This window comes from Sulfurimonas sp. (assembly GCF_041583195.1).
Taxonomy (GTDB): domain Bacteria; phylum Campylobacterota; class Campylobacteria; order Campylobacterales; family Sulfurimonadaceae; genus Sulfurimonas.
The window spans coordinates 1-104,942 of sequence record NZ_JBFHGL010000010.1 but is presented as its reverse complement, the minus strand read 5'-3'; the positions used below and the strand labels follow the sequence as shown (position 1 = coordinate 104,942).

110 protein-coding genes and 1 pseudogene are annotated in these 104,942 nt (G+C 34.7%); 19 read left to right on the top strand and 92 right to left on the bottom strand.

Annotation, left to right across the window (positions count from 1 at the left end):
- The 18 genes from ABZA65_RS09855 to ABZA65_RS09770 all read right to left on the bottom strand — a co-directional run.
- Positions 1-6,599 (bottom strand): beta strand repeat-containing protein (locus ABZA65_RS09855; RefSeq protein ID WP_373073162.1); only part of this gene is annotated, 6,599 nt, incomplete at its 3' end.
- Positions 6,596-7,081, bottom strand: a complete 486-nt coding sequence (locus tag ABZA65_RS09850) for a hypothetical protein (RefSeq protein ID WP_373073160.1) — start codon at positions 7,079-7,081, stop codon at positions 6,596-6,598. The genes ABZA65_RS09850 and ABZA65_RS09855, both read right to left, overlap by 4 nt.
- Positions 7,081-8,298, bottom strand: coding sequence for a hypothetical protein (locus tag ABZA65_RS09845; RefSeq protein ID WP_373073158.1), 1,218 nt, complete (start codon positions 8,296-8,298; stop codon positions 7,081-7,083). Before ABZA65_RS09845 ends, ABZA65_RS09850 begins: the two co-directional genes overlap by 1 nt.
- Before the next feature lie 2 nt (positions 8,299-8,300).
- Positions 8,301-9,305, bottom strand: coding sequence for a hypothetical protein (locus ABZA65_RS09840; RefSeq protein WP_373073156.1), 1,005 nt, complete (start codon positions 9,303-9,305; stop codon positions 8,301-8,303).
- A 58-nt stretch (positions 9,306-9,363) separates the two neighbouring features.
- Positions 9,364-9,924 (bottom strand): 2OG-Fe(II) oxygenase, encoded by a 561-nt coding sequence (locus ABZA65_RS09835; RefSeq protein ID WP_373073154.1) that lies wholly within the window; start codon positions 9,922-9,924, stop codon positions 9,364-9,366.
- A 401-nt stretch (positions 9,925-10,325) separates the two neighbouring features.
- A complete protein-coding gene (locus ABZA65_RS09830; RefSeq protein ID WP_373073152.1) occupies positions 10,326-12,710 on the bottom strand; it encodes a putative bifunctional diguanylate cyclase/phosphodiesterase in 2,385 nt (794 codons plus the stop codon).
- A gap of 99 nt (positions 12,711-12,809) precedes the next feature.
- The gene (locus ABZA65_RS09825) at positions 12,810-13,727 is read right to left on the bottom strand and encodes a substrate-binding domain-containing protein (protein WP_373073150.1); all 918 of its coding nucleotides are present in this window, start codon (positions 13,725-13,727) and stop codon (positions 12,810-12,812) included.
- 75 nt (positions 13,728-13,802) lie between these two features.
- On the bottom strand, positions 13,803-14,903 hold the full coding sequence (locus tag ABZA65_RS09820; RefSeq protein WP_373073148.1) for an ABC transporter permease: 1,101 nt from the start codon (positions 14,901-14,903) through the stop codon (positions 13,803-13,805).
- Positions 14,903-16,012, bottom strand: coding sequence for an ABC transporter permease (locus ABZA65_RS09815; RefSeq protein WP_373073146.1), 1,110 nt, complete (start codon positions 16,010-16,012; stop codon positions 14,903-14,905). Before ABZA65_RS09815 ends, ABZA65_RS09820 begins: the two co-directional genes overlap by 1 nt.
- Positions 15,999-17,699: an ATP-binding cassette domain-containing protein gene (locus ABZA65_RS09810; protein ID WP_373073144.1), complete on the bottom strand. Its 1,701-nt coding sequence runs from the start codon at positions 17,697-17,699 to the stop codon at positions 15,999-16,001. The genes ABZA65_RS09815 and ABZA65_RS09810 overlap by 14 nt, the downstream gene beginning before the upstream one ends.
- Before the next feature lie 2 nt (positions 17,700-17,701).
- Positions 17,702-18,673: an efflux RND transporter periplasmic adaptor subunit gene (locus ABZA65_RS09805; RefSeq protein ID WP_373073142.1), complete on the bottom strand. Its 972-nt coding sequence runs from the start codon at positions 18,671-18,673 to the stop codon at positions 17,702-17,704.
- A 64-nt stretch (positions 18,674-18,737) separates the two neighbouring features.
- Complete coding sequence (locus ABZA65_RS09800) at positions 18,738-19,049, bottom strand: NGG1p interacting factor NIF3 (RefSeq protein WP_373073140.1); 312 nt, start codon at positions 19,047-19,049, stop codon at positions 18,738-18,740.
- Positions 19,042-20,604 (bottom strand): SulP family inorganic anion transporter, encoded by a 1,563-nt coding sequence (locus ABZA65_RS09795; protein WP_373073139.1) that lies wholly within the window; start codon positions 20,602-20,604, stop codon positions 19,042-19,044. Before ABZA65_RS09795 ends, ABZA65_RS09800 begins: the two co-directional genes overlap by 8 nt.
- A 68-nt stretch (positions 20,605-20,672) precedes the next feature.
- Positions 20,673-21,236 (bottom strand): hypothetical protein, encoded by a 564-nt coding sequence (locus ABZA65_RS09790; protein WP_373073137.1) that lies wholly within the window; start codon positions 21,234-21,236, stop codon positions 20,673-20,675.
- A gap of 41 nt (positions 21,237-21,277) precedes the next feature.
- Positions 21,278-23,311, bottom strand: a complete 2,034-nt coding sequence (locus ABZA65_RS09785; protein ID WP_373073135.1) for an EAL domain-containing protein — start codon at positions 23,309-23,311, stop codon at positions 21,278-21,280.
- A gap of 117 nt (positions 23,312-23,428) precedes the next feature.
- Entirely contained in the window at positions 23,429-23,719 is a 291-nt protein-coding gene (locus tag ABZA65_RS09780; protein ID WP_373073133.1) for a hypothetical protein, read from the bottom strand.
- Complete coding sequence (locus tag ABZA65_RS09775) at positions 23,704-24,132, bottom strand: ArsC/Spx/MgsR family protein (RefSeq protein ID WP_373073131.1); 429 nt, start codon at positions 24,130-24,132, stop codon at positions 23,704-23,706. The genes ABZA65_RS09780 and ABZA65_RS09775 overlap by 16 nt, the downstream gene beginning before the upstream one ends.
- 9 nt (positions 24,133-24,141) lie before the next feature.
- Positions 24,142-24,705, bottom strand: coding sequence for a hypothetical protein (locus ABZA65_RS09770; protein WP_373073129.1), 564 nt, complete (start codon positions 24,703-24,705; stop codon positions 24,142-24,144).
- Between the two features lie 94 nt (positions 24,706-24,799).
- Here ABZA65_RS09770 and ABZA65_RS09765 point away from each other — a divergent pair, with 94 nt between their 5' ends.
- From ABZA65_RS09765 to ABZA65_RS09755, 3 genes are read left to right on the top strand one after another with little or no spacing between them, the layout of a single operon-like run.
- Positions 24,800-25,963, top strand: a complete 1,164-nt coding sequence (locus ABZA65_RS09765) for an aldo/keto reductase (protein ID WP_373073127.1) — start codon at positions 24,800-24,802, stop codon at positions 25,961-25,963.
- A 4-nt stretch (positions 25,964-25,967) separates the two neighbouring features.
- A complete protein-coding gene (locus ABZA65_RS09760; RefSeq protein WP_373073125.1) occupies positions 25,968-27,383 on the top strand; it encodes a YdiU family protein in 1,416 nt (471 codons plus the stop codon).
- A 16-nt stretch (positions 27,384-27,399) separates the two neighbouring features.
- A complete protein-coding gene (locus ABZA65_RS09755; protein WP_373073123.1) occupies positions 27,400-27,618 on the top strand; it encodes a hypothetical protein in 219 nt (72 codons plus the stop codon).
- Here the strand turns inward: ABZA65_RS09755 and ABZA65_RS09750 are convergent.
- The 3 genes from ABZA65_RS09750 to ABZA65_RS09740 all read right to left on the bottom strand — a co-directional run bounded on the left by ABZA65_RS09750 (position 27,615) and on the right by ABZA65_RS09740 (position 30,750).
- The gene (locus ABZA65_RS09750; protein WP_373073121.1) at positions 27,615-28,751 is read right to left on the bottom strand and encodes a VWA-like domain-containing protein; all 1,137 of its coding nucleotides are present in this window, start codon (positions 28,749-28,751) and stop codon (positions 27,615-27,617) included. The two genes, ABZA65_RS09755 and ABZA65_RS09750, sit on opposite strands and share 4 nt — an antisense overlap.
- Before the next feature lies 1 nt (position 28,752).
- A complete protein-coding gene (locus ABZA65_RS09745; protein ID WP_373073119.1) occupies positions 28,753-29,754 on the bottom strand; it encodes an ATP-binding protein in 1,002 nt (333 codons plus the stop codon).
- Positions 29,755-30,045: 291 nt separating this feature from the next.
- A complete protein-coding gene (locus tag ABZA65_RS09740; protein WP_373073117.1) occupies positions 30,046-30,750 on the bottom strand; it encodes a hypothetical protein in 705 nt (234 codons plus the stop codon).
- A 143-nt stretch (positions 30,751-30,893) separates the two neighbouring features.
- Between ABZA65_RS09740 and ABZA65_RS09735 the strand changes: the two genes are divergently transcribed.
- A complete protein-coding gene (locus ABZA65_RS09735; protein WP_373073115.1) occupies positions 30,894-31,502 on the top strand; it encodes a BRCT domain-containing protein in 609 nt (202 codons plus the stop codon).
- On the opposite strand, the gene ABZA65_RS09730 is transcribed toward ABZA65_RS09735, so the two are convergent.
- The 5 genes from ABZA65_RS09730 to ABZA65_RS09710 are packed head-to-tail and all read right to left on the bottom strand — an operon-like array spanning position 31,497 to position 34,842.
- A complete protein-coding gene (locus ABZA65_RS09730) occupies positions 31,497-32,717 on the bottom strand; it encodes a VWA-like domain-containing protein (RefSeq protein ID WP_373073113.1) in 1,221 nt (406 codons plus the stop codon). The genes ABZA65_RS09735 and ABZA65_RS09730 overlap by 6 nt on opposite strands.
- On the bottom strand, positions 32,698-33,705 hold the full coding sequence (locus ABZA65_RS09725) for an ATP-binding protein (protein ID WP_373073111.1): 1,008 nt from the start codon (positions 33,703-33,705) through the stop codon (positions 32,698-32,700). The genes ABZA65_RS09730 and ABZA65_RS09725 overlap by 20 nt, the downstream gene beginning before the upstream one ends.
- Positions 33,706-33,715: 10 nt before the next feature.
- Positions 33,716-33,904, bottom strand: coding sequence for a hypothetical protein (locus ABZA65_RS09720; protein WP_373073109.1), 189 nt, complete (start codon positions 33,902-33,904; stop codon positions 33,716-33,718).
- Between the two features lie 2 nt (positions 33,905-33,906).
- Positions 33,907-34,341: a GNAT family N-acetyltransferase gene (locus ABZA65_RS09715; protein ID WP_373073107.1), complete on the bottom strand. Its 435-nt coding sequence runs from the start codon at positions 34,339-34,341 to the stop codon at positions 33,907-33,909.
- 3 nt (positions 34,342-34,344) lie between these two features.
- A complete protein-coding gene (locus ABZA65_RS09710; protein WP_373073105.1) occupies positions 34,345-34,842 on the bottom strand; it encodes a hypothetical protein in 498 nt (165 codons plus the stop codon).
- 109 nt (positions 34,843-34,951) lie between these two features.
- Between ABZA65_RS09710 and ABZA65_RS09705 the strand changes: the two genes are divergently transcribed.
- From ABZA65_RS09705 to ABZA65_RS09695, 3 genes are all read left to right on the top strand, one after another.
- On the top strand, positions 34,952-35,335 hold the full coding sequence (locus ABZA65_RS09705) for a 4Fe-4S dicluster domain-containing protein (protein ID WP_373073103.1): 384 nt from the start codon (positions 34,952-34,954) through the stop codon (positions 35,333-35,335).
- A 7-nt stretch (positions 35,336-35,342) separates the two neighbouring features.
- Positions 35,343-35,723, top strand: a complete 381-nt coding sequence (locus tag ABZA65_RS09700) for a 4Fe-4S dicluster domain-containing protein (protein ID WP_373073101.1) — start codon at positions 35,343-35,345, stop codon at positions 35,721-35,723.
- 89 nt (positions 35,724-35,812) lie between these two features.
- A complete protein-coding gene (locus ABZA65_RS09695; protein ID WP_373073099.1) occupies positions 35,813-36,202 on the top strand; it encodes a hypothetical protein in 390 nt (129 codons plus the stop codon).
- On the opposite strand, the gene ABZA65_RS09690 is transcribed toward ABZA65_RS09695, so the two are convergent.
- The gene (locus tag ABZA65_RS09690) at positions 36,195-37,082 is read right to left on the bottom strand and encodes a DMT family transporter (RefSeq protein WP_373073097.1); all 888 of its coding nucleotides are present in this window, start codon (positions 37,080-37,082) and stop codon (positions 36,195-36,197) included. The two genes, ABZA65_RS09695 and ABZA65_RS09690, sit on opposite strands and share 8 nt — an antisense overlap.
- A gap of 100 nt (positions 37,083-37,182) precedes the next feature.
- Here ABZA65_RS09690 and nifB point away from each other — a divergent pair, with 100 nt between their 5' ends.
- From nifB to ABZA65_RS09655, 7 genes are all read left to right on the top strand, one after another.
- Positions 37,183-38,640: a nitrogenase cofactor biosynthesis protein NifB gene (nifB, locus tag ABZA65_RS09685; protein ID WP_373073095.1), complete on the top strand. Its 1,458-nt coding sequence runs from the start codon at positions 37,183-37,185 to the stop codon at positions 38,638-38,640.
- A gap of 18 nt (positions 38,641-38,658) precedes the next feature.
- Positions 38,659-38,940 carry a hypothetical protein gene (locus ABZA65_RS09680; RefSeq protein ID WP_373073166.1) on the top strand — a complete coding sequence of 94 codons (282 nt, stop codon included), beginning with the start codon at positions 38,659-38,661 and terminating at the stop codon, positions 38,938-38,940.
- Between the two features lie 65 nt (positions 38,941-39,005).
- Positions 39,006-40,112: a homocitrate synthase gene (gene nifV / locus ABZA65_RS09675; RefSeq protein ID WP_373073093.1), complete on the top strand. Its 1,107-nt coding sequence runs from the start codon at positions 39,006-39,008 to the stop codon at positions 40,110-40,112.
- Entirely contained in the window at positions 40,103-40,921 is an 819-nt protein-coding gene (locus ABZA65_RS09670; protein ID WP_373073091.1) for a hypothetical protein, read from the top strand. The genes nifV and ABZA65_RS09670 overlap by 10 nt, the downstream gene beginning before the upstream one ends.
- Positions 40,922-40,942: 21 nt before the next feature.
- Positions 40,943-41,149, top strand: a complete 207-nt coding sequence (locus tag ABZA65_RS09665; protein ID WP_373073089.1) for a CCE_0567 family metalloprotein — start codon at positions 40,943-40,945, stop codon at positions 41,147-41,149.
- A gap of 34 nt (positions 41,150-41,183) precedes the next feature.
- Entirely contained in the window at positions 41,184-41,417 is a 234-nt protein-coding gene (locus tag ABZA65_RS09660) for a hypothetical protein (protein WP_373073088.1), read from the top strand.
- 4 nt (positions 41,418-41,421) lie between these two features.
- Complete coding sequence (locus ABZA65_RS09655) at positions 41,422-42,420, top strand: leucine-rich repeat domain-containing protein (protein WP_373073086.1); 999 nt, start codon at positions 41,422-41,424, stop codon at positions 42,418-42,420.
- Between the two features lie 2 nt (positions 42,421-42,422).
- On the opposite strand, the gene amrB is transcribed toward ABZA65_RS09655, so the two are convergent.
- The 37 genes from amrB to nifH form a co-directional block, all read right to left on the bottom strand.
- A complete protein-coding gene (gene amrB / locus ABZA65_RS09650) occupies positions 42,423-43,202 on the bottom strand; it encodes an AmmeMemoRadiSam system protein B (protein ID WP_373073084.1) in 780 nt (259 codons plus the stop codon).
- Positions 43,199-44,188: an AmmeMemoRadiSam system radical SAM enzyme gene (gene amrS / locus ABZA65_RS09645; protein ID WP_373073082.1), complete on the bottom strand. Its 990-nt coding sequence runs from the start codon at positions 44,186-44,188 to the stop codon at positions 43,199-43,201. The genes amrB and amrS overlap by 4 nt, the downstream gene beginning before the upstream one ends.
- The gene (gene amrA / locus ABZA65_RS09640; RefSeq protein WP_373073080.1) at positions 44,169-44,741 is read right to left on the bottom strand and encodes an AmmeMemoRadiSam system protein A; all 573 of its coding nucleotides are present in this window, start codon (positions 44,739-44,741) and stop codon (positions 44,169-44,171) included. The genes amrS and amrA overlap by 20 nt, the downstream gene beginning before the upstream one ends.
- Positions 44,742-44,795: 54 nt before the next feature.
- Positions 44,796-45,149, bottom strand: a complete 354-nt coding sequence (locus ABZA65_RS09635) for a hypothetical protein (RefSeq protein ID WP_373073078.1) — start codon at positions 45,147-45,149, stop codon at positions 44,796-44,798.
- A complete protein-coding gene (clpX, locus tag ABZA65_RS09630; protein ID WP_373073076.1) occupies positions 45,149-46,384 on the bottom strand; it encodes an ATP-dependent Clp protease ATP-binding subunit ClpX in 1,236 nt (411 codons plus the stop codon). Before clpX ends, ABZA65_RS09635 begins: the two co-directional genes overlap by 1 nt.
- Positions 46,384-47,205 carry an SIR2 family protein gene (locus ABZA65_RS09625; RefSeq protein WP_373073074.1) on the bottom strand — a complete coding sequence of 274 codons (822 nt, stop codon included), beginning with the start codon at positions 47,203-47,205 and terminating at the stop codon, positions 46,384-46,386. Before ABZA65_RS09625 ends, clpX begins: the two co-directional genes overlap by 1 nt.
- Before the next feature lie 144 nt (positions 47,206-47,349).
- Positions 47,350-47,886: a hypothetical protein gene (locus ABZA65_RS09620; RefSeq protein ID WP_373073072.1), complete on the bottom strand. Its 537-nt coding sequence runs from the start codon at positions 47,884-47,886 to the stop codon at positions 47,350-47,352.
- Positions 47,876-49,399 (bottom strand): sigma 54-interacting transcriptional regulator, encoded by a 1,524-nt coding sequence (locus tag ABZA65_RS09615; protein WP_373073070.1) that lies wholly within the window; start codon positions 49,397-49,399, stop codon positions 47,876-47,878. The genes ABZA65_RS09620 and ABZA65_RS09615 overlap by 11 nt, the downstream gene beginning before the upstream one ends.
- An 81-nt stretch (positions 49,400-49,480) precedes the next feature.
- Positions 49,481-49,690: a putative nitrogen fixation protein NifT gene (gene nifT, locus ABZA65_RS09610; RefSeq protein WP_373073068.1), complete on the bottom strand. Its 210-nt coding sequence runs from the start codon at positions 49,688-49,690 to the stop codon at positions 49,481-49,483.
- A gap of 10 nt (positions 49,691-49,700) precedes the next feature.
- On the bottom strand, positions 49,701-51,344 hold the full coding sequence (locus ABZA65_RS09605; protein ID WP_373073066.1) for an L-aspartate oxidase: 1,644 nt from the start codon (positions 51,342-51,344) through the stop codon (positions 49,701-49,703).
- 3 nt (positions 51,345-51,347) lie between these two features.
- Positions 51,348-52,448: an aldo/keto reductase gene (locus tag ABZA65_RS09600; protein ID WP_373073064.1), complete on the bottom strand. Its 1,101-nt coding sequence runs from the start codon at positions 52,446-52,448 to the stop codon at positions 51,348-51,350.
- Between the two features lie 206 nt (positions 52,449-52,654).
- Positions 52,655-53,503 (bottom strand): ModD protein, encoded by an 849-nt coding sequence (gene modD, locus ABZA65_RS09595; protein ID WP_373073062.1) that lies wholly within the window; start codon positions 53,501-53,503, stop codon positions 52,655-52,657.
- Between the two features lie 46 nt (positions 53,504-53,549).
- Positions 53,550-54,359 carry a class I SAM-dependent methyltransferase gene (locus ABZA65_RS09590; RefSeq protein ID WP_373073060.1) on the bottom strand — a complete coding sequence of 270 codons (810 nt, stop codon included), beginning with the start codon at positions 54,357-54,359 and terminating at the stop codon, positions 53,550-53,552.
- A 20-nt stretch (positions 54,360-54,379) separates the two neighbouring features.
- A complete protein-coding gene (locus ABZA65_RS09585) occupies positions 54,380-55,180 on the bottom strand; it encodes a substrate-binding domain-containing protein (protein WP_373073058.1) in 801 nt (266 codons plus the stop codon).
- Positions 55,180-57,156, bottom strand: coding sequence for a TonB-dependent receptor plug domain-containing protein (locus ABZA65_RS09580; protein WP_373073056.1), 1,977 nt, complete (start codon positions 57,154-57,156; stop codon positions 55,180-55,182). The genes ABZA65_RS09585 and ABZA65_RS09580 overlap by 1 nt, the downstream gene beginning before the upstream one ends.
- A 3-nt stretch (positions 57,157-57,159) precedes the next feature.
- On the bottom strand, positions 57,160-58,134 hold the full coding sequence (locus tag ABZA65_RS09575; protein ID WP_373073054.1) for an LLM class flavin-dependent oxidoreductase: 975 nt from the start codon (positions 58,132-58,134) through the stop codon (positions 57,160-57,162).
- On the bottom strand, positions 58,131-58,730 hold the full coding sequence (locus ABZA65_RS09570) for a globin (RefSeq protein WP_373073052.1): 600 nt from the start codon (positions 58,728-58,730) through the stop codon (positions 58,131-58,133). The genes ABZA65_RS09575 and ABZA65_RS09570 overlap by 4 nt, the downstream gene beginning before the upstream one ends.
- A 9-nt stretch (positions 58,731-58,739) precedes the next feature.
- Positions 58,740-59,375 (bottom strand): class I SAM-dependent methyltransferase, encoded by a 636-nt coding sequence (locus tag ABZA65_RS09565; protein ID WP_373073051.1) that lies wholly within the window; start codon positions 59,373-59,375, stop codon positions 58,740-58,742.
- Between the two features lie 12 nt (positions 59,376-59,387).
- The gene (locus ABZA65_RS09560; protein WP_373073049.1) at positions 59,388-61,430 is read right to left on the bottom strand and encodes a TonB-dependent receptor plug domain-containing protein; all 2,043 of its coding nucleotides are present in this window, start codon (positions 61,428-61,430) and stop codon (positions 59,388-59,390) included.
- A 12-nt stretch (positions 61,431-61,442) separates the two neighbouring features.
- Entirely contained in the window at positions 61,443-62,411 is a 969-nt protein-coding gene (locus tag ABZA65_RS09555; RefSeq protein ID WP_373073047.1) for an ABC transporter substrate-binding protein, read from the bottom strand.
- Positions 62,412-62,464: 53 nt separating this feature from the next.
- Positions 62,465-63,241: an ABC transporter ATP-binding protein gene (locus ABZA65_RS09550; RefSeq protein WP_373073045.1), complete on the bottom strand. Its 777-nt coding sequence runs from the start codon at positions 63,239-63,241 to the stop codon at positions 62,465-62,467.
- Positions 63,232-64,257 carry a FecCD family ABC transporter permease gene (locus tag ABZA65_RS09545; protein ID WP_373073043.1) on the bottom strand — a complete coding sequence of 342 codons (1,026 nt, stop codon included), beginning with the start codon at positions 64,255-64,257 and terminating at the stop codon, positions 63,232-63,234. The genes ABZA65_RS09550 and ABZA65_RS09545 overlap by 10 nt, the downstream gene beginning before the upstream one ends.
- Before the next feature lie 5 nt (positions 64,258-64,262).
- Positions 64,263-66,506: a TonB-dependent receptor gene (locus ABZA65_RS09540; protein WP_373073041.1), complete on the bottom strand. Its 2,244-nt coding sequence runs from the start codon at positions 66,504-66,506 to the stop codon at positions 64,263-64,265.
- A 1-nt stretch (position 66,507) separates the two neighbouring features.
- Positions 66,508-67,488, bottom strand: coding sequence for an ABC transporter substrate-binding protein (locus ABZA65_RS09535; protein ID WP_373073039.1), 981 nt, complete (start codon positions 67,486-67,488; stop codon positions 66,508-66,510).
- A 10-nt stretch (positions 67,489-67,498) separates the two neighbouring features.
- Entirely contained in the window at positions 67,499-68,209 is a 711-nt protein-coding gene (locus ABZA65_RS09530) for an energy transducer TonB (protein ID WP_373073037.1), read from the bottom strand.
- A 117-nt stretch (positions 68,210-68,326) separates the two neighbouring features.
- Entirely contained in the window at positions 68,327-68,719 is a 393-nt protein-coding gene (exbD, locus tag ABZA65_RS09525; protein ID WP_373073036.1) for a TonB system transport protein ExbD, read from the bottom strand.
- A complete protein-coding gene (exbB, locus tag ABZA65_RS09520) occupies positions 68,712-69,161 on the bottom strand; it encodes a TonB-system energizer ExbB (RefSeq protein ID WP_373073164.1) in 450 nt (149 codons plus the stop codon). The genes exbD and exbB overlap by 8 nt, the downstream gene beginning before the upstream one ends.
- An 82-nt stretch (positions 69,162-69,243) precedes the next feature.
- Entirely contained in the window at positions 69,244-70,095 is an 852-nt protein-coding gene (locus tag ABZA65_RS09515; RefSeq protein WP_373073034.1) for an ABC transporter ATP-binding protein, read from the bottom strand.
- Between the two features lie 2 nt (positions 70,096-70,097).
- A complete protein-coding gene (locus ABZA65_RS09510; protein ID WP_373073032.1) occupies positions 70,098-70,886 on the bottom strand; it encodes a sulfite exporter TauE/SafE family protein in 789 nt (262 codons plus the stop codon).
- A 6-nt stretch (positions 70,887-70,892) separates the two neighbouring features.
- Positions 70,893-71,582: a molybdate ABC transporter permease subunit gene (gene modB / locus ABZA65_RS09505; RefSeq protein WP_373073030.1), complete on the bottom strand. Its 690-nt coding sequence runs from the start codon at positions 71,580-71,582 to the stop codon at positions 70,893-70,895.
- Positions 71,575-71,976, bottom strand: a complete 402-nt coding sequence (locus ABZA65_RS09500) for a molybdopterin-binding protein (protein WP_373073027.1) — start codon at positions 71,974-71,976, stop codon at positions 71,575-71,577. Before ABZA65_RS09500 ends, modB begins: the two co-directional genes overlap by 8 nt.
- Positions 71,973-72,719, bottom strand: coding sequence for a molybdate ABC transporter substrate-binding protein (gene modA, locus ABZA65_RS09495; protein ID WP_373073025.1), 747 nt, complete (start codon positions 72,717-72,719; stop codon positions 71,973-71,975). Before modA ends, ABZA65_RS09500 begins: the two co-directional genes overlap by 4 nt.
- 63 nt (positions 72,720-72,782) lie before the next feature.
- Positions 72,783-73,565 (bottom strand): TOBE domain-containing protein, encoded by a 783-nt coding sequence (locus tag ABZA65_RS09490; RefSeq protein WP_373073023.1) that lies wholly within the window; start codon positions 73,563-73,565, stop codon positions 72,783-72,785.
- Positions 73,566-73,689: 124 nt separating this feature from the next.
- Complete coding sequence (nifK, locus tag ABZA65_RS09485; RefSeq protein ID WP_373073021.1) at positions 73,690-75,237, bottom strand: nitrogenase molybdenum-iron protein subunit beta; 1,548 nt, start codon at positions 75,235-75,237, stop codon at positions 73,690-73,692.
- Position 75,238: 1 nt separating this feature from the next.
- A complete protein-coding gene (nifD, locus tag ABZA65_RS09480; protein WP_373073019.1) occupies positions 75,239-76,705 on the bottom strand; it encodes a nitrogenase molybdenum-iron protein alpha chain in 1,467 nt (488 codons plus the stop codon).
- 100 nt (positions 76,706-76,805) lie between these two features.
- A complete protein-coding gene (locus tag ABZA65_RS09475; protein ID WP_373073017.1) occupies positions 76,806-77,165 on the bottom strand; it encodes a hypothetical protein in 360 nt (119 codons plus the stop codon).
- A gap of 81 nt (positions 77,166-77,246) precedes the next feature.
- On the bottom strand, positions 77,247-78,155 hold the full coding sequence (gene nifH / locus ABZA65_RS09470; RefSeq protein WP_373073015.1) for a nitrogenase iron protein: 909 nt from the start codon (positions 78,153-78,155) through the stop codon (positions 77,247-77,249).
- 290 nt (positions 78,156-78,445) lie between these two features.
- Between nifH and ABZA65_RS09465 the strand changes: the two genes are divergently transcribed.
- Positions 78,446-78,607, top strand: coding sequence for a hypothetical protein (locus ABZA65_RS09465; RefSeq protein WP_373073013.1), 162 nt, complete (start codon positions 78,446-78,448; stop codon positions 78,605-78,607).
- 115 nt (positions 78,608-78,722) lie between these two features.
- Here the strand turns inward: ABZA65_RS09465 and ABZA65_RS09460 are convergent, their stop codons facing one another.
- The 10 genes from ABZA65_RS09460 to ABZA65_RS09415 form a co-directional block, all read right to left on the bottom strand.
- Positions 78,723-78,914 carry a YwbE family protein gene (locus ABZA65_RS09460; protein WP_373073011.1) on the bottom strand — a complete coding sequence of 64 codons (192 nt, stop codon included), beginning with the start codon at positions 78,912-78,914 and terminating at the stop codon, positions 78,723-78,725.
- A 2-nt stretch (positions 78,915-78,916) separates the two neighbouring features.
- A complete protein-coding gene (locus ABZA65_RS09455; protein ID WP_373073009.1) occupies positions 78,917-79,714 on the bottom strand; it encodes a hypothetical protein in 798 nt (265 codons plus the stop codon).
- 151 nt (positions 79,715-79,865) lie between these two features.
- The gene (locus ABZA65_RS09450; RefSeq protein WP_373073007.1) at positions 79,866-80,846 is read right to left on the bottom strand and encodes an iron-sulfur cluster assembly scaffold protein; all 981 of its coding nucleotides are present in this window, start codon (positions 80,844-80,846) and stop codon (positions 79,866-79,868) included.
- Positions 80,847-80,868: 22 nt separating this feature from the next.
- Entirely contained in the window at positions 80,869-82,065 is a 1,197-nt protein-coding gene (locus ABZA65_RS09445) for a NifS family cysteine desulfurase (RefSeq protein WP_373073004.1), read from the bottom strand.
- A 15-nt stretch (positions 82,066-82,080) separates the two neighbouring features.
- On the bottom strand, positions 82,081-82,395 hold the full coding sequence (locus ABZA65_RS09440) for a nitrogen fixation protein NifQ (protein ID WP_373073002.1): 315 nt from the start codon (positions 82,393-82,395) through the stop codon (positions 82,081-82,083).
- Positions 82,392-83,612, bottom strand: a complete 1,221-nt coding sequence (locus tag ABZA65_RS09435; protein ID WP_373073000.1) for an FprA family A-type flavoprotein — start codon at positions 83,610-83,612, stop codon at positions 82,392-82,394. The genes ABZA65_RS09440 and ABZA65_RS09435 overlap by 4 nt, the downstream gene beginning before the upstream one ends.
- Positions 83,609-83,971, bottom strand: coding sequence for a NifB/NifX family molybdenum-iron cluster-binding protein (locus ABZA65_RS09430; protein ID WP_373072998.1), 363 nt, complete (start codon positions 83,969-83,971; stop codon positions 83,609-83,611). The genes ABZA65_RS09435 and ABZA65_RS09430 overlap by 4 nt, the downstream gene beginning before the upstream one ends.
- Positions 83,968-84,939 (bottom strand): NifU family protein, encoded by a 972-nt coding sequence (locus tag ABZA65_RS09425; RefSeq protein ID WP_373072996.1) that lies wholly within the window; start codon positions 84,937-84,939, stop codon positions 83,968-83,970. The genes ABZA65_RS09430 and ABZA65_RS09425 overlap by 4 nt, the downstream gene beginning before the upstream one ends.
- A gap of 1 nt (position 84,940) precedes the next feature.
- The gene (gene cowN / locus ABZA65_RS09420) at positions 84,941-85,252 is read right to left on the bottom strand and encodes a N(2)-fixation sustaining protein CowN (protein WP_373072994.1); all 312 of its coding nucleotides are present in this window, start codon (positions 85,250-85,252) and stop codon (positions 84,941-84,943) included.
- A gap of 3 nt (positions 85,253-85,255) precedes the next feature.
- Positions 85,256-85,636 carry a NifB/NifX family molybdenum-iron cluster-binding protein gene (locus ABZA65_RS09415; protein WP_373072992.1) on the bottom strand — a complete coding sequence of 127 codons (381 nt, stop codon included), beginning with the start codon at positions 85,634-85,636 and terminating at the stop codon, positions 85,256-85,258.
- A gap of 125 nt (positions 85,637-85,761) precedes the next feature.
- Between ABZA65_RS09415 and nifE the strand changes: the two genes are divergently transcribed.
- Positions 85,762-87,102: a nitrogenase iron-molybdenum cofactor biosynthesis protein NifE gene (gene nifE, locus ABZA65_RS09410; RefSeq protein WP_373072990.1), complete on the top strand. Its 1,341-nt coding sequence runs from the start codon at positions 85,762-85,764 to the stop codon at positions 87,100-87,102.
- A gap of 6 nt (positions 87,103-87,108) precedes the next feature.
- On the opposite strand, the gene ABZA65_RS09405 is transcribed toward nifE, so the two are convergent.
- The gene (locus ABZA65_RS09405; RefSeq protein WP_373072988.1) at positions 87,109-88,578 is read right to left on the bottom strand and encodes an acetyl/propionyl/methylcrotonyl-CoA carboxylase subunit alpha; all 1,470 of its coding nucleotides are present in this window, start codon (positions 88,576-88,578) and stop codon (positions 87,109-87,111) included.
- Positions 88,579-88,728: 150 nt separating this feature from the next.
- Here ABZA65_RS09405 and ABZA65_RS09400 point away from each other — a divergent pair, with 150 nt between their 5' ends.
- Entirely contained in the window at positions 88,729-89,604 is an 876-nt protein-coding gene (locus ABZA65_RS09400; RefSeq protein WP_373072986.1) for a GyrI-like domain-containing protein, read from the top strand.
- Positions 89,605-89,682: 78 nt separating this feature from the next.
- Positions 89,683-90,045 (top strand): cytochrome c, encoded by a 363-nt coding sequence (locus ABZA65_RS09395; RefSeq protein ID WP_373072984.1) that lies wholly within the window; start codon positions 89,683-89,685, stop codon positions 90,043-90,045.
- A 24-nt stretch (positions 90,046-90,069) separates the two neighbouring features.
- Here ABZA65_RS09395 and proB read toward each other — a convergent pair whose 3' ends face one another.
- The 3 genes from proB to ABZA65_RS09380 are packed head-to-tail and all read right to left on the bottom strand — an operon-like array spanning position 90,070 to position 95,901.
- Entirely contained in the window at positions 90,070-90,834 is a 765-nt protein-coding gene (proB, locus tag ABZA65_RS09390; protein WP_373072982.1) for a glutamate 5-kinase, read from the bottom strand.
- Between the two features lie 9 nt (positions 90,835-90,843).
- Positions 90,844-92,313, bottom strand: coding sequence for a sodium/proline symporter PutP (gene putP / locus ABZA65_RS09385; RefSeq protein WP_373072980.1), 1,470 nt, complete (start codon positions 92,311-92,313; stop codon positions 90,844-90,846).
- A gap of 3 nt (positions 92,314-92,316) precedes the next feature.
- Positions 92,317-95,901: a bifunctional proline dehydrogenase/L-glutamate gamma-semialdehyde dehydrogenase gene (locus tag ABZA65_RS09380; protein WP_373072978.1), complete on the bottom strand. Its 3,585-nt coding sequence runs from the start codon at positions 95,899-95,901 to the stop codon at positions 92,317-92,319.
- Between the two features lie 189 nt (positions 95,902-96,090).
- Between ABZA65_RS09380 and ABZA65_RS09375 the strand changes: the two genes are divergently transcribed.
- Entirely contained in the window at positions 96,091-96,429 is a 339-nt protein-coding gene (locus tag ABZA65_RS09375) for a MerR family transcriptional regulator (RefSeq protein ID WP_373072976.1), read from the top strand.
- A gap of 2 nt (positions 96,430-96,431) precedes the next feature.
- Here ABZA65_RS09375 and ABZA65_RS09370 read toward each other — a convergent pair whose 3' ends face one another.
- From ABZA65_RS09370 to ABZA65_RS09305, 14 genes and pseudogenes are all read right to left on the bottom strand, one after another.
- Positions 96,432-97,649, bottom strand: a complete 1,218-nt coding sequence (locus ABZA65_RS09370) for an RNA polymerase factor sigma-54 (RefSeq protein ID WP_373072975.1) — start codon at positions 97,647-97,649, stop codon at positions 96,432-96,434.
- A gap of 68 nt (positions 97,650-97,717) precedes the next feature.
- Complete coding sequence (locus ABZA65_RS09365; RefSeq protein ID WP_373072973.1) at positions 97,718-98,014, bottom strand: 2Fe-2S iron-sulfur cluster-binding protein; 297 nt, start codon at positions 98,012-98,014, stop codon at positions 97,718-97,720.
- A 29-nt stretch (positions 98,015-98,043) separates the two neighbouring features.
- Entirely contained in the window at positions 98,044-98,385 is a 342-nt protein-coding gene (locus tag ABZA65_RS09360) for a 2Fe-2S iron-sulfur cluster-binding protein (protein WP_373072971.1), read from the bottom strand.
- Positions 98,386-98,408: 23 nt separating this feature from the next.
- Positions 98,409-98,813: a nitrogen fixation protein NifZ gene (locus tag ABZA65_RS09355; protein ID WP_373072970.1), complete on the bottom strand. Its 405-nt coding sequence runs from the start codon at positions 98,811-98,813 to the stop codon at positions 98,409-98,411.
- Positions 98,803-99,144 (bottom strand): nitrogenase-stabilizing/protective protein NifW, encoded by a 342-nt coding sequence (locus tag ABZA65_RS09350; RefSeq protein ID WP_373072968.1) that lies wholly within the window; start codon positions 99,142-99,144, stop codon positions 98,803-98,805. The genes ABZA65_RS09355 and ABZA65_RS09350 overlap by 11 nt, the downstream gene beginning before the upstream one ends.
- Positions 99,145-99,156: 12 nt before the next feature.
- Positions 99,157-99,558 carry a P-II family nitrogen regulator gene (locus ABZA65_RS09345; RefSeq protein WP_373072966.1) on the bottom strand — a complete coding sequence of 134 codons (402 nt, stop codon included), beginning with the start codon at positions 99,556-99,558 and terminating at the stop codon, positions 99,157-99,159.
- A 9-nt stretch (positions 99,559-99,567) separates the two neighbouring features.
- Positions 99,568-100,086, bottom strand: coding sequence for a flavodoxin (locus tag ABZA65_RS09340; protein ID WP_373072964.1), 519 nt, complete (start codon positions 100,084-100,086; stop codon positions 99,568-99,570).
- Between the two features lie 27 nt (positions 100,087-100,113).
- Positions 100,114-100,536, bottom strand: coding sequence for a NifX-associated nitrogen fixation protein (locus ABZA65_RS09335; RefSeq protein ID WP_373072962.1), 423 nt, complete (start codon positions 100,534-100,536; stop codon positions 100,114-100,116).
- Positions 100,536-100,934 carry a nitrogen fixation protein NifX gene (gene nifX / locus ABZA65_RS09330; RefSeq protein ID WP_373072960.1) on the bottom strand — a complete coding sequence of 133 codons (399 nt, stop codon included), beginning with the start codon at positions 100,932-100,934 and terminating at the stop codon, positions 100,536-100,538. The genes ABZA65_RS09335 and nifX overlap by 1 nt, the downstream gene beginning before the upstream one ends.
- 57 nt (positions 100,935-100,991) lie before the next feature.
- Positions 100,992-101,384, bottom strand: coding sequence for a bacteriohemerythrin (locus tag ABZA65_RS09325; RefSeq protein ID WP_373072958.1), 393 nt, complete (start codon positions 101,382-101,384; stop codon positions 100,992-100,994).
- A complete protein-coding gene (gene nifN / locus ABZA65_RS09320; RefSeq protein WP_373072956.1) occupies positions 101,384-102,655 on the bottom strand; it encodes a nitrogenase iron-molybdenum cofactor biosynthesis protein NifN in 1,272 nt (423 codons plus the stop codon). The genes ABZA65_RS09325 and nifN overlap by 1 nt, the downstream gene beginning before the upstream one ends.
- Positions 102,656-102,771: 116 nt before the next feature.
- Positions 102,772-104,199 (bottom strand): type I glutamate--ammonia ligase, encoded by a 1,428-nt coding sequence (glnA, locus tag ABZA65_RS09315; protein WP_373072954.1) that lies wholly within the window; start codon positions 104,197-104,199, stop codon positions 102,772-102,774.
- A 219-nt stretch (positions 104,200-104,418) separates the two neighbouring features.
- Positions 104,419-104,757 (bottom strand): P-II family nitrogen regulator, encoded by a 339-nt coding sequence (locus ABZA65_RS09310; protein WP_373072952.1) that lies wholly within the window; start codon positions 104,755-104,757, stop codon positions 104,419-104,421.
- Positions 104,758-104,797: 40 nt separating this feature from the next.
- Positions 104,798-104,942 (bottom strand): annotated as a pseudogene (locus ABZA65_RS09305) (ammonium transporter); the annotation flags it as partial.

Genomic DNA, 104,942 nt, shown 5'->3' with positions numbered 1-104,942 from the left:
CCACTTCCACCATCTAGTGTATCATCGCCTATTTGTCCATATAGTAAATCGTTTCCTGTACCACCATCTAATACATCATTACCGTTCTGACCGTATAGCTTGTCATCTCCCTCATTTCCGTTGATTGTGTCATCACCGTCTCCACCGTAAATAGTGTCATTTCCATCAAGACCATTTACGACATTATCTTCAGCTCCATATCTTAAAGTATCGGCTTCTGAAGTACCATTTACTAAAATATCAGCAATATTTAACGTGCTTCCATTCTCAAACTCTATTAATTCAACTCTATTGTCTAAAGTTTTATACCAGTCTGTTACGGTGACTTTATCATTTAGTTCCTCAAAAGTTTTATCTTCCTCTTTTAGGGCTATTATTAGGTTGTCTCCATCTTTTTCATATATAATATCTTGTGCAGTTATATCTGTTCCAAACTTTATAGAATCTAACCCTGATTCATCAAATACACTGTCTTTTCCGTCTCCGCGGTTAAATATGTAAGTATCATTTCCGCTTCCTCCTGATATAGTGTCATTTCCTTCTCCACCTGTTATAGTGTCATTTCCAACTCCACTGTTGACAATATCGTCTCCGGCTTGAGCATTAATATTATCATCTCTAGAATCTAGTCCCGATATGGTGTCGTTTTTAGCTGTACCGATCAGACCTGCTATCTCTTCAACGCCTATTGTAGTTCCATCGGCAAATTCAAATGTTTCTATTCTAGAGCCAGATACAAACCAGTCTCTTATAGTTACTTTATCTTCCAGTCTATAAAAAGAACTGTCTCCATTTTTAAGACCAATTACCATTGTATTTCCATACTGTTTAGCAACTATGTCATCTTTTGTGATTCCATCTGTAAATCTTAAAGTATCACTTCCTGATGTGTCATAAATAATATCTTTACCGTCTCCTCTACCATAAACATATGTATCGTTTCCTGAAGCATCTCTAAGATAATCGTTTCCTTCTCCACCTTCTACAGTATCGTTACCGGAACCTGCATTAATATTATCTTCGCCTTTACCTCCGTTGATCGTATCGTTTCCATTTCCACCGTTTACGGTATCATCTCCAGCACCTGCTTCTATTTTATCGGCATATGAGCTTCCGTTTATAGTGTTGTTTTCAGAACCGTAAACATAGTATCTATTTGATGTCCAGCTATTATCAAAATTTACGCTTGGAAAAGTTTCTGTTTTAGTGATCTCAAGTTCTTCACCGTCACTAAAGATGATCTTCTCTATTCCTCTATTTTCATTTTTCCAGTCTTTTATAACTACATAATCTTTTAATTCATCATATGTGTCATGAGCACCTATAACTTCTATGATCAGGTTATCTCCATTAACACCTATATTTACATCACCTCTATTAATATCCGTCGAGAACATCAAAGTGTCATTACCGGCATTTATCTCTATAGAGTCTTTAGTAGCATAATCATCAACTATTACTTTAAAATCCCCGCGGTTATAAACATATATGTCATCGCCCACTTCACCTCTCATAATAGCACCAGGTTTACTAAAGAGGGTATCTTCTATATTTACATTTACAAACAATGCAGCTATATCACTACTTTGGAGTTTTGAACCATCACTAAACTCTAAACTTTCAACATTATTATCACCGTTGAACCAGTCCTTTAGAGTTATCTTGTCACTAAATTCATTGAAGTTTTTACCATCTTCTTTGATTGTTGCTATAAGGTTGTATCCATCTTGTTTAAAAACAATATCATCTTTGGTAATTCCGTCTCCAAAGCTAAGAGTGTCCGTTCCTCCAATATCTGAAATAGTATCCTTACCATCTCCTATATTGAAAATATATTTATCGTCTCCAAGTCCACCTTTTAAAACATCTGAACCTGTTCCACCAGTAAGTGTGTCATTACCAAGACCGGCATCTATAGTATCTGAACCATCACCTGCATCTATTGTGTCATGTCCTGTACCACTATCTACAGTATCATCTCCACTACCAGCATTTATAGTATCATTTCCTGCATTTGAGCTGATAGTATCATTACCGACTCCACCGTCTATAGTATCGTCTCCACTTCCACTAATTACTACATCATCTCCATCTAAAAGATTTACTTCAACACCCTTATCACCAAAGATTAGGTAATCATTTTCATTTGTACCTTTTTGAATGTCAGCTAAGTTTATTGCTGAGCCATCATCTAAAACTATATTTTCAACTCTTGTATTTAGATCTAACCAATTAGTTAAAGTTATCTTATCACTTAGATTTTCAAACGATACACCATCTTCTTTTAGTGCTACTACTAAGTCATTTCCTTGCGCTTTTATGATTATGTCATCTTGTGTTAATCCAGTTCCAAGTTGAAGAGTATCGTTACCTTTTGAATCTACTACAGTATCTTTACCGTCTCCTCGACCAAATATATATGTATCATTACCATATCCACCATCAAGTCTGTCTACTCCACTACCACCATGAAGCGTATCATCTCCATAACCTGCTTTTAAAGTATCATCTCCTAAATCACCATTAAGCAGATCATTACCGTCTCCACTCTCTACAATATCATTTCCGGCACCTGCATTTATGGTATCGTTACCAGAATTAGACTCTATGGTATCGTTTCCATCTCCACCATCTATAGTATCTGCACCATTACCTGTAATTACAACATCATCTCCTCCAAGTGCATCTACATTTATACCTTCATCACCATAAGTTAAGTAGTCATTCCCTTCTGTCGCACCTTGTATCTCTGTAAAACTTACAGAAGAACCGTCATTAAGAACTATGTTTTCAACTCTTTTGTTTACATCTAACCAGTCTTTTACAATGATCTTATCACTTAGATTTTCAAACTCTACACCATCTTCTTTTACAGCTATGATCATATCATTACCATTTGCAACCGCTATTAAGTCATCTTTTGTGATTCCATCGCCAAACTTTATAGTGTCGCTACCTGCATTTCCGTAACTATAACTATCAATGATCGTATCTTTCCCATCCCCACGGTTAAATACATAAGTATCATTTCCAAGTCCGCCTTGAAGGTTATCAGTACCTTCTCCACCGCTTAAAGTGTCATCTCCTCTACCTGCTAAAAGTGTATCTGAACCTGAACCACCATCTAAGCTGTCATTACCATCATTGGTTACTATGGTATCATTACCGCTACTGCCAGATATAGAGTCATTTCCACTACCCGTAGTTATGTTGTCATCGCCTGCCAAAGCATCAAGTGTAACACTAGAGTTACCAAATACTAAAGAATCACTTCCATCTGTTGCAGACTGCAAGTCTTCTATTTTTAAGATCGTTCCATCACTTAGTTTTATATTTTCAACTGCAGAATTTGGATTTGTTGCGTCTTTTATTGTTATGGAGTCATTCTCATTAATCGAAACTACTATATCTGAACCAACTATCGTTACATCTAGATCTTCTTGAGTAATTCCTTCTCCAAACTCTATAGTATCGTTACCTGCGTTTTTAGAAAGAGAATTGTTATATCCGTATTTGTAAGCATCTAAAATTGTGTCATGTCCATCACCTAAGTTATAAACATAAGTATCGTCTCCTAGTCCACCTTTAAGTGTATCTGAACCTGTTCCTCCTGTTATGGTGTCATTTCCACTTCCTGAACTTAGAGTATCGTTACCTTCTCCGCCAATAAGAGTATCGTTACCTGCATTTGTAGATATTACATCATCACCAGTTCCACCTGCTACAGTATCAGATCCGCTTCCTGTTGTCACAGTATCATTCCCGGCTCCTGCATCTACAGTTACTGCACTATCTCCATAAACTAGAGTGTCATCACTGTCTGTTGATGATTGAAGTGAAGCTATATCTATATTTGTTCCATCATTTAGCGTGATATTTTCTATTTTATTAGCTGGAAGTGTATAGTTTTTAAGAGTTATGCTTTCACCGTTATCTAAAGATATGATCAGGTCATTACCATCTGTTTTAGAGCTTAACATATCTAAGGTAATTCCATCGCCAAACTTCAAAGTATCGTTACCGATAGAATCTAAAATTGTGTCTGAACCGTCACCTAAATTATAAATGTAGGTATCATCACCGCTTCCACCATTAAGTGTGTCGTCACCTGTTCCACCTGTTAAAGTGTCATTTCCAGCTCCTGCGTCAATTGTGTCATTACCTGCTCCACCATCTATTACATCATCTCCTACAAGAGCATTAACTACGTCATTACCATCATAACTCCTGAGTGTTTCAGAAGCGTTTGTGAGAGTGATGGTGTTATCTGCATCATCCATAAAGTAGGTTTGTGCCACTTCTGCAAAGTTGAGCGTTGTCCCGTCTTTAAAGAGGATAGTTTCTATGCGGTACTGAGGTAAGAAGTACTCTTTTACAGTGATGCTATCCGTGTTTGATAGAGTAATGATGAGATCGTTATTGTTGGTATGGAGCGTTATTTCATCTTTTGAGATATCTACAAGTTTAAGGGTATCACTGCCCCCTTTGTCGTAGATGATGTCTGCTCCGTCACCTTTGCGATAGAGGATGACATCTGTACTGCTTCCTGTAGAGATGATATCATCGCCTTTTTCGCCTAAGATAGTTGTGTTATTACCTATGGATGTAATGAAGTCGTCTGTTTGGCTACCAACTATAAAGTTACCATTACCGTTAAAAATCATATCCTCATCAAACACGTGGAACTTACTTGTATCGAGTGTGAGAGCTGTTTGAATGTAAGTTTTATCAGGGCTCTCTTCAAGTGACTCCAAGAGTGATTGCATATCTTTTTGACGAAGATATTTTTGGATGAGGCTGGTGATGACTTTATCATCTGATGGGTAATTTGAAGTATGAATCCTAAAATCACTCTCTAAATGTTCTGATGTAACATGTATTTCATAAGAGATACTTCCAGCTTGTCCATTTGAACCATATGATTCTACTGTAACTATCTCATACTCATACGAATAGTTCATATACCTTCCTATCTGCATATTGAGCAGTTGGGCTAAGTAGGTTTTTTCTTGCAAGGAGTGTTCGTTACTATTGAAATACTCTGCTGCTTTTTGGAGCAGGAGTGCTCTATCATCTACGATAAACTTACTGCTATCTTTACTATAATGCGCACCATCAAGGTCAAACGCACTTTGAAGAGCAAAAGCTCCCTCATATCTATTGATAAATTCTCTTTGATAGTATGTGTTGTAGTAGTCAACTTGATTTGAAAGAATTACACTTGAAGTTGTAAGTGTTTCGTTAAGTGTTTCATTGGCATGTTGTTTGAAAGTTGCTTCAAGTCTTGCTTCTATGGCTGGGGTTTGGGTTGGGCTGTTGGTGAGTCTCTCTAGTATCCATACACGTTTGTCTATCTCTGCTAGGTTTACATCTCCTACTACATTGTACTTCTCTTTCATCGAGTCTATAAGCTCTGTGTAACCACTCCACATATCACTAAACTCTTCAAACCCCTCTGCAATAGCTTGGACACCTCCTGCTTGAAGTTCAAGTGCTTTTTCTTTAAGGGCATCGTTGGTGTTGTAAGATATGAAGCTATCCATGATGAGACCATAGCCTCTTAGCTGTGGTAAGAAAAGAGTATCTGGATCTACACTGTAGTCTGGTATAGTAGAGGTATCTACTGTAGTAAGGATAGGGTTATACTCTAAGTTTACATCTGCTACGAGTTCTTTGTTGTTTTGTGTATCGGTGTATTTGCTCGCTTGTGTGAGGGTTGCTCCGCCTAGGGTAATGTCGGTGTTTACATAGTTAAGGTCTATGCTTTTTACACCTATGTCTTTGAGGCTTTGGAGTTCGTCGGTTTGTGTGGTGCCGTCACCATTTGCATCCTTCCAGATTTGCAAGCGGTTGAAGAGTTCATCTTGTCTATCTATTTTTCCATCATGGTTGGAGTCTATAAGCTCTTTTAGTTCTTCAAAGCCGTTTTTTGTGAAGTTACCAAATACTTCATCGATTCCGTCTATCTTTCCACTTTCGTTTTTATCATAAACAAGTATGCCATCGTTTGGAGCTATCCAACTTACTCTCTCTTTTATGCCATCACCTGTAATGTCAAAGTAGGCGTTGGAGTCACTTAGCGCTACCGTGGAGATGAAACCGTCTTTGTCTGTGTCTAGGACTAATGGATCTCTTGGTGGTGGAGGTGGATTTAGAGGGTCTGGATCTGGATTAAAATCAGGATCAGTTGTATGATTATCATCACCTATACCATGATCGGTTTCATCATATTGTCTATCATCATTATAAGGGTCAGTTATTAGATCACCATCTAAAAGTGCCTCTAAAACTTTATCTGCCATATCATCAAGAGAACCACCTTCTAAGCCTATTTCTCTACCTTTTGCATTATTCCATAAATCCATATTTTTTTCTTCAGAGGGTTGATCATGAGTTAAATCTCCTCTAAGCTCATTAGCTATCCCTGCTAAATTGGCAATATATTCTCCATAATCTTGTGTCATTGCTGCACTTGTGTATGCATGCCTAAAAGCATCCCATTCACCATTATGAGCACTATTTGGATCTAAACCAAAACTTGTTGCATATCTATTTGAATCTTGCATATATCTGTTGTATATATCATCAAAATAACTCATCTTTTTTCTCCTAATGTAATATATTTTCGTTTATTTACTGTAGATAGATAAAAATATCCATCTTGAGATGTACTACACATTTCTTCTACAAAACTCTCAGGTAAATATTTACTTCTATTAGAACTAAAAATATCTATATTTGCTCGATGAAATTTAAGCAACTCTACTTTCTTGTTATTTAATACTACCAAGCTCCAAGCACCTTCATCATTAGCATATTCAATACTTTTTAAATACTCGTTCATTCTTTGTACTTCGCTAGTATTGTGTTCCTCGAATACTTCCCATCCATAAGGTGGAAGTACACATATTTTTTCATAGTTTTTTTCCAATAAATCAGTAACTTTTACAAACTTATTATTTTCCCACATATTTAAAAGTTTTATTTCAAGATGATTATTTTCTTCTTTACTTGCAGAACTTGAACATGCAGTTAAACCTATAATCAAACTAGATTTACAAAGCATTTGTAAAATATTCATTACGCCACCTCTCTTTTTAATTTAAATTCTATGTTATTTTGTACTAGATGCCATGATTTATTTTTGTATTTCAAGTGTCTCATATTCTCAAACCCCTCTGCAATAGCTTGAATACCTCCTGCTTGAAGTTCAATAGCTTTTTCTTTAAGAGCATCGTTGGTGTTGTAAGATATGAAGCTATCCATGATGAGACCATAACCTCTTAAAAATGGAAGAGTGCTAGATTCAGGGTACTCTGTGTAGTCAGGTATTGTAGATGTATCTATAGTTGTGATTCTACTGTCAAATGTAAGTTCCACATCTGCTGCCAGTTCAAGGTTACCGTTTTGGTCTGTGTATTTACCTGCTTCTGTAATAAGGTTACCGTTTACGTTTATGTTCGTACCTACTACATTAAGATCAATAGACTTTACACCTGCATCTTTTAAGCTGACCAGTTCATCTTCTTGGCTAATTCCATCTTGGTTTATGTCGTTCCATACTTTTAGTCTTGAGTATAGTTCATCTTGTCTGTCTATCTTACCATCATAGTTAGAATCAGCTATTTGACGTAGTTCCTCAAACCCTGTAGTTGTCGGGTTTCCAAATACTTCATCTATACCGTCTATTTTTCCGTTTTCATTTTTATCGTAAGCTACCAGTGCATCGTTTGGAGCTATCCAACCTACCTTTTCTTTTACACCATCCCCCGTAAGGTCAAAGTATGCACTAGAATCATCTAAAGATATAGTAGATATAAAACCATCTTTATCTGTGTCTAAAACTAAAGGATCACTCATTCCAGGTTGTGTTGGATCATATGGTGTTTGGTGTCCTTGCCCATTATTCGGATCATTTGGATACATATCTGAATGATCAGGTACGCCATCACCATCACTATCTGGGGATGCGTCATTTGGATATGGGTCTAAATTGTCTGGTATTCCATCACCATCACTATCTGCTTGTGAATTATTAGGTGGTTCTATTGAATTATCAAGCTCATTCATAAGCTCATCCATAAGTCTATTCATTTCATTTGTTCTATTTTCTAATAAATCATAGGTAGCTAATATTGGTTCTTTTATTGCTTGAAAAAAAGGTGCCATTAATGGAATCTCTGAACTATAAAAATCAATCCATGCTTCTAATGCATCTCTAGGTGTTTCTAATGGTGTACCAATATTTTCTTGAAAAACTTCAAGTTGTCCTCTTGCTATTTCTTCTCTAGTTGCCATTTTTATTTTCCTTTTTTTATGATATTTTTTACTTGATAAAAGTTCTCTTGACCTGCAGCATGTGCAGCAAGTTCACATAAATCTTTATATTTTTTACAAATTCCATTGCTGACAAATAATTCTGTAGCATCTACTTCACCTGTACTTGCTAGGTAAACAAATACATTTTTAAGTTCTTTTTTTGATGTTCTATTAATTAAACCTGCGTTAATCATTGCCGTAAAATATCTCATATTTTTATTGTGTACATACCTATACTTTAAACTTCGTCTCGCTTTATAAAGTAAGTCTGTTGATGGATGTTCTAACTTTGCACCACTTTTTTCTATAACTTTTAGGTATTCATTCATCATTAGCTGAGTCAATGTATCCTCATGTTTTGCAGTTATTACTATAGGATTAATATCAGAAGTTTGCTTTAATAAATTTTCAAAAACTTCAAAATTGTTGTATCGATAACTAGTATACAGTGGTGGGTATTTTGAATATCCATTTTGTATATCAGTTAATAAATTTGGATTCATCCCAGCATCTAGAAGCAGTTTGATGACTTCTGCACCATTTTTAACTGCTGAACAATGTAGTGATGCTTTTTCTGGAAATGTAAATTTCTCCTGACCAATTAATACTTCATAATTAAGGTCTGGACTATAAGTTAATAATAATTTTACAAACTCTATATTGATTTTATTTTCTTCAATTAGTATCAAGTCAATAGCTCTTGAACCATCTTTATCTGCACTATTAATAATCATTCTATTTTGTTCTAAATAAAACGTAACTTTTTCTACATCTTCATTATCAACTGCCTTTAGAAAATATTCAATCAATATCTCTTTTGCATCTTCATCGTTTTTCTCTAAACCTTTTTTAATCTCAGAATAGAATTCTTTGTAATTACCTTTGTCTACCTGTTCTTTTGCTAATGAATAATCATTGCCAGTAAATTGTTGTGCAACTACTACTATACTTAAAAGTAAGACTATACTTATTAACAATTTTTTCATCTACGCCACCTCTCTTTCTAAATTATTTGTTTCATATATATTTTTCATTCTATTCCTTTCACACATAATGCATCATAGTCCCTACAATGTATTTAGGTTTTTTCTTAACAGGGTTACCTTTATGTAACCAGTTCCACATAGCAGGAAAAAGTACCATATTGCCTTGTTTTGGTTTTACAGCTATTTGAAACTGAGGAAATTCAGTTTCTCCACCTTCATACTCATCGTTTAGGTATATAAAAGAAACTAAAAATCGTCTAGCAGTTTCTAAGTTCGTTACCTCTACATGTTCATCAAACCTTTCATTACTATCTGGCAAGTAGCGTTTCATTCTTATAGTTTCTAAGTTAAACTTTGTAGGCCATTGATATTCTTTTATGTTATGCTCTATTTTATAAGCAGCTATAGCTTGTAAAAAAAGTGATCGTAGTTGCTGGTTTTCTTTTTCAAACTCTTTATGGTTTGCTAGTTTTATTTGGGTAAATTGCATATGCCAGCCATCAGGAGACGATATATGTTCTTGTTCATGTAAGTTGTGATGTTTTTCAAACTTGTCAATTAGGTTTTGACAGTCTTTTTGTGAGAGTGTGTTTTCATAGAGAGTAATGTAGTTATTCATTAAAGAATATACGTCAATACATATGCATTATGTTGCATTATTTTTCCTCCCTTAAAAAAACTAACTAATTTTTTTATATTATCTAAGAGTTAAAAAAAATACAATTTAACATAAAAAGTTTTTAAAAAAATATCTCATATGAGTTATTTTGTAACATACAAACTTTAACAATTTTAGTTATTTCCAGTTTATTACTTTTTCTTATTTATATATTTTATTTACTACCAAAGCTCACATTTACCTGCTTCAACAGCAGTTGAATCTTTAGTAAAGTAGTGTTTTTGTTAAACGCTTTTATATTTGACTGTGCATCATCATACTTATTAATTTAAATTTAACTGACTAAAATCCTAAAGTATTAATTAAGTATATCATCACTTAATTATTATCTTTTTTATAAACTAAAGTAAGTATTTTTTTAAATCATCTATACTGAGAGGTTTTGAGTAAAAGTAGCCCTGTATCTCATCACAGCCGTTTTCTCTTAAGAACTCTTTTTGTTTTTCATTCTCAACACCTTCGGCAGTCAGCTGTATATTAAACGTTTTTGCAAGAGCAATAATAGCTTTAGCAACGCCTACGCTTTTTGATGAATGAGGAAGTTCATCTACAAAAGATTTATCTATTTTTAAACGTGTTACAGGCAGTTGTTGTATATAACTTAATGATGAATACCCTGTACCAAAATCATCAATAGCCAAGAATATACCCATATCCCTAAATTTGTTCAACATTTCCAAAGTGCTTTTTTCATCAGTAGCAATATAACTTTCAGTAATCTCTATCTCAAGTTTTTTAGCCTCTATACCTGTTGTTTGCATAACATTTTTTATAGTAGAGAGCATATCACTGTATAGAAGTTGAATACTTGAAATATTAATACTCAAATGTCCTATATCAAAACCTTCTTTTTGAAGATTCATAAAATCTTCGCATGCCTTTCTTGCTATCCATTCTCCAAGAGGTATTATCATATGACTCTCTTCAGCTAAAGATATAAATTGATCAGGTCTTATAGCCCCCATTGAAGAACTGTTCCATCTTACCAACGCTTCTACACCTGCAACTTTACCAGTCTCAATAGATACTTTAGGCTGATAAACAACAGAAAACTCTTCATAATCTTTTATCGCATTTTTTAGTGCATTCAGCATAGTTGTTCTGTTTTCTATATAGCTTGATAGTTCATTTGTAAAAAAGCTAAAACTATTTCTTCCTTCATTTTTTGTTTTATACATAGCTAAGTCAGCATTTTTAAGTAAAACCATAGTATCATCTCCATCATCAGGGTAGACAGATATACCTATACTTGCTGTAGAACTTATTTCATGTCCGTTACAATCAAATGGTAACTGAAAAGCTCCGACAAGCTTTGTCATTATAACTTCAAGGTCATTTTTATGTTTAATCCCTTCAAATAGAATATTAAATTCATCACCACCTATTCTTGCAACAGTATCAACGGAACGCATTAAAGTTTTTAACCTGTTTGCTACTGCTTGTAAAAGAGTATCACCTATGTCATGCCCTAAAGTATCATTGACTTGTTTAAACTGATCAAGATCTAAAAAAGCTACTGCTAACATTGTTTTGTCTCTTTTTGCATGATACAGAGCATGATGGAGTCTGTCTATGAACAGTCTACGGTTAGGTAAAGATGTTAATGAGTCATGTTCAGAAAGAAATGTAAGATTTTTTTTAGATTCTAATAGTTCAGATTCTCTTTTGTTGATCGTTGTAGCTAAATTATTTATATTTTTTGAAATAAGCCCTAACTCATCATGTGTATTTACAGTTGATGAAGGTGTATAGTCCCTGTTTTCAATTTTATTTATTTGACACATAACCTTCTCTAAAGGTTTAAATAAACGTTTTCTAAAGATCATCTGTAAAACAGTAATAGATACAACAGCAACTATCAACATAATAATTAAAAATTGAAAACGACTCTCTGTTAAAGCTTTTTGCAGCATATCTTTATCTAGCTTTAACATCAAATGGACATATCTCTCATCGTCTGAATCTGTTTTTATCTTAAAAATTGAATAAAAGCTGTCTTGTGTTTGCTCTACAGGTATGTTGTTAAAATCTAAAGCACCTAATAGATTATGACCTTTTGATTGGTCTATATTATCAACAAATGAGACATCAATTTTAATATCGTTCGAAATTTTCTTTAGATATTTCTCTCCTATTTTGTAAGAGATCTCCATATGAGAATGTAGATTTTTAGAACCGTTATTATGAACTGAATAGTGTGATTTTAAATATAACTCATTGTTAGCAACATGATAGGTAACTGTACTTTTTTCTTGTACGTCTTTTACCTTATAAAAAGCAACGTGATGAAACGGCATCAGCTTATACTCTTTTAGTTTTGTCTTTTTATATTCATTGTCCGTATCATTTTTTTCGTATAAAACCATACTAGCATTTTCATCATAAGAAATAAAATACATTTTGTAGACTTCATCTTTTTTTATTACATAAGATATAAGATCACCGTTTTTATCATATATAGCTATATCATTGTTTAAAGACAGTTTCACTTTATTAAGCAACATATTTGCTATTATTTTTTTTTCCTCATCAAGAAGAATCGAATTGTAGTTTTGTTTATCCTGATAGTTATTGACAAGGCTTATAGAGCTGATCATATACTTATCTGAACGAATCTGTTCTACACTTCTTTTTAGTTCATTTTCTATATCTATAATATCTGAATGGAGTCTTTCATAACCGTGTTTCATCTGAACTTTTGTATTTTCAAGATAATTATTTTTCAAAAAATAATCTATAAACACTCCAATAACAAATACAACTATAAGTAAAATTATAAGTATTATTATAGATATGAATTTTTTAAGACTTATACTTTTAAACATTTAAAAAACTGGCTTTACAATCTCTACGTTATCTTTTGTAACAAGTTTAACAGGAATAACTATATGTTTTTTCACTTTCTTTCCAGACATAACTTTAATTGCCACATCTATAGAATCATCTCCACCAAGTGGGAAAAGAACTGAACCTGTCTGTGTACCTTTTCTTATAGCTTCTCTAGCTTCACTTGTGTAATCACATCCAACTGTTATTATAGATGCCGGATCAATTTTATGTCTAAGTAATGCTGATCTTGCACCGCTAACCATACTATCGCTCTCAGAAAAAATTGCATCTACCTTGATGCCATCAGATAAAAGTTTTTCCATCTCTACAATTGCATCTCTTCTTAGATAGTTTCCTGTTCTTTTTATAACTTCAATACCTTTATGCTTAGATATTTCATCCATAAAACCTTTGGAACGCAACTGTGTTACATCTGCTTTTTGGAGACCTTCAAAAAGTAAAACCTTACCCTTCCCTTTCAATCTTTTAGCAATATACTTAGCTCCTATAGAGCCTATTTTTATATTGTCTGAATTTATAAAAGTTGTATAATCATCTCCATTTATTCCCCTGTCTAAAATGATAACTATTATTCCACTATCATGTGCTTTTTTAATAACAGGAACTACTGCGTCTGCATCGTTAGTTCCAACTATAAGCACATCCACTTTTTGCTTTATAAAACGATCTATTTGAGCAATTAATAGAGCTGTTCTGCCATTTGCATTACTATATACGAAGTTTATGTTGCTGTGTTTTTCAGCAGCCTCTTTTGCTTCCATCACTTGTGCTTTTCTATAGTCATTTGCTAGAGTATCTTGAGCAAAAGCTATTGTTTTAATATCTTGAGAATACAGTGAAGTACAAACTAAAAGAAGAAATAAGAGTTTCGAATAGATTTTGTTCAATAACATAATAAATATCACCCTTTTTTATAGTTATTTTATGTTTTAACTATTATATAACATTATCCTGAATAAAGACTTGAATCAAGCAACCTTTTTTCTAAACATTAACGTAGCTGCACTTAAAGATATAAATCCTAAAATCAGCATAGGTATTATAAGTGTTAAAGCTATATCATACCCAATATCCTTTAAAAAAACACCTTTTAGAAGAATTAAAAAATATTTTAATGAAACTATATCTGTAAAAGGTATAAGCCACTCAGGCATGTTCTCAACAGGTGTTGCAAAACCAGACATCAAAATATAAGGTACTAAAAGTACAAATGCACCGAGTATCCCCTGTTGTTGAGTCGATACAATGGATGATATAAACAGTCCAAGTCCTACAATAGAGAATAAAAACGAAATCATCCCTATTAAAAGAATAAAGAATGAACCTACAAAAGGTACTCCAAAAAGAACGACACTTAGCGTAAAGATCACAAATGCATCCACTATACTTATTAAAAGCGGTGGAATCGTTTTACCTATAATCAATGCAGTCGAAGACAAAGGTGTTACCATGATCTGCTCAAAAGTTCCAAGTTCTCTCTCCCTTGCTACAGATAGAGCTGTCAGTAACAGAGCGACTATCATCGATATTGTCCCAATTAGACTAGGAAGTATCCACCAAAAGTTATCAAGATTAGGGTTATATAGATTTCTGTTTACAATAATGTTTTGTTGAACGTATGAGCTATTAAATGTTGTATTTATTGCATTTTGAATATAGCTTTGAGTTATTTGAGCAGTATTAGACTTTCTGCCGTCAGCTATGATCTGTATAGTTGTTTTTCTTTTGCTTTGAATACTTTTAGAAAACTCTTGTGGTATATGTATCACGGCTATAACTTTTTGCGTGTCTATGGCTTTTTGAATATCTTTTTGAGAATCTATCCTATAAACATTTGTAAAACTGTTACTGTATTGCAGTGCTCTAATCAACTCTTGGCTTTTAACACTGTTATCTCTGTCTATTATACCTATGCTTATATTTTTTACTTCAAGAGTAACGGCAAATGAGAATAAGAAAAGCTGCAATATCGGAGGTACTATTATAATTATTCTGGACTTTTTATCACTCCATATTGCAAGGAACTCTTTTTTCATCAAGGCTAATAGTTGGTTTAAAAACACTCTCATCAGTCAAGCCTTTTTCTGGTAACTTTTATTATCATTGAGAATAAAACAACACCTACAACTACCATAGCCGCAACATTTGAGATGATAACTTCATATACGTTTCCAGTCAAAAACAGTGTTTGAAGAATCTCTACAAAATACCTTGCAGGCAATGCATATGTAATGATCTGAAGCCACTGAGGCATAGAACTTATTTGAAATATAAAACCTGAGAGTAAAAATGCAGGTAAAAACCCTACAATCAAAGAAGCTTGAGCAGCTACAAACTGGTTTTTTGATATTGTAGATATCAACAGTCCCAGACTCAGTGCCGGAAACAGATATATTGAAGAAGTTATAAAAAGTAAAAAGTATGATCCGCGAAACGGTATGTCAAACCATCCGATCGCTATAACTACACAAAGAAGTGTTGACATAAGTCCAAGTATAAAATACGGCATTATCTTTCCCAAAACCAACTCTGTTATGGTAATAGGCGTTGACATAATGGCTTCCATAGTGTTTCTCTCCCACTCACGAGAGACTACAAGTGCCGTTAGAAGAGTACCGATCAGTGTCAGTATAATAGCAATAGACCCTGGCAGTAAAAAGTACTTGCTAACAAGCGGTGCATTAAACCAGTAGCGTGTTTGTATATCTATGTTTACGATATTTGCATTATCTATCAGACCTTCTTGAACAAGCCAGTTTTGCCACAAACCGTTTGTATATTTTTGAACATATCCGGCAATGTTTGGCTCAGTGCCATCTGCCAAGATCTGTATACTTGGTTTACCTTTTGCTATGTCTTTTGCAAAGGTTGAAGGTATTATGACAATAGCGCGTATTTTTCCCTCTTGTATCTTCTTCTCAAAATATCGTCTATCATTGTTTACCTCTACATCAAAACTTTTTGAATTGTAAAATGAGTGTAGAAGTGAAGATGAATACTTTGAGTGTTTTTCTATAACTAAACCCATAGGGATATTTTTTGAGTCAAGACTTATAGCATATCCCATTAAAAAAAGCAGTATCAAAGGCAACACTACAGCTATAAGTATAGAACTTGGATCACGTACAATTTGCAGAGTCTCTTTTATAAAAAGTGCATTGAATCTATTTAGCTTCATTCTCATCTCTTTTAATAAGCTCTATAAATGCATCCTGCATAGTTGCATTCTCAGATATCTGATGTGTTAGGTTATGTGGTGTATCTTTAGCTATAGCTTTGCCTTTATATATTAGAGCTATATTGTCACAATACTCTGCTTCCTCCATAAAATGCGTTGTAACCATTATAGTTACACCTTTTTGAACCATTGTGTATATATGATTCCAAAACTCTCTACGGGTCAGTGGATCAACACCGCTTGTAGGCTCATCCAAAAACAGTATGCTTGGATTATGCATAATTGCACAGGCTAATGAAAGACGTTGTTTATATCCCAAGGGCAGGTCTTTTGAAGGCATATTTTTATACTTTCTCAGATCAAATATATCAAGCATCTTCTCTATTGTACTTTTTTTATGCTCACCCATAAGCTCATATACGCCTGCAAAAAACTTTAAATTTTCAAATACCGATATATCTCCATAAAGTGAAAACTTTTGCGACATATACCCTATCTTCGCACGTGCCTTTAGCGATGATTTTTCAAAACTGTATCCTAGTATATTAGCTTCTCCGCTTGTCGGTTTAAGAAGTCCGCAAAGCATCTTAAATATTGTAGATTTTCCCGCACCGTTTGGTCCGAGAAGTCCAAAGATCTCACCTTTTTTTATGGAAAAGCTGATATTGTCCGCCGCTGTAAAACTGCCGAATTGTTTACTAAGATGATCAACTTCTATAACATACTCGCTATCAAGTTCAACAGGTTTTATAAAATTCTCAAGAGGTGAACTGCCGTTTGAGTCTACACCCAATATATTCATAAATCCGTCTTCAAATGTAGGTTCGATCTCAGATATGGAACAATTTAGTGCTTCTAGTTTATCAAAAGGTGGAAGAGTTTTAGTATCGTCTGTCATAAGCTTAATACTCTCACCAAGTATGATCCCGTCTTTTATATACGGATATGAAAGTGCGAGCTGAAGTGTCTTTCTTTTGTCTTTAAAATCACCCCTTAGAAGATATGTTTTACCTTTCATACGCTCTTTTAAAAGACTTGGGATCCCGTTAAATAATATCTCTCCTTCATTTAAAAGTATAACTTCATCACAAAGCTCGGCTTCATCAAGATAAGCAGTACTCCAAACTACACTTACACCTTCATTTGTAAGATTTTGAACCATCTCCCACAACTCTTTTCTAGATATTGGATCAACTCCAACCCCAGGCTCATCAAGAAGTAAAAGTTTAGGCTTTTTTATAAGCGAGCAGGCAAGACCGAGTTTTTGCTTCATACCACCAGATAAGTTTGATGCCAAGAAATCATGGAAATTTACCAAGTTTGTAAACTCTAGAAGCTCATCAACTCTTTGGTTTATTAACTCTTTTTGAATTGACTGAAGATTTGCATAGAGATTCATATTTTCTCTTACACTAAGGTCTTCATAAAGTCCAAACTTTTGAGGCATGTATCCTATAAGTTCTTGTATATTTTTCTTTGATGTTTTAAGGTCATACCCAAGAACGCTGATCTCATCTGCTTCAAACTCTAAAAGTCCGGATAATATACGAATAAGAGTTGTTTTTCCTGCACCGTCTGGTCCGACTAAACCTGTTATTTTGTTTGCTCTAACGCTAAAGCTTGCATCTGTTAATGCAGTTTGTTTTTTAAAGGACTTGTTTAATCTCTTTACCGAAACTATAGACATATCTATTCATCAAATTTTATGTTTGGAAATGTAATGGTAACAGGCATCCCCTGTTTTATACTATCATCATAATTATCCAGAACTATCCTAAATCTATAAACCAGATCCGTTCTTAGTTCTTCTGTTTGAACTGTTTTTGGAGTAAACTCTGCTATAGGAGATATAAAGCTTACCCTCCCCTCATAAGTTTGTCCGTTATCTGTATATATTTTGGCTTTTTCTTCTACTTTTATTTTTCCCAAGTACTTTTCACTTATGTAGCTTCTAACCCAATATTCATCATCTTTGGCTATCTCTACAACATACTGGCTAGGAGAAACAATAGAACCAGCTTCGTAAACTCTTGTTATAACGGTACCGTTTGTAGGGGAGATGAGTGTTGTATCTTCTAAGTTGATTTTATTAAGATTTCTTTGTGCTTGTAATGCCGATAAATTTGCTTTTGCACTTAAAATATCTTCTTTTTCATATCCGTTTTGAAGCATATCTAGCGAGTTTTTTGCATACAAATAAGATGCCTCGCTAGACTCGTAAGCTGCTTTTGCATCATCATACTTTTGTTCGCTTATAGCCTTTTTAAGATACAGGTTTTTTGATCTGATGTAATCTTTTTTAAGTCTGTCACGTTCTACTTTAGTCTGTAGCAGTTGAGCTTTTGACTTCTCAATTTCCTCATCTCTATAGCCTTTTTCAAGCTTAGCTATTTTTGCTTTTTGCATCGATATTTGCGCATCAATTTGATTTAAGTACTCTTTATAAGGTGCATTATCAAGCTGTGCTATAACCTGACCTTTTTTAACCTTTTGACCCTCATCAAAGTTAATACTCTCTAACCTGCCAGAGACCCTAAAAGCCAAAGATACAGTTCTTATATCTACGTTTCCGTAAAACTTATGTTCTTTATCATTCGAATTGAAACATCCACTAAAAGAAAAGATTATCAAAATAGTCAGGAAAAGGTTTTTAAGTATCATTATATCCCTTTGTAAACAGCTAATATCAAGTTTAACTATATAAACTTAAATCTAATTTTATTGATTAAAAATCCTCTAGTTTAAATACCTCATATGCTACTTCTTCATAAGGATGTACATCTTTTAATGTTTCAACAGCTTTTTTAATCAAATCATCACTGCAGATCATCTCAATCTTATACTCTTCTAGTACTTCAAGCTTATCTACTTCACCTATACTTGGATTTGCATTTTGCATAGGTTTAAACTGCCCATGACCCAAAGTCTCCCATGAACAACATTCATAGTTTCCTATCTTTCCCACACCTATATCAAAAAGAGCTTTTTTTGTCTTCTCTTTTGTTTCAGTTGGAACAAAATAGTTTAACTTATACATCGCTAGACACCTTTTTTATAAGGCGCATTGCTCTTATTTGAGAATCTACTATTTTATCTATATCTATATTTTGAGTTAAGCCAAGCTTTATCAGCTTCTCTTTTCTCGTAGAATCAGCAACAATATATACGTCACTTCCACTACTTTTTAGTTTTTCTATAGTTTCACTTAAAGCATATATTGCAGAGAGATCCATAAAAGATACATTACTACAGTCAAGTACAACGTTCTTAACATTGTAGATCTTATCTACTTTATCAAGTATAAACGATGTAGAACCAAAAAAGAAAGGACCTTTTATATTGACTATTCTTACCTGACCGTCTTTGAAAATTCTATCGTCTTTATCCTCTTGTATCTCTTCACCTGTTATATTGACATCGCTCTCTTGTATAAGCCTGTGTATGATCAGCAATGCTGATAATGCCACACCTACTCCAACTGCAATTATCAGATCAATAAACACGGTCAAAACAAAGACGCTTAGCATTACCCAGATGTCATACTTAGGTATTATTTTTAGCTGTTTTAACATCTTGTAGTCAAAAATATCAAAACCTACTTTTATAAGTATTCCGGCTAACACAGGCATCGGTATCTTACTTGCAAGCGGAGCAAAAACCAGCAATATCAATAGTAAAAATACTGAGTGAAACATACCTGAAGTTTTTTTTGTAGCTCCGCTTTTTATGTTTGAAACTGTACGCATTGTAGCACCAGCACCTGGAAGACCTCCAAAAAGTGAAGCTATCATATTACCTACACCCTGACCTATAAGTTCTTTGTTTGAATCATGTTTATCTTTTGTGAGTGAATCTGCTACAAGCGAAGTTAAAAGTGAGTCAATTGTCCCAAGTACTGCTAAAGTAAGAGCAGATACTAAAACAAAAGAGATAGAGTGCATATCGAAACTAAACTCTACAAAACTAGGAAGTCCCGTAGGTATATCACTCACATAAGTTATATCCATTTGGAACATATTTGCTACAAATGAAAGTAATAGCAGTGCAATTAGAGGTGACGGCACTCTGTTTGTAATTTTTTTAGGTAATGAATATAAGATCAATAATGTAGCTATAGTTAACAATAATGCTTGCGGATTAAGGTTTAAAAAACTGTGAGGCAAACTAAGTAATGAATCCATAACTGATGAATTTGCTTCCAAACCTAAAGCTATGTTGATTTGAAGTAAAATTATGATCAAACCAATACCGTTCATAAAACCTGATATTACAGGGTATGGAATAAAACGTACAAATTTTCCGACTTTTAAAAGTCCCAAAACAACTTGAAAAACACCGGCTAGTAAAAAAGTGGTAAATATAAGTGGTAAGTTAGCTCCAAAAACAGCTACGACAGATGCAGAAACTACTGTCATAGGTCCAGTCGGACCTGAAATTTGTGTTTTTGTTCCACCAAATAATGAAGCAAAAAAACCTAAGAATATCGCTCCGTAAATCCCTGCACTAGCACCTAGTCCACTGGAGATTCCAAATGCTATGGCTAATGGAAGAGCAACAATAGCGGCAGTAAGTCCACCAAATAAATTATTCATAGTTATCCTAAAATTTTTTTGATATTATACCGCCTAATTCAGAAATTAAATTTTTTTTAAAAAAACTCTTATACAGCACCCATAAGTTGTTTTGAACTCTCACCAACTAGTTCTAACATCTCTTCGTATGATTTAGCAGCTTCTTTAACATCATTGTCTAAGATCTCTTCGTAAACTTTTTCGATTTTTTCAGCAGCGTCAAGTTTTTTCATATCACCTTTTTCAAGATCAGCTAACTCTAAAATCTCGTTCCATACTGAACTCTCATCAAGCATAATCGCAGTGAACTCAACACCTTCGTAAGTGAATGTACCATTTCCGTCTAAGTCAGTTACGAATAAAACATTTACAGAATCAGGAGTAAAAAACTCTTTGTATTTTTCAAACATTGGTACGAAGTGGTTAAAGCTTTCTAGTTCACAAGTTAAGAACTTGATTCCGCTGTCATCACTAACCATGATAACTTGCTTTAATTGAATTTTTGGAGGTAGTTTTCTATCTGGTGATAGTTGTTTACCCTCTTCTACGATTAATGCACCTCTATAACCGTTTAATCCATCACTTAAAACATCATTGAATGACGGTTGCCAATCTAGCTCATTGCTTTTTACATATTCCATAACTTTAGACATGGTATTCCTTAAATAATAATTTGCTAAAGCTTATACAATTACTATTCCATAGGCTTAGGTTCTGAGAACAAATATCCTTGCGAGTAATCAATATTTAACTCTTTAATTTTTTCATGTATAGATTCCGAGCTGACAAACTCTGCTACAACTTTTAAGTTTTTGATCTTGGCAAACGATACAATAGTTTTTACAATATCGTAGTGATCTTGATTTTCATCTATCTCTTTAATAAGTGAACCGTCTATTTTTATCGTATCTGCATTTAGTTTTAAAAGATACTCAAAGTTGCTGTAACCTGTTCCAAAGTCATCTATAGCAACCTTACATCCATATGATTTTATAGTTGTTATAAACTCGTTTACCTCATCAAAATTCTCAATACCTTCAGACTCAACAAGTTCAAGTGCTATATCTTCACATCTATCAAACTCTTCAAACTTCTCATAAACATAATATTTTGTTTGTTCATTTTGAATATCTTCAATTGTTAGATTTATAGAACATTTAATTCCATACTTTGTCATAGCATCTAGAGTTTTATCTATAACTATTTGAGTGATTTTGTTGTACTGGTTAGATTTTTTTGCTTTGTCCAGAAAAAAGTATGGTGAGATAATCTCATTATCAATACTTATCATCCTAACCAATGACTCATATTTAATAATCTCTTGTGTATTTGTGTCTACAATAGGCTGAAAAAATACAGTTATACGATCATCGTTTATTGCTTGCTTAATTCTGTTTGACCAAGTAAGATTTGATTTATACTCTTTTTCTAAAGGGTTTTCATTCGTATATATATTAAAGTTAAGTCCATTTTGTTTTGCAAATGTCTTAGCAAGGTGAACTGAAGGAATTAGATTATCTTGAGCTTCAAAAGAGAGTACTACCGTAGTGTTAAGATAAAATGTTTTATCATTTATAGTTAATGTCTTAGTATTTAGAAGGTTATTTACATCTATCATTTCAGCTATAAATATGTCACGTTCTATACCATCGTTAAAAACAATAAACTCATCGCCTGAAAGGTGAAACAGCTTATAATTGTTTTTTAGTCTTTTACTTAAAATGTTGGAGAGCTTAACAATAACCTTATCTCCTATTTCATCACCGTAAAAGTCATTTATCTCATGAAAGCTGTTTATATCTATAAGAGCTATGCTGGCATTTGAACCTGCAGAGTGAATTGTCTCGTTAAGATGAAACCTATTATACAGACCTGTTAACCCGTCAGTAATCAACAGATTTTCAATCTTCTCTTGTTTGTTTACTATATCTGTTATCTCATATCTTGTAGCAATATATTCGCTTATTTCTTCATTATCGTCAAGTACAGGAACGATTACGGCCTGAACTACATATGTTCTACCATCTTTAGTCAGGTTTTTAAGTTTTCCACGCCAAATCTTTTTTGACTGAATGGTATTCCACATATCCGTAAACACCTCTTTTGGAACATCAGGGTGTCTTACTATATTGTGATTTTTGCCTATAACCTCATCTTTTTCAAATCCACATATCTCATAAAACTTATCATTGGCATATTTAATCTTACCTTGCGGGTCAGATATAGTAACTATAGAGTTCTCATCCATAGCATCTTTATAACTTTTTAGCTGGTGTATATTTTCATTTAGTTTTTTGGTCTTAGACTCTATCTCTTTTTCTAATTGAGTTTCATAATCCAGTCTATCTGTAATATCCCTTACTACAGCTACATTATAGTCTACATTGTCATGATGTATGATTTTTGCATTAACTTCTATAGGAAACTCTGTTTTATCTTTACATGTTAGAGTTGCATAATCAGTTTCAATTCCCTTGCTTTTTAAATTTTCTATATGTTCTGAAAAACTGCCTGAGTTGAGTAATGGCTTTCGAAAGTTTTCTATCCCTAAATCATTCATCTCTTTTAATGAATAACCAAGCTTATTTTTTGCAGTATCATTTGCATATACTATATCAACACCGTTATCAGCAATTTTCAATATAAAAAGCATATCATGCGTGTTGTCTAAAAAAGTTTTAAAGAGATCATCTCTTTCATGAAAAAAATTATTTTCTTCAAATTCCATTTATTTATTTACCTTATTGCTATAACTAATCCAAAATAATATAAACAATTATAACCAAGTGAAACATCTTTAAAAAGATATTTTTGATTATTATTTAATCTTATTATACTTTATAACCTATATTTTTTTAGTGATTCTGCAAAAATCGTAAAAATCACTTAACATAAGATATCTCATCTCTATATCTTCAAACTTCTTAACTAAAGGCTCATTACCTTCGTTGTAATACTTTACATCGTTTATAAACTCTTTAGGATAGTCCAGTTTTTCCGCTTTTAAAGAAGCAAAACACTCCATAAATTCCATAAATATTTTATTTATAGTATTAGTCTTCTCTTCTGTTTTTTCATTTAAAAAGTTTGAACATGTCTCAAACTCTTTACAAATACTTACTAAACACTCTTGCATGAGTCTTCACTTGTACATGTAGATATCTCTTGTAGCATGTTTATGTCTACATTTAGAACCTTACTTAATCTGCTTGTGTTAAAACCGCAAAGTTTATTCTCACCAAAGATCATTAAAGGTCTTTTTATAAGTATAGGAGTTTCTAACATCTTAAAAATCAGATCATCTTTTGTTATCTTCTCTAATTTTAATATGCCGTTTTTAATATCTGGTGCAGATTCATTTACAATCTCTGTTTTATCTAAACCGTAAAAAAAGCTTTGCAACTCCTCTGTAGTCCAAGGGTTAGAAAGTATATCTTTTACATCAAGTTCGTATCCGCACTGCTTTAACAGCTTTTTCTGTCTTGCATTACCTGCACAACCCGGCTTTTCATAAAACACTATCGTTGGTTTGCTTGCACTAAATATCATTCTTTACTCCTAATCCATATATGGTATGTCTAAGTTTGCATCTCTGTCACTGGCACTAAAGTCAAAGCTGACATCTACATCTATACCGCTTAGTTTCTTCTCTATCACTTTTACCTGCAGTATATGATAAGAACCTTCTGCAATATTACTTTCTATGCTTTGTTTATAATACCCTAAAATGATAGGATGTATTTTCTCTTTATTGCTTAATATATCATCCAAAAACGACTTTAATTCAGATATATCGTACTCATCTATTTTTTGCAGCTTTCTAATAAGGTTTCTTACAAACTGTTTTGGGTGATACCCCTCACTCATATTTAACAATTTTGACGCTGCATATATATCTGCAATCTGTTCAGAGTAGTTATACAGATACCTAAAGTGATCACATACAGTCTCAACATATTCAGGGTAATGCTTTAAAACAAATACAAGCTCTTTTAAGTCACCGTCTATTAAAACCTGAAAAAGTGTAGCTGTACGTTTTTCTAACTTCTCCCAGTGAACACCTTCACTTCTAAACTCACCCAAAAATCTCTCATAGTTTTCTAAATCGTATTCTTCATCCATACTTAAATATATACATAAACTATACCGATAATCTATTTCAAAACTTAAAGGTATACAATCTGCATAAAGATAGTAAAAACATTAGGCAGATAACATGAAAGAAAAAATATCATTTGGAACATACAGAACAACTTTTCAAAATCCAATCCATTACGAGGCATTAAACTTTGCACTTGACTCAGGCATAAACTCTATAGACACATCTTCAAACTATATGTACGGTGAAGCAGAGGTACTTATAGGTGAGAGTCTAAAAGGAAGAAACAGAGAAGAGTTCAGTATTGTTTCAAAGGGCGGTTATATACAAGGTCCTAATATGCAAAGACTAAATGAGGGCTTTGAGATAGAAGATGTTGTTAAGTACGATCCAAGATGTTACCACTCAATCTCTCCTATGTTTTTAGAAGATCAGATTGAAAACTCTCTAAAAAGACTTCAGAGTGATTATTTAGATACTTATCTTTTACACAACCCTGAATACTACCTAATGACTGAACTAAAAAGCTCGGCTACAGATGAAGATATAGACAAACACCATGCAATTATGCAAGAGCGCATCAAAAAAGCGTTTACATTTTTGGAAGAGATGGTTAAAAAAGGCAAAATAAAATCATACGGTATAAGCTCAAACTCGTTTGCAAAAAAAGACAACGATTACCACTTTTTAGAGTACCGCCACCTAATTGACTATGCAAAAGAGATTGCAGGTGATGATCACCACTTTAAAGTTATGCAGCTTCCGATGAACATGTACGAAAAAGACGGAGTACCTGCTGCAAAATGGGCACATGAGAATGGATTGGAAGTTCATGTAAACAGACCTCTAAACGCATTTTATATGGGTGGGATGTTAAGACTTGCAAGTTACGATAAATGTAACGAGTTTGAAGAGCTACATAGTGAGATTACTAAAATAGACAACAAGCATCTCAATATTGTCGTAAAAGACTTAATTGAGAATCAAAACAGATTTGGCTTTGCAGGTGACGTTGATGAAACGATTGATTATCAGGTGATCCCTTACCTTATACAAAACGCTCAAGTGCCTGATGAACACTTCAAACTAATAGACGACTTTTTAAACTGTTACAAACAAAACGTAAAACACTCACTAAGTACAATAACGGCTAAAAAGATAGGTCTTGAAGAGCCAATGGACAAACATGCGTTAGAGTTTTTGACTAAGAAACACTATATTGACAAAGTACTTGTCGGTATGAGAACAAAAGAGTATGTAAGTAAGGTACTTTCATACTAAACACATGAAAAATTTTCAACTAAGCACTGCACATCTTGAAAAACTTGATAAAAGATTTTACGATATATGCAGAGCTACGCCTCTTGAAAACCCATTTGTAGTTTCACTAAACAAACCTTTGTTAAATGAGCTTGGTTTTAATTTGGATGATCTTGAATCAGAAGAGTTTATAGGCTTTTTAAACGGTCACTATATCCCTTCTGGATCTATTCCACATGCAAATGCATACTCAGGTCATCAGTTTGGATACTTCGTGCCAAACTTAGGTGATGGACGTGCATTAAATCTAGGAATGAGCAAAGGGCATCACCTTCAACTAAAAGGCAGCGGTATAACAAAGTACTCGCGTGAGGGAGATGGTCGTGCGGTTCTTCGCTCAAGCATAAGAGAGTATCTCATAAGTGAAGCTATGCACGCTTTGGGCATACCTACAACAAGAGCACTAGCACTGATTGGTTCAGATACAAAAGTGTACAGACAAACTGGGGAGAGCGGAGCTATACTTCTGCGCTCATCAAGTTCATGGGTTCGTTTTGGAAGTTTTGAGTTTGCATATTTGGGTGATAAAAAACAAGAACGTGTAAAAAATCTTGCTGACTTTGTTATAGAGGAAAGCTACAGCCACCTTAAAGATCATCCTCACAAATATGAAGAGTTATACTTCGCCGTTTCAGACAGAACTATAGAGCTGATCGCACTGTGGCAGAGCGTTGGGTTTATGCACGGTGTTATGAACACCGACAATATGTCCATTGCAGGACTTACCATAGACTACGGTCCTTATGCATTTATGGAAAACTTCCAAAAAGACTTCGTATGTAACGCTTCTGATTATGACGGACGTTACAGTTTTGAAGCTCAGCCCTACATTGCACAGTGGAACCTCTCAGCTCTTGCAAAAGCACTCTCGCCTATTGCAGATGAAGATCTGCTAAATAGATACAACGACACTTTTATAGGTAAGTTTAAAAAGAGATACTTTGAGCTTATGGGTAAAAAGCTGGGTCTGCTTGACTACAATTTTGACACAGATAAAACACTGATTACAAATTTGTTAAATGCTTTAGAAGAAGACAAAATTGACTACACTCCATTTTTCTATAACCTAAGCAATAACGACACAATAGATATGCATGGAAGCAGTATAAGTCTATGGCTTAAAGAGTATTATGAGAGAATTAAAAACTCATCTTACTCAAAAGAAGACATACAAAAGTGTATGAAAGAGACAAATCCAAAATACGTGCTTAAAAACTATATGCTTCAAGAAGCTATAGCAAAAGCCGAGCTAAACGACTTTACACTTGTTGATGATCTGTTAAAAATAGCACAAAACCCATTCGGTGAGCATAAAGAGTATGAACACTACTCTAAACCCTCAAAACCAAACAACACATTTATATGCAGTTGTTCATCATAAAATAAAGGAATAAAGTATGAAAAAACCGTTTAACCCAGATGATTTCAATGTAGATCTAAAAGTAGCAGATGTTGTAGAGAAGTTTCCACAGCTAAAAGAGCTTGACTTTACAAAAGTAAGCCTCAAAAAAGAGGTCGTAAAGTACAACTACGAAGTTGTAGCACCTGAGTATGAAGACTTAAAATACAGCAGCATAGAAGATTACTACGACATTGACGTAGATACTATCGTCTAAGCAAAGATCTGTAGCTTTCTGCCAAATGGGACTTTGTTCTTGTTTTGAGAAAGCGCCCATAAAACTTCATACGGAGGCGGTATGCGTGGGAAGATCCCATCACCGTCTGTAAAATACAAAAGCATAGAACTCATAGGCAGGTTTTGTTCTACATAATCAAACACGGGTCTATAATCAGTCCCACCTCCCCCTTTTAAAGCAAAGTCCATATCATCCCCACCTATAAAAGTATAGTGTGAATGCACTTTTGCATCAGCGATCAGAAGCTCTATTGCAACTGATGGGAAGTTTTGCATGATTGACTTGAACTCAGCTATAAACGCGCCCAAAACATCTTCACGAATCGAGCCGGATGTATCGATCGCAACGATCAGCGAGAGTGTGTCACTAGCAAGTGAAGGAAGAGCTACACCGCGGTAAAGGTGCTTCTTGTTTGGAGGCATAAAAGCGTAGTTGTTTCTCATGTGGCGGTTGATCGCATTGTAAAGCTCAAACTTCCAGTCTATGTCGTTTGTTTTTGCCTTTTTTGCAAAGCGCTCAAGTCCAAGCGGAGTTGAACTTTTTTTGTTGGCTACCTCTTTTGCAAGACTTGCTGCGTAGTCCCACTCATCTTCGATTTTTTCAACTGCCATCTTTTGTACTTTTTGAAATATGGAGCTGTCGCCGCCCTTGTCTTTTATGAAACTTGAAAGCAGTTCTGCATCGTCATAAGAGTTTTTGCCTGAAGATTCTTGAATCTGTTCTTTTAAAACATCGTAGATCTCTTCTGAGTACATATTTCTAAACTCATTGTTATAGTTTGCACCATCTGGGATCTTAAACTTGTTCTTTTTAAGCATGTTGTTGATCGCAAAGTCTGTGGCTAATTGCCAAAGAGCACCTTTTCTATCAAGCTTTCTTGCAGAGTGTGAGAGTACATGGTGCATTACACAGTTAGTGAGTATGAAAAACAGCTCATCCATAGAACGCTCTAGTATATACTCAGGGTTGTATATAAAGCGAACACCGTTACTTGCATAAGAGTCTATCTTCTGGTTTTCTTCGTGCTTCAGCCTTGAAGCGAGCATACCAAAGTACGGATGTTTGGCAGTAAGCTGACTCTTTGCTTTTGTTAGGAGTGTATATGCGTCCATACTACTTCATTAAAGAGTTAAATTGTTTGATCCATAAAGGCCAGCTTTTAATGTAGTCTAACCCTATATCTCTTTGTCTTAGATCTTGAACGATCATCACGGCAAACTCGCCTGGAAGATTCAGGGTGTATCTTAAAAGGTTGTCTAGCTCTGCGGCTCTTGTTTCGTCGTTTATACGCATAGTAAGTGATGTACAAAGTATATGTAGAGCTGCCGTTTCTTCTGGAACTTTGTTAGACTCACCTGAGAGTATGTCATCTATGTTTGGAAGTGATGAAGCTACACTTCTAAAACCTAAAAATGAAGCTGCAAGTTCTTCACCGATCGCACCTTTGATCAGATCCATTAAAAGATCGTCTTCAGGCTCACTTTTAATGATCTCGTTTACATACTCCCATGTTCTTGGTGTTGCAAATGCTTTTGAGTCATTTTGTGCGCTGAAAGAAAAAAGCGCGTCTGGTCTGTACGAACTAAACGCTATGATAGACTGATCGATGTCTGAAGCCTTAGCCCACTCCTGCCAATCAGGAAGGCTTACTTCCATATCTAAGTGTACAAATCTGTTTGCAAGCGGAGCTGCCATACGAAACACAACACCGCGATCACTCTCACGGTTACCCGCTGCTACGATCGCCCAGCCTTCAGGTAGCTCATATTCACCAATTTTACGATCAAGGATCAGCTGGTATGCAGAAGCCTGAACCATAGGTGCGGCAGTGTTTAGCTCATCTAAAAATAAAATACCTTTAGAGCCTTTGTCCTCAGGTAAAAATGAAGCAGGTGCCCAGATAGCTTTGTCGTTCTTTGCATCAAAAAACGGAATACCTCTTAAGTCTGTAGGATCAAGTAGTGAAAGCCTTAGATCTATGTACTCAACATCGCTTTCATTTGCGATCTGCTTTACAATAGAACTCTTACCGATTCCCGGAGGTCCCCATAAGAAGATTGGCACCTTTCTTTCTACAAGATGAGATATGGCTCTTTTGGCACTTTGTGGATTCATACAAAAACTCCCTAGTTATATTGGGAGTGTAGTTACAAGAACCATACCTTTTAAAAAATTGTGGTTGATAAGCATCGCTTTTGCGATACTTATGCGATTAAAGTAGTAGTTATTACGACAGATCCAATTATAATTGCAGCCTGAAGAGAGATTGTTATGAGTAAATCATATCTGTTCTCTTTCATCGTTTTAATTATCTGGCTCATAAGCAATTCCTCCTTTCGTAAAATTAGGAGTATTTTAGTCCGATTTAACTAAAACACTTATTTGTCTCTTAATTAGTTCAAAAATTTAAGTTAAGAGTTTTTTTGAAAGCTGCTCTATTCTTTTTTGCTGAAGTATATGAAGTCCGCTGTCTTCAAGCCACTCCTCTACTTTCTCTGCATAATATTCTAAGATCAGTTTAGACACCTGCTCTTTTTTCTCTAACAGCTCTTCTAAAAAGCTTTTCATATCATCTAACTCGAACTCTTCAAAGTCTTGAAGCTTCAAATAAAACGCTTCCAAAAAGCTCTCATCTATATAGTCTTTTGCCGTTTTTAAAAACTCTGTTGCCTCTATGGGATCTGCTACTATTTCATTCCATTTTCTACCGTTTATCAGCTGATCTACTGCTACGTCAATGTACATGGGTACTAACTCAAGAACTTTGTTAAGCTCAGAAAAGTCGTTGTCAACAAGATCGCGAAACAGCATACGGCTTCTGTTTCTGATCTTCTTTCTCAGCTCATCATCCCCAACTACATCTTTATGAAGCAGAGTAAAACGTTTAAGTGCACCAAGCTTTGAGTGGTTAAATGCCATGATCGACACTAAAGGATGCTCATCTTGGATCTGAGCCTCTACAGAGCCTGAGGATCTGCAAAACGCCCAGTAAAGTCTGGCTTCAAAATCTTCGTGGTTTATGTAGCGTTCATCACCAAGAGATTCAAAGTTGTCTTCATCTTTTAGTTTTTCAACTTCATCTTTGTACTTTAGACTAAATAATTCTTCCATAAAATAATATTTACATCTTTTGTGCCAAATCACAACACAATCATTTAAATTAACTAATTTTGTTTTTATGTATTTAGATTATTCAAAGTTTAGCTATATATAATATTTCCTATATAGTTAGACTAATAACTAATGGAGAAAATATGGAAATATTCACGAAGTTTAATCGAAAAGATATTCAGGATCGTCAGATTGATACCTTAGTTGGTTTAAGCAAAGGTTTAATTGCTGACGGAAAAGTTAATCAGAGTGAAGCTGAGTTCTTGCTTTCATGGTTAGTACAAAATCGTAATACTACAGATAATCCAATAATACATAATCTTCTTGAAAAAGTTGATTCTATGCTCGAAGACGGAATCTTGGATTCTGAAGAATCAACTGAATTACTTGGTATTCTTCAATTAATTTCTGGTGAGAAGTCAGAACTAGGTGAATCATTCAAAACTACTTCTTTACCAATCAATAATCCTATGCCTCAAGTAGCTTTTGAAGGTGCATCATTTCTGTTTACTGGGACATGTGCATATGGTACACGTAAACAATGCCAAGAAGCCATTGAATCATTAGGTGGCATAAATGCTAAAGGAGTGACTAAAACCTTAAACTATCTTATTTTAGGAACATATGTTACTGATAGCTGGGCTCACGAAAGTTTTGGTCGAAAAATCGAAAAAGCAATGGATTATCGAGATAACGGTGTCCCATTAATAATAATCACTGAAGAACATTGGATAAATGAAGCTAAATTATAATGTAAACTCCATTACCCTGCCAATAGATTCAAATTTAGTTAGATTCTTTTTATCGTTGATTATAAAAAGGGTCTTGCAAACCATAGACTCGCTGATCTCAAATTCGCCGTCAGTCAAAACCATTAATAAATTCTCAGCTCTTACATCTGTTTGTTTTAGATAACGCAGAACCTCGTCAAAGTTCGTACCGCCATCGCTTTTGGGTATAAAAAAGTCTTTCTCTTTTAAAGTGCTAAATGAGTTAAACTCGACTATATGCTCCTCTTTTACCTTTATATCAAACGGCAAAACTTTTACCGAGTACTCATAAAAACCTTCGCACACATCAGCCACTACACCAAGGAACTTTTTGTATTCATCAAGCGTTACACTGGACGAGCTGTCAAGCGCTATGTAGACATCTAAAAACTCATCGCTTTTTTGGTTACCCGGCAGGTAAAGCCCAGAGTGCACAAAACGTCTGTTTGGTCTTGAGTAGGTGCTCTGTTTTTCAAACAACGAAGATATCAAAAACTCTTTCAGTGCATCTTGCAGGTTGATCTCAGGTTTGATCAGAGTGTCGATCTCTATGCTCAGACCTGAGTAATGGTTTGCACTTTTTTTAGCAATCGAGAGTGCCTGAATGATGATCCCATCCAGTTTTTCCCTCTCACCGCTTGAAGTGTTTTCATCTTCCACTTCTTGAAGATCGAGCTTTGACTCATCATACTGGTGAGCTTTAAGATCACCTCTCTCGTCTGGCGTTACTTTTACTTCACTCTCTTCATCTTCCCCATCACCGCCATCATTGTCTTTTTCTTCTTCCTTATAAAGAACCTCGTAAACCTCTTCGACACATTTGTCTTTTAGATCTTCATCTACAAGTTCGTCACTCGGCATCTGACCTATGTTTTTAAAACTGCTTAGAATGTTGTTGATCACTATGTCGCAAGCCTGATTCCAAATGTAAGGATCTCTTGTCTTTTGTCTGTATGGGTGTTTTAAAACTATGTGCAAAAGTGTATGCGCGTACAAATATGTAAGTTCATCTTCTGAGTAGTTTTTTAGTTTCTCTAAGTCTATATCTATCTTGTAGCCGTTTGTCTCAAACGCACTATTTTCATTCTCTGTAAAGTTTGTGTCAAGTGAGAGTGCTAGAACAGATAAAAAAGGATGGTTAAACAAAAAGTTAATTCTAACCTTTTGAAAAATATCATCAAACGATGTATTCGCCATACTTCTCTAACCACTCTTCAAACTCGTCTAACTCTGCGATCGACTCATCTTTTAATATCAAGTCTTTAATCAGCATTACAGCAAATTCAACAGGCAGTTCTTTTGAGTATGCAAAAAGGTTTTTTGCCTGAGCCGAGTTTTCATACTTCTCTATGATCGCTGCACAAAGAGCGTAAAGCGCACTAGGCTCTTCAGGCACGCTTTGGCTCTCTCCGCTTAAAATAGCATCTATGTCAGGAAGTGTTTTATACACCTTTACAAAAGATATAAACTCGATCCCTGCACCATAACCTACAGTTCCGTAAACCACAGGGTGAATAGTGTTGATCTCGTTAGTTGAATCAATGATGTTTGAGAGCATATTCCACGCACGAGGTGTACAAAAAGCAGGATTTGTCTCGCTAGAAGCTGGTACTTCGCTGCTTAATAAGTCAGGACGAAATCCAAGAAAACCGATGATGAAAGGATGTATAGAGTTTTTAATAGCCCACGCTTTAAAGTCATCGTATCTTGCTTCAAGAACTATGTGCACCATTCTGTTGATCAGCGGTGAAGGAAGTTTAAAAACGATCCCCTTGTCGTCTATCTTGTTACCTGCACATACTATGCGCCAACCTTTTGGCATAGTGTACTCGCCTATCTTTCTATCAAGTACGAGTTGGTAGATCGCAGCCTGAACTGAAAGCGGAGCAGAGTTAAGCTCATCTAAAAACAGTATACCTTCAGAGTCAGGATCTGTCGGTAGGAAAACGGGCGGCATCCATTTTGTCTGCTCATTAGAAATAGTAGGAATACCCCTAAGATCAACCGCGTCAAGTTGAGAAAGCCTAACGTCTACAATCTCCAAGTTATTTTTACCTGCTATGTCGTTTACAATGTACGACTTCCCTATTCCCGGACTTCCGTGAATAAATACTGGTGTATCTGTTTTTATTAAAATCTCTAGTTGTTTGTATAACTCTGTTGTACCGATCGCAGGTGTTATCATTTAGCTTTCCTTAGCTTAGTTTTACTTCTTTTAGTATCTTTGCAAGATCATCGTTTAGCGTGTTTATCTTTTTGATCACATCATCACGTGTAGGCTCATCAAGTGCAAACCTTGAATCTATAAACTCATAAATACCTATACTGTCTGCATATACGCTTTGAAGCAGATCTGCTTTTATTTTATCTTCTACTAATCCCATATTTATCTCCTATATACAACCATACTGGACTTTTTAAAGCCCTCTTTTTTGTAAAATCTGTGTGCATCAACATTGTCAAAGTCAGTCAAAAGTGTAACTCTCTCAACTCCGCTGTCATTAAGTATTTTCAAAACCTTTTTTAAAAGCTTTGTGCCCATACCGTTTTTTCTGTATTTTTTTAAAACAACCATATCTTCAAGTATTGCTACCTTTTTGCCAAGAGCAGTTGAATAAGTGTAGAGTATGTTTACCATACCTACAACCTTGCCCTTTTTCTCTACTACAAAAATGTCACCTATGCTTTTTGACTTTATGATCTTCTTTAGCGCTTTAGTCTGTTTTTTAACGTCTACTTTAAATTCAGCCTCTTGAGTAAACAGAGATTTTAGAAGTTTGTTTAAAACATCTATATCATCTAAAGTAGCAAGTCTTACCATTGACTATACGCCCATCCAGTTCTCGTGAGTGTGACCTTTGCGTTTAAAGTCGATCGCAGCTTGGATCTGTGTGTCTAACTCATCAAGATTAAACTCATCATCCAGATCTTTTGGTATTTGAATGTATACGATCTCACCCTCTTTGTCTATAATGAAAGCAGATTTTGCACAAACGCTAGAGTCTATAAGTACGCCGAACTTGCTACAAAAACCTTCAAAGTCTATAGTTGCGAAACCATCATCAACTTCTCTTGTAAATGCTTCTGGAGAGAAAAAGTATATGTTAGCTTTCTCTTTGTGTTTGTTTACGATGCTGTAAAGCTCTTTAGAAAAAGAGTTTCCGTACGGAAGAGTGATCATAACCTGAACTTTGTCAGCCATCATACCGATCACTTTTTGTTCTCCGCTTATCATCTTAACTTTTACAGCTGGTGCTTCACCGCCAACTTTTCTCTCTTTCTTTTGTAACTCGACTGCATTTCCATTATAGATAACTTCCATCACAAACCTTTATAAAAATATATTTACTTTAAATATATACAGATTACGTACCTTTGCAAGGAACGATATATGTATAAATAGATTTAAACTTATATATGAAGGAATTAATATGGCAGTTAAAATTACTGATGAATGTATCTCATGTGATGCATGTGCACAAGAATGTCCGGTTGCGGCAATTTTAGAAGATGGAAATGAAAAAAACCCAAGTGATGTTTTTTATGTAAAACCTGAAAGCTGTGTTGAGTGTGTTGGTCACGCTGATGAGCCAAGATGTGTTGAAGCTTGTCCAACTGAGGGAGCTATCGTTTGGGATATGCCATATACTATGGATTTCAACGAGTACTATAAAGAAGGTAACGAAGCTGGTACTTACAAAATTCGTGAACACAAGAAAAAAGGTCTTATGCTTCCAGAAGTTAAAGAGATGCCATTTATCGATAGCATTGATATGAGCGATCGTGAATCTCACGCTACAATAGGTAATTGGTAATCAGAAGATGTCTGTATATATTACTGATAGCTGTATAAACTGTGACGCTTGTATTGACGAGTGTCCAGCTACGGCAATAGTTAGTGCGGACGAATCTCCACTTGCTGATGGAGAGTTCACGTATGTTAAACCTGAAAAATGTATAGAGTGTGTAGATACAACAGTTCCAAAATGTGCGGATGTGTGTCCGACAGAGGGTTGTATCGTTTGGGACATGCCTTATACTGCAGAGTTTAACGATTACTATCTTCAGGGTCAGGAAGATGGTAAGTACAAAATTCGTGAACACAAGAAAAAAGGTCTTCTATCTCCAGAAGCTCAACCAAGACCATTTAGAGAAAGCATCACTGTTGCAGACAGAGAAGCTCTAATGGCAGTACAGATATAAAACTAGATAATCTAGTTTTATATTTATTATAAACTTTCTATATACTATTTTTCGCTACAATTTTACAAAATAATCATTAAGGTACAAATATGAAAATTGCTATCCCTGTAAAAGACGAAAGTCTGACTTTTGTAGGAAATGCCGGACATACTCCGAAATTTGCTATTTACGATATGGTTGGAAGCGGAATGTTCCGTTCATTTAAACTAGATACTATCAAAAACAATCCAAGAACAGATGTAGATTTTGAAGATGAAGATCACACATGTGCTCACGATGGCGACAATGATGCAGAGCATATTGCACAACATAACAAAATGGGTGTAGTTTTAGATGAATGTGACTATATTGTAGTTACACGTGCATGTAAAAACACGGCTAACACTATGAACGATCATAATGTAAAGATCATCAAGTATACTGGTGATGCTTCAAACGCAGATGCGATACTTAGAGAAGTATCTGCACAGTTTATTTAGCAACTTTTTTATTTAACTTAAACACCGTGTATATTAAAAGCGCTCCACCTACGAGCGTAGATATACTCGGTACTTCCGCATATATAATGTTCGAGCTTCCCATTGCAACAAGCGGTACTAAAAATATAAACGACGATGCCTGATTTGCACCTATGATCGTACTTGCTTTAAAGTAAAAGGTAGTTGCAATTCCTGTTGATACCACAGTTGTAAACAGAAGGTTGATCCAAAAAATATAATCAAACTCAAAAATCTCAACCACTTTTTCGTTTGGTACGAAAAGAATGTATGACGTTAACGAAGATGCAATGTAGAGATAAAAAGTAAATACCAAAGTCCCTGCATATTTTCTTGATCTTGCACTAAGTATTGTAAGAAAACTCCATGCAATTGATGCTAGTAAAAAAAGGATATTGCCCTCTTTCATCAAATCACTCACAGAATTGTTATACAGATCAAGCATGATCATTGTACCTATGATTCCTATTCCCAAAGGTATCTTTTTTTCACGTGGTATATCTACCTTTTCGATAATAGCAATGATCAAAAATGTAAATATTGGGTTAGAACCTGTAACAAGCATTCCTCCAAAACCTGCATATCCAACTTCAAGTCCCAGAAAAAATAAAAGATTATAGACTATAAGAACAATGACAGAGAGGGAGAGATATTTAAAAATCTTTTTTGAAAAAACAAGTTTTTGATTTGAGAAATACAACATAGGTATTAGAGACAACGAGCTTAATAAAAATTTCCAGAACGTAAGTGTATAGCTGTCTGTGTACTCTGTCAGTATTTTTGATGATGGCCATGCAACACCCCAAAAAAACATCGCTAAAACAAGATAGATATATACATTGTTGTCAATATGTCTTTGCAATTTTTTCCTCACTAGAAAATATAAAACGAATTATATACCTTTTTTGAAAGGAACACTTTATGAAACATAGTTTTGCAAGAAATTAATTAAAGGATTTTTTATGAGTTGTTCAACAGGTGGATGCGGTACGCACAGTGATTCAGGTTTTGATCCAAACAATCCGGAAGCTATGGCAATAAAAGAAAAAATCAATGCTCACCCATGTTACAGCGAAGGTGCACACCAGCACTACGCAAGAATTCACGTAGCAGTTGCTCCTGCGTGTAATATACAATGTAACTATTGTAATAGAAAATATGATTGTTCAAACGAGTCACGTCCTGGTGTGACAAGTGGTAAATTAACTGCTGAAGAAGCTGTTAAAAAAGTTTTATATGTTGGTGGTGAGATTCAACAACTTTCAGTTGTAGGTGTTGCAGGTCCAGGTGATGCGTTAGCTAACCCTAAAAAGACTTTCGACACATTTAGAATGCTTCAAGAAAAAGCACCAGATTTAAAACTATGTCTTTCTACTAACGGTCTTAGAATAGCTGACTATATAGATGAGATAGAAAAATACAATGTTGATCACGTTACTGTAACTATAAACACTGTAGATCCTACTGGTGAGATCGGTAGCCAAATCTACCCATGGGTACACTGGAACCACAAAAAAGTTTGGGGTGCTGAAGGTGCTAAAATACTTTTAGAGAGACAACTTGAAGGTATAAAAATGTTAACTGAGAGAGGAATTCTTGTAAAAGCTAACTCAGTTTTAATTCCTGGTGTTAATGATAAAGATCTTCCAAATGTTGCTAAGAAACTTAAAGAGATGAACGTGTTCTTACACAACATCATGCCTTTACTTTCTTCTCCTGAATTTGGTACTAAATTTGGACTAGACGGTGTTCCAAGTGCAACTGACCAAGAGACTATGGCAGTTCAAGAAGCTTGTGGTATGGATATGAAACTAATGAGCCACTGTCGTCAATGTCGTGCGGATGCTGTTGGTCTAATCGGTGAAGACAGAGGTGACGAGTTTGGTAAAGAGATCTTTGTTGGTATGAGCTTCGAAGCTTTAGAAGACAAATACAATATCTCTGCACGTGCTCAAAAACACCAAGCAATTGAGAACTGGCGTACACACCTTGAAGCTGCAAATCAACGTATTAAAATTGAGCAAGCTTCTAAAGAGCAGTTAAGTTCAACTGGTGAGACTAAACTTGTAGCTGTTACTACTAGCGGTGAAGGTATGATCAACATGCACTTTGGTTCAGCTCAAGAGTTCTTAATCTACGAAGTTGGTGACAAAGCTATCAAATTTGTAATGCACAGAAAAATCGAGAGTTCTTACTCTGGTGCTGATATGGGTGAAGACTATAACCCAATTGAAGAGATCAAAACTACACTTAAAGATGTTGATCTTTTACTTACTGCAAAAATCGGTGAGTGCCCAATGAACGACTTAAATGAGATCGGTCTTGTTTGTGATGATACATACGCTAACGAGCCAATCGAAAAATCAGCTTTTGAAGCAGTTAAAAAACACTTTTCAGAAGAAATACAAGAGGTAGGTTAATCCCTACCCTTGCCTACAATGCAAAATAATCCAAAAATAATACTACTAAACGGATATGGACCTATATCTATAAACAATGAGCTTATGGAGCTATACGCTGTTACGACTTCTCATGGAGCTATAGGTTTTCCATTAAAATCTCTACGTGCTGAAAATGTCACTATTATAAAAGACATAGATACATTTTGGTCTACAACAAAGAAGATAAAACCTGAAAACATGTGCTATGTATATGCTTATGATGGTTTAAACGAAGAAGACAAAGAAAAGATAAAAGCACAGTCATTGCTTGAAATATAAGCAACAGATATAGTGGAACACTTTATGAATACTAGTATAATAATTATACTTCAAAAGGAGTTTATATGGCTATAATTAATGACACAACTCTTCGTGATGGTGAACAAGCTCCATACGTTGCTTTTAATACGCAAGAGAAAGTAAATATAGCTAAACTTCTATATGAAGCAGGCGCAGATGAACTTGAAGTAGGAATACCTGCTATGGGTTCAAAAGAGCAAGACGATCTAAGAGAGATACTTGCACTTAACCTTCCTATTCAGATCATGAGCTGGAACCGTGCTACTATGAAAGACTTAGAAGCTTCGTTAGAGACTGGTATAAAAGCAGTTGACCTTTCTATCCCTGTTTCACAAACACTTATAGATGTAAAGTTCGGCGGTGACAAAGACAGACTTTTCAGAAACCTTGAAGAGGTTGTAGGTGCAGCTAAAAAAGAGGGTCTGTTTGTTTGTGTAGGCGGTGAAGATTCAAGCCGTGCAGATAATGACTTTTTAAAAGAGTTAATGGGATATGCACAGTCTTTAGGTGCTGACAGATTTAGATACTGTGACACTATCGGTATTTTAACTCCTAATCAAACGTATGAGAATATATCTTATCTATGCCAAAACAACAGCTTAGATATAGAGATGCATACACACAACGACTTCGGTATGGCTACTGCTAATTCTATAGCTGGTATAGAAGCTGGAGCGATCAGTGCAAACACAACCGTAATTGGTCTTGGTGAGCGTGCGGGTAATGCTTCTTTTGAACAAGTTCTTATGAGCCTTAAATATCAGTTTAAAGAATCTCGTGAAATAAATGCGGCTAAACTTCATGAACTGGTTCACAGCGTAGCATTAGCTGCAAATAGACCTATAAGTGCATCACGCCCTATTGTAGGTGCAAATATCTTTTCTCATGAATCAGGTATTCATGTAAACGGTATGATTAAAAATCCAAGCTCTTACGAAGCATTTGAGCCAGAAGGTGTAGGACTTCAGAGATTTTTCCCAATTGGAAAACACTCAGGAACTTCTACACTTTTATATCACCTAAACGAGAGCGGTATAAAACCGATAGCAGAGAAGGTACAAAACATACTTCCTGTAGTTAGAGAGATAGTTACAAACAGAAAAAAAGTTCTTGATCCTCAAGAGTTAAAAGAGTTGTATCTATGTTCATAGGATGGATTAGAAAAAAAAGTTTTGAAGCTGATCTGAATAAGATTGAGGAGTCTATGGCAATAGACAAGTCTCTTATTCAAAAAACATATTTAGACAATTCTTCTTTATGTTTTGGTGCATATAATGATGAAAACAATCTTGTAGCATTTATATCTGCTTATGATCAGGGGGAGAGTTTTTTAATAAACAACTTCTTCTATACAGCAGATATAACCAACGATGTTAAAAAGAGACTTTTAAAACTTCTGCTTGATAATATAAACGAAGATGAAAAACCGATCATGATCATGGCAAAGAAAGATGAAAGAGGTCTTTTCTCGTCGTTCAAATTTAACGAATTTGCTAAGTTTAAACGTGCTTACTATAGTGGTGGCGGTGTTGCTTTTAACTTTACAAATGCAACTTCAAAAAGTATAACTACAGAGAACTATATACCTATTATGATCAATATAGACAAAATAGCATTTAATACAAACAGAATGAGCTACACTAAAGATGTACTCTTAAAACAGTCATCACTTGTTTTAGCAAATGACTATGGTTACCAGCACTCATACGCTATAAATAAATCATTAGTCAAAATATCTCCATGGGTCATGAAAGACGCTGCTTTTAGTGAGGCTGAAAAGATGATCAGGGGTATTATATATCACCGTGGTCTAAAAAAGATATATGCTTTTATACCTAGTGATGTAGATGAGATCACAGATTTGTATGCATCTTACAAATTTGATTTGAGTGAAGAGTATACTCTTTATTACAAAAATTCAAAACCATTTATAAACTTGGAAATGGTTTATGCATTTTAAATTTAAAACAAAGGAAAAACAATGGCATTAACAGAAGAACAAAAAGAGATTAAAAAAGAGTTTGCAGGTTATAAAAGAAAAGTTACTGAAGTAGCTGGTGAGATTCATGATATAGTTGAAGATACAATATGGACTGACTACACTAGACTACCAGAACTTAGTGAAAAAGTTGCAGTACTAATGAAAGATGTAAATGAGTTTAAAGCTCAACACGACTTTCTAAAATAGTAAGACACTTTACAGTATCATCGAGGAAACCTCCATGGAAGATCCAAATACTAAAATCATATGTGAGTGCGGCTCTAAGACAGTTTCACAAGCAGTAGAGATTTTAAAAGAGACTGATCTTCCATATAAAAAAGCCAAAAAATTAGTTACAGAATGTAATAAGACATGTTGCAGAAGACCTTTGATGGCTCTGTTTAATATGATACAATTTGGTGAAATAGATTATGAAGAGATAGATTTTTTAATCGATCAAATGAATGACAGGTAAAGAGATGGAAAATAAGTATTTAGAAGATTTTTCGAGATGGATGAGAAATAAAGGACTAAGTGCAAAGATACCTTCAGATATTGATAAATTAAAAAACCTATCTATACTGGACTTAACAAAGTCAAAACTTCATGAACTTCCTGAGTCTATATGTTACTTAGAAAACCTTAGTGTTTTAAAACTATCAGGTAACAGACTTACAAAACTTCCATCAAATATAGGGAACCTTAAAAACCTAAGAAACCTTCAATGTGAGAACAACCTTTTAGAGGAACTTCCGGCAAGTATAGGTGATCTTGATTCTCTGGTTATTTTAAATCTAAACGGAAATAGACTAACACAACTACCTGATGAGTTTTATAAGCTTACGAAACTGACACGTTTGACAATAGCTGCAAACTCTATAGAATCTCTTTCAGACAAACTAGGTAACCTGACACACCTGCTCTACTTTTCACTTGATACAAATGAGTTAAAAGAGTTACCAGATGCATTTGATAAAATGGCTTCATTATATTATTTAGACCTGTCATATAACCATTTTACGTATCTTCCTAAATCTATAGGAGAGATAGATGAGCTTGAAACACTTTTACTAGAGGGTAACCATATAAAAGACCTGCCATCTTTAGAATCTCACGATATGCTTATAAAACTAAACCTAAACGATAATCATCTAAGTAAGATAGATTTTGACCTTAGCAAGTTAGAAGACTTACAGCTTTTAAGTCTTGACAACAATAATATAGAATACCTACCTGAGAGTGTATGTAAACTAGCTAAGCTAAACTGTCTAAGTATAAGCGCTAATAACTTAAAAGAGCTGCCTGAGTGTATAGGAAAGTTAGAGAATCTTCTTGAGCTTGATATAGATGAGAATGAGATAGAAAAATTCCCTGAATCTTTTTATGAACTTAAAAAGCTAAAAACGCTTTATATAGATGAAAACAATGGTCTAGAAAATCCTAAACTACCTTCATTAGAGTTTTGTGACGTAGAATAGTTTTATATAAAACACGCACTCATATAACCGACAACTCTTGACTCGTCTCCGCTTGCATCGGCACTTGTTCTGTAGTCTATGATTTTAGATTTTAAATTTAATTTTTTAGCACTCATAAGCATAGCTTCAACACCGATCATTCCACAAGCCTCGCAACCGCTGTGAAGCTCGTCAATATCTAGATTTTTAACTGCATCAACACATATACTATCCAGAGTATTTGCATCTTTTATATTGTAAAAATGGCTCAAATCTGTACTTATTACAACTCCCCAATCATCATCTGCATATACAAAATCTATAATGTCTGATACTAAACTCGGATCTATACTGCTATAAACCAATTCAATGATCTCTACATCATCAATGTAGTGTCTTAAAAAAGGAAACTGAACCTCTGTTGAGTGTTCCATATGAGCCTGACTTAGACACCCTAGTGAAAACTTTTCTCCTAGTTTTTCAACCATAGATGAATTAGAAGATATATCCCCAAGAGGTGTTTTATAACTATCGTATGTACATAGGGAAATACCGTTAAAAGCGATTCTGTGTGAAGGTCCTATAACTACAAACTTCTTCACTCCGCTTTTTTTCAAAGCTTTGTAAGAAAGACTTGCTGTATAACCTGAATATATATACCCGGCATGGGGAACAATTATAGCTTTTGAACTTGGTATATCATCTAAGAGACTACACAGCTTATTAAAATGCTCCAAGTACTGGTTTATTTCAAATTCATTATCGGGATAAAAAGCTCCGGCTACACTCATATCTCTTTTCATTCAAATACTCCGTCTATTTTATTTTGACATTTTGTACACTCATTATCCTTTATGGACAACACCTTTGTATTGAAATAATCCCTTTGTATTAATGTACTGCCGCACTTATTACAGTAAGTATTAGTATCGACATTTACATTACCTAAATAAATATATTTTATTCCATACTCTTGTGCTATGCTTTTTGCTCTGTCTAAAAGTTCTAATGAAGTAGCAGGAGTATTATTCATCTTATAATCAGGATGAAATGCACTAAAGTGCCAAGGTATATTAAGCCCTAGTTTTTGAGATACAAACTCAGCCATAGCTCTTATCTCTTCATCGCTGTCATTATCACCTGGTATTAAAAGAGTAGTGATCTCAAGCCAGATGTCACTTTTTGCAAACAGCTCTAAAGAATCCAATATGCCGTCTAAATCAGCTTTGAGTTTCTTTTTATAATACTCTTTTGAAAAACTTTTAAGATCTACATTTATTGCATCTACCCAACTGTTCATATCTTCTATAGTCTCAGGTGACTCATAACCGTTTGAGACAAAAACATTTTTCAAACCATGCTCTTTTGCAAGCATACCTATATCTTTTGCATACGGATACCAAATTGTAGGTTCATTATACGTATAGCTTATACTTTTACAGTTATTCTGCAAAGCTAAGCTTACGATATCTTGAGGTGTATACACTACATTCTCATCTATTACAGATGTTTGGGATATGGAGTAGTTCTGACAAAACGGGCACCTGAAGTTACATCCAACAGTACCTAAAGACAAAGAACTTGATGCAGGTAAAAAATGGTAAAGAGGCTTTTTTTCGATTGGATCTATATGAACGGCTGAGGGATGATTGTATGTTTTATTTACGAGTGTCTGATTCTCATTAAAGTTGATTCCGCAGATACCATGAGAGTTTTCTTTTAAAGTACAATAGTGTCTGCATAGTATACAAGTGATCGCATTTTCATTTTTATAACGGAAGTACTGCATCGAAATCTTCCTCTATTGCATCGACCTGATATACGTAAATATCAGGATTATGTTCATAAATAGACGGGTTTGTGCCTGCTTTGTAACTTAGATGTTCTAAAAAACGTTCCTTATCTGGTAGCTGTTCCCAAACTTGAGGTAAGAATGTACCTTGATAAGAGCCGTATTTTAAAATAAGTCCGTCTGTACCTGCATTTATTTTATCTTTTAAGTCATTATAGTCTTTATAGTTTAAAAGTTCTGGCTTGGTCAATACGGATACTTCCAAGTTCAGCTTATCTAGTTCGTCAGTTTTTAAAGGGGAAAATCTAGGATCTGAAAAAGCAGCGGAGTTTGCATTGCTTATAATGTCATCCAAAAGTGTTCTATGTGCTATTATAGAGCCTATACAACCGCGTAAAGCACCATTGTAATTTAGTGTTACAAAAGATGCACCGTCTTTGTTTAAAAATGGATACTCTTTTAGCAATAGATCTTTATCTATGACAAAGCTGTCATCAAATCTACTAAGTATTGCAGTTTTTGCAATTTTTAATAATATAGGATCTAGCATCAATAAACTCCTAAAAGAAGATTATATAACTAATAGCTATAGTATGTCAAATAATTAACAGCTAACTACGTCCCATACTAAATTTTTATATGCCTTCATGATAGGCTTTTGCATATCTTTCATCATAGTAACTCTAAGCTCACCGATTGCATCTTTATAAATAGGATCAGCTTTTATAGGATCCTTTGCACGGGCAAGATCTATGATCTTATGGACACTTAGGTTAAATGGAGTATTTGGCTTATCGTTTATACCATCATACACAGACATGAATAAATTATAGTTGTCATAATCCATCTGACACTCATCATCCAAGATCTTAAGTGCTAAAATCGTAGCATATTGAATCTCTTCTTCAGTGAAGTTATGAGTTTTAGCCCACTCATAAGCTGTTGATTGATCATCCATTAGTTTGCCTCCTTCTTGCTTTTAGCAGAAGTTTTCTTAGCTTTTTTAAGCTCAATTTCACTCTCACCGTTGATGAAGCTTTTTGTAATAACACAACCCTCTACATCTTCTTTTGCAGGAAGTTCATATTGAAGAGGTAACATAATCTTTTCTATGATACCACGAAGACCACGTGCACCAACACCCTTCTCTTCTGCCATTTTTGCTATCTCTTGAAGTGCATCTTCACTGAATTCTAATTCAATTCCGTCTAATTCAAATAGAGCTTGATATTGTTTAGTAATAGCGTTTTTAGGCTCAGTTAATACCTTGATTAGATCATCTAATGATAATTGGTTTAGAGTTGCTACAACAGGGATTCTACCTATGAATTCAGGAATAAGACCAAAGTTAATAAGATCTTTTGATTCTATCTCTTCTCCGATTAATTCTTCCTCTTTGTGAGTAAGGAATCCCATCTTTTTAGGCTGTTTCTTTTTATCGACATTCGCATCTTTTACAAGACCGACAAACGCACCACCACAAATAAATAAAATATGTGTAGTATCAAAAAGTACAGTCTCAGCACCTGAACTTTTTCTACTACCCTTTACAGGTACATATACTTCACCGCCTTCTAAGATTTTTAAAAGACCTTGTTGAACACCCTCACCACTTACGTCTCTACCGCTTGTCGCACTCTCGCTTTTATTAGCGATCTTATCGATCTCATCTATGTAGATAATACCTTTTTGAGCACGCTCAATATCAAAATCAGCAGAAGCTAAAAGACGTGATAAAATAGACTCAACATCTTCACCTACATAACCAGCTTCAGTAAGTGCCGTAGCATCTGCAACTGCGAAAGGTACATCCATAATTTTAGCTAGAGATTTTGCTAAAAGTGTTTTACCAGAACCTGTTGGACCAACAAGTAAAATATTACTCTTCTCGATCTCTACATTGTTAAATACAGGTTTATCGATTCTCTTATAGTGTGAGTACAGAGCAACAGATAAAACTTTCTTAGCTTCCTCTTGACCAATTACATAATTGTCAAGGTGATCTTTTATCTGTGTAGGTATGCTAAGCCCTCTTTGAAACTCAGCACGCTCTTTTTTTAACTCTTCTTTATGAATTATGTCTGAACAAGTACCTATACACTCGTTACAAATATGTGCATTCTCAGCACTGAAAATCTTATCTACTTCTTTAACGCCTTTACCACAAAAATCACAAATTAAATCTTTACTCATTATAAACTCTTTAAAAAGTTATCACACTCATCTTTAACAATTTCAAGATTATGAGTGTCTACAAACTTGTTTTCTTTTTTAGTTAATTCATCTTTATCCGTAACTATTATACCAGTATCTAAACCTAGTGTTATCTCATGTGCCACCATTCTAAAAGTATCGCGTGAGAAATCAACACCCAGGAACATGTAAGACTTGTCTTTTTTATAATCTTTTAAAAATGGAGGAAGTGCATAACCGCCCATCGCTTCTGTTAACCAGTCAACAAAGTCTGCATCACTAATAATGAAGTTCATCTCTGGGATCATACACCCCATTGGTTTGAAAAGTATAGGAAGTGAATCGTTTAACTCTTCTTTGTCTATTCTTGTATATTCTTTTGTAGAAGGATCAAATTTGTAGATTAAAAATCTGTCATAATCAGCTGTAATTCTCGATACACCAGTTATCATGAAATGCTCAACATCTTCATATATTTTACATGAGCTATCATCAACATTAGTATCTATCATATACTTTGGTTTAATATCTTTAAAAAATTCATAAGCGAATGGTATATCGTATTCTTTTGATGCGTAGATGTGGTTTGTCATCTGAATGATGTACTCTCTACCCTTTCTTTGCTCCAAACTCATTGCAGCACGACTATATTCATACATAAGTCTTTCACTCATAGCACGACCGTTATTAAGTGCTAAAATCATCGAATCACTATCATGTGGCAGTGTAGCGCCATCTTTTGAAGTTGTATTTTTAAATACACCCATACCTATAAACGGAACTAAACTTCCGTCTTGTAGTTTCTCTTTTATATTTTCCATAATTCGTCCAATGTATTTATATATTAGAACTTATACACAAAGTGTTCCTTTTATTATATATTTATCACATTTTTGACATTTGAAATTGTTAAGGAAATTTAGTTGGTGGAAAAGTTTAAGAAAAGGTTGAAACGATGCCCTATATTAATGGCATCCAGTTCCTGTGTAGCTAGTATAAGCTTTGTTAAGTTCTACTCTTAGTCTATCTAGATCAAAAGGTTTACTTAGATCATTTGGCATCTCAAGGTAAAAAATAGCACCGTCTTTAGAGATTAAAAACATTGACTTAGTCAGTTTGTCTTCTAATGAACCACTAACTAGTTTTGCACCGTACATATTTCCAAACTCATCTTCTGAATCTAAAACAAGTGTGAATTTTTTAAGTCTATTTTTTAAAACCGTATCTACTTCATAGTCTTTATCAAAAATGAAGTAGCAATTAAGAGGTACTTGTATCTTACTTAAAAGCTCATCCATTAATAATATCTCATCCATAAAACCGTTTTTGTCGTTTGGAAACGATACAAGAAGTGTCATAGATTTATCAGGATGACTTCTTCTAATCTCTAAAGAATCACCCTTTGCATCTGTAACTTCTATATTTTCAGCCATATAGCCTACATCTATAAAATCTTCACAAAGCTCTAATTCTTCGTCATTGTATTTTATACTAGATTCCATATTTTTTTACCTTATATCCTATTTGTCTTTGAGTAATTCCTAAAGACTTAGCAGCTTCAGCTTGATTGCCCCCACTATTTTCTAAAGCATTTACGATAGCTTCTTTTTCCAATTCATCTAGAGTTTTATTCTCTAATGGAATTTGAGTGTATTCATCTTTCAGTTTCTCATTATTAAGTGCTGGTAAAAGAAGCATCATATCACTTGCTGTGATTCCGTCTTCATTACCCATAAGAACTATACGCTCAATCGTATTTTCAAGTTCACGCACATTACCAGGCCATGGATAAGCCATAAGTTTTTGCATAGCTTCATCAGTAATGCTTACTCTTTTTTTATGGTTAAGCATTGAACGTTCTAAAAAGAAGTTAACTAAAAGTTTTATATCTTCACCTCTTTCACGAAGTGGCGGAAGATCTATCGGTATAACATTTAGTCTGTAATATAGATCCTCTCTAAACTCTCCATCTTTTACCATTTGCTCCAAATCTCTGTTTGTCGCAGCAACCAGACGAACATTCACGCGGATAGTTTTAGAACCACCTACACGCTCAAACTCACGCTCTTGTAATACACGTAAAAGTTTAACTTGAGCAGATGCAGAGATGTCCCCTATCTCATCTAGGAAAAGTGTACCGCCATCAGCCAGCTCAAACCTACCTTTTCTAGTCTCTTTAGCATCTGTAAATGCACCTTTTTCATGACCAAAAAGTTCACTCTCTAAAAGTGTATCTGTAATAGCTGCACAGTTTAGTTTGATAAAAGGTTCATCACTTCTTTTACTTCTTTTATGGATAGAAGCTGCAACAAGTTCTTTACCTGTACCTGTTTCACCACGAACAAGAACCGTAACTTCACTTTGAGCTATACGTTCTATAACTTGGTAAACAGTTTGCATTTTTGGGCTATCACCTATAATATCTCCAAAGTTATGCACCTTAGAATCCCATTCCATTTTGTAGTACTGTTTTAATTCTGTAAGCCTTTCTTTTTCTTTCTCAATAGACATATTAGAATTTATATATTGTGCAAATAATGAACTGATAATACTCATTATTCTTACTGTCTCTTCAAAATCTATTTGTGTAGATTTTGTAAGATTTGCACCTATTACACCTATAACTTTATCTTCTGCAATTAGAGGAACTGCTATGTAAGATATAGCATCACTGTTTCTACTTCCAGATTTGTTTAAAAATATAATATCATTATGAATATTTTCGATAACAACAGGTTCCATACTCTTGGCAGCTAAACCAGTAGCACCCTCACCAAGTTTATATTCTGAAATATTTTTTTGATGCTTGCTAAAACCTGTAGATGCACAAATACTTAGATTCTCGTCTTCTAGTTTATAGATGACACAATTACCTAAATTTAGCGCATTTTTTAACGCAGTCAATGATTTCTCTAGAGATTTTTGAATATCTCTAGAATCTGATATTAATGATGCTATATCATATAAAACTAATAATTCTTTGTGTGTTAAACACATATCACATTGTGGATTCATTCTACATATCTTCTTATTTTATTTATATGATGATATTATACTCAAATATATATAAAAAAAAAGCAGATATGTGACTAATTATTAATCAGCTATCTTTTTACAAACAGTTTCTTTAGGTAAATTTTTTGGACCTGGTTCAATCCACCATGTCTCACCATTGCTAAGTTCTACTTCTCCACCCCATTTTTCATCAGTGTTAAACTCTATACTCTCAATAGTCTCTTCCATATCTTTTTTTGCTACATAGAAAGAGATCTCTCCATTATTTTCTCTTAACATTACTTTTGCCATCATTTCTCCTTTAATTTTTGATTAGTTTGATTACTTGGTTTAATAAAGCGCTTTTATTTTCATACCACACTTTGAAAAAACCTTTTTTTGGCTCATTCACTAAGATTGATCTCTCTTTGTCTGCATCAGACTCAAGAAAATCATCTCTTGAATGAGCACCGCGGCTTTCCTCTCTCTCGAGTGCACTCAAGACGACTGCTTCAGCAACCTCAAGTGCATTTTTTAGCTCAAGGATAGATATAAGTTCTACATTATTGTTTCTTCCTTTATCTATACAGTGTAAGCTACCTGCTTGCTTTCTCAAATATTTTATATAATCAAATGCCTTAATTAGAGAGTCATAATCTCTATGTATACCTGCATACTTAAACATAGTTTCCCCCATACTTATACGCATGGAGTTAAAGTTTTTTGTAGTATCTCTGTCAAAAATGTTATCTACAACTTTTTGATCTTTGACTACAATATTGTAATCGATCGGTAAAAAATCTTTATGTTTCGCGAATTCTCTTGCATTTTCACCTGCAAGTTCACCAAATACTGCACCTTCTAGTAATGAGTTACCGCCTAATCTGTTTGCACCGTGTATATTATTAACTGCACATTCTCCACAAACGAACAGACCTTTGATATCTGTTTTTGTCATTAAAGATTCTATACCACCCATAGAGTAATGAGCAACCGGAGTAACTTCAAGTAATTCAGTTGTAACGTCAATCCCTGCTTGATTATAAGCTGCCTTATATAGACTTGGGAGTTTTGTTTCAATATGTTCTTTATCTAAATGTCTAAGATCTAAATATACTTTTTTACCATCATTAATCTCTTTTAAAATAGCGCGTGAGACAATATCTCTTGTAGCAAGTTCATCTACAAAACGCTTTCCGTCACTATTTACTAAGTGTCCGCCTTCACCACGAGCAGCTTCACTGATAAGATAAGAGCTTTTATTCATTCCTGTAGGATGGAACTGAACAAACTCCATATCTTTTAAATTCAACCCTGCTCTTAGAGCGATTGCAAGCATATCACCTGTATAATCTTGTGCATTAGTAGAGTGTCCTCTATATATACCTGCATAACCACCACCGGCAAGTATTACTGCCTTTGCTGGATATACCATAAGTGATGAATCTATTCTTCTTATAGCTACTACACCGCTTATTTGATTATTTAGTTTTGTAATATTCATAACAAAATTGTTTGCTACAAATGTAACACCCATAATTTTTGCTTTTTTAATAAGAGCCTGCATAATAGCTGAACCTGTTTTATCACCCACATAACAAGTTCTCTTAGATATACCACCGCCGAAACTTCTTTGTGCTATCTCACCGTTTTCATCTTTGTCAAACTCAACACCGTAAGATACAAGTTTTTTGATTATATGCGGAGCACGGTTACACATATAAGATACACTTTTTTTGTCACTTAAACCGTAACCGCCTTTAAGTGTATCATCTATATGTTTTTTTATCTCATGAGTGTCATTTTTATCTAAAACAGAATTTATCCCTCCACTGGCAAGTGAAGAGTTTGATTTAAATATATTTCCTTTTGTAACTATAGCTACTTTATTGGAATTGGTCTTAGCTTCTATTGCAGCCATTAAACCTGCAATTCCACCACCGACTACGATTACGTCATAAATCAAAACTTACAGCCTGTACAGTAAGTCATATTTTTCTCTTTTTACTGACTTAACTTTTGAGATCTCACAGTTCTCTTTAATATGAACAGGAACTTTAGAACCAAATAATGAACTAACAATTCCCGGAGTTGAGCGAACAAACTGAAGTGCAAGTTGTATATCACTCTTTAGAGTCATTGAACTATCTAAAACTACACCTGTCTCAGCCGTAAAAGATTTTTTAAACAGGTTCATCTGAAGCAGTGAAGATGAACTTATTACACCAATTCCAAGTTTATACGCAGCATTAATAATAGAACACTCTTGATTATTTACTTTCTGCGTAGGAGTAGTATAAGCGTTTGTTTTACCCATATTAAACGGAAGCTGGATATATTTAAACCTGTGGTTTTCTCCACCAACTTTTTCTGCGATCTCTACAAGTTTTTCTAAACTTATAAGTTCTTCGTTCTCAGCAGTAAAACCGTTCCATACAGCTACACCGTAAGTTTTAAATAAGCCTTCGTCAGCAAGTTTTTCAAACCTTTGAAACACTTTTTCAATTTGTTTATAAAAGTCTTTTTTTCCAAGCTTTAATATTTGCATCTCAGGATTGTGAAGATAGTATATATCTAACGATTCAACTCCAAGATTCTCAAGAGAGCGTCTACAGCTCCACTCTAAATAATCAGGTGTCATACAGTGCTGATCTAGTTCTATCTCATCTTCAGTTGCAAGACCTGCATCTGTTATGTTTTCTTTGATCCATGTATACGGATTTTCAGGGAAAGGGAAATCTAGCTGAATAAATCCGCCTTTAGAACAGATTATAAGCTCTTCACGTTTAACCTCATCACCAAGTTCAACTAAAGCTTCACCTATCTCTTTTTCACTTTGCCCGTATCTATAGTTACTAGCTGTATCTATCAAATTTATTCCACTTCTTATTGCCTGCTTTACAGCTTCAATATAGTGAAATACATAATTTTCCTCTTTATAAGGTTCTTTATTAAAAGTACCAAGACCAAGTTTAGAAAATATCAACCCGTTATGTTGAGTATAAAAATCTTTATAGTTTGAGAATTTTTTAGCAAAATTAAGTGTGTCTTCTTGCGTTGCGAAACTCATTATGCCCTCTTGCTTTCAACTTTTTTAGCATACATAACAACTGTAGCCGCATATGTCAAAAGTGCCAGTGGTAATATAATAGTTTCCATAATCTCTCCAAAAAAATATAATATATAATTCTATAATACATATTACATTCCTTAGAGAAAAAACTGTTTCTTTTTTGTGCAATTTATATATTATTTTTTAAACTGCAAAAATATTTTTTATGCGATAAGTTCCATTTTTGTACCAATATTTGCCATACCGCATATGTAAGGTTTACTTGTTACTATTCCATCTATGCCAGTAGATGCAAACTCTGCAGCATTGTTTATATCTATACCGCCAGATGCCAATATTTTAACATTTGGATAATTTTCTTCTTTGTATTTCACAATAGTTTTTAATAACTCTATCTCTACTTTATCAAGCTGTAAAACATCAACACCATACTTCATCAGCTGCACAGCATCTTCAAAATTGTCAGACTCTACAACTATTTTCTTCTCAGGCACTTTTATTTTAAACTTTTGAATATTCTCGTAGAACTCTTGATTGGTGTTATAAACGATTCTGTGATTATTAAAGAAAACTATAGTCTCACCCAAGTTTAGTCTGTGTGGCATTGCTCCACCGCTCATAATAGACTTTATGCAAAACTTTTTAGCAAGAGGAAATGTTTTTCTTGTAGTTAATAGTTCACAGTGTTTATTTGCACTCTCGATCTCTTTTTTCATACTATGTGTATATGTAGACATTTTACAACTATATTCAAGTAGTACCTGTGCTGATCTCCAAGCTTTATGAACATCGTTATAATCCCCTGAAAAAGTAAGCAAAACATCACCTTTTCCTGCATTTTGCTTTGATGGAATAAAACTATCAACTTTACAGTTCAATAATTCTACAATTCTGCAAGCTTCTTCCATACATGAAACTAATAACTCTTCTCTAGTTATAATTTTTAGTCTTGCTTTTTTATTTTCAATATCTTGTAGATGCGTTGTAAGATCCAAATACGGTACATCCTCTTCAATATATCTTAATAACTCACTATCATTCAATCTATACATTTTTTCTCCATAAATAAGTTTTTATTCTAAATATTATAAATTGAAATTATAGCGACTTTACATCCCAAGATATTAATGCCCAATCCATATATTCATCAGTTTTTTTAAATTTATAAGTTGTATTATAATATTTTTTTAAAACTTCTTTCTCATCGTTGGATAGTTCGCCCAAACTCCAAGCGACTTTTTCTACAAACTCATCATCTCTTGAACTTGAAAACTTTGTGTTTTCACTTTTAATAAAATCAACTTTTGCATATATCCCCATACTATGTAATACATTTACAAGATATATATAATCAGGCCTTGGATAGATCTCTCTGCTTAGTTGGTTTAAGATCTTGTTATCTATAAAACTTCCTCCGACTTTCGTAGTCAGGTATACTCTTTTATTTGCCTTTGAGTTTAATTTCATCAGTGCATCTTTAATATCTTTTACCTCCATTGAACGTGAAGCTACGACAATGTCGGCATTTGGAACCTCATCCCAATCATCATACCAGGACTTATTTATTGTTGAGATATTATCTATCTTTTTTTCTTCACAATTTTTCTCAACACAATCAAGCATACCGGATGAATAATCAAGAGCATAAACATTTGAGAGTTTATCGGCTATAGCCAGTGATATAGTACCTGGACCACACCCTACGTCTAAAAGTGAATCAGCATCACTCGTATCTATTTTATCAATGAAAGTTTTTGTATATATGCTATTGTGAACATTATTGTTCATGCTGTTTGCACGTTTATCCCAATCTTCACTGTTTTTACCTTTAAACGTAGAAACGTCCATCTGCTGCGAATATAAACTTGCAAAACCTAAACTGTCCAAGTTTGTTTGTATCAATCCCATTATTAATCCTTTTATTATTTTTATTTTTTAATTGCAAAAAAAAGCGGATATTCTTTAAATCCATCTAGTCTATGCGTTAAAATAAGTGTTTGAACCTCTTTAGAAGTCAAAAATTCAAGTAGCTTTTTAGCTTTTTCAAATTTTTGTTTTGTTGTTTTTGTTTTTTCAACAATACACGCAAGATACGGTCTTTTAAGATTTTCATCTTCACTGTAATATCCTGTAATCATTGGATGATGATGCTTTTTCATTAAAAACGGAATAACACCAAAAAGTGTATATCCGCCTTTGTCTGCCACCTCTTTTAAGAACCCTCTTTTTGTTTTTAAAAAAGTTATATCCGGATTAAAGTTATATTGTTCTTTTAATCCGTGAAGAACTTCAATTGTCCCTCCGCTTGGAGGGATTAAAAAAGGAGTTTTAGTTCTTGAAATTTTTTCTAATGCTACTCTAAGAGAGTCTCTTAAAGTTATATCGGCTGGGTTATTTTTCACTCCTACTAACATCTGCGAGTTTCTCATCCATGGAGTAAGTTGTTCAAACAATCCGTCTGCCACCAGATTACTGATAGTATCACTAGAGTGCATTGTTATAAAATCAACTTGCTTTTTTCTCACAAAGCTGTTAAGCTGTTTTTTGTTACCGCTTATAACCAGTTCGGTTTCAATACCGTAACGCTCTTCAAAAGCATTGGCAACTTTCTCCCACATACCGCTTATTACAACGCCGCCTATAACTGCAACGCGAATAGGCTCCTCTTTTGCATATATAGATGCCGTGCAAATTAATATAAGCAGTAGTTTTAACAAAGCTGTTTTCATTAGAATTTATACTCTAAAGAAGCAAAAAATTCACGTCCTGCCATAGGATACGCATAATCGTAGCGAACTAGTTTATCAGACAAGTTCTTCACGCCAATCTCTGCCGCAAACTCCTCTAAAGGGTTATATATAACTTTCAGATCATATGTTGTAAAAGTAGGGTTGATGACAAATGTAGCATCCATTTTATTCTCGTACGCACCTTTTCTTACTTTCATATTTGCATATACAGCAAAACCTGCACCTACTTCTTGACGCGCATATGCAAAAAGTTGGTGCTTTGGTACATCTACTATCTTCGCACCAGTATTTTTAGTATCTTTTATATTAATGTAGCTGTAGTTTCCACCTACATCAGTTCCATCAAAACTATACTCTACGTCAAGCTCTATACCACGATGATCAAACGTACCGACATTTTGGTTCTGGCTTAACGATGTATTTTGATCCCAAGGGTTGTTTTGAATCGCATCTTTTACCCTTGTATAATAAACATTTACACCTGTTGAGAGAGAGTCTTTAACTCTTGTATACCCAAGTTCGTAGTGTGTAGCTATCTCATTTTTCAAGTTAACGTTCGGTACGGCAGTTCCAAGTTTACGAGAGTATCTGTCTTTCATAGACGGCATATAGGTCTTACGAGATATACTCCCACGTACTTTAGAGTTAGAGTCCAGTGCATAGATAAGTGCAGCCTGCGGACTCAAAGCATCTTCAGATGTAAGGTTTAGCATATCAAGGTTTGCATCATTTGTGTCAAATATCTCCTGCCCTTTACGTCTATCGTAGTTGATCCCAGCTAATAGTTGTAAACTTGAGGAAATAGTATAGATATCTTCTATACCTACAGAGACAGTATAATCTTTATATCTCTCAGTAAGTGTCTCACCTGAATCATCTTTTTCAATATCATATCCGCGGTGTACATCTTTTTTATAGTTAGCTGCCACTTTTAAAAAGTTGCTGCCAAACTCAGTAGCGTATTCTAAACGGGCACCGTAACTGTAATCGTCATAGCGGCTTTTCCATGCCCATTTTTGAGTAAATGATCTGAATGTATCATCATCATAACTATATAAAGAGTTTTCGCTTTTATCATAATAAGCAAGTGCTTTTATATAGCTTGCTCCAAAATTCTTTTGTCCCGTAATAGATATAGTCTCTTTATTCCAATACGGCCAATCCCAGTTTTTACTTTTAGCAAAATCGGTATCTGTTACAGGAGGTTGTTGTTTTTTACCTTTTTGATTAGCATAGTTTACAGCTACTTCACTCATATCATCAGCTACATATCCGGCTTTAAGGCTTACTTTTTTATCTTCACTCTCTGAACGAAGTCTCTCGCCCTCAGGCTGTGTATCTACCGCTTGAAAATCATCACTCATACGAAAGTGATTTTGTTTTGAATATGAAGCGCCCAGTTGTGCATAAAAACCGTCTAACATAGTTCCAACGTTTAACGTCTCAATATGGCGGGCCATTTGAGTATTACTATCTAAAACCATAGTTGCTTTGATATTTCCCTCTAACTCTTTAGTTGGCTTTTTAGAAACGATATTTACAACCCCACCCATCGTATTTCCGCCGTATGCTACAGACGAGTAACCTTTTGATATATCTATCTTAGCTACATCGCTAGTTAAAAAACGGACATAATCAAAATTACCGTCATACGGTACGTAGATTGGAATACCGTCAATAAATACACCTATACGTTTTGCATCAAAACCTCTAATATACAAAGTACCTTCACCGCGTCCGCCTTGAACATCCTGGTTAATACCACTTATGTTATCAAGTGCTTCTGAAACGATCAAAGAGCTGTCCCTAGAAATAGTGTCTGAAGATATGCTCTCTTCTATCATATTGATATCATCTGCCGTATTAGCACCAACACTAACCTGCCCTAATGTGTAACTTCCTTCTGCTAAAGCAAATGTTGCCGCCGCGGATAAAACTAGTAAACTTTTTTTCATCTATTAATCCTTTATATTTGGTTTGATTTTTTGGCTAAATGTCTTTAGCATTCCTCTTGTCTGCATAGCATTAGACGATGATACTTTTAAAACTAAATGAAGGTTTTTTATTTTCTTATTTATATTTTTTATCTGCTCTATACACTCCTTTTCATTGCCTAAAATTGCATTATCTAAAAAATTTTTACCATCAAAAAAGCTAAACCTTTGTTTTAAAAGAGCCTCATAATTCTCTTTCTTAAAAGTAGGTTGCATCTGACGTGATTTAACTGCACGCATACATTTAATAAAATGGTCTGTCTCAGGTAAAGCTTTGTTATAGGCACGTTCATAATTTTCTTCTATACAAAACACTCTCATTAAAACGATCTGGGGTTCATAACCTGCTATATGTTTATAAATCTTCTGAGCATCTTCACACTGCTTAATAGTAGCCCCTTGTGAAAACATCAGGCCGTATCCATTTTTTGCGGCAAACTCAATCGTCTCAACAGTAGAGAAAGTCGCAATATAAAAAGGAACTTTTGCTTGCAGAGGTTTTGGCTCTAATAGCCAGTTGTTACAAAGTGTTTGATCAATATTTTGTACATTCTCAAACATCTCCTGACGTAAGTTTTGCGGGCTTTTGTCAAAAGACTCTACATCGTAAGCAAAACCGCCTTTGGCAAAACCTGCATCTATCCGTCCAAAAGATAAATTATCAAGCGTAGCTATCTCTTCAGACAAGCGCGTATTGTGATAAAAAGGTGCTAAAAATGCAGCACTCCCGATACGTATATGCTTTGTGCGCGCTGCAAGAGCGGCCATCATAAGTGTCGGACTCGGTATTACACTAAAAGCATTAAAATGATGTTCTGCAAACCATACTTCATCAAAACCCAACTGCTCTGCATAAACTCCAAGTTCTATGTCGTTTGCTATGCTTAGATGTGCTGAATTACTATAGTTCTCCGTCAATAAAAAAATACCTACCTTCATGCGCTTACAAATCCTGATTTAATCTCATGCCAATGGTGACGTTTAATCTCATCCATATTTGTACGACGGTTGATCATACGTATTGACAACGGCTCAATCCAGTTCCAAAACTCCTCTAAGTGTTCTTCAGGAAAAGATATCTCTTTGAGTGTTTTTTTATACATCGCCAGCCAAATCTCTCTATCGCTTTCATCAATGGGGATCTTAAAATGGCGCATTCTTAGATGCGGTTCTCCGTGAGCAGATGTAAAAACATCATCGCCTCCAAGTGCTTCGACAAAAAAGTCTGCACTTTTATCTATAGCCATCTTCAATGCTTCTTCATTAGCAGGGAAAAGCTTCCCGACCTTTGTATTTAGTAAAAGCTGGTGGTGATGATCTACCATCTCGCGAATTTTCACCTCCCCAAGTGCTTTGTAGATCTTGTTTGAGGGAAAAGGTACAGGCGGGTATATAATATCTATCATCGAATTAACCACACGTACATCCTCCCCTCCAAAACGGAATTTATTCGGCTGTTTTTGCATCTGGTTTACTTGCGTAAATGAGTTTATTTTTCCATTTTGACAACTGTTGTTTTGTCTATTGTTTTGCATTTTTTATCCTTATTTAACTATATGAACCCAAAAGCCACTTTCATCATTAATAATATTGGAATAGCTGCTATTTAATCCATTTAAAATAGACGGCATTATCTCCTGATGCTTGCGGGCTTTATCTTTAAACGGGCTGCGCCACTCTTTATTGCGCTCATTCATAGTACGAACTATCTCTTCACGCAGCTCTTCATTTCCAAAGCCGCCGCCAATATATGCATGCCCTCCTTTTTTCAAAACACGAAACAGCTCTTTGTATGCCATTTCCAAATCACTCCAAAACGGAACAGAACCGCGACTGACAATAAGATCAACACTATTGTCATTTAGTGCCAAGTCATGAATATCACCCACTATAAACTCACTTCGCTCGATCAGATTTTCATCATGGGCATAACTTATAGATAGATCTATCATCTCAGGTGATTGATCAAAAAAAGTAATATTCATGTTTGAAAGTTTTGCTACAGCGCGTCCAAGGGCACCTGTACCGCATCCTACATCTAAGCACATGCCATCTTTTTTTTGTGTTTTTGAGAGTATCTGCTCCGCTATAACTGGATAGATCGGTGCAAAAACCTCACGAACTATTGAATCAAAACCTTTAGGATCACTCCCTCCCGGATATCTCTTTTTTGCCTGCATCTCTCTCTCCTTTTAAAATGAGAAGCTCAACTCACAACCTAATGTACGCCCTCTGTCATAGTAATACCCTGTCGTGTATTTTGTAGCGTATTGATCGTGTGTTATGTTTCTTCCGTAAATCTTTGCTGTAGCTATGTATTTATCAAGCTTAAAGTCTTTGGCTATGTTTGCATCTATACGAGTATAGTCGCCTAGATCTGCATTAGATAAGCCCATCGGGCTTTTTGAACTTGTATACGCACTTGCATTTTTTCCTGAGATATTAAAACGGTAGTCATTATATGTATGAGTGATAAGTACCGTAAAAGTATTTTTAGGAATGATCACGCCAACCTCATCACTTACGTTTGCATAATCCTGAGTCTCTTTGGAAAGTATTCTCGTCCATGAAAATTTATAGCTTGTTGAGTCTGCTACTTTCCCTTTTACACTCATCTCTAAACCTTTGGTTCTAGAATCAACTTGGCTGTAATAATAATATTCTTCAGCACCGATAAAATAAGTATTTGAGGTAGCTCTTTTCTCATTTTCGACATCTGTGTCAAAGTAAGTGATTAGTGAATTAAAATACGGAGCAAATTTTGAATCTAAACTAAGTTCATAACGTTTTTGCTTCTCCGAATCTAAAGGGCTGCTGTCTTGTGTTTGCATTGTGAAATCACCGGATATACCTTGATCACCGTAAAAATAACGCGCACTCAAACTATGTGAATCAACAATATCGAAAACACCGCCTATAGTAAAAATAGATGCAGGTGCTAAATCTACACCGTTATTTGCATTTAGCTTAGCAAGTGCAGGCGATTTTGCAGCTGTTGAATCCTCTATTGTTTTTTGATCCCATCTATAACCTGCATCTAATACAAGATCACCGCCTAATAATGTCTGTTCAACAGATGCAGAAGCTCCTTTAATAGTAGTGTCGTATTTTATATACGGGTTAAAAAGGTCTGAACCTGAACCTTGTGCATCAACATATTGCCCTCCTATTTGAAGTTTAGTATTTCCAAAGCGTGCATTATGGCGCAGGCTGTAGTTTTTAGTTTTTTCCTCATAATCACGTGTAGAAAGTACACTTGGATCTAAAAAGTCTTCATTATGCTCATTTTGCTCATACTCTGTTTGTGCGAAAGAAAAAAGAGTCACATGATTTTCATTCCAAACCATGCTTCCATCAAGAGAAAAAATATTTGTTTTCAGTGGTTCGTAATACCATTTTGCACTATGAAGACTATCATCGTGTGTAACACCGCGCTGCATCTCAAAACGCCCCTTATCTTTATACGCCATAAAGTTAAGTGAGAAAGCTCCGTTACTTATTCCTCCGTTAAGCATACCTGATTCACCGTCACTCCCGTCAAACCATGAATCTTTACTTTTTCTATCAAAGCGTGAAAGCATCGCACCTATATAACCGTTCCAAGAGTTAGCATCCCCAAAACGTGTACCAGCATAGAGATTCTGCCCGTTAGCACTCGGCTGACTTACTGCCTTTTCATAAAATGCGCTTAAAATTCCTTCTGTCTTTTTCGGCTGTTTTGTGCGGATTATCACATACCCTATATTTACTCCTGAGCCGCTGTTTGAAGCTCCGACATTAATCGATGGTGCTATTGATAAGGATGTAGCACTTTTAACAACCTGTATCTCCTCTATAGCTACCATTGGCAACTTGTAAAGTATACGACTCACAGATGGAGGAAGTATCGCACCGTCTACAATATAAGTTATATTTGAACTTCCTCTCATACTTAATGTAAAAGGGCTGCGGCGACCATGATATGTTAAATCCAGTCCTGTTACTTTATTTAAAAGGTCAAAAACATCTTTTGCTTTTTGCGCTTCGATCTCCTCTTTAGTTATGATCTCAGTATTGGCATGTGTACTTTTTTCAACTTTATATATGTTTGTCGGACTATCTAAAGAGATATCATCACGCTGATATACTCCGGTATCATTTACGTTTACAACATCTAAAGTTTGGCTCTGTGCCATAACTTCACTACTAACTATCAAAAGACTCAATAATGAGCTTAACTTTATATTTTTATTCATCTATTTTCCTTTTTATAAATTTTTAAAAAAGACTTTTTCAAATCTTTTCTGTTCTGATACAAACGATACATCCAAAATCTCCGGATAAAAGTTGTGTATAAGCCATCTTATCCCCATTAGCCTCATAAATGACGGAGGTCTTGTAATGTAGTTAAATGGTGTGGATGGGACAAGATAAACCTTCCCTTTACGAACTGAACGGAGATACTTAAAGTGTTTGTTTTGGTTGATCTTTTTTACAAAAAAAGGCTCCATCGCTACAATTACGTCAGGATCAGCCATCACAATACTCTCTATGGAGATTTTCTCCATTCCGTAGTTTGAACTCATGTCACAATCAAGTGCATTTTCAGCCCAGCTGTAGCTAAATGGCTCAAGGTGGAACGAACCCTTACACTCGCTAAAAAGCCCGTCTACACCTTGTGCAAAGTAGTAACGCACTGGTTTTTGTTTTGCCAACTTCTCTTGAAGCGAATCTATAAGAGAGAGTGTCTCTTGTGTGTAATCAACAAGCTCTTTTGCTCTTTTTGTGTTACCGGTAAGCTCGCCGTAAAGATTAAACTGGCTTACAAGATCTTTTATAGAGTCGTTACGTATCATTAGTACCGGAATACCTAGCTTTTCCAACTTTTTTAAAATCTTGTCTGCACCACTCATGCGTCCCCACATAATGATCACGTCCGGTTTTGATTTTGCAAGCACCTCAAAGTTAGGTCTCTGTCCCTGTCCAAAAAAACCGCCTGCTACGGGTTTATCATATGCAGTGCCAACATAAGGCTTCTGGTTTTCCTTCCACGGCATATTAAGTGCTGCTATCAACTCAGGATCAAAAGCTAAAAGGCTCATGCTCAGAGGCGGTGAGGATGCATAGATTTTAGTTACCTTTTCAGGCAATTCTACTTTTCTACCGTAGTCATCTGTTACAACTCTGGCTTCCATACTTAAACCAAGCAGTAAAAACCATAAAATAATAATTCTCATCTTAACTCCTTTGTTATATACTCAACTATATAACGATATGTAAAAATTTTTTGCTACCTAAAAATAGGTACACACCTTTTATGTGTATCGTGTGTGATAATCTCAGCTTTTATCCCGTACACGTCTTCGATCATCTCGCTGTGGATCACATCTTCAGGTGCCCCGTTTGCTATGATCACACCGCCGTCCATTACAACTACACGGCTTGAGATCAGCAGTGCATGATCCGGATAATGCGTAGTTTTTAAAAATGTGTATCCATCACGAGCGAGTGAATCTATCAACTCTAAAAGACGTATCTGATTACCGTAATCCAGCCCGTTAACAGGTTCATCCATAAAAAACACATTCACCTCTTGTGCAATGGCACGTGCAAGAAGGACAAGTTGCTTTTGCCCACCGCTGAGTTGTCCGAACGCTCTGTCTTGAAGTTCCAATATACCTGCACGCTCCAGTGCGTCTTTTGCAATCTTATAATCATTTTTTGAAGGTGATGCAAAAAAACCAAGCTTTGATATACGCCCCATTACAACCATTTCAAGTACGGAATAGTTAAACGGGACATTATGGTATTGCGGAATATAAGCAATATGCTCTGCTATCTGTTTATGGGAGTAATCTTTTAAAGAGACACCGTTTAAACTTATTACATCATCTGCATCTAATAGTTTAAGCATCAAACGGATCAGTGTACTTTTACCGCAACCGTTTGGTCCTAAAAGGGAAACTACTTCACCTTTATACAAATCAAAATTAATGCCTCTTAGTACCTTGTTGTTTTTATATCCAAAATGAAGTTCATTCACTTCTAATACAGGTTTTAGTTCCATGCTGCCCTCGCGTTTTTAAGTACAATAATAAATATTGGTATCCCGATAAGAGAAGTAAGAATTCCAATTGGGATCTCAACACTGAGTGCGAGCCTTGAGATAGCATCAGCAGCAAGTAAAAATGCCCCGCCTATAATTGCGCTTAAAGGGATCAGCAGTCTGTGTGCAGGGCCTATTGCCATACGGATTATATGTGGAATAATAAGCCCTACCCAACCGATAATTCCTGCCATCACCACTGCAAGCGAACTTGCAAGTGTAGCTAAGATAATTGCAACGATTCGAACCAGTTTAACATTCACACCAAGTGCTTTTGCCTCTTCATCACCAAGACTTAAAAGATCAAAATATTTACTCATAAAGATCATTCCTGCAATACTTAGCAGTATTGGAATAGCTACCAGTAAAACCTCATTTATCTGAGCCATTGATAGTGAACCCATTAACCAGTAAACAATTGCCGGTAAAGTGCTATATGGATCTGCTACATACTTTACAATAGAGAGTAAAGATGTAAATAAAGAACCGCTAATTACACCGCCAAGAACAAGCATAACTGTTGATCTTGAAGATGTAACCATAGAGCCGACAAATACCGCAAAACCAACTGCAATAAAACCAAACACAAAAGCCATAATCTGTACTATAAACCAGTTCTCGCTGATCAGCATTCCACACGCTGCTCCAAAAGATGCACCTGCAAGCACACCTAAAATACCCGGAGATACAAGCGGATTTACAAACATAGCCTGAAATACCGCACCGCTGGTTGCAAGTGCAGCACCTATAAGGATTGCCAAGAGTATTCTCGGCAGGCGGATCTCGGCAATAATATTGTGAATCAATTCAATATTATAAGATTCATCTACAGGTATTGAGAAAAGTATATTTTTAATATATGCATAAAACACTTCAAAACTTATAGGGTACTGTCCCCATAACAAAGAAAACAGTGCCAAAAAAGTTAAAAGTATTATGCCTATGATTAAAAATCGCGTCTCTTTTGATAACAACATAAATATTAATACCTTAGATTCGCGCTAAAAAACACCATTCTAGGTGCACCTGTTTGATATGTACTAGATGTAGTAGATGCGGCTAAAACATTATCAGGCGTGTTGATCGTTGCAATGTATTCTTCATCGCTTATGTTTGTCGCACTAAGACGAAACATTGTGTTTTTTGAGCCCAGAAAACCTTTGGCTTTATATGATACATCTAGATCGACTACTGTAAAAGCATCCACTTTTTGTGTGTTTTCTACATCACCGTAACGGCTTGACGTATAGCGCACACTAGGTGTAAACGTCCATTTATCAAGATAATACGAAAGTGCCCCTTTTGCCATCACTTTAGGTGCATCAGGCAGTTGGTTGCCTTTTATATTACTTGTCGTCGTGGCACTTGTTGTAAAGTCCTGATCAAAAGAATAGCTGTTGTATGATAGTCCCATCATAAATTCCAAGTCTTCACGAAGAGCGCCGTAAGCTGAGAATTCTGCACCGTAACCTACAGCATCACCCAGATTTGCAGGATAACTTACATCTAAAGCAGTGTCATAAACATTTGCTTGTTTGTTACTTACAAAAGATACAAAAAGACTTGGTTGCAGAGTAACTGCACCAACAGTTGTTTTGTAACCAAGATCAATATTATCAGATGTTTCAAGTTCAAGGTCGTTCCAAAGTTGTTGCAGCGTTATACCTTTGCCTTTAAAGTTAGCATAGTTACTTGTATATGTAGGGTAAAGATTTACATCAAAACCGTATGAACGTGAGTAATCAAGATATACTGAACTTAGATCATCAAGTTTATATGCCGCATAAAGTGAAGGAAGCCATGTTTTAAATGTTTTTGCATCTACACTACCCCATGTATCTAGTGTGGATGTAGCGATTGCCGTATCATAATCCAAACTCGTGTTTGCATCTGTTAGATAGTTTTTAATTGAGCTTAATTTAAAGTTTTGATACTGCACACCTACAGAATAGATAAAGTTGTTTATATCACCGCTGATCTCAACAAAAGGAGACTGCAGTACGTGATGATCAACATCCGCTAAAGATGCATATTTTTTAAAGAACAGATCACCAGTAGCATTTACACCGTAAAAACGTCTGTCAGTCGGTGGGCCGGGAGGAAGCTGTTTATGATACCAATACCCTATTTTACTTTTAAGTGCTTGGCTGAAACTATGCTCATACGCAGCTACAGCACCGTAAAGGTCATGATCCATCTGCCAGTTTACTACACCTTGTTTTGCAGGTGTTGCATCAAATTTGGAAAAGAAAATCTCCCCTTCGTCCTGCTTATAGTAAGGCTTAAAAGTGATAGTATCATCAGATGTAGGCTTATAAAGTATATCTGCAAAAATATTTGTAGTTATAAAGTCCTGTCTGTTCCAGTCGTAATAGTCAACATCGTTTGCAGTTGTAGGTTTTACAGTGCCGAAATCTTTGTCAAAATAAACACCCAGGTTTTGAGTCTGGGCATAACTTAAAGAGTCGTAATTATGGTGTTCGTCACTGTTGCGAATTGCATAAAGTTCTGCTTTAAAACTGCTGTTTGGCTCATAAGTTAAACCAAGCATACCGTTAACTCTTTGAAGATCACCATCACCTTTATACTTATCATTTGAAATCACAGAGATAGATCCAAAAGCTGAAAAATCACCGAATTTACCTGTATCAAAACGTAAAAATGTTCTTTTAAAATCTTCCGAACCAAATGACTGCGAAATAGTCGCCCCTGCTTCTTTTTTAGCAGAAAGTACATTTAGATCAACTTTTCCTATTAAACTCGAAAAACCTAAATTTTTATCAACAGGCAAATAACCCTTTAGCAGATCAATTGATGCTATGTTTTCCATATCAACCATATGTTTACCGCCGCCTGGATTAGAAGATAGCGGCATACTATTGATCATATATACGCCTCCGGGACCTGATTGGCTTTTACCGCGTATACGGATAGGATCGTGAAATGAAGGTTCGTTTGAACCTATAGTATCAACAGGTGTAAAGTTTACAGACGGTGAGAATGCTATAACAGTATACGGGTTCATATTAGCATGAGTTGATAATTTAGCAATACTCTTAGATGTAAAGCGCTCTTTATTTTCAGCCTTTGATAGATTTGAATCGGCCATAAAAAGAGACTCATCTTCATAAGCAGTGGTATCTACTACGATTTTTTCTACACTGATAGGGTTTGCCATCAATGTAGCGGTTGCCACTAGTGACAAAATTATTGTTTTTCTTTTCATATTATTTTCCTTGTAAAATTTGATTAATATCTTTATTGCTTAGCTCTACATCTAAAAAGAGCTTATAAAACTTCCTTGTCTGTTCTTTTAAATCTCCTTTATAAAATTTAGGATAAAACTTCTCTACCAGCCACTCTATACCGATAATGCGCATAAACGACGGTGGTCTGTCTAACCAGTGAAAAGGTGTGTTTGGCACTAAATAAACCTTTTTGTTTTTTACCACACGTAAATGTTTCCATAAGTCATTTGAGTTTATTTTGTTGTAAACCATCCTATTTTGTACAATGATCACTTCCGGGTCATAACCTAAGAGTGTCTCAAATGTAATGCGTTCTAACCCTCTTAAGTTACTTTGTGTACATTTGTGTACGTTTTCACCGCCGGCAAAATTAAGTGCTTCAACATGAAACGACTTGTCACACTCTGTCGCAAGCCCGTCAACACCCTCAGCATAGTAGTATTTAACAGGTTTTAGAGTTTTAACCGTATTTTTTATATACTCCATACGCTCCTTTGTATAACTGCTTAAAATCTCGCCTCTTTCTTTCTCACCGATAGCTTCGGAGGCTTTTAAAATTGAGTCGGCCATAGACTCTATTTTTCTAAACTCTAAAGAGATACTTGGAATCTTTGTCCTGTTGATAGCCTCTGTAACTTTGCTATTTAAATAATCATCTTTCCAGATTAAAATAAGTTCAGGCGAATACTTTATAATTGTCTCAACGTTCATACCCTGCCCTGAACCGTGAAAAGAACCTATAACAGGCAGCTCTAAAAAACTTTGTTTTAAAAACTTCTCGTCTGCATTATTGTTAAGATTTTTTGCACTAAAGTTTAAACCCACCATCTTCTCAGGATTAATGGCATATAGTAGATAGTTCATCGGCGGTGAAGAACCAAATACCTTCTTTGGTATAACCGTATCCGTCTGTGCTTGTAGCACCACTGTAAAAATTAATATTGATATCATTCGTAACATCATCTCTCCTTTATGATTTTTTTAATGAAAATGCAATCGGTATTTTCAATTCTATAGGTTTGGATAAGCTTGGATAACTACCGCTTAACGACTCGACAGTTTCAAGTGCACGAGCATCCAGAAGGCTGCTTCCGCTGCTATTTTCAACATTAGCCAAAACAACTTGGGCATTTTTATTTAGTTTAAAACCGATTGTGACAATACCCTCTATTTTAAGACGTCTGGCCATAGAAGGATAAACAAGAGATTTTTGTATCATTGAGCGAATAATCTGCAGCAGTGTCGGATCTACAGCTTCTTTTTTAGGTTCAACAGATACAGTTTCAGACTTTTCTAATGCCACTATTTCTTTAGTTACAATTTTGTCCTCTACTTTCTCTTTTGTTTTAGTCTCAACTGGCTTTGGAGCTGGTTTTTTAACCTCTTTGACTACTTTTTTTAAAGGATTTTTAGGAACTTTCTTCTCTTTTTTTACTTCTTTTATTTTCTTAGGTTTTGGCTCTACCTTTGGTTTTGGCTGTTCTGTTTTCTCAACTTTTTTTTCTACTTTTGGTTCTGCCAAAGCAACATACTCATTAAGTGTCACTACCATTTTCTGATTGCTGCTGCTTTGAGTTTGAGCAGGTTCTAAAAGCATAAAGATACTTGCAGCCACTAAACTACTGTGTACAAATACAGATATAAAAAGTGCAATTACTTTAGATGAACGTTTTGGCGACATTTTCTCTCCTTGTATATTTAACTATATAACGGTATATATTAAAAAACCAATTTTCTTTCATTATATACTTGAGTATATAACGGTAAAGAATTAGATACATTTTTTGTTCCATTTATATTACTCTTTCGTCACTATATACATTTTTGTATGGTTTAATCCCTTTAGTATATCCATTACAAAAACAAAACTCTCAAAGCGTGCAGCTTTATCACTGTGAAGTACGACTACATCGTTTTTATCAATAGATCTAAGCTTATCTTTAAGAGCAGATAAACTAACCTCTTTATCATTAAAAAAAAGTGTAGAATCAGCTTTGATAAACACTTTTACCTCTTTAGGCTCATGTTTTTTTTGAGCTTGTTCCGAGGAGGGAAGCTCAACTTTAATAAGACCGTAGCGGATAAATGTAGCCGTTGTTAACACCATTACCAAAAGCACTAACATAATATCGATAAATGGAATAACATTTATCTGATCGAAACGTTTTCGGGCTTTTCTACACTTAGGCATCAACTTCTCTTTTTTCAATAACTTCTACATATCTGTCATATCTGGTTATTATTATGTCCACTTTTCTCATTAAAGCGTTATACACTATGGTAGCCGGAATCGCTACAACCAGACCCATAGCCGTAGCTTTAAGAGCCAGTGCCAATCCGCTCATAATAGCCTTAGGATCTATCTGTTCAACATTGCCCATAGAATAAAAAGTTATCATGATCCCAAGAACCGTTCCAAGCAAACCTACATACGGGGCATTTGACCCTATAGTACTGATAGTCGTTAAGTTCTCCGTCAATACTGCATCTAACGTATCGCGATGATCAAACTTTTCTATTTTAACACTTGAGTAAAACATCATACGCTCAATAAACAGCCATAATGTAACAATACTCATCAGTACTAATATACCTATAACACCATAGTCAATCCATTTTTCAGCCAGTTTCATTATCTCTTCAATTTGCATCTATTTATCCTTTCTTTATATATTCATTTATACAACGCTTTACCTAAAAAACCAATACCGTAATTTATGTAACAATATTGGGACTAAAGGCTTTAGTACCCACCTGCACAACTTGACCAATTTCAAGTTTTTCTCTTTCATCTTGACTTACGACTATCTCTACAAGTTGTTGACCAATGGACACTATTGCTATATAGATCACATCAACTTTGACAATATCTAAAAGCTCACCTTCAAAAGCAAACTTGGCACTCCCTTTTGTTTTGAGAAGCACCTCTCTCGCAGTCCCGTCATTTATGATCTCGCCGTTATTTAGAACAACTACTCTGTTGGCAAGTCTGTATATCTCACTAGGATCATGACTTACCATTATTGTAGTTGTACCAAACTCCTTATGCAGTGCCAATATTTCATTTTGAAGCTTTGTGCGCATAGATGGATCAAGCGCCGAGAGAGGCTCGTCCATAAGTAAAAGTTTAGGCTTATTCATCATAGCTCGACAAAGAGATACACGCTGTTTTTGACCCCCGCTTAGTGTATTTGGAAGCCTCTCTTTTAACTCTGAGAGTTCAGTTAACTCAAGCAGATGTTCAGCAAGTTCTATATCTTTTTTTACAAATAAAAGATTCTCCAGTACACTCATATTTGGAAAAAGAGCGTAGTCTTGAAATACAAAACCTATACCTCTTTTTTGCGGCGGCATTACATTTTTGTCATCGAGCCAAACTTCATTACCAATTTGTATATTCCCTGTCGCATCCTCAAGTCCTGCAAGGATACGTAACAGTGTAGTTTTCCCACTTCCGCTACGACCTGCAAGGGCTATAAAGTCACCGTTTTGGATCTCAAGATTTACATTCAGATCCATATCACCTCTTACACCGTGGAGTTTTTTATTTATATCTATTTTTATCATAGTTAATGTTCCTTATGCCCATACATCTTATAAGATGAAACAAGTAATATACTGCAAAGAAGCGGTATCAATATTTCGTTAGAGACAACACCTAATAAAAGTGCCCCTATATACGCCCCTGCTATGGAACCTATCCCCATAACGACTACAAAGCTTTTATTTTCAAATATAACTTTAAAACTCTCATCCCTGCTGTATCTAAAAAATGCCACTAACATAGTCGGCAAAGAGATTGCTAGTGATAAACTACCTGCCAGTTTTGCATCTACTCCATAGATCAATATTATTGCAGGTATATACAGCTCACCTCCGGCTACACCTAAGATGGCTGCTACAATACCTATAAAAGCACCTGTAAAAACTCCAAATGCAAGATTGTACGACTCTTTATTAAAAAGTGCACCGTTACTCTCAAAACTAAATTGTTCAAATAGTAAAACTCCTGCTATAAACAAAAGTAAAAAAGCTATTGTTTTATACAAAATATCACTTTTTAGCTTTAGAGCAATCCCTGCACCAAACCATGCACCGACAACACTTCCCAAAAGCATAAAAACTATAATCTGAGAATATTCCATCAAAAATGAAAACGAGATCTCAGATGATCTAAATAGAAGTGAAAAACCGACAACCAGAAGGCTCATAGCTTTATTCAATATTACAGCACTAATAGCGCTGAAACTAAAAATGCCAATAAGCATAGGCAGACGAAACTCGGCACCGCCTAAACCGACAAGTCCTCCCAAAATACCGATAGTTCCACCGCCAAAAAAAGCTTTTATATTTTTCATCATATACTATACACCGACTTTTTTCATCTTGGAGTTAAATACATAAACGCTTAAAAGCACCAAGAAGCTTATGATCACCATAATCGCACTGTAGATATGAGCCGATTTATAATCCATAATCTCAACAAATTCGTATATAGCGACAGAAGCTACTTTTGTCTCTTCAGGTATACTTCCACCGACCATTAAAACAACTCCAAACTCACCTACAGTATGTGCAAACGTCACAATAATCGCAGTTAGTAAAGCCGGTTTTATATTTGGCAGAGCTACTTTAATTATTGTTTCTAATTTACCTTTTCCGCTAATATAACTTGCTTCTAACATATTTTTATTTATAGACTCAAAACCGCTCTGCAGAGGTTGTACCATAAACGGCAGAGAGTAAAAACAACTAGCCACTACAAGTCCCGTAAAGTTAAATACAAGTCTTACTCCAAATGTATCTTCAAAAAACTCGCCTATTGGAGAGTTGTGTGAGAGTGCAACAAGTATATAAAAACCTAAAACTGATGGAGGAAGCACTATTGGAAGTGCGGTTAAAGCCTCTAAAAAAGGTTTTGCACGTGAAGAAGTTTGAGACAGATACCACGCTAGAGGCACACTTAAGATAAAAAGTATAACTGTGGTGATTGCAGCTAATTTAAAAGATAGTAAAAACGGTTCTAACTCTATAACATTTAATATATCAAACATCTAAAATCTCACCTATTGAAAGTTCGCTTGCTTTTATAAAAGCCAATACTTCATCACCCTCTTTTAGATCAAGCCTTTTAGATGAAGTCACGGTTATTATAGACTCCAAAGTAGTATCAAAGTATTTTAATTTTACACTACTTAAGAGTTGTCCGTTTTCGCAAGACATTACTTTTACTTTTAAAATATTAGAGTAACTGACTTCTCCGCTGAAGTTTTTTGCTATAGCTACATGTGATGGTTTTACAACGAGTCTTACTTTGGTACCTGTTTTAATACGAGAATCGATATCTAAACTCATCATAGATAAAGTTTGGGAATTACACTCAAACTTTACTATATGCAAGCTGTCACAATTCTCTATAGAGCTAACTTTAGCTATTATTGAACTCATGGTATTAAATATCCGTAACTTTCTAAAATATCTTTAGCCTTTTTGCTAAGCATAAAGTCATAAAATGCCTTTACTTCTTTATTGTTTTGTGCATTTTTAAGTATAACTATACCTTGGTTAATAGGCGTATACAGTTTTATGTCTACCGCTTCCCAATTAACACCTTTTTTATATTTTTTCATCTTAGGTGAGTACAGTGAAGACTTTGCAATAAAACCTAAATCAGCTGCAGTAACTGCATAAGCAACTGTCTGAGATATAGATTCGGCATATATGAATTTTTTACTAACCTTTTCATATATACCTCCATTTTTTAAAGCTTCAATAGCAGCTTTACCATAAGGTGCAGTTTTAGGATTAGCTATGGCTATTTTAGAAATTTTTGAATCTTCTACAATTTTAATCCCTTTTGAGAAGTCTAGTTTTTTACTACTTAGATATGCTAATGAACCCTGTGCGTATATAACAGGTTTTGTAACGGCAATAGAATCTTTATAAAGAGCTTCAGGATATTTCATATTAGCAGCCATAAAAAGCTCATACGGTGCACCATTTTTAATCTGGGCAGTCAGCTTACCGCTACTGCCAAGTGTAACTTTTATATTAGTATTAGGATATAGTTTATTAAACTCATATTTGAGATCCTCCATTGCGTAGCTAACATTTGCAGCTACAGCAATGTTTATACTCCCTGCTTGTAATAAAGTTCCAAGTAACAAACTTCCAAGTAATAACTTTAACATCTTAATCCTTTTCTAAATTCTATTCATTGTATTTTCAAATATATAACGATATATTAAAAAAAACTACTTACCGATCATTATGTCAGAAGATTTAATGATCAGACTAACTTCCCTGCCTATTTTTATATCTAATGCTTCAACAGATGAGCTAGTTATAACCGCAACAAGCTTGTCATCGTTTCCAATATCTACTACAACTTCACTGTTAACTTCACCAATATCTATAGTGTCGATCTTACCTTTAAACTTGTTTCTGGCACTGATTGAGAGTGCATTATCTGTACTAAGTATTACAGAGCTTGATTTAAAAATAGCACTTACGTCATCGCCTACTTTAAGCTCTAACTCTTTAACCGCAGAATTAGTAATAACTGAAACTATTGTGTAACCGCTTTTTAGCTTTACATAAACCTGTGCATTTACTTTTCCGCTCTCAATAAATTCGATCTTACCGTGTATCTTGTTTCTCGCACTTATATTCATAGAAAACCTTTGTAATGATTTTAAAGTACCCTTATCAAAATCTGTATTTTTAGATAATGTTTGTAAAAATTTTTTATGTTCTTCTTGTAACAAAGTATATGTGTTGATAAGATTGTGCCCATAAGGAGTTATCTTAGCACCACCACCGCCTTTTCCGCCTGTCTCTTTACTTACAACGGCATGTGGACAAAGGTTGTTAATTGCATCTATCGCATCCCAGGCAGCTTTGTAACTCATAGGTACCATTTTTGCAGCTTTGCTTATTGATCCTGCTGTATCAATTGCTTTTAGTAAAGCTATCCTTTTTTCAAGTAAAAAAGGTACATCTGAATTAAAAAGTGTTAGAGACGAAGCAAATTCCATTTTACGACCTTAAAATTTTTAAAAATATTATCGTTATATATCTTAATATATAATGAATAGGTAAAAAAAACCGGAAGAAAAATCTTCCGGTATAAACACAAGGAATGAATGAAACTGAAAGATATTATCTTACAGCATCGAAGAAATAATCTGTTTCTCCGATATCTTTAGTTTCTTCATCAAGTTGATCAAGGATACCGTTAGTAATCCAAGTTAAAAGGTTAAGTGCACCTTTATAACCACTCATAGAATATCTATGTAGGTGGTGTCTATCAAAGATAGGGAAACCAATTCTTATTAATGGCGTTTTAGTATCACGGTAAAGCTCTTTACCATATACGTTACCAATCATGAAGTCTACAGGCTCAGTGAACAGTAAACTTCTTAAGTGCCATAAATCTTTACCAGCCCAAATTTGACAATCTTTAGCCCATTGAGATTTATCAATGATAGCTTGCATATCTTCTTCCCAACCTTTTCTTGGCGCATTATTACATAATACGTGAGTTGGAATAGCACCCATTTCAACTAAGAATGAAACCATACCTAGTAGGAAATCAGGATCACCATAGATAGCTACTTTTTTACCGTGCATATACGGATAAGAATCTTGCATAGCATCAACAAGTTGAGCACGCTCAGATTTTAATTTGTCAGAAACTTCTTTACCAGTTAATTCAGCTAATTTCATAACGAATTCGTCAGTACCAGCTAAACCGATTGGGTTACAAGTTGCATAACCTTGTTTCCATTTATTTTTAATAGTCTTAGCAGTTTGCACTGTAGAATATTTTTGTAAAGAGATAGTAGTTTCAGCATTGATTGCAGTTTTAGCTACTTCTAATGGAGTACCACCAGCGTATAATTGGTATTCACCAGCACCAGTATTCCATTGTGCTTCGTGGTCACCGATCATTACGATTTTGTCACTGAATTCAGCACAGATCTCTTTAACCTCTGCTAAAGAACCTAAGTACGGTTCGAAACCAGGGATAATATTGATACGACCTTCTTCAACAACTTTTTCGCTTCTTGCTGGGTTAAGTTGCTCTAACATAGCTTTCATCATGTTATCGTAACCAGTAATGTGGCTACCTACGAATGATGGAGTGTGAGCATATGTAATTGGTAAGTTATCTAACTCACCTTCAGCATCTTCTCTAGCACCTACAACGAAAGCATTTAAGTCATCACCGATAACTTCTGCCATACAAGTAGTAGAAACAGCAATGTGATCTGGCTTATACATAGCGTTACAGTTACGTAAACCATCTTTCATATTTGAAAGACCACCAAAAACCGCTGCAGACTCTGACATTGAATCAGATACACATGGAGTCGGCTCTTTGAAGTGACGAGTAAAGTAACTTCTGAAATATGCAACACAACCGTGAGAACCATGTACATATGGCATAGTGTTCTCAAAACCAAGAGCTGCCATGATAGCACCTAGTGGTTGACAAGCTTTAGCAGGGTTAACTGTAATAGCTTCACGAGCAAGGTTTTTCTCTCTATAATCCCATGATTTAGTCCACTCTTGAACTTCATCAACTTTAGCAGGATTGATAGAACCCATACTACTTTCAAATTGTTTTTTGTTAGCTAATACTTCTTGATACTCTTCTTTTAAGAATAGTTTCTGACCATTAACAATTTTATCTACGTCTTGCATATTAAGCTCCTACCTCTTCTTTTTCCCATGGTGCTTTAGTATGATTCCAAACTGGAGAGTTCATAGCTAAATCCATATCTTTTGCGAATACTGCGAATGCGTCATACCCGTGGTATGGACCAGAGTAATCCCATGAGTGCATTTGTCTAAATGGAAGACCCATTTTTTGGAATACATATTTCTCTTTAACACCAGCAGCAACTAAATCTGGTTTTAGTTTGTGTACGAATTTTTCTAATTCATACTCATTTACGTCATCGTAAATTAGAGTTGAACGTTCGATATCTTCTTTAGTACGTTTATAGTCATCACCGTGAGCGAACTCATAACCAGTACCGATAACTTCCATACCTAGATCTTCGTAAGCACCGATTACGTGACGAGGACGTAAACCACCAACGTATAACATTACTTTTTTACCTTCAAGTACTGGTTTGTACTTAGCGATAACAGCGTCAGTCATAGCAGTATATTTAGCGATTACAGCTTCTGCTTTATCTTGGATATCTTTACCGAAGAATTCAGCAATTTTTCTTAAAGACTCAGTAGTTTTACTTGGTCCAAAGAAGTTATATTCCATCCAAGGAATGTTGAACTCTTGTTCCATGTGACGTGAAATGTAGTTCATTGAACGGTAACAGTGTAATAAGTTAAGTTTTGCTTTTGGAGCGATTGCCATCTCTTTATAAGTAGCATCACCTGACCATTGTGCAATAACTCTTAAACCGATTTCTTCTAAAAGAATACGAGTTGCCCAAGCATCACCACCGATATTGTAGTCACCAATGATAGCTACATCATAATCAGTAGATTCAAACTCACTTCTAGCAGAAGTATCAGTCATAACTTCATCACGAATCGCATCATTTGCAAGGTGGTGACCAAGTGATTGAGAAACACCACGGAAACCTTCACAAGATACAGCGATAGTTGGTTTAGAACTTTCTTTTTTGTGTACTTTCGCAACAGCTTGAATATCATCACCGATTAGACCGATTGGACACTCAGACTGGATAGAAATACCATTGTTTAATGGGAATAACTCATCAATCTCTGTAAGAGCTTTTTTAAGTTTAGTATCACCACCGAAAACGATATCTTTTTCAGTAAAGTCAGTTGAAAAGTTCATAGTTACGAATGTATCAACACCAGTAGTACCGATATAGTAGTTACGACGACCACCACGTGAGTACTGACCACAACCGATCGGTCCGTGAGAGATATGAATCATATCTTTGATCGGTCCCCAAACAACACCCTTAGAACCTGCATATGCACAACCACGTTGACTCATAACACCTGGTACAGTTTGCTTGTTACTTCTTGTTTTGTCACAAGCACCTTTAACACCTTCTGGTGAATCTACACCTAAGTGTTTTGCTCTGTTTTTCGCAGCTTTAGCTGGATAAACCTCTAAAACTTCTTCGATAGCTTCTTTCTGTAAAGCTTCTAATGTTTCTGGACCCATATATTCTCCTTCTTCATATTTGTAGTACATTAAAGAAAATCTTTAATGTATTACATGTTTAAAGATTGGCAAAAGCCATATCTTTATATAAAATAGCTAATTACGCTACTTTAACTCTGTAAAGATTCATGTCATCTAATTTTTTACATAAATCTTTTGTTGCATCTCCATCAACAGTTTTAGAGATTTCACTGATTTGGTATTTATTAGTGTAATAAACCATTTTGAATCCATCTTTAGCTTCTACTTCAGTTGATTCAAAGAAATCTACGAACGCAGTATGAGCAAAAGTACCTGCAGGAACTTCTAAAGTTTCTAACTGAACACCTTCTCTTGTTTCACTTGTTAATGTAACAGTTTTACCTGATGCATCTACACCTTCTTCAACTTTTGCTATAACTTTATCAAAAGCTACATCGTTCCCTTCACTTGCTGGAAAATGATAACCACATACAAACATATTTTTCTCCTATGTATTTCGTTTTAATTTTTTTCTAGTATTTAAAGCTACTAGTGACTTAATAAAAGGTCAACGTATTAATTACGCTTCTTTTTGACCAATTGCACCTTCTTCAACTTCTTCGTCAAGACCGAATTCCATTAATAGGTTTTCAAGATCATCCATCTCTAGTGGAGTTGGGATAACTTTAAGGTCATTCTCTATAATTTTACGAGCTAATTCTTTATATTCCATAGCTTGATCTGAATTTGGAGAGAACTCAACAACTGTCATACGACGTAACTCAGCACGTTGAACGTGGTTAGAACGTGGTACGAAGTGAATCATTTGAGTACCGATTTGAGTTGCTAAGTTTTTAGCAAGATCATACTCTTTATCTGTCATACGAGCGTTACATACTAGACCAGCAAGACGAACACCACCAGTGTTAGCATATTTAAGAATACCTTTTGAAATGTTGTTAGCTGCATACATAGCCATCATTTCACCTGACATTACGATGTAAATTTCTTGAGCTTTACCTTCACGAATTGGCATAGCGAATCCACCACAAACAACGTCACCAAGAACGTCATAAGATACGAAATCTAACTCGTCATCATAAGCACCTTCTTCTTCTAGGAAGTTAATAGCTGTAATAACACCACGACCTGCACAACCAACACCTGGCTCTGGACCACCAGACTCTGTACACATGATATAACCCTCAGTAATTTCTGTATTATCTGGGTGGAACTCATCCGCACCTGGTTTACATACATCTTCTAATTCTAGATCTTCAACTGTACCAGCTTCAGAAGCAAGTTGCATAATAGTTGATTGAGCTTTTTCGTGTAAAACAAGTCTTGTTGAATCCGCTTTAGGGTCACAACCAACAATTAATATTTTTTGTCCGTAGTAGTGACACATTGCCGCTAATGTATTTTGAGATGTAGTAGATTTACCAATCCCACCTTTTCCGTAAAATGCGATTTGTCTTAATTCAGCCATATCGTCTCCTTGAATAAATTTGGTTTCGCTTATTACTATTACATATAGTGTTCCCTAGATGTACCATTGAAGCAAAAGAATTTGCAAATTTGTCTACAGAGCCCTATTTTAGGGATTAAAAATTTAAATCGGAGATTTTTTGTCTTTTTTTATAACAGAATATTATTTGTTTTATAAGCTGACAATTTTGCAAATTTTGCTCAAACAAAAATGTTTTTGACATACAAAAAGTGTAAATTGATGTAATTTATGTCGATATATTATTAACTCTATAGATAAAAGGATTTATCATGTTAGTTTATATATATGATTACAGGGATGACGAAGAGTTAAACGAAGAAAATGAAACTGAGGACAATCAGAGCCATGAGAGTTATGATTACGATTGTGATTATGATATAGAAAAAGATTCGTATGACTATGAGGATGTTGAGGAAGTTGTTTATCTTTAATTTTTTAAAGCTTTTTGGAACACTTGAAAATGTAAGAATGTTTTGTTTTCCAAAAGTAAGTCTTAATTGAAGTAGATTACTAATAGATATTCTTATCAAATAAGAAAAAACTTCATTAATGAATTACTTTGACTCTTCCAACATGCCCATTGGTTAATCTTACTTTTATGCCGTGTGGATGTGTTGCAGAATTTGTAAGGATATCTTTTACGATTCCGTCTGTCAATTTACCGCTTCTTTGGTCTTGCTTTAAAACGATACTGACGTTGGAACCTGATTTTATATCTGTTCTTTTTTTCCCATCCATTCTTACTTGTCACCATCTTTTTTTGAGACTTTTAGCTTGAAGACACGTGGTTTTCTCTTTGGTTGTGCAAATTTGTTCTCAGAATTACGATCATTTTTTTTATTCTCAAAGTTACCCTTTTTATTAAACGGCTCTTTTTTATCATATTTTTTCTTATTTGTAAAAGGTTTTTTGTCTTGTTCAGCTTTCTTCTTCATCCCAGATTCAGTACGGCGCGAATGATATTCTGCACGCTCTTCGTCTGTACGGAGTGTTCCGTCTTTATGATGATTACGCTGACGAGGCTTGGTAGTATCTGACGGTTTGCCAAACTTTTTCTTTTCATAGCGTGGTTTTTGAGTTTCTTGCGAGTGGTTTTTAGAAGTATGTTCAGTCTGCTTTGGAAACTCTTTTTGAACAGTTTTAACTGCTTCAAAGCCCTCTAAATATTTTTGTGTGATAGTCCGTCCTAACAAGGTTTCAATTTGGTAAAGGAGTTGTGATTCATCTTGAAACAATAGACCAATTGATAGTTCTTTTGCACATGACAAACGCTTAATGTAATGCGATGCTTGTGCTGGAAGATCAGCATGGATTATGAGGTCAAACTTTTGCTCATCAGCAACCATGATCTCATCATCGCTCATGATGGTAATGTTCTCAGCACCTTCAAGTGAAAGGTTGTTTTTATTTGAAACGGCAATGAGTATTGATTTGTTGGCATAATAAGAGATGAGCTTTGTCAACATTTCTTGCTTGTTTGCAGATTCGCAATGATACAGCCAGTGATTGTTGCGCTTGATGGTAATGGAAGACAACATGGGTTTCCTTAAAAAAAATATCTCATCAAGTGGAACAAACGAGTGTAGTATTATAGCTAGATTATTCTGAAATAACTGCAGAACATCTTATGCAAAAACCTGTAGTTTTTGGAACATAACCAATATTTAAATATTGGTTATGTATGAAGATTTATATAGGCATTACCCTTATGTTGTCATCAAGGTTTTGTTTTAGCGTACTCTCGATCGCATAAAGTGTACCTGTACTACCTGTTGAACAAGTTGAACATGCTCCAAGGTATTTTATATAGATATCATGGTGTTCACCATTTTCTTTGATATCTATAACTTCCATATCTCCACCATCCATGATAAGCATAGGACGTACATACTCTTCAATAACTGCATCAACAGCACGAATTTTTTGAACTAGGCTCATGTTATTAAACTCTGGTTTTGCATCCGGCGCTGTATTTGCAGCTTCTTGAAGACGTTCACGCTCCATCTCTTCACGAGTTTGTTTTAATATATCTACTAAATATACGTCTTTTGCTTCGTGTCCACCCGGTTCAATACAAGATTTACAAAAACCACCAGCTTTTGTAAAGTCTATAATCTCTTCTATAGTTTTTAGATCATTGATTTTTATAACATCAATCAGGTTATCCTGAGTTACACGAGCACATTCACAAATGATGTGTTCCTCTTCAAAGCTGTCCATATCTACACCTTTGTAAGTTGCAGCCGCTTTTTTGATAACGTCATATGCCATAACAGAACAGTGCATTTTTTGAGGTGGAACAGCAGGAACGTCTGGAGTATCACGCATAGCTTTTTCAACATCGATATTTGTGATCTTAACAGCTTCATCTACAGTTTTACCCATACAAAGCTCAGTCATAATATCACTACTAGCGATCGCAGTACCACAACCGAAACTTTTAAATTTACTTCCAATAATCTTATCAGTATCTTTTTCAACCGCCCAGTAAAGTCTTACTGCATCACCACAACTCTCAGCTCCAAAGTCAGCTACGATAAGCTTTGCATTCATCGCTTCAGCTTCTTCCTCTGTAATATGCCCTTGATGTTGTGGGTTATTCATTCTATCTACAACTATATTACTATACTCATCCCAAATTGATCCGCTTACTAAACTACCTTTTGCCATAACTAATATCCTTTAATTTATTTTATAATTCACTCTCATGATTTTTTGGAGTGTATGCATACGAGCTTGATATGCTACGTAAACGCTCAACTGCTTTTGTGATCTGCTCTATTGCATAATCTATCTGCTCTTCATTGTTAAAACGGCTAAGTGAGAATCTGATACCAGTATGAGCCAGTTCACTGTCACTACCAAATGCATTCATAACCGGATTTGCTTCTAGATCTTCACTTGCACAAGCAGAACCCGTTGAAGCTGCGATTCCGTTTTTGTTAAGATCCCAAAGCATAGACTCACCTTCTACACCTTTTATAGATATTAGAGTAGTATTTGGCGTACGGTTTTCTTTACCACCGATTACAATTGTGTCAGGAAGCTTCAAAATTGCATTTTCAAGTTTATCTCTAAGCATTCCAACATGGTTGATCTCATAAGCTAGAGCCATAGTGTTTGTAGCTAGGTGCATAGCTTTACCCATACCAACCATAGATGCAACATCTACAGTTCCGGCACGTCTACCATCCATCTGCTCACCACCGTGCATATATGGACTTAGTTTTACACCTTTTCTTATGTATAGCCCGCCTACACCTTTTGGTCCGTGAAATTTGTGAGCCGAGAAACTCATCATATCAACGTTCGCATCTTGAACATCAACTTTTACTTTTCCTATAGCCTGAGTAGCATCTGTATGAAAAGGTACACCTTTAGCTTTACATATAGCTCCGATCTCTTTTATTGGGAAAAGTTTTCCTGTTTCGTTATTTGCCCACATAATTGAAACAAGTGCAGTATCTTCTCTTATTGCATCAAGTACATCTTTAGCTTCGAGTACACCCTCTTCATTTACGTTAAGGTAAGTTACATCTACACCTCTTTTTTCTAAGAAGTTACATGCTGCAGTAATAGCCGGGTGTTCAACCTCACTTGTAATTATATGTTTCTTGTCCCCATCAAGAATATGATCAACCCAAGTACTTTTTATAACCCAGTTGTTTGCCTCTGTTGCATTTGCTGTGATAACGATGTCATCATCATCATCGGCATTTATACCCTCATATAAATAATCAAGTGCCTCTACCATTTTAGGGTGTGTTTTAGAAGCAAAACTGTGAAGAGAGTTTGGATTTCCATAAATCTCACAAAAAAAAGGTTTCATCTCTTCAAAAACTTTTTCATCTACTTTTGTTGTTGCATTATTGTCTAAATAAACTTCCATATATATCTCCTTAATTTATATCTTACATGAAAAACATGTCTCTTGGTCATCACATTCTGAGCATGCCGGAGCAGTCTCTAAAAGTAGATCATAAAGATATTTTTTCCATAGTGTCTCTTTTGGTTTCATTCTGCTTAGTTTTGGGAAATGTCTTTGCATATATCTTCCCATTTCCACACGACTTGCAAAACCTAAATCTTGGTACAGATGATTCATTTCTAAAGAAACTTTAGCCACACGAGGTGCTACAGTATTTTTACTATAATCATCAATTGCAAAGTGTTGTAAAAGATTTGTAACTTTAGCTTCTAATTCTTCATATTTTGTCATAATGTCATCTCCACCATTTTTCCATTTACAATTTCGCCAAATTCTACACCAAAATTGTAGCAATCAAATAGCTCCTCTTTTGTAGGTATAAGTTTAACTTTCATAGGCTGTAATGGTACACGGAACTTTAAAGCCTTTAATCTACTATTCATCATCTCAACTGCCTCACCGCTCCAACCATAACTTCCAAAACAACCTCCGAATTTACCTTTTTTCTCTAAAAGCATCATACAAGACAGAAGATCCCAAACAGGTTTTGGTACATCGCCATTAATTGTCGGTGCTCCGATTAAAATTCCAGTACTCTCTTCTAAAATGCTCAACATGTTCTCTTCATCTAATGCAGTCAAGTCATATATATTTGCAATTAAACTTTCATTTGACTCTATGCCGTTATATATACTTTCTGCCATATCTTTAGTATTTTTATAACTTGTTACGTAAAATATAGAGATAATTTTTTTACCGTGGTGTCTATCTTCTTTAGTACTCCACTTTTTATAAAGTTCTATATATTTGTTCGGATTATTTCTTATAATAGGTCCGTGAAGATTACATATAGTGTCTATATCAAGAGTCTCATATAATGAAAGTGCTTTTATAACGTCACTTTTAAAAGGTCTCATAATATGTTCATAATAATATTTAAAAGCGTAGTCAAAATCACCTACAAGATCATCAAAAACCCTGCTGTCATAATAGTGCGATCCAAATACGTCACCGCTAAATAAAACCTTATCTTCAACTAAATAACTACTCATCGTTTCAGGCCAGTGAAGATTTGGAGTACTTAAAAACTTTAATGTTTTAGACCCAAGTTTAAGCTCTTTGTTTGTCCAAACAGTTTCAAACTCCATATTATCACTTTGAGCAATCGACTTTAACATCGGTTGAGCCATTGGTGAGATAAATATTTTTGCGTTTGGAGCTTTTTTGGTTAGTTCAGGTAAGGCCCCACTATGATCAGGTTCAAGATGGTGCATCACTATATACTTTATATCTTTATAATCACACAAAGATTCAACTTTAGCAAAAAACTGATCCTGAAACTCTTTTTTAACAGTATCGAAGATGATCACACCTTCTTCTGTTTTTACAAGGTATGAATTATATGTAGTACCATTGGCAGTTTTCATAATGATATCAAACGTTCTGATATCAGGATCACTTACACCAATATAGTATATATCTTTATTTACCTTGATTGCTCCACTCATTTTAAAAGGATCCTTTTTAACCAGAGTGGAGGATTATCCATAAGTTTTTGCATAGATTTTAAAACATCTTCTATTTTTTCATCTTCGTTAGAAGCTTTCATAGGGTATGTACCTGCATACTTAACCATATTTGCAGCTTTTGGACCTATCTGTGTTACATAAACAATATCACTGTTATCAATTGACTCTATTTTATATTCAAGTTTGTCAACTTCAGCCTCATGTTTTTGAGATGAGTCAACCTCTTTGATAAGTTCATAATGTTCTTGATCTACACCATAGATATAAAACTTTTCACACCATCCAAAGTGTTCATTAACATTTATACCGTCTTTAGATGCAAAAGCTATTTTAATCATATTACATATAACCTAATGTTTTCATCTATAACTTGAGATAGAGTATCCATAATAATTCCGTATGTGCTAGTTGAAGCCATAGAACAACCTGCACAATTACCTTGATAAGCAAGTCTAATCTCAATCTCAGGATCATTAATATAATCAAGCAGTTTTATATCACCGCCGTCTTTAACAAGGATAGGTCTTATATATCTATCGATTGCATCCTCAATTACTTCTACTTGCTTCTCTATAGAGTAAGAACGAAACATACTATTTGGTTTACAAGCAGTGTTTGGTTCTTTATCTACACCACCCATTTGTGCTAGAGCCATTGGGTGACCTGTTTTTGCTGCACTTAGCATACATTCAAACCCCTCTTTTACTCCATCTTCATTTGTTCTGTCTTTAAGCAGCATAAGACCAAGTCTAAAGTTTGCACCTTGGTGATTTTTCATAACGGCACGTCTAAAGTAGTCTGCTGCCGCATCTTGATCTTCTTCAACACCAAGTTTTGTTTGATACATTAATGCTAAATTGTAGTTAGCAGAATCGTTACCGTACTCACTCGCTTTTTCAAACCATTCTCTAGCTTTAATGAAGTCTTTTTCAACTCCCTCACCTTTTAAATACATAAGACCTATATTTGTCATTGCTTGATCATTTTTGTGCTTAACCTCTTCCATCCAAAGGTTTAAAGCTTTTTCATAATCTCTTTCTCTATACGCTTTTAATGCCTCACGGTGTTCCATAAACCTTACTCCTTCTCCTGGATTTGGTAACTCTTTACCAAGTTCCAGTTGTCTTTTTATATGTTTTTCTAAATATTCATGTGCCAGTTCTATAGCCTCATCATAATCTTCACTAGCAGCTTTTACATCAAAGTCAGTAAACTGTGCCAGATAAGCATCACCTACCTCATGTTCACCTGCGAAACACTCTATTGGGTAATCAAGTGATAGGTAATACTCTAGATCTTTTGCCATTTTAACAACACTCCAACTCAACTTGTTCTAATACTAAAAGACCAGGATCATAATCATAATCTTCAAACAGATCATATATATAAAATACGTTTGCACAGATTAGATAAAGTGTATCGTGATCATTTGTCGGTTTTCTAAACTCTTCTCTGTAGTTATCAGGTATTTTATCCATAAATCTTACCCAAAGTTCATTTTTTGATTCTGGTTCTAATTTAAATAAATCATTCATAGCATCTAAAACTAATGCTGCATTCTCATAACAATCTATATTGTTAAAAGTTATATATCTGTCTCTCTCTTGTTCTTGTGCCATTTTTTAACCTTCACAACCACATTGGCATGAACTACCATTACCCGGATCAAGTAACTCTTTGTAGTTACTCTCATCAAGTTTTATAAGTTGCCCGCTCTTTTTTAACTCATGAGCCTGAGAAACTTCCAAATCTGTATGTTCAGCTGTAAATACATCCATATTGTTTTTTACAAAAGATTTATATACACCCTCGCCCATATGGTAGAAAATTGTAGATGTTACACCATGTTCTTTTAGAAAATCTGCACTTGCAGGTCCGTCACCTTTTACAGCGTTTTCTATTACTTTAAAATCTTCACCGTCATAAAGCCCAAAATATGGAGCTTTTCCGAAAAGTTGAGAAATTATTGTTGAGTTTTTTTCATCTAATGGTATTGCTAACATCTATCTATCCTTCTAAAAATATACTAGTAAATATACATTATCTGTTCCCTAAAATATTATGTAGAATTTATGGAATAATATATGTATAGATATAATATATATAAATATGATATGGAGTGGTTATCATGGTAAATAGAAAATTAATTCGTGAACTGTTAAATGAATCGGCATGTTCACATAATGATAAAAAGAAAAGTTCATGTGATAAACCAAAACCTGGTGCTACTAGCGGTGGATGTGCTTTTGAAGGTGCTCAAATTGCACTTTTTCCATACGCTGATGCTGTGCATTTAGTTCATGCACCTGCTACTTGTCAGGGGGCTTCTTGGGAGACAAGAGCTACACCTACTAGTTATAAGGGTGAGAACAACACTGTGACTGGTTACTATACTGATGTAACTACAAACGATGTTATATTCGGTGGAGATCAAAAACTTGAAGATTCTATAGAGTATGTAATAAAACATAAAAATCCAAAAGCTGTATTTGTATATGAAACCTGTGTAACTGCAATGATCGGTGATGATATGGATAACGTATGTAAACGTATGCAAGAAAAACACGGTTTACCTATAGTAGTTGTACATTCACCTGGTTTTGTAGGTAGTAAAAACCTTGGAAGCCGTCTTGGCGGTGAAGCAGTTCTAAGTCAGTTGATAGGTACTCGTGAACCTGAAGAGATACACCCGTTTGGTATAAATCTGATTGGCGAGTACAACGTAACGGGTGATATGTGGCAGTACACTCCTATACTAGAGAAAATAGGGATTAAAGTAGTTTCAACTCTAGCTGGTGATGGTCGTATAGAAGATATACAAACTGCACATACTGCTAAACTGAATGTAATTGTTTGTGCAAAATCTTTAGTGACACTAACTCGCAAAATGCAGGAAAAGTACAACATACCTTACATTTCTGTATCTTTTTACGGAAAGCGTGATACTACAAATGCAATCCGCTCGATTGTAAATGCATTTGGTGATGAAGAGCTTTCAAAAAGAGCAGATAAAATTATTGCAGAGGAAGAAGCAAAACTAGAAGAGAGACTAATTCCATACAGAAAAATACTTGATGGTAAAAAAGCTATCTTAAATACGGGTGGAAATAAATCTTGGTCTATAGCATCTGCACTGCAAGATATTGGAATTGAAGTGGTAGCTACAAGTGTTCGTAAAGCTACACTTGAAGATGTTGAGATCGCAAAACAATATGTAGATATACTTATGAAAGTTCCCGCAAATGAGCAAGGTCCACTTATAGATGAACACAAAGTAGACATACTACTAGCAGGTGGTAGAAGTTTATATACAGCTATTAAGAAAAAAGTAGCCTTTGTTGATGTAAACCAAGAGAAAAAAGTAAGTTACGGAGCTTACGGTGGACTTGAAAACTTAGCAAAAGATGTATGTGCAGCCGTTAACAACCCTGTATTTAAAGTTGTAGGTGAAGCTGCACCTTGGGAGTAGTAACTTTTAGTAAAGTGTGAAATTATTTTGGAGCGATACGAGATTATTTTCTTTTAATTCTCTTATCGTTTGAACTAACTGCTTTGCTTTTTCCTCCTCTTGTGAAATCAATGATTGTGCCTGCAAGTTAAAACTATCCATATTTGCATCTAAATAACCTGTATCAAACTTACCTTCTTTAAAATCATTGTCTCTGACAATCTCTCTATGAAGCGGTATATTTGTTTTAAATCCTTCTATATGAAATTCATCCAATGCACGTCTAGCTTTAGCAACAGCACCTTCCCAGTCAAGTGCCCAAACAATAAGCTTTCCAACCATAGAATCATAGCAAGTCGGCAGTTCATAACCACTATACAAACTAGTATCTAGCCTAACACCTGGACCACCAGGAGTTAGATATTTTTGTACAGTACCGGTTGTAGGGAAAAAGTTATTTTGCGGATCTTCAGAGTTTATTCTAAATTCAATTGCATATCCACGAAAGCTTATCTGCTCTTGAGAATATTTTAACTTGTCACCTGCGGCTATCTCTATCATACGCTGAATAATATCTATACCCGATACTATCTCAGTTACAGGGTGTTCAACTTGAACTCTGGTATTCATCTCTATAAAATATATATTATCTTTCTCATCAAGTAAAAACTCAACTGTTCCTACACTCTCATAACCTAGTTTTTTCATAGCATTTATAGAAACTTCACATAATTTTTCTCTAACTTCACTATTTAAAAGCGGAGATGGAGTTATCTCAATTACCTTTTGATGACGTCTTTGAATAGAACAATCCCTTTCCCCTAAATGTACAACGTTTCCATATTTGTCAGCTACAACCTGGATCTCTATATGTCTAGGGTTTTGAACATACTTTTCTATAAATACATCACCTTTACCAAAATATTTTAATGATTCATTTGTAGCCGAATCAAACATATCTGAAAACTGATCTGCAAAATGAACTATTCTCATTCCGCGTCCCCCGCCTCCAAATGCTGCTTTTATGATGATCGGATATCCTATTTCCTGAGCTATTTTTTTACCCTCTTCTTTATCTATAATTGGCGTATCAGTACCTTCAAGAACAGGAACTCCAACTCTTTTCATAGCTACCTTTGAAGCCATTTTATCACCAAAGAGTTCTATGTGTGCCGGTTTTGGTCCTATAAATATTAAACCATTTTCTAAACAAGCCTGTGCAAACTCTGCACTTTCAGATAAAAATCCGTAACCAGGATGAATAGCATCACAACCTGCTTTTTTTGCTATATCTATTATTTTATTATAGTTTAGATAAGCGTTTACACTATTACCGACTATGGGATAACATTCATCTGCTTTTGCAACCCATACACCATTTACATCTGCTTCAGAAAAAACAACTACCGATTTTATCTCAAGCTCTTTACATGCTCTTATTATTCTTAGAGCTATCTCACCGCGATTTGCAACCAAAACTTTAGATATTCTTTCCATAATCCATCCTAGTATAAAAATGATTGCAATATTCTAATCAATACAAAGTCAACTAGTCTTCTTATTTTTTGTCAATTATTTTATTTAATAAATGCAATAAAATTGTCCATAATTGTTATTTTTATTATCTTAAGTTGCTATAATAAGTTTATGAATAAAAATACTTTGCAAAAAAACAAAAAAATAGCCAATGCTATTATGTACTACATATACACGCATATAGACATTGATATAGATTTAGATGAGTTAAGTAAAGATCTGGAAATAAGTAAGTTCCATATGCACAAAGTTTTTAAAAAAATATTTGGAAAAAATATATATGAGAGCATTAAATCTATCAGACTTCAAAAAGCATCAAGCCTTCTTCTTACAAATAAATTCTCATCCATTTCTGAAGTTGCAAACCTATGCGGTTACAGTTCCCATTCATCATTTATAAAAGCTTTTAAAGGTAAGTTTAACGTCTCACCCAAAGAGTGGAGGAACGGTGCATATAAAAGTTATTCAAATTCGATATTAAAAGCTTCAAACATATCGACAAAAACAGATATTGATTTTTCAAACATATCAGCAACAATAGTAAATATGCCCTATATTGAAAGCTACTACATCAGAAACAACGGTTATATCAAAAATGTAAAAGAGACGTGGCAAAAGCTGTATACATTTATTTTAAATAATAAAGTAAAAAAATATAAAATGGCAGCTCTTTTACATGATAATCCTACGGTTACATCTTTGGATGATTGTCAATATATAGCATGTATTATTACCGGTGAAAAAGAAGAGTTGTTTACAAAAAGACTTCCAAAGTTTAAAATATCTGATGGTGTATATGCAAAATTTGACATTCAAGGAAGTAGTGAAGATATATTAAGGTTTATTCAGTGGGTATATCATGACTGGTTAGTTGACAGTGAATATGAAACAACTACCAAACCATCATTTATTATTTACAATAAAAACGGTTATTTGGAAGATAATGGCTTATTTGATATAAGCTACTATCTGTCTATTAAGTTTTAATTTCTAGTTTTAATACTTAACTCTATATTTATCTATACAAGTTATAGTTATAGGTAGATGCTTCAAGAGGAGTCTAGTATGAAAGTATTATTTTCTATAATATTAACCTTTACATTTTTTGGATGTCAAAGCAGTAACTCTACTTCAGAATCAAAATACGGAAAAAATACTCCAAAGGACAATATAAAAGCAAAACAACTGTTTCAAAAATGTCAAAGATGTCATGGTGAGAGAGGTGAACTTCATGCAATTAGAAAATCTGACATAATAGCCTTTTATAAAAAAGAAGAAATAGTTGAAGCATTAAAAGACTATCAAAAAGGGAAAAGAAATAAACATAGGTTTGGTCACTTAATGAAGGGGATAGTCTCAGATTTTTCTGATCATGAGATCCACATTCTTGCTGAATATATATCTCAATTCAAAAAATCTAAAAAATAAATTTCATTATTTAGATTTCTGATTTTATTTTTTAGTTGTAAACAATGTCCCTTTATTATGCACACCTTCTAGTAGATAGTCTCTGGCAGCACTCAGATCATAACCGTTACATAAAAACATCTCTAAACCGTTATCAAGCATATATTTAGCAGCTTTGAGTTTTGTAACTATTCCACCTGATGCAAATTCCGAATTTGGAGTATGTTTTTGTTCTAACTCATTATCTTCAATTTTTTTTACTGTTTTTCTTATTATTGCATTTGGATTATCTTGAGGATTAGAATCATAATAACCGTCTATATCACTTAAGATAACTAATAAATCTGCGCCAGTATGATGAGCTACATGAGCCGATAGTTGATCATTGTCACCAAAAAGCTGTTCCGGTGTTGTTGAAATATCATTTTCATTTACAATTGGCAAAATGTCGTTTCTTAAAGTTCGCTCAATAATATCTTGAACTATCTGTGTATGTACACGAGAATCAAAGTCCTCTTCAGTTAAAAGTATTTGCGATATAGTTACATCATAGATATCAAATAGTTTTTTATATGAACTCATGAGTATCGGTTGCCCTAGAGAAGCTAAAACTTTTTTACTTGTAGGTACTTTTCTGTTAAGTTGAACTGCAGTGTACCCTGCTGCAACAGCACCTGATGAAACAAGTATTACTTCATATTTTTCTCTAGCTTCTGCTATCAGACCTACAAGGTTTAACATCCTCTGCTTAGCTATACTTGTTGTCTCTGTCAACACTGAACTACCTACTTTAACTACTATCCTTTTCAAATATATCTCCTACTTATTTAATCTTTTTTGTACTTCATCAAAATTTTTCAATATTGAGCTTGAATTTACTTGAGTATATTTACTGACTATCAATATTGTTATCCAAGAAAATATAAATCCCGGTAACAGTTCAAATATGTCAAATATACCACCCTCTAACTGCTTATAAATTATCACTGTTAAAGCTCCTACAACCATACCTGATATAGCCCCTATTCTATTAATATTTCTGTTATAAAGACTCAAAATGATAATTGGTCCAAATGCAGCACCAAAACCTGCCCACGCATAAGCGACAAGACTAAGTACGCTTGAATTTGCATCAGTTGATAAATACCACGCAATAACTGCTATACCTATTACGGTAGCACGACCTACCCATACCAGTTCCTTATCACTTGCATCTTTATGTATAATCGAATGATATATATCACGAGTCAAGACAGAAGAAGATACTAGTAATTGAGAATCAACCGTACTCATAATTGCTGCAAGTATTGCCGCAAGTAAAAAACCTGCTATCCAAGGGTTGAATACAAGTTGTGAAAGTGTTATAAATATCTTTTCACTATCGGCCAAGTCTACACCATTTGCAGTTACATAAGCAAGTCCGAAAAAACCTACACTAAGTGATCCGATGATTGAAATACCCATCCAACCCATACCAATATTTTTTGCTACACACATCTCATCTTCATCTCTAATAGACATAAATCTAACTAAGATATGAGGTTGACCAAAATATCCAAGACCCCATGTTAAAAGTGATATAACACTTATTACAGATGCCCCAGCCACCATATCCAGATGTGTAGGATCGATAGATTCTATTGTACTTAAAGCACTTGACACACCACCAAGTTCAGTAATAACTACTATAGGAGTTATTACAAGAGCTAACATCATGAGTATTCCTTGAATAAAATCTGTCCAGCTTACAGCGTTATAACCACCTAAAAATGTATATGACACTATTACAAAACTACCTATTAAAAGTGCATCGGAGTATGCTATATTAAATGTAGCTTCAAAAAGTTTAGCACCTCCTACAAGTCCTGAAGATGTATATAAAGTATAAAAAACCAAAATCACTACAGCAGTTACAACTCTTAAAGTATTACCCTTATCTTCAAAACGATTTGCAAAATAATCAGGAATTGTTATGGAATCGTTTAAGTGATGTGTATATACACGTAATCTTTTTGCAACATACTTCCAGTTAATATAAGCACCTATTAAAAGTCCCACAGCGATCCAGCTACCAACAAGTCCATCACTATACATCATACCCGGCAACCCCAAAAGAAGCCATCCACTCATGTCTGATGCCCCTGCACTAAGAGCTGTTACACTTGGATTAAGTCCACGCCCACCTAGAACATAATCACTCAAATCACTTGTTTTAAAATAAAAGTAAAATCCTATTGCCAGCATTACCAGCATATATCCTATAAACGATATTAATATCTCAGTCTGCATCCTTTACACCTCCTCAACCGTAAGACCTTGAATACCTAAATTACCATATCTGTGATATGAATTAGATACACTTTGTTCTATAAAATAATGCATTAGTTCAAGTCTTCCGTGAGATACGAAGTTATCACTTGCAATATAGATAGCTTTATCTGCTATAGAGTCATAAATTTTTTGTGTTACGTTATCAGGATGTAAAAACCTTACTCTTTGAACTCCAGGTATCTTAGAGATCAACTGTTCTTCATTATCACGATTTATACTATCGTCTTTACCAATAAAAGATCTGTGTTTAGACTCAAGCCAAATAAATTCTGCTTTTTTAGATTTTTCAGGGATAGATATATGTAAAGATGCACCAACCATTTTAATGGCCATAATAGTTGTAAGTATCTCATCAAGTTGATCATTTTCTTCTATTCTGAGAAGTACACTTTTTACAGGAAGATATCGAATAATGTTACTCTCACCTCTTATATGGGCATAGTCATGTTCTTTTAAAAATTCCGCCTCTAACCAATGTGCAAAATGACAGATATGTCTAAGAGCAGCTTCACACTCTTCATTAAATACCGTATCTCTTGTGAGCATAATTCTCATCTGATCAATAAACTGGTTTGAACAAGATTCATAAAGGTTTGTCTCTTTGTAATCTATATTCATAAACTGACTTACATAATTAAATCCACCTGCCTTTTTACCGCTTCCTATAGCAGATTTTCTCATTCCTCCAAAAGGTTGACGGATTACGATCGCACCAGTCGTTCCACGGTTTATATATAAGTTTCCGGCTATTATTTTTTCTCTCCAGTAATCTTGTTCTCTTTTATCTAAAGTTTCAATTCCTGATGTTAAACCATAGCCGGTAGAATTAACTATATCAATAGCATCATCCAGATCTTCTGCACACATTACACTAAGTACCGGACCAAAAAGTTCATTCATATGACAAAAGTCATTTTTCTTAGTACCCCATCTAACAGATGGCTTTAACATATAAGGATTTCCTCTGTCTGCAAAATCCGGTTTAACAAGCCACTCTTCACCCTCATCTAGATATGAAAGAGATTTTTTAAGCTCCCCGCTTGGAAGATTGCTTAATGTACCTATACGATTTTTAAAATCCCATACTGAACCTGTTTCTAATGACTCGACTGCTTCTTTTAGTGCATTTTTAAAGTTTTCGTCTTCATACACCTCTTTTTCTAAAACTAAAAGAGATGTTGCAGAACATTTTTGTCCAGAATTATGAAATGCTGACACAATTACATTTTTAAGTGCCTGATCGCGATCAGCCATAGCTGTAACTATAGTTGCATCTTTACCGCCTGTTTCTGCACTTATATGTATATCCGGTCGAGCTTTTATGATGTTGTAAGCAGTTTTTTCGCCACCTGTAAATATCACAAAGTCTATATCTTTACTAGGAATCATATGCTTACCTACATCTGAACCCTGAGCCGGAACAAACTGAAGCGTATTTTTGCTCACCCCTGCATTCCAAAAACACTGACATAATCTGTAGGCACATAAAATCGCATCTTCTGCAGGTTTTAAAATTACAGTATTTCCAGCAGCTAAACTTGCCGCAACACCGCCTGCAGGAATAGCAACAGGAAAGTTCCATGGACTGATCACGAGTCCAACGCCTTTAGGTGATGTCTGTACACCAGTAAGTGCTGATGTTTTTACTACGCTGTAAGGATAGAAGTTTAAAAAATCGATTGCTTCACTTACCTCTACATCAGTTTCTGTAAACACCTTACCAACTTCAGCAGCAGCTACACCTATTAGATCAGCTCTGCTAGCTCTTATCTCATGAGCTACATCCATTAAGATCTTCTGTCTATCCTCTACACTTAGTTTTCTCCAACCGTCTGCATCTTCTTTTGCCGCAGCTATAGCTACTTTCATATCATTTTCTGAAGCTTCTACATAGTGACCTACTATTTTGTTTTCATGATATTGGCTCTTATCTATTACATCTATATGCTTATCGTCTTGAATAATTTTTCCGCCGACAACAGGATAAGCATTAAAGCCTCCTATATCACTTATATTCTGCCATTTTTCGCGAATCTTTTCTGCCCACTCTCTATTTGCTTTTAAAACAAAATCAGTGTCACTTTCATTTGCAAAGTGATAATGCTCTATATCAATATTTTCTTTCTTTAGCTCTTTATTTCTATCCTGATCTCGGTTTGGTTTTTGACTTAGAGTCGGTATTAACTCAACTGCATCATCGTAAGTCTTTACTAGTGTATCCCAAGCCGGTGTATCAACTTCAAGTCCAAAGCTGTGTCTTAAGAAGTTTTGCTCAGCTGTATTTTCATCAAATCTTCTAACCAAATATGCTATTGCATTTGTAAATGTATCTTTTGTAGCAGTCGGAGCATAAAGAATTACATCAAGACCTTGTTTTTTTAAGATCTCATAAGCTGCTTCACTCATCCCTTCAAGCATCTCAGCAGTTACATACTTCTCTACACCCCTTGTCTTTGCCAAAAGCATAGCTAGTGCATGATCAAACAAGTTGTGTGAAGCTACACCGGTATGAACATAAGGTGCCACTTTAGGATCAAGTAAAAAGTCCATAGCTATTTTAAAATTTGCATCAGATTCAGCCTTGGAAGAGTAAGTGACACTTGGCCAGCCTCTGAGTGATGCTTCTGTAAGTTCCATCTCCTGATTTGCACCTTTTACAATACGGATCTTTATAGGTGCACCGCCACTCTCTACTCTTCTTTTAGCCCAGTTATACAAGTCTTTAATATAGATCATTGCATCAGGCAGATATGTTTGAATAACTATTCCCGCTTTTAGATCTTTAAACTGCTCTTTTGATAGAACTTTTTTGAATGCATCTATTGTAGTTTCAACATCTCTATACTCTTCCATGTCTAAATTTACAAACTTGTAATGTTTTACATTATCTTTATCAATGTAAGTATTTTCTTTAGCTGCACTATATACCTTTTCAAGTTGTAAAGATATATGTTCTACATTATTATTGTGTGCATGCGGAATAATTTGAGAAAATAGATTTGAAATTTTGATTGAAAGATAATCCACGTCCGGATTTTGAAGAAGTTTAATATATTTTGAAACCCTTTTAGCAGCTTCTTGCTCACTTAAGACTATCTCACCTATTACATTTATATTTACACGAGTACCTTCATCTTTTCTAGCTTTCATATGTTTTGAAAGTAGTGGGTCCTCACCTTTGATTACGATCGAGCTTATATCGTCACGAAGATACTTTACAAACATTGGAATAGATATAGAGCTTACATATACACCTATATCGCGAAAAAGCCATATCAAAATTTGTTCAAACTGTGAGAAAAAATCCGTAGCCTTATATTTATCAAATATATGTTCTAACTGATCAGCTACTCTGTCAGGATTGTGTGAGCGGAAACTTTGATCTAGCAATTCAATAAGAAATATTTTGTTAACCGGATTTTTCAACATCTTAAGCATCATCTCGTGAAAATCTTGTTCTTTACTTTTACGGGAAACTTGTATCTCTTTTTGCCACTCATATGCAACACTTTTTACATCTTGAACAATTTTATCGGGTATACTCATTAAATATTATCCTTATACAATGTTATATCTCTGCTTTACTGTAGTATAATACAGTTAAAATGTCAAACTCAACTCATTTTATGTATAATATTTACAATATTTATGTAATTATTTTACATAAACTATTCCATGCTTTTAAATATATTTATCTATTATTTTTTGTATAATTTCGAAAAAACAAGGTTGTATATGGCTTTATTGAATAATAAAAAAAATGTATTACCACTTAGCAGTATTGCAGAAATACTAAGTGCAAAACCTAGAACTCTAAAAATGTATGAAGATAAGGGGCTGCTTCCAATCAAAGATGATATAAAAAAGCTATACTCTATAGATGATGTTAAATCTATAGCATATGTACATTACTTGGCAAGTGTTAAAAAGATAAATGCTAATGGGATCAAATATATTTTAGAGATACTAAAAGACAATATGGATGAAAAAACACGTAACGACTTTTTAGATCTTGTGGAGACAGAGATGGAAAAACTATCTGCTACAGATGTAAAAGATGCAACAGATATATAAAGTTAATCCCTAACTTTATATATTTTCTTTCGCTCTTTAGAAGAAGGGATATCAAGAAGTTTTCTATACTTTGTAATGGTACGTCTTACCATCTTCATATTATACCTTTTCATAACATTGTCAACTAAATCTTGATCTGTTAATGGTTCTTCATGATTTTCATTCTCGATCAGATTTTGTATGTAGTTCTTTATCTCAGAAGATGAAAGATTTTTTGATACTGCATTTGTAAAAAATGATTTTAAAGAGAATATTCCGCGATCACATTTTATATACTTATTTGATACTGCTCTACTTATAGTTGACTCTTCAAAACCTATATCGTCAGCGACTTGAGCCATCGTCATAGGTTTTAACTCACTTCCTATAAAAAAGCCCATCTGCTTCTCTACAATTAAAAGAACTAGTTTATATAAAGTTGACTTTCTAAGTTCAAGTAAGTTTACCAGATCCCTTGCCTCTTTAAGCTTATCTTTTAACTCATCATTTTTGCTTTTAAAAGGATCTTTTATTGTTATGTCAGGATAATAACTGCTATTCATTGTAACAGTAATATCATTGCTAACATCAACAAAAAAATCCGGAATTATATATGCATTTTCCTCTTGATAATCAACAGCAGGAGGTGATTTAAACCGATGAATAAGATCAGTTGCTTCTTCAAATCTATGATGTTTGTGAAATTTATCTATACTTTTTAAATTAGATATCAACTTTTGAGTAAACAGGTTAAGTTCTTCATCAACAGGTATCTGAGATAACTGAAATAAAAATGACTCTGTTAAGTCTAGAGCTCCGACACCTGCAGGATCTAAATAAGCAAATCTTTTTCTAATACTTTCGACAAACTCTTTTGTAGTATTACAACTCTCGGCAATACTATCAATATCACCGTCAAAATAACCTTCACTATTTATATTAGAGAGTATCTCATTAGCCACTTTTTGTGATATTGGAGTAGGAAATATAGGTGCTTCAATCTGATTAGATACAACATCGTATAATGATTCTTTAGATATATTTATATCTTCTATAAATTCGCCACTAGAGTAATTTGATTCAAAAGATGACTTGTATTCTAAAAATGGATTGTCAAAACTATGTTCTTTAAAAATTGTTTCTAAATCTTGTAGAGGTGCCTGTAATAACGGCAACCATAATCTTAATGATAGTTGTAAACCCTGCTTTTGGGTTGTGCTTAAATTAAACGTACTTGACATATCTAATTGTACTCAAACTTAAGCATGTTTGAGTACAAAGTATGTATATTTTTTATACAGTTTTATGATTAATATTTTAATCTAACTAGACCGTTTGGTTTAACGATTTTCATTTGGCATGAAAGACGTGAGTTTGGAGTACAAGTTCCAGAACATACTTCTTTAAGAACTTTAACTTCTTTATCAGTTTTATCAGATAAAAATTCCATACCAGACTCAACTTCTACTACACATGTACCACATTCACCATCACGGCAACCGAAAGGAAGTGCTGAACCACTTGCTTCTACGATATCTTGAATTGTACTACCTTCTTTTACATTGATTGCTAAAAAATCGTTTACGATCTCTACTCTTGTTGTCATTATCTCTCCTTGTTTTTGTTTAATGTTTTTTATGCAAACGGCTTGATGATTACATCACCTTTAACCAATGTTTGACATGCTAATCTAACTTTCGGGCTAATAGTAAACTGTTGACAATGTTCTGCATCTTTAGGTTTTAATACGCCCATTTCAACCAGTTTATCTAATTCTTTATCTTCAATATAGTTTGTAGGTTCTGTGTCCTCTATATTTTGATAACTGATTAAACAGCTAGCACATTCACCATCTTGACACTCAAAATTAATAGGTATACCATTTTCTTTTGCGAGTCTAACTATTGGTTCACCTATAGCTGCATGATAAAGACCGTCTTTGGCTTTATCAAAACCCATAAAAATCACTTTTGCCATCTTTTCTCCTTATTATTAGATTGCTATTTATCTAGCTTATTCATTTTCTCTCTGTGAGCTTGCATTGCTTGACGATCTAATTCATCCTCATCAACAAAATCATCTTCCATTGATTCCAACTCATGCTCACGACATCCGATAATCTCAACCTCCATCTCAGTTCCAAAAAAGTGCACTTCATAAACTCTGATCACTTGAAGGAACTCTCCCATGTCCTTAATATACCCAATACTACCTTTTGGCATCATCAATGTACCAATTTTTGCATGAGGATATGTTCCATCGTTTACAACATCAGCTAAAAGTTTTACTTTTTGTCCAACTTTAAATTTCGGTTCTTCTTCATCTCTGCCTGAACGACTTGCTGTAACGCTGTCATGCAACTTAACGTTCGGATCAAACATCATTTCATCATTATTAGCAGCCACAACTATTTCCTGGTTGTGGTGTACAACTCATACAACCACCTAATTTTCCGCCTTCAAACATGTTCCAAACATCTGCTGCACTAGGTGCGTAACCATTAGCAAATTCTCCATACACTTTTAGAAGCGAATACTTTAAAAAATCCAGTAGTCTTTCATTTTGACCCACAAGATTTTGCATACCAGTTCTTATAAGTGTCCCATATTCTTTCATAATATGAAATCTTTTAACGTTTACCAGACTTGAATCATATTCTAAGTCAAAAAATTCAAAATAATCTTCCGCATCAGTTAGTTCATAAAACTCATCCAATGACTTTGTTTCAGTATTCATAAATTATTCCTTTTAACTACAAGGTGTATCAATTTGCGTGGTAATTGCCATTGGTACATTGCTTATTTTTTTGTTTATCTGAGTAGTTAATGCTTCAGCATCTTTTTCACCTGTACGGATTCTTTCAACACCGCCAACTTCTAACCACCACATTTTTCCAGCTCCACGGCCTAAATCATGGGCATTGCTTCTAATACATTCCATTACTATATCTCTATGTTCTACATCAGAAACAACAATTTCGAGCTTTACTTTAGCTGCTAAATCTGTAGGCTGGTTATCAGCTTCAATTAGTCCAAAAGAACCCTTGCCGATAACATCACTTACAGTAATTCCTTCAATATTGTTGGCAAACAAATCTTCTAATATGCTTTTTAGGTTGTAAGTATTTACAACTGCCATTACCATATACATTTTAGCCTCCTATAATTCTGACTTTAAGACACCTATCCACTTCTCTATTCTTTCAGCTGTTTTATCAGATTCATTATGTTCATCTATTGCTAGACCACATAACTTGTCATCCATTTCAGCTAAAGAAAATTCATATGTATAGTCATCTTTTGGTATAAAACCTATTGCTTTTGCTCCAGCTTCAGTGAAAGTTTTATGTAGTTTTCCTAGCGCACTACAAAAGTGTTCACCGTGTTTTTTACAGTCACCTGCTCCAAAGAATGCAACTGTTTTTCCAGAGAAATCTATTTCATCGTCTTCTATCTCTAATATAGGATCAACCCAAGAAAAGTGTAAATCACCTTGTCCCCATGTAGAACTACCTAAAAATAGAACATCATATTCTAAAAGCTGATCTTCAACATCGTCGAAGTCCTCTTCCATATTTATTACATCATCCTCATCAATACCAAACGCTTCTACTAAAGCGTCTGCAACTTTCATACTAGTCCCACCGGCAGTTCCTACAAAAATACCTATTTTACTCATTTACTATCTCTCCTTTGTGTTTTTAGTTTATTTTTTATATTCTTCGTAAATTTCAAGTGCATTTTTAAGAAGTTTATCACCTTCTTTTACTAAATCTTCATACGTACGGAATGAAAATCTATGTGCATCTTTAAAAAATTTATTTACAATCACTATTTTGTCAGCTATTACTACAGCACGACCAAAACCTTCGTGACTCATCTCCATAACAACTGAACACATAATTCCAGTTTGTTTCTCAAAAGCTAAAGCTATTGCTTGATATATAAGTCTTATATCTTGAATTTGCATCTCATCGATATCTGCAATAACAGGAATATTTTTTAAATCTTCTTTAGATTTTATATACTTCTCTTTTAATATATCTTCATCTTCTCTATTAGCCCATGTACCAAACTGATCAAGTGCTCTAACTTGAGATATTAAAGTATCTATAAATAAATTTTCCATTATGCAGCCTTTTTATCTATAATTTTTTTAATAAACGGAGGAGGATTTCCATTTAACATCTCTACAAGTTTTTTTAACTCTTCATCTATAGAAATAACTTCTTTATATTTTATAGGAAATATTCCCTTATTAATAATTTTAGCCGCAGCCGTTGGACCTATATTTACAAAATACACAATGTCGTTACCAGCTAAAAGGGCTACTGTTTTATCAGTATCTTTATCTTCAATTTTTATAATTGTCGATATTTCAAAACCCTCTTTGCTAATATCGTAAATGTTAAACTGTTTTGCACTACCGAAGTGCGCATCTACGTTCTCATTATCATTTGTAGCAAAAGCTACTCTTATCGTACCACCAGAAGCAGTATTTGAAGTTACTTGTATAGTTGAGCTCATTGTGTTCTCCATTTATATTATTTATATTACTAGTTGCATATAGTGTTCCCTAGAAACTTATGCACATTTTCTTTGTTTTAAAAAACTTGAAAGGTCGCTGTCCATACTTAAAAGATGTGAATTGAACCAATTTGGCAGACCCTCTTTAAAATATGATTTTAAAATTTTTTTGCCAATCATCGTATTTGAACCGTTTATAAAATACTCCATCTCATAAAGCACTTTTTTATGCTCATCAGAATGTTCTTTAAGTCTAGGATAGTTATTCTCTTTCATCAACTCTTCTTCATGACAAAAATGTACTTTAGTTTGTTCTAATATTTTAATCATTACATTTTTGTAACTCTCTTGAGATTCATCTTCAAGTGAGTTATATATGTCTATAAAATCTTTGTGATGTGAATCCATCTCTTCATGATTTAATGTATGCTTTGAAATATCGAAATTCATTAGTGTGCTCCATGGTTATGATTGTTCATTGTATTTGCAATCTCAAAAAGAAGATAACATGAACCTTCATATAAAGTGTCGTTAATCATTTGGTTTCCTACAATCTCATAGTTTGGAAAACCTCTTAAGATAAGTGCTTTTTTATGTTTATGAGCAATTCTTTCACCGTGAAAATTGCTAATTAAAAGATCAGCATCATCAAGTGCATTTTCTACATCTTCAAAATCACCAATAATTATTTCACAGTCTAGCTCGTCTAAAATATCTGTTTTTGTAGGTATTACAATTGTCTTAACATCTGCACCAGCTTCGATAATGGTAGTTGCAACACTTAAAGCTTCATCCGCTTCTAAAGCGATAACTACTTTTGTACCGCCTATGGCAAAATGTGTATCAAGCAGTGCATCTTGAAGTCTTTTTCTCCATCTAACTACACTCGGGCTTGGTTTTGATAGTTTTTTAAACTCCATTATCTGTCTATAAAAATCATCTGCTTTTAAGAGTCCACTTACAGTATCAAAATGCATATGTGTTGTTTTTTCATTTTTTTCTAAGAATTTCTCACCGGCTTTCTTAACAGAATCTCCTATTGAGATAACTAAAGCACTATCGCCTAAAGCTTTAATCTCATCAACACTTATACCACCACTACTAAGTGCACCCTGTTTTAATCCTAAATGACCATCAAGAGATTCACTCAAATCAGGTAATGCAAATGTTTCAAAGCCAAACATTGATATCTGCTCTTTTATTTTTTCTACTTCTATAGGTGTTAAGTTTACGTTTGGAATTAAAAGGGCTTTATTTGTATTTATATTATCTTTTGGTTCTACAAGCTGCTCTATTATTGCTTCAATACTTTTAGCAAAACCACTTTCTAGACCACCTTCAAAATCAGGTGTATGTACATAAGTCATTAGTTGCTGATCTTTAAGTAGAAAAGTAGCACCCTTAATATCATCACCTTTTGTCTCAGTTATACCTGTTGTAAATAGCCCGACTAGATCAGGTTGAACTTTTTTAGTGATATTTTTTATAGCTTCACTTATAGAGTAATCACCACCGTCAATTACTGCGGTAATATCATTTACTGCTGTTGTTTGAATTGCTATTGGATCTGAGAAATGTCTAGTAAAAAATACTTTTGAAAAAGATGCACATCCTTGAGCTCCGTGCATCAAAGGCATACAGTTTTTTATACCTAAAAAGCAAAGCAATGCTCCCATTGGCTGGGATAATTTTATTGGATTTATCTGTAAAGGTTTGTTCATAATTAATTCCTTTTCTACATAAACACTTACATATAGTATTCCATTGAAGTTTATAGAAAAATTAGTTTTAGAAGTATATAAATTCCCCAAAATGGGGAATTGAAAGAGTCAGTGAACTAGCACTGATAAGTTGTTTTAAACTCGTAAGCAGTCGGACGACCTTCATCTGGCCATACATCACGCTCAAATTTATAACCTTGGTAAGTATCAATGAAATCTTGAGTAAATACAGGTTTTAAGAAGTCATTATCACGGATAAGTGCTTCAAGTGATCCTCTTAGTGTATGAGGCATTTGTGGTATTTTTCTCTCACGAATCTCATCTAAAGTTAATTCGAATAGATCTTCATCCATTGGGCCAACAGGAATCTCTTTATTTTTGATACCGTCTAATCCAGCCATCATCATAGCAGCGAATGCTAAGTATGGACATGCAGTAGAATCTGGGAATCTCATCTCAATACGAGTAGCTTTCTCACCAGCACCGTAAGGGATACGGCAAGATGCAGAACGGTTTTGAGAAGAGTAAGTTAAAATACTTGGAGCTTCGAAACCTGGAATTAAACGCTTGTAAGAGTTAGTTGACGCATTTGTAAACGCAGCAACTGCACGAGCGTGTTTAAAGATACCACCGATGTAGTGTAAAGCAGTCTCAGAAAGGTTACCATACTCACCCTCTTTATAGAAAAGGTTTTTACCGTCTTTCCATAATGATTGGTGTGTGTGCATACCGTTACCGTTGTCACCGTAAAGTGGTTTTGGCATAAATGTAGCAGTTTTACCGTTTAGGTGTGCAATCATTTTTACAACATATTTATATTTTTGAACATTATCAGCTGCACCGATGATGTCACTGAATACGATACCAATCTCACCTTGAGCTTGAGCAACTTCGTGGTGACCAAGAACAACTTCTAGTCCTACTTGCTCTAATACTTGCATCATCTCTGCACGCATATCAACCATAGAATCAGTTGGTTGAACAGGGAAGTAACCACCTTTAGTTCCTGGGCGGTGTGCTGTATTTAAATCTTCAAAATCAGCATTTGAATTCCAGTCACCTTCAGATGAATCTACTTTATAACCAGCTTCATTGATATTGTCTACAAATTTTACATCATCAAAAATGAAAAATTCATTCTCAGGTCCGAAGTAAGCTGCATCAGCAATACCTAATTCATCAGCATGTTTAAGTGCTTTTTTAGCGATTGAACGTGGACATTTCTCATAAGCTTGACCTTTGTAGATATCATAAACATCACAAAATACGATAATAGTTTGATCAGCTGTAAAAGGATCTAAGAAAGCAGTTCCTACATCAGGCTTTAAAAGCATATCTGATTTATTGATCGGCTGCCAAGCTTCGATTGATGAACCATCAAACGGAAAACCGTTTTCTAAATTCTCAGGATTTACAGCACTCATTCTGTAAGTTAAGTGGTGCCAAGCACCTTTAATATCCGTAAATCTTAAATCTACGAATTCAACCTCATTCTCTTTACAAAAAGAGAAAAACTCATCTATATTGTTAACAAATTTACCCATTAAGTTCTCCTTATTAGTCTGCGACAGTATATCAAATTTTTATTTATTTTTGAACAGTTTGTTGTTTATTTTTTAATCATGCGTGAATTTTTATTTATTTTGTGATAGTTTAAAGTAGGTTTTTGCCCATTTTGAATGTAGAATGGGAGAAAAATGGGCAAATGTTCTTAATTAGAACAATAAACCTGCCCTAGCTGGCTAGAGCAGGAAATAATAAAACTAGATAGCTTCGCTACCAGTTTCACCTGTACGGATACGGATAATTTTATCTATATCACTAACGAATATTTTACCATCACCGATTTTACCAGTACGAGCTGCTTCTACGATAGTAGATGTAACTTGATCTACATCTTTATCATCAACGATTACTTCTATTTTATTTTTCGGTAAAAAGTCAACTACATATTCTGCACCACGGTAAAGCTCAGAATGACCTTTTTGACGACCGTATCCTTTTACATCACTTACAGTGATACCAGTAATACCGATCTCTGCAAGTGCATCTTTTACATCTTCTAATTTAAATGGTTTTACAACCGCTTCTACTCTTTTCATTATATTGCTCCAAATTTATTATATTATTGAAGTCAAAACCTTATAGGTTAAGACTTTTTTCACCATGAACAGCTTCGTCAAGACCAACTTGCTCAGTCTCTTCATCTACTCTACCACCACCTGTGATTGCTGAAGCTATATAGTAAACGATTATAGTACCAACTAATGTAAAGATACCTACTACT

Coding starts and splice junctions, on each gene's coding strand:
- ABZA65_RS09850 (WP_373073160.1), bottom strand. CDS start 7,081: ATGAATATTTTACAAATGCTTTGTAAATCTAGTTTGATTATAGGTTTA.
- ABZA65_RS09845 (WP_373073158.1), bottom strand. CDS start 8,298: ATGGCAACTAGAGAAGAAATAGCAAGAGGACAACTTGAAGTTTTTCAA.
- ABZA65_RS09840 (WP_373073156.1), bottom strand. CDS start 9,305: ATGAAAAAATTGTTAATAAGTATAGTCTTACTTTTAAGTATAGTAGTA.
- ABZA65_RS09835 (WP_373073154.1), bottom strand. CDS start 9,924: ATGAATAACTACATTACTCTCTATGAAAACACACTCTCACAAAAAGAC.
- ABZA65_RS09825 (WP_373073150.1), bottom strand. CDS start 13,727: ATGTTATTGAACAAAATCTATTCGAAACTCTTATTTCTTCTTTTAGTT.
- ABZA65_RS09820 (WP_373073148.1), bottom strand. CDS start 14,903: ATGAGAGTGTTTTTAAACCAACTATTAGCCTTGATGAAAAAAGAGTTC.
- ABZA65_RS09815 (WP_373073146.1), bottom strand. CDS start 16,012: ATGAAGCTAAATAGATTCAATGCACTTTTTATAAAAGAGACTCTGCAA.
- ABZA65_RS09810 (WP_373073144.1), bottom strand. CDS start 17,699: ATGTCTATAGTTTCGGTAAAGAGATTAAACAAGTCCTTTAAAAAACAA.
- ABZA65_RS09805 (WP_373073142.1), bottom strand. CDS start 18,673: ATGATACTTAAAAACCTTTTCCTGACTATTTTGATAATCTTTTCTTTT.
- ABZA65_RS09800 (WP_373073140.1), bottom strand. CDS start 19,049: ATGTATAAGTTAAACTATTTTGTTCCAACTGAAACAAAAGAGAAGACA.
- ABZA65_RS09795 (WP_373073139.1), bottom strand. CDS start 20,604: ATGAATAATTTATTTGGTGGACTTACTGCCGCTATTGTTGCTCTTCCA.
- ABZA65_RS09790 (WP_373073137.1), bottom strand. CDS start 21,236: ATGTCTAAAGTTATGGAATATGTAAAAAGCAATGAGCTAGATTGGCAA.
- ABZA65_RS09785 (WP_373073135.1), bottom strand. CDS start 23,311: ATGGAATTTGAAGAAAATAATTTTTTTCATGAAAGAGATGATCTCTTT.
- ABZA65_RS09780 (WP_373073133.1), bottom strand. CDS start 23,719: ATGCAAGAGTGTTTAGTAAGTATTTGTAAAGAGTTTGAGACATGTTCA.
- ABZA65_RS09775 (WP_373073131.1), bottom strand. CDS start 24,132: ATGATATTTAGTGCAAGCAAACCAACGATAGTGTTTTATGAAAAGCCG.
- ABZA65_RS09770 (WP_373073129.1), bottom strand. CDS start 24,705: ATGGATGAAGAATACGATTTAGAAAACTATGAGAGATTTTTGGGTGAG.
- ABZA65_RS09765 (WP_373073127.1), top strand. CDS start 24,800: ATGAAAGAAAAAATATCATTTGGAACATACAGAACAACTTTTCAAAAT.
- ABZA65_RS09760 (WP_373073125.1), top strand. CDS start 25,968: ATGAAAAATTTTCAACTAAGCACTGCACATCTTGAAAAACTTGATAAA.
- ABZA65_RS09755 (WP_373073123.1), top strand. CDS start 27,400: ATGAAAAAACCGTTTAACCCAGATGATTTCAATGTAGATCTAAAAGTA.
- ABZA65_RS09750 (WP_373073121.1), bottom strand. CDS start 28,751: ATGGACGCATATACACTCCTAACAAAAGCAAAGAGTCAGCTTACTGCC.
- ABZA65_RS09745 (WP_373073119.1), bottom strand. CDS start 29,754: ATGAATCCACAAAGTGCCAAAAGAGCCATATCTCATCTTGTAGAAAGA.
- ABZA65_RS09740 (WP_373073117.1), bottom strand. CDS start 30,750: ATGGAAGAATTATTTAGTCTAAAGTACAAAGATGAAGTTGAAAAACTA.
- ABZA65_RS09735 (WP_373073115.1), top strand. CDS start 30,894: ATGGAAATATTCACGAAGTTTAATCGAAAAGATATTCAGGATCGTCAG.
- ABZA65_RS09730 (WP_373073113.1), bottom strand. CDS start 32,717: ATGGCGAATACATCGTTTGATGATATTTTTCAAAAGGTTAGAATTAAC.
- ABZA65_RS09725 (WP_373073111.1), bottom strand. CDS start 33,705: ATGATAACACCTGCGATCGGTACAACAGAGTTATACAAACAACTAGAG.
- ABZA65_RS09720 (WP_373073109.1), bottom strand. CDS start 33,904: ATGGGATTAGTAGAAGATAAAATAAAAGCAGATCTGCTTCAAAGCGTA.
- ABZA65_RS09715 (WP_373073107.1), bottom strand. CDS start 34,341: ATGGTAAGACTTGCTACTTTAGATGATATAGATGTTTTAAACAAACTT.
- ABZA65_RS09710 (WP_373073105.1), bottom strand. CDS start 34,842: ATGGAAGTTATCTATAATGGAAATGCAGTCGAGTTACAAAAGAAAGAG.
- ABZA65_RS09705 (WP_373073103.1), top strand. CDS start 34,952: ATGGCAGTTAAAATTACTGATGAATGTATCTCATGTGATGCATGTGCA.
- ABZA65_RS09700 (WP_373073101.1), top strand. CDS start 35,343: ATGTCTGTATATATTACTGATAGCTGTATAAACTGTGACGCTTGTATT.
- ABZA65_RS09695 (WP_373073099.1), top strand. CDS start 35,813: ATGAAAATTGCTATCCCTGTAAAAGACGAAAGTCTGACTTTTGTAGGA.
- nifB (WP_373073095.1), top strand. CDS start 37,183: ATGAGTTGTTCAACAGGTGGATGCGGTACGCACAGTGATTCAGGTTTT.
- ABZA65_RS09680 (WP_373073166.1), top strand. CDS start 38,659: ATGCAAAATAATCCAAAAATAATACTACTAAACGGATATGGACCTATA.
- nifV (WP_373073093.1), top strand. CDS start 39,006: ATGGCTATAATTAATGACACAACTCTTCGTGATGGTGAACAAGCTCCA.
- ABZA65_RS09670 (WP_373073091.1), top strand. CDS start 40,103: ATGTTCATAGGATGGATTAGAAAAAAAAGTTTTGAAGCTGATCTGAAT.
- ABZA65_RS09665 (WP_373073089.1), top strand. CDS start 40,943: ATGGCATTAACAGAAGAACAAAAAGAGATTAAAAAAGAGTTTGCAGGT.
- ABZA65_RS09660 (WP_373073088.1), top strand. CDS start 41,184: ATGGAAGATCCAAATACTAAAATCATATGTGAGTGCGGCTCTAAGACA.
- ABZA65_RS09655 (WP_373073086.1), top strand. CDS start 41,422: ATGGAAAATAAGTATTTAGAAGATTTTTCGAGATGGATGAGAAATAAA.
- amrB (WP_373073084.1), bottom strand. CDS start 43,202: ATGAAAAGAGATATGAGTGTAGCCGGAGCTTTTTATCCCGATAATGAA.
- amrS (WP_373073082.1), bottom strand. CDS start 44,188: ATGCAGTACTTCCGTTATAAAAATGAAAATGCGATCACTTGTATACTA.
- amrA (WP_373073080.1), bottom strand. CDS start 44,741: ATGCTAGATCCTATATTATTAAAAATTGCAAAAACTGCAATACTTAGT.
- ABZA65_RS09635 (WP_373073078.1), bottom strand. CDS start 45,149: ATGGATGATCAATCAACAGCTTATGAGTGGGCTAAAACTCATAACTTC.
- clpX (WP_373073076.1), bottom strand. CDS start 46,384: ATGAGTAAAGATTTAATTTGTGATTTTTGTGGTAAAGGCGTTAAAGAA.
- ABZA65_RS09625 (WP_373073074.1), bottom strand. CDS start 47,205: ATGGAAAATATAAAAGAGAAACTACAAGACGGAAGTTTAGTTCCGTTT.
- ABZA65_RS09620 (WP_373073072.1), bottom strand. CDS start 47,886: ATGGAATCTAGTATAAAATACAATGACGAAGAATTAGAGCTTTGTGAA.
- ABZA65_RS09615 (WP_373073070.1), bottom strand. CDS start 49,399: ATGAATCCACAATGTGATATGTGTTTAACACACAAAGAATTATTAGTT.
- nifT (WP_373073068.1), bottom strand. CDS start 49,690: ATGGCAAAAGTAATGTTAAGAGAAAATAATGGAGAGATCTCTTTCTAT.
- ABZA65_RS09600 (WP_373073064.1), bottom strand. CDS start 52,448: ATGAGTTTCGCAACGCAAGAAGACACACTTAATTTTGCTAAAAAATTC.
- modD (WP_373073062.1), bottom strand. CDS start 53,503: ATGTATAGATTGAATGATAGTGAGTTATTAAGATATATTGAAGAGGAT.
- ABZA65_RS09590 (WP_373073060.1), bottom strand. CDS start 54,359: ATGGGATTGATACAAACAAACTTGGACAGTTTAGGTTTTGCAAGTTTA.
- ABZA65_RS09585 (WP_373073058.1), bottom strand. CDS start 55,180: ATGAAAACAGCTTTGTTAAAACTACTGCTTATATTAATTTGCACGGCA.
- ABZA65_RS09580 (WP_373073056.1), bottom strand. CDS start 57,156: ATGAAAAAAAGTTTACTAGTTTTATCCGCGGCGGCAACATTTGCTTTA.
- ABZA65_RS09575 (WP_373073054.1), bottom strand. CDS start 58,134: ATGAAGGTAGGTATTTTTTTATTGACGGAGAACTATAGTAATTCAGCA.
- ABZA65_RS09570 (WP_373073052.1), bottom strand. CDS start 58,730: ATGCAAAACAATAGACAAAACAACAGTTGTCAAAATGGAAAAATAAAC.
- ABZA65_RS09565 (WP_373073051.1), bottom strand. CDS start 59,375: ATGCAGGCAAAAAAGAGATATCCGGGAGGGAGTGATCCTAAAGGTTTT.
- ABZA65_RS09560 (WP_373073049.1), bottom strand. CDS start 61,430: ATGAATAAAAATATAAAGTTAAGCTCATTATTGAGTCTTTTGATAGTT.
- ABZA65_RS09555 (WP_373073047.1), bottom strand. CDS start 62,411: ATGAGAATTATTATTTTATGGTTTTTACTGCTTGGTTTAAGTATGGAA.
- ABZA65_RS09550 (WP_373073045.1), bottom strand. CDS start 63,241: ATGGAACTAAAACCTGTATTAGAAGTGAATGAACTTCATTTTGGATAT.
- ABZA65_RS09545 (WP_373073043.1), bottom strand. CDS start 64,257: ATGTTGTTATCAAAAGAGACGCGATTTTTAATCATAGGCATAATACTT.
- ABZA65_RS09540 (WP_373073041.1), bottom strand. CDS start 66,506: ATGAAAAGAAAAACAATAATTTTGTCACTAGTGGCAACCGCTACATTG.
- ABZA65_RS09535 (WP_373073039.1), bottom strand. CDS start 67,488: ATGTTACGAATGATATCAATATTAATTTTTACAGTGGTGCTACAAGCA.
- ABZA65_RS09530 (WP_373073037.1), bottom strand. CDS start 68,209: ATGTCGCCAAAACGTTCATCTAAAGTAATTGCACTTTTTATATCTGTA.
- exbD (WP_373073036.1), bottom strand. CDS start 68,719: ATGCCTAAGTGTAGAAAAGCCCGAAAACGTTTCGATCAGATAAATGTT.
- exbB (WP_373073164.1), bottom strand. CDS start 69,161: ATGAAACTGGCTGAAAAATGGATTGACTATGGTGTTATAGGTATATTA.
- ABZA65_RS09515 (WP_373073034.1), bottom strand. CDS start 70,095: ATGATAAAAATAGATATAAATAAAAAACTCCACGGTGTAAGAGGTGAT.
- ABZA65_RS09510 (WP_373073032.1), bottom strand. CDS start 70,886: ATGAAAAATATAAAAGCTTTTTTTGGCGGTGGAACTATCGGTATTTTG.
- modB (WP_373073030.1), bottom strand. CDS start 71,582: ATGTTTGATATATTAAATGTTATAGAGTTAGAACCGTTTTTACTATCT.
- ABZA65_RS09500 (WP_373073027.1), bottom strand. CDS start 71,976: ATGAGTTCAATAATAGCTAAAGTTAGCTCTATAGAGAATTGTGACAGC.
- modA (WP_373073025.1), bottom strand. CDS start 72,719: ATGTTAAAGTTATTACTTGGAAGTTTGTTACTTGGAACTTTATTACAA.
- ABZA65_RS09490 (WP_373073023.1), bottom strand. CDS start 73,565: ATGGAATTTGCTTCGTCTCTAACACTTTTTAATTCAGATGTACCTTTT.
- nifK (WP_373073021.1), bottom strand. CDS start 75,237: ATGCAAGACGTAGATAAAATTGTTAATGGTCAGAAACTATTCTTAAAA.
- nifD (WP_373073019.1), bottom strand. CDS start 76,705: ATGGGTCCAGAAACATTAGAAGCTTTACAGAAAGAAGCTATCGAAGAA.
- ABZA65_RS09475 (WP_373073017.1), bottom strand. CDS start 77,165: ATGTTTGTATGTGGTTATCATTTTCCAGCAAGTGAAGGGAACGATGTA.
- nifH (WP_373073015.1), bottom strand. CDS start 78,155: ATGGCTGAATTAAGACAAATCGCATTTTACGGAAAAGGTGGGATTGGT.
- ABZA65_RS09465 (WP_373073013.1), top strand. CDS start 78,446: ATGTTAGTTTATATATATGATTACAGGGATGACGAAGAGTTAAACGAA.
- ABZA65_RS09460 (WP_373073011.1), bottom strand. CDS start 78,914: ATGGATGGGAAAAAAAGAACAGATATAAAATCAGGTTCCAACGTCAGT.
- ABZA65_RS09455 (WP_373073009.1), bottom strand. CDS start 79,714: ATGTTGTCTTCCATTACCATCAAGCGCAACAATCACTGGCTGTATCAT.
- ABZA65_RS09450 (WP_373073007.1), bottom strand. CDS start 80,846: ATGGCAAAAGGTAGTTTAGTAAGCGGATCAATTTGGGATGAGTATAGT.
- ABZA65_RS09445 (WP_373073004.1), bottom strand. CDS start 82,065: ATGGAAGTTTATTTAGACAATAATGCAACAACAAAAGTAGATGAAAAA.
- ABZA65_RS09440 (WP_373073002.1), bottom strand. CDS start 82,395: ATGACAAAATATGAAGAATTAGAAGCTAAAGTTACAAATCTTTTACAA.
- ABZA65_RS09435 (WP_373073000.1), bottom strand. CDS start 83,612: ATGAGTGGAGCAATCAAGGTAAATAAAGATATATACTATATTGGTGTA.
- ABZA65_RS09430 (WP_373072998.1), bottom strand. CDS start 83,971: ATGATTAAAATAGCTTTTGCATCTAAAGACGGTATAAATGTTAATGAA.
- ABZA65_RS09425 (WP_373072996.1), bottom strand. CDS start 84,939: ATGGCAAAAGATCTAGAGTATTACCTATCACTTGATTACCCAATAGAG.
- cowN (WP_373072994.1), bottom strand. CDS start 85,252: ATGGCACAAGAACAAGAGAGAGACAGATATATAACTTTTAACAATATA.
- ABZA65_RS09415 (WP_373072992.1), bottom strand. CDS start 85,636: ATGTTAGCAATACCATTAGATGAAAAAAACTCAACAATAATTTCTCAA.
- nifE (WP_373072990.1), top strand. CDS start 85,762: ATGGTAAATAGAAAATTAATTCGTGAACTGTTAAATGAATCGGCATGT.
- ABZA65_RS09405 (WP_373072988.1), bottom strand. CDS start 88,578: ATGGAAAGAATATCTAAAGTTTTGGTTGCAAATCGCGGTGAGATAGCT.
- ABZA65_RS09400 (WP_373072986.1), top strand. CDS start 88,729: ATGAATAAAAATACTTTGCAAAAAAACAAAAAAATAGCCAATGCTATT.
- ABZA65_RS09395 (WP_373072984.1), top strand. CDS start 89,683: ATGAAAGTATTATTTTCTATAATATTAACCTTTACATTTTTTGGATGT.
- putP (WP_373072980.1), bottom strand. CDS start 92,313: ATGCAGACTGAGATATTAATATCGTTTATAGGATATATGCTGGTAATG.
- ABZA65_RS09380 (WP_373072978.1), bottom strand. CDS start 95,901: ATGAGTATACCCGATAAAATTGTTCAAGATGTAAAAAGTGTTGCATAT.
- ABZA65_RS09375 (WP_373072976.1), top strand. CDS start 96,091: ATGGCTTTATTGAATAATAAAAAAAATGTATTACCACTTAGCAGTATT.
- ABZA65_RS09370 (WP_373072975.1), bottom strand. CDS start 97,649: ATGTCAAGTACGTTTAATTTAAGCACAACCCAAAAGCAGGGTTTACAA.
- ABZA65_RS09365 (WP_373072973.1), bottom strand. CDS start 98,014: ATGACAACAAGAGTAGAGATCGTAAACGATTTTTTAGCAATCAATGTA.
- ABZA65_RS09360 (WP_373072971.1), bottom strand. CDS start 98,385: ATGGCAAAAGTGATTTTTATGGGTTTTGATAAAGCCAAAGACGGTCTT.
- ABZA65_RS09350 (WP_373072968.1), bottom strand. CDS start 99,144: ATGAATACTGAAACAAAGTCATTGGATGAGTTTTATGAACTAACTGAT.
- ABZA65_RS09345 (WP_373072966.1), bottom strand. CDS start 99,558: ATGTATATGGTAATGGCAGTTGTAAATACTTACAACCTAAAAAGCATA.
- ABZA65_RS09340 (WP_373072964.1), bottom strand. CDS start 100,086: ATGAGTAAAATAGGTATTTTTGTAGGAACTGCCGGTGGGACTAGTATG.
- ABZA65_RS09335 (WP_373072962.1), bottom strand. CDS start 100,536: ATGGAAAATTTATTTATAGATACTTTAATATCTCAAGTTAGAGCACTT.
- nifX (WP_373072960.1), bottom strand. CDS start 100,934: ATGAGCTCAACTATACAAGTAACTTCAAATACTGCTTCTGGTGGTACG.
- ABZA65_RS09325 (WP_373072958.1), bottom strand. CDS start 101,384: ATGAATTTCGATATTTCAAAGCATACATTAAATCATGAAGAGATGGAT.
- nifN (WP_373072956.1), bottom strand. CDS start 102,655: ATGAACAAACCTTTACAGATAAATCCAATAAAATTATCCCAGCCAATG.
- glnA (WP_373072954.1), bottom strand. CDS start 104,199: ATGGGTAAATTTGTTAACAATATAGATGAGTTTTTCTCTTTTTGTAAA.
- ABZA65_RS09310 (WP_373072952.1), bottom strand. CDS start 104,757: ATGAAAAGAGTAGAAGCGGTTGTAAAACCATTTAAATTAGAAGATGTA.